96 protein-coding genes, 2 tRNA genes, 4 pseudogenes and 1 riboswitch (2 of these 103 running past the window's edge) are annotated in these 115,343 nt (G+C 59.0%); of the genes and pseudogenes, 47 read left to right on the plus strand and 55 right to left on the minus strand.

Going from position 1 to position 115,343, the window contains the following annotated elements; all coding sequences use genetic code 11:
- From trpD to O8B93_RS18155, 4 genes are all read right to left on the minus strand, one after another.
- On the minus strand, window positions 1–8 hold the 5' end (the start) of the coding sequence (gene trpD / locus O8B93_RS18140; RefSeq protein ID WP_269711325.1) for an anthranilate phosphoribosyltransferase. Its footprint begins 1,021 nt before the window's first position; 8 of the gene's 1,029 nt are visible here — the first part of the coding sequence; its start codon is at window positions 6–8; its stop codon lies beyond the left edge, outside the window.
- Between the two features lie 14 nt (window positions 9–22).
- Window positions 23–1,915, minus strand: coding sequence for a peptidylprolyl isomerase (locus tag O8B93_RS18145; RefSeq protein WP_269711326.1), 1,893 nt, complete (start codon window positions 1,913–1,915; stop codon window positions 23–25).
- Window positions 1,916–2,322: 407 nt separating this feature from the next.
- Window positions 2,323–2,457, minus strand: coding sequence for a hypothetical protein (locus O8B93_RS18150; protein ID WP_256387174.1), 135 nt, complete (start codon window positions 2,455–2,457; stop codon window positions 2,323–2,325).
- A gap of 41 nt (window positions 2,458–2,498) precedes the next feature.
- Window positions 2,499–2,678 carry a hypothetical protein gene (locus O8B93_RS18155; RefSeq protein WP_003503030.1) on the minus strand — a complete coding sequence of 60 codons (180 nt, stop codon included), beginning with the start codon at window positions 2,676–2,678 and terminating at the stop codon, window positions 2,499–2,501.
- Between the two features lie 438 nt (window positions 2,679–3,116).
- On the opposite strand from O8B93_RS18155, the gene coaD reads away from it, so the two are divergent.
- The 8 genes from coaD (at window position 3,117) to O8B93_RS18195 (ending at window position 9,316) form a co-directional block, all read left to right on the plus strand.
- Entirely contained in the window at window positions 3,117–3,611 is a 495-nt protein-coding gene (coaD, locus tag O8B93_RS18160; protein WP_269711424.1) for a pantetheine-phosphate adenylyltransferase, read from the plus strand.
- Between the two features lie 28 nt (window positions 3,612–3,639).
- Window positions 3,640–4,209: a peptidylprolyl isomerase gene (locus tag O8B93_RS18165; protein ID WP_269711329.1), complete on the plus strand. Its 570-nt coding sequence runs from the start codon at window positions 3,640–3,642 to the stop codon at window positions 4,207–4,209.
- A 36-nt stretch (window positions 4,210–4,245) separates the two neighbouring features.
- Complete coding sequence (locus tag O8B93_RS18170; protein WP_269711330.1) at window positions 4,246–4,755, plus strand: peptidylprolyl isomerase; 510 nt, start codon at window positions 4,246–4,248, stop codon at window positions 4,753–4,755.
- A 249-nt stretch (window positions 4,756–5,004) separates the two neighbouring features.
- The gene (gene queA / locus O8B93_RS18175) at window positions 5,005–6,087 is read left to right on the plus strand and encodes a tRNA preQ1(34) S-adenosylmethionine ribosyltransferase-isomerase QueA (protein WP_269711331.1); all 1,083 of its coding nucleotides are present in this window, start codon (window positions 5,005–5,007) and stop codon (window positions 6,085–6,087) included.
- The gene (gene tgt, locus O8B93_RS18180) at window positions 6,087–7,217 is read left to right on the plus strand and encodes a tRNA guanosine(34) transglycosylase Tgt (RefSeq protein WP_269711332.1); all 1,131 of its coding nucleotides are present in this window, start codon (window positions 6,087–6,089) and stop codon (window positions 7,215–7,217) included. The genes queA and tgt overlap by 1 nt, the downstream gene beginning before the upstream one ends.
- Window positions 7,218–7,387: 170 nt before the next feature.
- Window positions 7,388–8,560 (plus strand): aminodeoxychorismate synthase component I, encoded by a 1,173-nt coding sequence (locus O8B93_RS18185; RefSeq protein WP_269711333.1) that lies wholly within the window; start codon window positions 7,388–7,390, stop codon window positions 8,558–8,560.
- Window positions 8,561–8,639: 79 nt separating this feature from the next.
- Complete coding sequence (locus tag O8B93_RS18190) at window positions 8,640–8,894, plus strand: type II toxin-antitoxin system Phd/YefM family antitoxin (RefSeq protein ID WP_269711334.1); 255 nt, start codon at window positions 8,640–8,642, stop codon at window positions 8,892–8,894.
- Complete coding sequence (locus tag O8B93_RS18195; RefSeq protein ID WP_269711335.1) at window positions 8,891–9,316, plus strand: hypothetical protein; 426 nt, start codon at window positions 8,891–8,893, stop codon at window positions 9,314–9,316. Before O8B93_RS18190 ends, O8B93_RS18195 begins: the two co-directional genes overlap by 4 nt.
- A 34-nt stretch (window positions 9,317–9,350) precedes the next feature.
- Here the strand turns inward: O8B93_RS18195 and O8B93_RS18200 are convergent, their stop codons facing one another.
- The 8 genes from O8B93_RS18200 to O8B93_RS18235 form a co-directional block, all read right to left on the minus strand.
- Window positions 9,351–10,628, minus strand: coding sequence for a type III PLP-dependent enzyme (locus O8B93_RS18200; protein WP_269711336.1), 1,278 nt, complete (start codon window positions 10,626–10,628; stop codon window positions 9,351–9,353).
- Window positions 10,612–12,144, minus strand: coding sequence for an AMP-binding protein (locus O8B93_RS18205; protein ID WP_269711337.1), 1,533 nt, complete (start codon window positions 12,142–12,144; stop codon window positions 10,612–10,614). The genes O8B93_RS18200 and O8B93_RS18205 overlap by 17 nt, the downstream gene beginning before the upstream one ends.
- Complete coding sequence (locus O8B93_RS18210; protein ID WP_269711339.1) at window positions 12,141–12,404, minus strand: acyl carrier protein; 264 nt, start codon at window positions 12,402–12,404, stop codon at window positions 12,141–12,143. Before O8B93_RS18210 ends, O8B93_RS18205 begins: the two co-directional genes overlap by 4 nt.
- Before the next feature lie 106 nt (window positions 12,405–12,510).
- Entirely contained in the window at window positions 12,511–13,251 is a 741-nt protein-coding gene (locus O8B93_RS18215; protein WP_309568511.1) for a hypothetical protein, read from the minus strand.
- 285 nt (window positions 13,252–13,536) lie between these two features.
- On the minus strand, window positions 13,537–14,664 hold the full coding sequence (locus O8B93_RS18220; protein ID WP_269711342.1) for an S-(hydroxymethyl)glutathione dehydrogenase/class III alcohol dehydrogenase: 1,128 nt from the start codon (window positions 14,662–14,664) through the stop codon (window positions 13,537–13,539).
- Between the two features lie 150 nt (window positions 14,665–14,814).
- Complete coding sequence (gene trmFO / locus O8B93_RS18225) at window positions 14,815–16,272, minus strand: methylenetetrahydrofolate--tRNA-(uracil(54)-C(5))-methyltransferase (FADH(2)-oxidizing) TrmFO (RefSeq protein ID WP_269711343.1); 1,458 nt, start codon at window positions 16,270–16,272, stop codon at window positions 14,815–14,817.
- Window positions 16,273–16,757: 485 nt separating this feature from the next.
- The gene (locus tag O8B93_RS27945) at window positions 16,758–16,901 is read right to left on the minus strand and encodes a DUF1127 domain-containing protein (RefSeq protein WP_003515516.1); all 144 of its coding nucleotides are present in this window, start codon (window positions 16,899–16,901) and stop codon (window positions 16,758–16,760) included.
- 478 nt (window positions 16,902–17,379) lie between these two features.
- Window positions 17,380–17,526: a DUF1127 domain-containing protein gene (locus O8B93_RS18235; protein WP_173987005.1), complete on the minus strand. Its 147-nt coding sequence runs from the start codon at window positions 17,524–17,526 to the stop codon at window positions 17,380–17,382.
- Between the two features lie 635 nt (window positions 17,527–18,161).
- Between O8B93_RS18235 and O8B93_RS18240 the strand changes: the two genes are divergently transcribed.
- Both O8B93_RS18240 and tig read left to right on the plus strand, forming a co-directional pair.
- Window positions 18,162–18,244, plus strand: a tRNA-Leu gene (locus O8B93_RS18240).
- A gap of 240 nt (window positions 18,245–18,484) precedes the next feature.
- On the plus strand, window positions 18,485–19,963 hold the full coding sequence (tig, locus tag O8B93_RS18245) for a trigger factor (RefSeq protein ID WP_269711344.1): 1,479 nt from the start codon (window positions 18,485–18,487) through the stop codon (window positions 19,961–19,963).
- Window positions 19,964–20,102: 139 nt separating this feature from the next.
- Here tig and O8B93_RS18250 read toward each other — a convergent pair whose 3' ends face one another.
- Window positions 20,103–20,882, minus strand: coding sequence for a carbon-nitrogen hydrolase family protein (locus O8B93_RS18250; protein ID WP_405049070.1), 780 nt, complete (start codon window positions 20,880–20,882; stop codon window positions 20,103–20,105).
- Between the two features lie 357 nt (window positions 20,883–21,239).
- Here O8B93_RS18250 and O8B93_RS18255 point away from each other — a divergent pair, with 357 nt between their 5' ends.
- A complete protein-coding gene (locus tag O8B93_RS18255) occupies window positions 21,240–21,440 on the plus strand; it encodes a hypothetical protein (protein WP_269711346.1) in 201 nt (66 codons plus the stop codon).
- 92 nt (window positions 21,441–21,532) lie between these two features.
- Complete coding sequence (locus O8B93_RS18260; protein WP_269711347.1) at window positions 21,533–22,180, plus strand: hypothetical protein; 648 nt, start codon at window positions 21,533–21,535, stop codon at window positions 22,178–22,180.
- A 272-nt stretch (window positions 22,181–22,452) separates the two neighbouring features.
- Here O8B93_RS18260 and sthA read toward each other — a convergent pair whose 3' ends face one another.
- The 3 genes from sthA to O8B93_RS18275 all read right to left on the minus strand — a co-directional run bounded on the left by sthA (window position 22,453) and on the right by O8B93_RS18275 (window position 27,200).
- Window positions 22,453–23,856, minus strand: a complete 1,404-nt coding sequence (gene sthA / locus O8B93_RS18265; RefSeq protein WP_269711348.1) for a Si-specific NAD(P)(+) transhydrogenase — start codon at window positions 23,854–23,856, stop codon at window positions 22,453–22,455.
- 755 nt (window positions 23,857–24,611) lie between these two features.
- Window positions 24,612–25,145, minus strand: coding sequence for a DUF1003 domain-containing protein (locus tag O8B93_RS18270; protein ID WP_269711349.1), 534 nt, complete (start codon window positions 25,143–25,145; stop codon window positions 24,612–24,614).
- A gap of 114 nt (window positions 25,146–25,259) precedes the next feature.
- Window positions 25,260–27,200: an LTA synthase family protein gene (locus O8B93_RS18275; RefSeq protein WP_269711350.1), complete on the minus strand. Its 1,941-nt coding sequence runs from the start codon at window positions 27,198–27,200 to the stop codon at window positions 25,260–25,262.
- Between the two features lie 222 nt (window positions 27,201–27,422).
- Between O8B93_RS18275 and O8B93_RS18280 the strand changes: the two genes are divergently transcribed.
- Window positions 27,423–29,102, plus strand: coding sequence for an NAD+ synthase (locus O8B93_RS18280; RefSeq protein WP_269711351.1), 1,680 nt, complete (start codon window positions 27,423–27,425; stop codon window positions 29,100–29,102).
- A gap of 244 nt (window positions 29,103–29,346) precedes the next feature.
- Here O8B93_RS18280 and O8B93_RS18285 read toward each other — a convergent pair whose 3' ends face one another.
- Entirely contained in the window at window positions 29,347–29,724 is a 378-nt protein-coding gene (locus O8B93_RS18285; protein ID WP_269711352.1) for a glyoxalase superfamily protein, read from the minus strand.
- Window positions 29,725–29,914: 190 nt separating this feature from the next.
- Between O8B93_RS18285 and O8B93_RS18290 the strand changes: the two genes are divergently transcribed.
- Together O8B93_RS18290 and bluB are read left to right on the plus strand one after the other, a co-directional pair.
- Window positions 29,915–30,745, plus strand: a complete 831-nt coding sequence (locus O8B93_RS18290; protein ID WP_269711353.1) for a TolB family protein — start codon at window positions 29,915–29,917, stop codon at window positions 30,743–30,745.
- Between the two features lie 70 nt (window positions 30,746–30,815).
- Window positions 30,816–30,998, plus strand: a riboswitch (cobalamin riboswitch).
- A 96-nt stretch (window positions 30,999–31,094) separates the two neighbouring features.
- Window positions 31,095–31,811 carry a 5,6-dimethylbenzimidazole synthase gene (bluB, locus tag O8B93_RS18295; protein WP_269711354.1) on the plus strand — a complete coding sequence of 239 codons (717 nt, stop codon included), beginning with the start codon at window positions 31,095–31,097 and terminating at the stop codon, window positions 31,809–31,811.
- Between the two features lie 194 nt (window positions 31,812–32,005).
- On the opposite strand, the gene O8B93_RS18300 is transcribed toward bluB, so the two are convergent.
- The gene (locus O8B93_RS18300; protein ID WP_269711355.1) at window positions 32,006–33,121 is read right to left on the minus strand and encodes a DUF2865 domain-containing protein; all 1,116 of its coding nucleotides are present in this window, start codon (window positions 33,119–33,121) and stop codon (window positions 32,006–32,008) included.
- Between the two features lie 135 nt (window positions 33,122–33,256).
- Window positions 33,257–35,572: an NADP-dependent malic enzyme gene (locus O8B93_RS18305; protein WP_269711356.1), complete on the minus strand. Its 2,316-nt coding sequence runs from the start codon at window positions 35,570–35,572 to the stop codon at window positions 33,257–33,259.
- Window positions 35,573–35,800: 228 nt separating this feature from the next.
- Here O8B93_RS18305 and O8B93_RS18310 point away from each other — a divergent pair, with 228 nt between their 5' ends.
- Entirely contained in the window at window positions 35,801–36,640 is an 840-nt protein-coding gene (locus tag O8B93_RS18310) for a UDP-2,3-diacylglucosamine diphosphatase (protein WP_269711357.1), read from the plus strand.
- Window positions 36,641–36,843: 203 nt separating this feature from the next.
- Here O8B93_RS18310 and dgcA read toward each other — a convergent pair whose 3' ends face one another.
- The gene (dgcA, locus tag O8B93_RS18315) at window positions 36,844–37,827 is read right to left on the minus strand and encodes an N-acetyl-D-Glu racemase DgcA (protein ID WP_269711358.1); all 984 of its coding nucleotides are present in this window, start codon (window positions 37,825–37,827) and stop codon (window positions 36,844–36,846) included.
- A 143-nt stretch (window positions 37,828–37,970) separates the two neighbouring features.
- On the opposite strand from dgcA, the gene O8B93_RS18320 reads away from it, so the two are divergent.
- The 5 genes from O8B93_RS18320 (at window position 37,971) to O8B93_RS18340 (ending at window position 43,045) form a co-directional block, all read left to right on the plus strand.
- Window positions 37,971–39,131 carry an ABC transporter permease gene (locus O8B93_RS18320; RefSeq protein WP_269711359.1) on the plus strand — a complete coding sequence of 387 codons (1,161 nt, stop codon included), beginning with the start codon at window positions 37,971–37,973 and terminating at the stop codon, window positions 39,129–39,131.
- Window positions 39,132–39,141: 10 nt separating this feature from the next.
- Window positions 39,142–39,978 carry an ABC transporter ATP-binding protein gene (locus O8B93_RS18325; protein ID WP_269711360.1) on the plus strand — a complete coding sequence of 279 codons (837 nt, stop codon included), beginning with the start codon at window positions 39,142–39,144 and terminating at the stop codon, window positions 39,976–39,978.
- A gap of 8 nt (window positions 39,979–39,986) precedes the next feature.
- Complete coding sequence (locus O8B93_RS18330; RefSeq protein ID WP_269711361.1) at window positions 39,987–41,357, plus strand: MlaD family protein; 1,371 nt, start codon at window positions 39,987–39,989, stop codon at window positions 41,355–41,357.
- A gap of 15 nt (window positions 41,358–41,372) precedes the next feature.
- On the plus strand, window positions 41,373–41,978 hold the full coding sequence (locus O8B93_RS18335) for an ABC-type transport auxiliary lipoprotein family protein (protein WP_269711362.1): 606 nt from the start codon (window positions 41,373–41,375) through the stop codon (window positions 41,976–41,978).
- 101 nt (window positions 41,979–42,079) lie between these two features.
- Window positions 42,080–43,045 (plus strand): alpha/beta hydrolase family protein, encoded by a 966-nt coding sequence (locus O8B93_RS18340; RefSeq protein WP_269711363.1) that lies wholly within the window; start codon window positions 42,080–42,082, stop codon window positions 43,043–43,045.
- 30 nt (window positions 43,046–43,075) lie between these two features.
- Here the strand turns inward: O8B93_RS18340 and O8B93_RS18345 are convergent, their stop codons facing one another.
- Complete coding sequence (locus tag O8B93_RS18345; protein ID WP_269711364.1) at window positions 43,076–43,513, minus strand: PACE efflux transporter; 438 nt, start codon at window positions 43,511–43,513, stop codon at window positions 43,076–43,078.
- A 677-nt stretch (window positions 43,514–44,190) separates the two neighbouring features.
- On the opposite strand from O8B93_RS18345, the gene O8B93_RS18350 reads away from it, so the two are divergent.
- Window positions 44,191–44,439 carry a hypothetical protein gene (locus tag O8B93_RS18350; RefSeq protein ID WP_269711365.1) on the plus strand — a complete coding sequence of 83 codons (249 nt, stop codon included), beginning with the start codon at window positions 44,191–44,193 and terminating at the stop codon, window positions 44,437–44,439.
- A gap of 144 nt (window positions 44,440–44,583) precedes the next feature.
- Here O8B93_RS18350 and O8B93_RS18355 read toward each other — a convergent pair whose 3' ends face one another.
- The 6 genes from O8B93_RS18355 to O8B93_RS18380 all read right to left on the minus strand — a co-directional run bounded on the left by O8B93_RS18355 (window position 44,584) and on the right by O8B93_RS18380 (window position 46,961).
- Window positions 44,584–44,772, minus strand: coding sequence for a hypothetical protein (locus O8B93_RS18355; RefSeq protein WP_006315378.1), 189 nt, complete (start codon window positions 44,770–44,772; stop codon window positions 44,584–44,586).
- A gap of 284 nt (window positions 44,773–45,056) precedes the next feature.
- Entirely contained in the window at window positions 45,057–45,287 is a 231-nt protein-coding gene (locus O8B93_RS18360) for a hypothetical protein (protein WP_269711367.1), read from the minus strand.
- A gap of 202 nt (window positions 45,288–45,489) precedes the next feature.
- Window positions 45,490–45,741, minus strand: coding sequence for a hypothetical protein (locus tag O8B93_RS18365; RefSeq protein WP_269711368.1), 252 nt, complete (start codon window positions 45,739–45,741; stop codon window positions 45,490–45,492).
- Between the two features lie 167 nt (window positions 45,742–45,908).
- The gene (locus O8B93_RS18370; RefSeq protein WP_269711369.1) at window positions 45,909–46,241 is read right to left on the minus strand and encodes a hypothetical protein; all 333 of its coding nucleotides are present in this window, start codon (window positions 46,239–46,241) and stop codon (window positions 45,909–45,911) included.
- 237 nt (window positions 46,242–46,478) lie between these two features.
- Window positions 46,479–46,554 (minus strand) — tRNA-Lys (locus tag O8B93_RS18375).
- Window positions 46,555–46,706: 152 nt separating this feature from the next.
- Window positions 46,707–46,961, minus strand: a complete 255-nt coding sequence (locus O8B93_RS18380) for a GlsB/YeaQ/YmgE family stress response membrane protein (RefSeq protein ID WP_269711426.1) — start codon at window positions 46,959–46,961, stop codon at window positions 46,707–46,709.
- A 145-nt stretch (window positions 46,962–47,106) separates the two neighbouring features.
- Between O8B93_RS18380 and O8B93_RS18385 the strand changes: the two genes are divergently transcribed.
- The 3 genes from O8B93_RS18385 (at window position 47,107) to O8B93_RS18395 (ending at window position 53,585) form a co-directional block, all read left to right on the plus strand.
- Window positions 47,107–49,731, plus strand: a complete 2,625-nt coding sequence (locus O8B93_RS18385) for a mechanosensitive ion channel family protein (RefSeq protein WP_269711370.1) — start codon at window positions 47,107–47,109, stop codon at window positions 49,729–49,731.
- A gap of 348 nt (window positions 49,732–50,079) precedes the next feature.
- Complete coding sequence (locus O8B93_RS18390; RefSeq protein WP_269711371.1) at window positions 50,080–52,593, plus strand: GcvT family protein; 2,514 nt, start codon at window positions 50,080–50,082, stop codon at window positions 52,591–52,593.
- Between the two features lie 158 nt (window positions 52,594–52,751).
- Window positions 52,752–53,585 carry a response regulator gene (locus tag O8B93_RS18395; protein WP_269711372.1) on the plus strand — a complete coding sequence of 278 codons (834 nt, stop codon included), beginning with the start codon at window positions 52,752–52,754 and terminating at the stop codon, window positions 53,583–53,585.
- Window positions 53,586–53,601: 16 nt separating this feature from the next.
- On the opposite strand, the gene O8B93_RS18400 is transcribed toward O8B93_RS18395, so the two are convergent.
- The 8 genes from O8B93_RS18400 to O8B93_RS18435 all read right to left on the minus strand — a co-directional run bounded on the left by O8B93_RS18400 (window position 53,602) and on the right by O8B93_RS18435 (window position 63,735).
- On the minus strand, window positions 53,602–55,158 hold the full coding sequence (locus O8B93_RS18400) for a phospholipase D family protein (RefSeq protein WP_269711373.1): 1,557 nt from the start codon (window positions 55,156–55,158) through the stop codon (window positions 53,602–53,604).
- A gap of 95 nt (window positions 55,159–55,253) precedes the next feature.
- Window positions 55,254–56,144: an NAD-dependent epimerase/dehydratase family protein gene (locus O8B93_RS18405; RefSeq protein ID WP_269711374.1), complete on the minus strand. Its 891-nt coding sequence runs from the start codon at window positions 56,142–56,144 to the stop codon at window positions 55,254–55,256.
- Window positions 56,145–56,391: 247 nt separating this feature from the next.
- Window positions 56,392–57,984, minus strand: a complete 1,593-nt coding sequence (locus tag O8B93_RS18410; RefSeq protein ID WP_269711375.1) for a TniQ family protein — start codon at window positions 57,982–57,984, stop codon at window positions 56,392–56,394.
- Complete coding sequence (locus O8B93_RS18415) at window positions 57,981–59,123, minus strand: ATP-binding protein (RefSeq protein ID WP_269711376.1); 1,143 nt, start codon at window positions 59,121–59,123, stop codon at window positions 57,981–57,983. Before O8B93_RS18415 ends, O8B93_RS18410 begins: the two co-directional genes overlap by 4 nt.
- Before the next feature lie 10 nt (window positions 59,124–59,133).
- Window positions 59,134–61,458 carry a Mu transposase C-terminal domain-containing protein gene (locus O8B93_RS18420; protein ID WP_269711377.1) on the minus strand — a complete coding sequence of 775 codons (2,325 nt, stop codon included), beginning with the start codon at window positions 61,456–61,458 and terminating at the stop codon, window positions 59,134–59,136.
- A gap of 11 nt (window positions 61,459–61,469) precedes the next feature.
- Entirely contained in the window at window positions 61,470–62,327 is an 858-nt protein-coding gene (locus tag O8B93_RS18425; RefSeq protein WP_269711378.1) for a hypothetical protein, read from the minus strand.
- 269 nt (window positions 62,328–62,596) lie between these two features.
- On the minus strand, window positions 62,597–63,052 hold the full coding sequence (locus O8B93_RS18430) for a hypothetical protein (RefSeq protein WP_269711379.1): 456 nt from the start codon (window positions 63,050–63,052) through the stop codon (window positions 62,597–62,599).
- Between the two features lie 335 nt (window positions 63,053–63,387).
- On the minus strand, window positions 63,388–63,735 hold the full coding sequence (locus O8B93_RS18435) for a hypothetical protein (protein WP_269711380.1): 348 nt from the start codon (window positions 63,733–63,735) through the stop codon (window positions 63,388–63,390).
- Window positions 63,736–64,469: 734 nt separating this feature from the next.
- Between O8B93_RS18435 and O8B93_RS18440 the strand changes: the two genes are divergently transcribed.
- Window positions 64,470–65,150, plus strand: a complete 681-nt coding sequence (locus O8B93_RS18440) for a hypothetical protein (RefSeq protein WP_269711381.1) — start codon at window positions 64,470–64,472, stop codon at window positions 65,148–65,150.
- On the opposite strand, the gene O8B93_RS18445 is transcribed toward O8B93_RS18440, so the two are convergent.
- Window positions 65,110–67,278 (minus strand): DNA cytosine methyltransferase, encoded by a 2,169-nt coding sequence (locus tag O8B93_RS18445; RefSeq protein WP_269711382.1) that lies wholly within the window; start codon window positions 67,276–67,278, stop codon window positions 65,110–65,112. The two genes, O8B93_RS18440 and O8B93_RS18445, sit on opposite strands and share 41 nt — an antisense overlap.
- 504 nt (window positions 67,279–67,782) lie before the next feature.
- On the opposite strand from O8B93_RS18445, the gene O8B93_RS18450 reads away from it, so the two are divergent.
- Window positions 67,783–68,181: a hypothetical protein gene (locus tag O8B93_RS18450; RefSeq protein WP_269711383.1), complete on the plus strand. Its 399-nt coding sequence runs from the start codon at window positions 67,783–67,785 to the stop codon at window positions 68,179–68,181.
- Between the two features lie 216 nt (window positions 68,182–68,397).
- Here the strand turns inward: O8B93_RS18450 and O8B93_RS18455 are convergent, their stop codons facing one another.
- Window positions 68,398–69,018 (minus strand): PIN domain-containing protein, encoded by a 621-nt coding sequence (locus tag O8B93_RS18455; protein ID WP_269711384.1) that lies wholly within the window; start codon window positions 69,016–69,018, stop codon window positions 68,398–68,400.
- Between the two features lie 105 nt (window positions 69,019–69,123).
- On the opposite strand from O8B93_RS18455, the gene O8B93_RS18460 reads away from it, so the two are divergent.
- From O8B93_RS18460 to O8B93_RS18470, 3 genes are all read left to right on the plus strand, one after another.
- Window positions 69,124–69,327 (plus strand): hypothetical protein, encoded by a 204-nt coding sequence (locus tag O8B93_RS18460; protein WP_269711385.1) that lies wholly within the window; start codon window positions 69,124–69,126, stop codon window positions 69,325–69,327.
- A gap of 360 nt (window positions 69,328–69,687) precedes the next feature.
- Window positions 69,688–70,314 carry a hypothetical protein gene (locus tag O8B93_RS18465; RefSeq protein WP_269711386.1) on the plus strand — a complete coding sequence of 209 codons (627 nt, stop codon included), beginning with the start codon at window positions 69,688–69,690 and terminating at the stop codon, window positions 70,312–70,314.
- Window positions 70,315–70,324: 10 nt separating this feature from the next.
- The gene (locus O8B93_RS18470; RefSeq protein ID WP_269711387.1) at window positions 70,325–72,184 is read left to right on the plus strand and encodes an AAA family ATPase; all 1,860 of its coding nucleotides are present in this window, start codon (window positions 70,325–70,327) and stop codon (window positions 72,182–72,184) included.
- Window positions 72,185–72,246: 62 nt separating this feature from the next.
- Here O8B93_RS18470 and O8B93_RS18475 read toward each other — a convergent pair.
- Window positions 72,247–72,392: pseudogene (locus O8B93_RS18475) on the minus strand (transposase); the annotation flags it as partial.
- Window positions 72,393–72,545: 153 nt separating this feature from the next.
- Window positions 72,546–73,385, minus strand: coding sequence for a hypothetical protein (locus tag O8B93_RS18480; RefSeq protein WP_269711388.1), 840 nt, complete (start codon window positions 73,383–73,385; stop codon window positions 72,546–72,548).
- A 657-nt stretch (window positions 73,386–74,042) separates the two neighbouring features.
- Between O8B93_RS18480 and O8B93_RS18485 the strand changes: the two genes are divergently transcribed.
- The 3 genes from O8B93_RS18485 to O8B93_RS18495 are packed head-to-tail and all read left to right on the plus strand — an operon-like array spanning window position 74,043 to window position 76,661.
- Window positions 74,043–75,380: a nucleoside 2-deoxyribosyltransferase gene (locus O8B93_RS18485; protein WP_269711389.1), complete on the plus strand. Its 1,338-nt coding sequence runs from the start codon at window positions 74,043–74,045 to the stop codon at window positions 75,378–75,380.
- On the plus strand, window positions 75,377–76,009 hold the full coding sequence (locus tag O8B93_RS18490; RefSeq protein ID WP_174039179.1) for a 7-cyano-7-deazaguanine synthase: 633 nt from the start codon (window positions 75,377–75,379) through the stop codon (window positions 76,007–76,009). The genes O8B93_RS18485 and O8B93_RS18490 overlap by 4 nt, the downstream gene beginning before the upstream one ends.
- A 22-nt stretch (window positions 76,010–76,031) precedes the next feature.
- Window positions 76,032–76,661, plus strand: coding sequence for an HhH-GDP family DNA glycosylase (locus O8B93_RS18495; protein ID WP_269711390.1), 630 nt, complete (start codon window positions 76,032–76,034; stop codon window positions 76,659–76,661).
- A gap of 291 nt (window positions 76,662–76,952) precedes the next feature.
- On the opposite strand, the gene O8B93_RS18500 is transcribed toward O8B93_RS18495, so the two are convergent.
- Entirely contained in the window at window positions 76,953–77,747 is a 795-nt protein-coding gene (locus O8B93_RS18500) for a flagellin N-terminal helical domain-containing protein (RefSeq protein WP_269711391.1), read from the minus strand.
- A gap of 518 nt (window positions 77,748–78,265) precedes the next feature.
- Here O8B93_RS18500 and O8B93_RS18505 point away from each other — a divergent pair.
- From O8B93_RS18505 to O8B93_RS18515, 3 genes and pseudogenes are all read left to right on the plus strand, one after another.
- Window positions 78,266–78,523 (plus strand): hypothetical protein, encoded by a 258-nt coding sequence (locus O8B93_RS18505; protein ID WP_269711392.1) that lies wholly within the window; start codon window positions 78,266–78,268, stop codon window positions 78,521–78,523.
- A 498-nt stretch (window positions 78,524–79,021) separates the two neighbouring features.
- Window positions 79,022–85,156: a hypothetical protein gene (locus O8B93_RS18510; RefSeq protein ID WP_269711393.1), complete on the plus strand. Its 6,135-nt coding sequence runs from the start codon at window positions 79,022–79,024 to the stop codon at window positions 85,154–85,156.
- Window positions 85,157–85,190: 34 nt separating this feature from the next.
- Window positions 85,191–85,818: pseudogene (locus O8B93_RS18515) on the plus strand (OB-fold nucleic acid binding domain-containing protein); the annotation flags it as partial.
- A 462-nt stretch (window positions 85,819–86,280) separates the two neighbouring features.
- Here the strand turns inward: O8B93_RS18515 and O8B93_RS18520 are convergent.
- From O8B93_RS18520 to O8B93_RS18535, 4 genes are all read right to left on the minus strand, one after another.
- On the minus strand, window positions 86,281–86,811 hold the full coding sequence (locus O8B93_RS18520; RefSeq protein ID WP_269711394.1) for a DUF2971 domain-containing protein: 531 nt from the start codon (window positions 86,809–86,811) through the stop codon (window positions 86,281–86,283).
- 192 nt (window positions 86,812–87,003) lie between these two features.
- Window positions 87,004–88,374, minus strand: coding sequence for a hypothetical protein (locus O8B93_RS18525; RefSeq protein ID WP_269711395.1), 1,371 nt, complete (start codon window positions 88,372–88,374; stop codon window positions 87,004–87,006).
- A gap of 10 nt (window positions 88,375–88,384) precedes the next feature.
- Window positions 88,385–89,539: an ATP-binding domain-containing protein gene (locus O8B93_RS18530; protein WP_269711396.1), complete on the minus strand. Its 1,155-nt coding sequence runs from the start codon at window positions 89,537–89,539 to the stop codon at window positions 88,385–88,387.
- A 10-nt stretch (window positions 89,540–89,549) separates the two neighbouring features.
- The gene (locus tag O8B93_RS18535; RefSeq protein ID WP_269711397.1) at window positions 89,550–90,920 is read right to left on the minus strand and encodes a protein kinase domain-containing protein; all 1,371 of its coding nucleotides are present in this window, start codon (window positions 90,918–90,920) and stop codon (window positions 89,550–89,552) included.
- Window positions 90,921–91,334: 414 nt separating this feature from the next.
- Here O8B93_RS18535 and O8B93_RS18540 point away from each other — a divergent pair, with 414 nt between their 5' ends.
- The gene (locus O8B93_RS18540) at window positions 91,335–92,138 is read left to right on the plus strand and encodes a hypothetical protein (protein WP_269711398.1); all 804 of its coding nucleotides are present in this window, start codon (window positions 91,335–91,337) and stop codon (window positions 92,136–92,138) included.
- A gap of 767 nt (window positions 92,139–92,905) precedes the next feature.
- Here the strand turns inward: O8B93_RS18540 and O8B93_RS18545 are convergent.
- The 3 genes and pseudogenes from O8B93_RS18545 to parE form a co-directional block, all read right to left on the minus strand.
- Window positions 92,906–93,289, minus strand: a complete 384-nt coding sequence (locus O8B93_RS18545) for a hypothetical protein (RefSeq protein WP_269711399.1) — start codon at window positions 93,287–93,289, stop codon at window positions 92,906–92,908.
- Between the two features lie 21 nt (window positions 93,290–93,310).
- Window positions 93,311–93,466, minus strand: a pseudogene (locus O8B93_RS27950) (restriction endonuclease); the annotation flags it as partial.
- A gap of 468 nt (window positions 93,467–93,934) precedes the next feature.
- Window positions 93,935–96,055, minus strand: coding sequence for a DNA topoisomerase IV subunit B (gene parE, locus O8B93_RS18550; RefSeq protein WP_269699646.1), 2,121 nt, complete (start codon window positions 96,053–96,055; stop codon window positions 93,935–93,937).
- Window positions 96,056–96,263: 208 nt separating this feature from the next.
- Here parE and O8B93_RS18555 point away from each other — a divergent pair, with 208 nt between their 5' ends.
- The 4 genes from O8B93_RS18555 (at window position 96,264) to O8B93_RS18570 (ending at window position 100,488) form a co-directional block, all read left to right on the plus strand.
- Window positions 96,264–97,145 carry an alpha/beta fold hydrolase gene (locus O8B93_RS18555; RefSeq protein WP_269711400.1) on the plus strand — a complete coding sequence of 294 codons (882 nt, stop codon included), beginning with the start codon at window positions 96,264–96,266 and terminating at the stop codon, window positions 97,143–97,145.
- A gap of 216 nt (window positions 97,146–97,361) precedes the next feature.
- Window positions 97,362–98,132, plus strand: coding sequence for a triose-phosphate isomerase (gene tpiA / locus O8B93_RS18560; RefSeq protein ID WP_269711401.1), 771 nt, complete (start codon window positions 97,362–97,364; stop codon window positions 98,130–98,132).
- 115 nt (window positions 98,133–98,247) lie between these two features.
- Complete coding sequence (secG, locus tag O8B93_RS18565) at window positions 98,248–98,700, plus strand: preprotein translocase subunit SecG (RefSeq protein ID WP_174008530.1); 453 nt, start codon at window positions 98,248–98,250, stop codon at window positions 98,698–98,700.
- A gap of 159 nt (window positions 98,701–98,859) precedes the next feature.
- On the plus strand, window positions 98,860–100,488 hold the full coding sequence (locus O8B93_RS18570) for a CTP synthase (RefSeq protein WP_161991195.1): 1,629 nt from the start codon (window positions 98,860–98,862) through the stop codon (window positions 100,486–100,488).
- Window positions 100,489–101,003: 515 nt separating this feature from the next.
- Here the strand turns inward: O8B93_RS18570 and fumC are convergent.
- Window positions 101,004–102,395, minus strand: coding sequence for a class II fumarate hydratase (gene fumC, locus O8B93_RS18575; RefSeq protein ID WP_269711402.1), 1,392 nt, complete (start codon window positions 102,393–102,395; stop codon window positions 101,004–101,006).
- A 463-nt stretch (window positions 102,396–102,858) separates the two neighbouring features.
- Between fumC and O8B93_RS18580 the strand changes: the two genes are divergently transcribed.
- The gene (locus O8B93_RS18580) at window positions 102,859–104,763 is read left to right on the plus strand and encodes a L,D-transpeptidase family protein (protein ID WP_473774529.1); all 1,905 of its coding nucleotides are present in this window, start codon (window positions 102,859–102,861) and stop codon (window positions 104,761–104,763) included.
- A gap of 202 nt (window positions 104,764–104,965) precedes the next feature.
- Here O8B93_RS18580 and gph read toward each other — a convergent pair whose 3' ends face one another.
- Complete coding sequence (gph, locus tag O8B93_RS18585; protein ID WP_269711403.1) at window positions 104,966–105,667, minus strand: phosphoglycolate phosphatase; 702 nt, start codon at window positions 105,665–105,667, stop codon at window positions 104,966–104,968.
- Between the two features lie 190 nt (window positions 105,668–105,857).
- Here gph and rpiA point away from each other — a divergent pair, with 190 nt between their 5' ends.
- The 4 genes from rpiA (at window position 105,858) to O8B93_RS18605 (ending at window position 110,297) form a co-directional block, all read left to right on the plus strand.
- Window positions 105,858–106,553: a ribose-5-phosphate isomerase RpiA gene (gene rpiA / locus O8B93_RS18590; protein WP_006315449.1), complete on the plus strand. Its 696-nt coding sequence runs from the start codon at window positions 105,858–105,860 to the stop codon at window positions 106,551–106,553.
- A 16-nt stretch (window positions 106,554–106,569) separates the two neighbouring features.
- Window positions 106,570–107,136 (plus strand): DUF2059 domain-containing protein, encoded by a 567-nt coding sequence (locus O8B93_RS18595; protein WP_269711404.1) that lies wholly within the window; start codon window positions 106,570–106,572, stop codon window positions 107,134–107,136.
- 143 nt (window positions 107,137–107,279) lie between these two features.
- Complete coding sequence (gene gor / locus O8B93_RS18600) at window positions 107,280–108,668, plus strand: glutathione-disulfide reductase (protein WP_269711405.1); 1,389 nt, start codon at window positions 107,280–107,282, stop codon at window positions 108,666–108,668.
- A 252-nt stretch (window positions 108,669–108,920) separates the two neighbouring features.
- Window positions 108,921–110,297 carry a class II 3-deoxy-7-phosphoheptulonate synthase gene (locus tag O8B93_RS18605; RefSeq protein ID WP_269711406.1) on the plus strand — a complete coding sequence of 459 codons (1,377 nt, stop codon included), beginning with the start codon at window positions 108,921–108,923 and terminating at the stop codon, window positions 110,295–110,297.
- 70 nt (window positions 110,298–110,367) lie between these two features.
- Here O8B93_RS18605 and O8B93_RS18610 read toward each other — a convergent pair whose 3' ends face one another.
- The 6 genes and pseudogenes from O8B93_RS18610 to O8B93_RS18635 form a co-directional block, all read right to left on the minus strand.
- A complete protein-coding gene (locus O8B93_RS18610) occupies window positions 110,368–112,107 on the minus strand; it encodes a TadG family pilus assembly protein (protein ID WP_269711407.1) in 1,740 nt (579 codons plus the stop codon).
- A 1-nt stretch (window position 112,108) separates the two neighbouring features.
- Complete coding sequence (locus O8B93_RS18615) at window positions 112,109–112,531, minus strand: TadE/TadG family type IV pilus assembly protein (RefSeq protein WP_003502911.1); 423 nt, start codon at window positions 112,529–112,531, stop codon at window positions 112,109–112,111.
- 137 nt (window positions 112,532–112,668) lie between these two features.
- Window positions 112,669–112,986: pseudogene (gene radC, locus O8B93_RS18620) on the minus strand (RadC family protein); the annotation flags it as partial.
- Between the two features lie 62 nt (window positions 112,987–113,048).
- The gene (locus O8B93_RS18625; protein WP_269711408.1) at window positions 113,049–114,254 is read right to left on the minus strand and encodes a site-specific integrase; all 1,206 of its coding nucleotides are present in this window, start codon (window positions 114,252–114,254) and stop codon (window positions 113,049–113,051) included.
- Window positions 114,251–114,502 carry a hypothetical protein gene (locus O8B93_RS18630; protein ID WP_045533642.1) on the minus strand — a complete coding sequence of 84 codons (252 nt, stop codon included), beginning with the start codon at window positions 114,500–114,502 and terminating at the stop codon, window positions 114,251–114,253. The genes O8B93_RS18625 and O8B93_RS18630 overlap by 4 nt, the downstream gene beginning before the upstream one ends.
- Window positions 114,503–114,748: 246 nt before the next feature.
- Window positions 114,749–115,117, minus strand: a complete 369-nt coding sequence (locus O8B93_RS18635) for a hypothetical protein (RefSeq protein WP_269711409.1) — start codon at window positions 115,115–115,117, stop codon at window positions 114,749–114,751.
- 106 nt (window positions 115,118–115,223) lie between these two features.
- Between O8B93_RS18635 and O8B93_RS18640 the strand changes: the two genes are divergently transcribed.
- Window positions 115,224–115,343, plus strand: the 5' portion of a protein-coding gene (locus O8B93_RS18640; RefSeq protein WP_269711410.1) for a helix-turn-helix domain-containing protein. Its footprint extends 117 nt past the window's final position; 120 of the gene's 237 nt are visible here — the first part of the coding sequence; its start codon is at window positions 115,224–115,226; its stop codon lies beyond the right edge, outside the window.

Genomic DNA, 115,343 nt, shown 5'->3' on the forward strand with positions numbered 1-115,343 from the left:
TCGGCCATGTCTCGCCCCCCGGTTAGAAACCGACCATCGCCTGATCGGCGAGGGCCTGGTTGATCGTCACACCATAATCATTCTGCAGACGGTTGACCATCTGATCCAGCATGTCGTCGCCAGCGGCGCGGGCAATGGCGGCGAACTGCTGGTCGTCATTGGCAAGCGCATCGGCAGGTGCATTGGCGTCAACCGAGGTGACCTTGAAGAGGATACGGCTGGAACCGTCGGCATCGGCCGCGGTGCCGACAACGCCTTCGGCGCCCGAGAAGACGGCGGCGATGGTCTGGCGGCCAAAGATCGCGTCCTCGCTGGTGCGGCGCAGGCCGGATTTCTGCTCGACGGCAAGGCTCAGCTCACCGGCGACGGCTTCCAGCGTTTCGCCCTTCTCAACGCGGGCTTTCAGCTCGTCGGCCTTGGCGGCAAGCGCGGTGCGCTGCTGCTCTGCCGTCCAGTCGGCCACGACGTCATCGCGGACTTCGGCAAGCGTGCGGTCGCGGGCGGGGATGATCTGCTCGACGTCGAACCAGATATACCCTTCACGGCCGAGATTGATCGGCAGGGCGTCGGTGCTGGGTTCGGTCTTGAACACTTCCTGCGCCAGCTGCGGCGAGGGCAGGCCCTCAATCGCATCGCCCTTTTCATTGAGGCCGGCGGCATCGATGGCGTCAATGGTGACGGGCTTCAGGTTGAGCTGCTTGGCGGCATCGGCGAGCGAAGAACCACCGGCGCGCAGATCCTCGTAGCGATCATGCACATTGGTGATTTCTTCCGCGGCGGCGGCAGTGGCGAGGTCCTTGCGGATATCTTCCTTCGCTTCATCAAGCGTGCGGGTGGTTTCCGGCTTGATGCCGGTGACGCGCAGGAGGATCGGGCCGAAGGAGCCCTCAACCACCGGCGATACGCCGCCATCCTTCTGGATGGCGAAGGCGGCATCGGCAATCGACTGGTCGGGGATGGTATCCTTGGTGAATTCACCGAGGGTGACATCGGAGGCGGTCTTGCCCTGATCCTTCACCACCTGGTCATAGGTGGTGTTGCCGAGCCTGATCTGCTCGGCGGCAGCGGCGGCCATTTCCTTGTCCGGGAAGGTCAGCTGCTCCACGGTGCGGCGGCCGGCGGTGCGGAAGCTGTCCTTGTGGCTGTTATAATAATCGGCGATCTGCGCGTCCGTTACGGAAGCGGGCTCGGCGATATCGGACGGTTCCAGCTTCACATAGGTGAACTTTCGGAATTCCGGCGCGCGGTACTTCGACTTGTTGGTTTCGAACCAGGGCGTGAGCACGTCGTCGCCCGGTGCCTTCACCGGCGGGATGACGGCGTTGGAGAGAATGACGTAATCGACGGCGCGCTGTTCGTTGCGATACTGCTTCAGCGCATCCACCAGCACCTGCGGTGCGGCAAAACCGTCGGAGACAGCTTCGACGATCTGGCTGCGGACGGCAACCTTGCTGCGTTCCTTGATATAGTCGTCTTCACGGAAGCCGGAATTGCGCAGGCGCTCGCTGAAGAGATTACGGTCGAACTGGCCGTTGACCGACTTGAAGGCCGGGTCCTCGGCGATGAGGTTGGCGAGGCGGTTTTCCGAAAGGCCGAGATTCATCTTCGAGGCCAGTTCGTCAAGCGCCGCACCGGCCGCAAGCTGGCTGAACACCTGACGGTCGATGCCGAAGGCCTTGGCCTGCTCGGTCGTCAGCCTTGTACCGAACTGGCGGCTGAGATCGGAAACCTGGCGCTGATACGCAAGGCGGAATTCCTGCGGGCTGACCGTCTGGTCACCCACCGTCATGACGGCGTGGGAATTGGCGGTGACAAGCGATGCGGAGACGCCCCAGACGCCAAACGAAACAACAAGCAGGAGAAGCAGCAACTTGGCTGCCATGGTTCGAGAAGCATTTCTCAGGGAATCGAGCATCGTTATGCAAACCTCACAGGAACGTCGTCGCGGTTGCCGGCTGTGCGGCCCGCAACGTATCGGCGTTCCTTAAATCAATCCAAACGGAAATTGAAGGGAATTTGCCTTGGAAAAACGGGGTTTTGAAAACGGTTGTGTGATTGGGGGCGTCGAAATGGAGGTGCTGGATGTATATCGGCTGCCTCTACGCCCTCATTCCTGTGCTTGTCACAGGAAGCCAGCCAGCCCAAGTCCTTGGGCTGAAAGGACTCTCTCCGCCGCGCAGACGCGCGTCGGCTGGATTCCTGTGACAAGCACAGGAATGAGGGGTGGGTATCGCTGAGGAATTGGCAAAACAAAACCGCCCGGACATTCCAGGCGGCTGAAAAGAATCATTCCTGCAACGGCCTGAAGCCGGTCTGCCGCGCTCAGAACGCGCGGTCGCGCCGGATCATCGCCTTGAATTCCTCGTCTTCCCGTCGCATCTCGGCGACGACGGAGATCATTGACGTCACGAACATTACGCTGATCAGGGCCAGAAGCATCGTCAGAAATGTGAACATGATATCGTCTCCGGGAGTTTTGAGGAAATTCTCCCCGTTACTCAGTAATAATTCATATACTGGTAACGGGCGGTCAGCTGCGGGTAGTCCGGTCCCTGGGTTTCAGGCTTCTGCTCATAAAGGCTAAACGTCGTTGCTACCATTGCGATAACCAGTACTGTCCAGGCGGTGCTGATGACGCTGATTTTCGCCGAAGTAGACTGTTTTTCTCTTACAAACATCTGTCCGTTCCTTTGGTTTTTTATTAACGCACCATGTCTCGACATGTTCCGCGTTAACCGTAAAAATCGATTAGCATCGCCCCGGTGAAACTTCCTTGAATGGCTCGTTCATCTGGCGTTCAGAAATCTGGCGAGGAGCGTCATTCGAGAAAAAGATACTCAGCTGCGAATGATGCGATGACCGAAAGGACGATCATGAAGGCCAGCATTTTCAATTCTCCGGATGCTTAACGGGTGAGGGGCGTTTCGGTTTCCCGATGCTGTGCATTTAAACAAAATAGCTCTGAAACCGCCCTGAACGGTCCATTCATCGCGGGTTCACGGCACGGCCACGGTTATGCTGCACGGTTATAAAGTCTTGCGCCGCGTGGCTCTCCATGACAAAAGGCGGGCACATGAATGCCCAGCATCGAAGCGCGCCCACCATCTGAGAGCGATATGACGATTGCCTTTTATCCAGGATCATTCGATCCGATGACCAACGGACATCTGGATGTGCTTATCCAGGCGCTGAATGTGGCGTCGAAAGTCATCGTTGCCGTCGGTATCCATCCCGGAAAAGCGCCGCTGTTCAGCTTCGATGAGCGGGCGGCCCTGATAAAACAGGCGCTGACCGAGCAGCTGCCAGATGCAGCGGCGCGCATGGAAGTGGTCTCCTTCGACAATCTCGTCGTCGATGCCGCCCGCCAGCATGGTGCGCATCTTTTGCTGCGCGGCCTGCGCGATGGCACCGATCTCGATTATGAAATGCAGATGGCCGGCATGAACCGCCAGATGGCGCCTGATATTCAGACCGTGTTCCTGCCCGCTGGCACCTCGTCGCGACCCATTACAGCCACATTGGTCCGGCAGATCGCCGCCATGGGCGGCAATGTCGACGCCTTCGTGCCGAAAGCCGTGCTTGAAGCCCTTAACGCCAAGCTGAAGCGCTGACTTCAGCCTTACATTTGGAGCCAATCCGATGAAACTCGTTCGATTTGCCTTTGCCGGCGCCCTGTTTGCCGGCGCGCTTGCCGCCAGCACCATCGCTTCGGCTGCCGAACTCCTAACCATACAGCTGAAGGACGGCCCTGTTGTCATCGAGCTTGCGCCCGATGTTGCGCCGAAGCACGTGGCGCAGATCGAAGCGCTGGCGAAAAAGGGCGCTTATGACAATGTGGCTTTCCACCGCGTCATTGATGGTTTCATGGCGCAGACCGGCGACGTGCAGTACGGCAACATGGAGAAGGGTTTTAACGCCCAGCGCGCCGGAACCGGTGGTTCCGATATGGCCGATATCCCGGCCGAATTCTCCAAGAAGCCGTTCACGCGCGGCGTGGTCGGCATGGCGCGCTCCAGCGATCCGAATTCTGCCAACTCGCAATTCTTCATCATGTTTGCCGACGGTCCGTTCCTGAACGGTCAATATACCGTGGTCGGCAAGGTCGTGTCCGGCATGGAAGCCGTGGACAAGATCAAGCGCGGGCAGGGCAGCAACGGCGAAGTTTCCAACCCCGACCGGATGATCAAGGTCACCGTCGGCAAGAAGTAAGGTAGGGCAATAGAGCCCGAACAGAGGAGAATAATCATGGCCGAGATCAAGGATCCGGAAAACACCATCATCATGGAAACGACGACCGGCAAGGTCGTGATCCAGCTGCTTCCGGAAGTTGCGCCGGGCCACGTCGCCCGCATCAAGGAACTGGTATCGGAAGGCGCTTATGATGGCGTTGTTTTCCACCGCGTCATCGAAGACTTCATGGCCCAGACCGGTGACGTGAAGTTCGGCAAGAAGGGTTCGGAAAGCTTCAACCCGGCCCGCGCCGGCATGGGCGGTTCTGAAAAGGAAGACCTGAAGGCTGAATTTTCCGCCATTCCGCATGTGCGCGGCACCTGCTCCATGGCCCGTTCGCAGAACCCGAACTCCGCCAACTCTCAGTTCTTCATCTGCTTCACGGATTCCCCGTGGCTCAACAAGCAGTACACCGTTTGGGGCCAGGTCATCGAGGGCATGGAAGCCATCGACAAGGTCAAGCGCGGCGAGCCGGTGAAGGATCCCGATTCGATCGTTTCCATCAAGCTTGCTTCAGCGGCTTGAGAATAGCGTTTAAAGTGTTTACCCGCTCCGCAGGAAACTGCGGGGCGTTTCACATTGATGACAAGGGTGCCAACCTCTCAGACGTCATCCTCGGGCTTGTCCCGAGGATCTAACGATCCACAACGTCAACGTGGTTAGATCCTCGGGACAAGCCCGAGGATGACGTCGAGTGTAGAGGCACCCTGTCATCGCCTTCCACCCGCCCCACGCAATGCAGGGCGGGTTTTGATATTTTCGAGAGCCCTTGCAATGCGTGTAGACCTGTTCGATTTCGATCTGCCCGAGGAGAATATCGCCCTTCGCCCGGCGAACCCGCGCGATAGCGCGCGCCTGCTGGTGGTCGATCCGAATGAAAATCGCATGGAGGACCATCGCGTCTTCGACCTGCCGTCCTTCCTGAGGCCCGGCGATGCGCTTGTCTTCAACGATACCCGCGTTATCCCCGCCCAGCTGGAAGGCGTTCGCTTGCGCGAAGGGGCACCGGAGACAGCGGTTTCGGCCACGCTGCACATGCGCACCGACCAGTCGCGCTGGAAGGCATTCGCCCGTCCCGGCAAGCGCATCAAGGAAGGCGATCGCATCCGTTTCGGTTACGAGCGCGACAATGCTTGCGGCCTTGCCCATCTGGAAGCCACCGTCGAGGAAAAGGGCGGGGATGGCGAGATCACGCTGCTCTTCGACGTGTCCGGCCCGGTGCTGGATGAGGCGATTGCCTCGGTCGGCCATATTCCGCTGCCGCCATATATCGCCGCCAAGCGGCCGGAAGATGCGCAGGACCAAACCGACTACCAGACCATTTACGCCCGAGAGAAGGGCGCTGTCGCTGCCCCCACCGCCGGGCTGCATTTCACGCCTGATCTGTTTGCGGCACTCGACAAGGCCGGCATCGAGCGGCATTTCGTGACGCTTCACGTTGGGGCAGGCACTTTCCTTCCGGTGAAGTCCGACGATACCGACGATCACAAGATGCATTTCGAGATCGGCCATGTTTCGCAGGAAACCGCTGACCGGCTGAATGCGGTGAAGGCGCGCGGCGGGCGCATTATCTGCGTCGGCACCACGTCGCTGCGACTGATCGAAAGTGCGGCCGACGAGAATGGTGTTATCCACCCGTGGTCCGATGCCACCGGCATCTTCATCACGCCCGGATATCGTTTCCGCGCGGTCGATATGCTGATGACCAATTTCCACCTGCCGAAATCCACGCTGTTCATGCTGGTTTCGGCTTTCTGCGGTCTCGAAACGATGCGTGACGCTTACAGGCGCGCGATCGAAACCGGATACCGTTTCTATTCCTATGGCGATTCCAGCCTGTTGTTCCGGAAAAACTGATGCACGACAAATTCACCTTCACCCTGAAAGCCACGAGCGGTGGCGCGCGCCTCGGCGAGGTCGCCATGCCGCGCGGCGTCATCCGCACGCCCGCCTTCATGCCCGTCGGCACTGTTGGCACCGTCAAGGCCATGTATCTCGATCAGGTGCGCGAGCTGGGGGCCGATATCATTCTCGGCAATACCTATCACCTGATGCTGCGGCCCGGCCCGGAACGTGTTGCCCGTCTTGGCGGTCTGCATGAGCTGATCCGCTGGCCGCATCCGATCCTCACCGACAGCGGCGGTTTTCAGGTCATGTCGCTTTCCGGTCTGCGCAAGCTCGACGAGAAGGGCGTGACCTTCAAGAGCCATGTGGACGGTTCGCTGCACCATATGTCGCCGGAACGCTCGATCGAAATTCAGGGCATGCTCGATTCGGATATCCAGATGCAGCTCGACGAGTGCATCGCGCTGCCGGCCGAGCGCAAGGAAATCGAGCGCGCCATGGAAATGTCGCTGCGCTGGGCCGAGCGCTGCCGCGTCGCCTTTGGCGAACAGCCCGGCAAGGCCATGTTCGGCATCGTGCAGGGCGGCGACCAGCCGGACCTGCGCATTCGTTCCGCCGAAGGGCTGAAAGAGCTCGATCTCAAGGGTTATGCCGTTGGCGGCCTTGCCGTCGGCGAGCCGCAGGATGTGATGCTCGGCATGCTCGATATCACCCTGCCGGTGCTGCCCACCGAAAAGCCGCGTTACCTGATGGGCGTCGGCACGCCTGACGATATCCTGAAATCGGTGGCGCGCGGTATCGACATGTTCGACTGCGTGATGCCGACCCGCTCCGGCCGTCACGGGCTTGCCTTTACCCGTCGTGGCAGGGTCAACATCCGCAACGCCCGCCATGCCGAAGACATGCGCCCGCTCGACGAGCAGTCCAACTGCCCGGCCTCGCGCGATTATTCCCGCGCCTATCTGCACCATCTCACCCGCTCCAACGAGGCGCTGGGCGGCATGCTGCTCTCCTGGCACAATCTTGCCTATTATCAGGAGCTGATGCAGGGTATCCGCAAGTCGATCGAGGAAGGCCGTTTCGCCGATTTTTATGCGGAAACCATCGAAATGTGGGCGCGGGGCGATATAGACCCGGTTTAGTGGGGCGCGACGTGTCTACACACTCGACGTCATCCTCGGCCTTGTGCCGAGGATCTGCCGAGGTAGCTAAAATCAACGGGCGGCAGATCCTCGGGACAGGCCCGAGGATGACGACGGAAAAGTCTCTCCGCCATTCTGAAATCCCGAACTTACACTCTACGGATTTTTCCTTGGCACATGCGCCTTACGTTCTTTTCCGGGATGACACAACCGGCACGGTGACAGCCTTCACCGAGCCGGAAGAGATCATCGTCGCGGATGAGCCGGAAGCATTTTTCGCCGCGCTTCAACGCATGGAAGAGTTGCGGCACGCCGGGAAATATCTCGCCGGCTATATGTCCTACGAGGCTGGTTTCCTGTTCGAGCCAAAACTCGCACCCTTTGCGGCGGAGCCCCGCAATGTACCATTTCTGAATTTCGGCGTCTTCTCCTGCCCGCAGCCGGATGAGGGTCGCTTTGCGCGGCCTGACGCGGTGCCGGATGCGGACGCGTTTCTCACTGACCCGGTAGCAGCATGGACACTTCCCGAATATCGGCAGCGTTTCGAGCAGCTGCACGAGCATCTGCGTCGGGGTGATTGTTACCAGGGCAATCTGACCATGCCCGTTCATGCCCGCTGGAATGGCGATCCGCTCACCGCCTTCTGGTCGCTGATCGAACGCCAGCCGGTGAAATACGGCGCGCTGGTCGATCTTGGTGGCCCGGTCATCCTGTCACGTTCGCCGGAACTGTTTTTCTCGGTCGATGGCGAAGGTTTCATCGAAACCCATCCGATGAAGGGAACCACGCCGCGGGGGGCAGATGCGGAAGAGGACCGGGCGATCATCGCGGCGATGCTTGCCGACGAAAAGACGCTCGCCGAAAACCGCATGATCGTTGATCTCCTGCGCAACGACATTTCCCGCATCACCGAAGTCGGCAGCCTCGATGTGCCGCGCCTCTTCGATATCGAGACCTATCCGACCGTGCATCAGATGGTCAGCCATGTCAGGGCGAAGCTTCTGCCCGAGGTGACCGTGGAGGACATCTTTTCGGCGCTGTTTCCCTGCGGCTCGGTTACCGGCGCGCCAAAAATGTGGGCGATGAAAATCCTGCGTGAACTGGAAGCGTCGTCACGAGACGCCTATTGTGGCGCGATTGGCTTCATATCTCCAGGCGGTGATATGCGCTTTTCGGTGGCGATCCGCACGATGACGCTGTTCGATGACCGCCGTGCGGTCTTTAACGTCGGCGGCGGCATCGTGTTCGATTCCGTGGCGGAGGCGGAATATGATGAGTGTCTGCTGAAATCGAAATTCGCGGTGGGTGACAGGTTGCTGCGGCAAATACCGGGGTCTGAATAAAATCATGCGATCGTAGAAATCTCTACGCTTGAAAAAAATACGTAAAATACGTATTTTGCGTAAAAAGGAGACTGCGGTTATGGCGCAAACGATAAGAGTTCCAGCAACCGAGTTCGCGCGTAAATTTACGACGTTCCGGGAACAGGTGCAGTCGGCAGGCGTGATTGAAGTCACTGCCCATAGTCGCACGATTGGCGCGTTCCTCTCCGCTACGGAACTCGATCATTATCGGGAAATGCAGAGACGCGAACGTGAAGTCATCAAAGTGAACGAGATGGATGAGGACACGATGGCGTCGATCATGAACGCCGAATACGGCAAAGCATCCGAGTGAGTTATCCGACGCCGGTTCCGGGCCTCATAGTTCGATATAATTATCTGTGGCATAAGGAAAAAAGCGAAGGCCTGACTGTTGGTCGCAAGGACAGGCCCTGTGCCATCATTGTGCATCACTCCAGCTCCAATGATACGATCGTTGTACCGATCACGCATTCTCCGCCCGATTTGGGCGAGGAAGACTCATCCATCGAAATTCCGGCTGAACTCTGTCTTCAACTGGGGTTGGATGATGAGGCCAATTGGGTCCGGGTGAGCGAGGTCAATCGATTCGAATGGCCCGGCATTCACTTGAGGACGCTTCCCTCGGACCCCAGCCGATATGACTATGGTATGATCCCCCAGGCGTTCTTCGAGCGGATCAAAAGCAAACTTCTTGATACGATGAAGAAAGGGCGCGTGGCACAAGCAAAGCGCTGAGTGGCTGTCATCGAAAAGAAGTCGTCGCGTGCACTCAGCGCCCGATCACCTCAAACGCCCCATCCTCCACCAGCACTTCCTTCGCGGCCGCATGGCTGAGAAAGTCCACGGGGCTGGCGCTTGCACCATAGGCTCCCGATTGCAGGATAGCGAGGAGATCGCCGGCCTTCAGCTTCGGCAGGGCCGCATTGCGGGCGAGAGTGTCGAGCGGCGTGCAGAGCGGGCCGACGATGGTTACCGTCTCGTCATAGCCCGCCTGCATCATGGCCGGCGCGACGATGGGGTAATTGCGTTTGATGATCTGGCCCAGATTGCCGGAGGCCGCCAGATGGTGGTGCATGCCGCCATCCGTTACCACGAAGGTAGTGCCGCGCGAGGTTTTTACCGAATTGACTTCCGCCACATAGAGCCCGCTTGGGCCGGCGAGGAAGCGGCCGGGTTCGACGATGATATGGGCATCGGCGATCAGCGGGTGCTCTTTAAGAAGCGCCCTGAGATCGGGAATGGCAGCGGCCACCTTGGCGAGATCGAGTGGTGTTTCCCCGGCGAAATAGGGGATGCCGAGGCCGCCGCCGAGATCGATGGTTTCGAGCGGCTTGCCGAGCATGTCGGCCATGCGCGCTGCAAGGGAAATGCCATGTCGCCATTGGGAGACAAGCATGTCAGCATCGAGAATCTGCGTGCCGCCGTAAATATGGATGCCGACGAGATTGATATGCCTGGTGTCCGCAAAGAGCTTGAGGACGTTTTCCAGTTCCTCCTCGTCGAACCCGAAGGCCGTGGCCTTGCCGCCCATGCGCATGGCACCCGCCTGTGCATCCGGCACCGGGTTGACGCGGATCGACGCTTTCAACGGTCTTCCGATAGCCTCGATACGGGCGATTTCCTCGGCGCTCTCGATGTGGATTTCGCCGATACCGCCCTCGATCACCTCGCGCAATTCGGCCATGCTTTTGCCGGGGCCGGCGAAGATGATGTTATCAGGCGCGACACCGGCCTTCACGGCAGCGCGATATTCACCAACGGAGGCGATTTCAGCGCCGGCGCCCTCTTTGCGGAAAAGCGAGATGATGGCGGGCAGGGGATTGGCCTTCACCGAATAATAGACATCTGCAAAACCATCGAGTGTGGTTGCGAGATCGCGATAAGCGCGGCGCATGGCGCTGTTATCATAAAGAAAACACGGGGTCCCGGCTTCTGCAACGATATCACGCACCGCAAGTCCGCCGATCATGAGATCGTTTTCGCGGATATCGAATAACTCGGCGGCGAGGGCCGGGCCGTGGTTCTGGGATTTATCCGTGGGCGCCATTGTCCGTCCGTTCACGCACCAGCGCGCGGTAGTCCACCTTGCCATTGGCGGTGATCGGCAGCCGCTCGACCAGTTCTATGGCGCGCGGGATCATGAAGGGGGCGAGCATTTCGGCGGCCTTCTTCAGCGCCGCCGTTACATCGATATTCTGATTGGCGGCCGTTGCCACGGCATGGACCTTTTCGCCGGCAAAGGGGTCCGGCAGGCCGATGACGGCCACTTGCTGGAAAAGCCCCGTCGACATCAGGCTTTCCTCGACTTCCGTCGGACTGATGCGATAGCCCGAGGATTTGATCATCGCATCATTGCGGGCAACGAAGCTGAAGAAACCGTCCTCATCTTCCACCGCCAGATCACCGGAATAACAGACGGTTTCGCCGCCCAGCGCCGCTGGAATGAAAGGATGAGGGCGCAGTACTTTTGCCGTGTCTTCCGGCCGGTTCCAGTAACCGAGAGAGACGGTCGGGCCACGATGCACGAGAATGCCTGACTCGCCCGGTTTTGCCCTCTGTCCCTTTTCGGTGACGATGAAGATTTCACATTCCGGAATGGCCTTGCCGATGGAGGTCGGGCGGCGGGCGATTTCATCAGGTGGCAGGAAAGTGGAGCGAAAGGCCTCGGTCAGGCCGTACATCAGGTAGATTTTCGTGTCCGGCAGCTTTTCGCGCAGTGCCTTCACGGTTTCCTGCGGCACACGCCCGCCGGAATTGGTGATGTAGCGCAGATGCGGCAACGGCGTTTTTGCGAGCAAAGGGGCTGCCCGCGTCAGGATCGCCCAGATTGTCGGCACGCCGGCAAGGCCGGTGATGGCCTGGTCGCGCAGGTCGCGGACGATCTCGTCGCCCAGCCGGAAGGTGGAGATAATAGTGGTCGCGCCCTGTTCCACCGCCGTCAGCAGCTGGTTGAGGCCATAGTCGAAGCTGAAGGGCAGGAGGGAGAGAATGCGGTCCCTGCCGGTAATATCGAGATAGGTACGCACGATGCGCGCGCCGGCCAGAAGATTGCGGTGCGACAGCATCACGCCCTTGGGCGAGCCGGTGGAGCCGGATGTATAAAGGATGGCCGCAAGGTCTTCGCCGATTGCCGCCGAAGGGCGGGCGGGCGCGCTTTTGCGTGCCGCGATCTCTTCCACGCGCAGGATTGTAACATCGGGAAGATCACCCAGCGCCGCCTTCAGCTCATCCATCATCGCCGCGTTGCTGATGACGACCTTCGCGCCGCAATCACTGACGATATGACGAATCTGCTGCGCTTTCAGCAGCGCGTTCACCGGCACAAAAACGCCGCATGCCATGCTGACACCGAAGATCGACCAGCATTCCTCAATGCCGCGCGGCAGGTAGATGACGATGCGATCGCCGCGCTCTGCGCCTGCTTCCTGCAATGCTGCTGCACAATGTGCTGCGGCCTCCGCGAATTCGCGATAATTCAGCGATTGTTCCTTGTGAACAAGCGCCTGATCCTCGCTTGCTGCGCGGGCAGCCAGAAGATGGTGCAGCAGGAAATGCGGTGTCATCTCCTCCGTTCCCTGAGGACAAAGGTGATGAGATCGGCGGGCGTGCCGAGATTGTCAGGGTTAAAATGCTCGTCATTCAGAATGATGCCGAAACTTTCGCCGAGGAAGACCATCAGTTCCAGAAAGCCGAGCGAATCGATCACGCCGCCTTCGAGAAGCTCGGTGTCGGCGGAGAAAGGCGCATAGGCGGGAAAACGGTCAGCAAGGTAGGAATAAATGGTGTCGGCAACGTCGATTTCATTTTCTTTCGCTACGAGCATGCTTGTTCTCCAATTCCCCGTTTGATCCCCATGGACCCGCACCGGAATGACGCTTTGCCTGTAAAGGCGAGGATTCCATCAGGTCACGCAGGATTCACTAGAATACCTAGGGTGGCAATAACACCAACTCTGAGTATGTTTCGTTAATAAAGCGTGGGCTCCATGCGCCTTTTACTTGTATTGTTGCAAATTTATGTGCGGCAAAACCGCCAACCCTTCGGTCTTTCTCGCAAGCTGCCATGGTCAGCGCGAGCCGGCCTTTACCCAGCAGGTGGCGGGCAATGGCGGGCAGGTGCCTCTGCGCGATCTGCCGGTCCTCGCAATAGATCAGACGGGCGGAGGGCAGTTTCCTCGTCGTGGTTTTCAGGAATACCAGCGGATGGCGTCGGCCTTCCGCCTCCAGAATGGCCACGATGCAGCCGAGGCGGGCGTGGTCTTCCAGCATGTCGCGTGTTTCAGAAGACAGGGTTTCCGCCGTTGTCTGCGTGAGTGGATGAAGCCGCGCGCCTGCCGGACGAAAAGCCGCCAGCGGCAGGGGATAAAACACTGTGCAATCCGTCACCGTGTGAAAGCCCAGCCGTTCGTTCAGCTTGCTGGCTTCGGGCGACGCGGTGAGATCGGTGAAGATTTCGTCTTCGTCGGATGACGCTATCTGCAGCATCCGCGGGGCGAACCAGCGGCAGGACGGCTCGACATACCAGCTTGAAAGATTGACGATAACCCGGCCGGTATCGGGCAGGCGGCTCCTGATCGTCAGCAGGACGCCTGCGGCAATGTCGCCCTTCATCAGCAATTGGCCGATAGGGCCGAGATGACGCCGCTCGTGATGTTCACCGATAAGCGACAGGCCACGCGCCCAGAAGGCCTCGCTTTTTTCCGGAAAACCTTTCGCCAGAAGGCCAACGGCGGCGGCGCGGTTTCCGTTGTCGATCGGTACGATTTTCAGGGGTCGCTCTCCGCTGTCTGGCCTTGCTCTGGCCGGGGAGAGGTTTTCAACTCCGCCGCGCAGTATCGGCTTACGACGATAGATTTACCGTCCCGTTAATCGCCATGGCTGCAAGGGGCTCCTGGCAATCACATTTGCATGAATGGCGGGCGCGCAATCAGGCGCGCCCGCCTTCGTCTGGATCAATCAATATACAACGGCGCCGCGGATCGATTCACCCTTGTGCATCAGGTCGAAGCCCTTGTTGATGTCTTCGAGCGGCATCACGTGGGTGATCATCGGGTCGATCTGGATCTTGCCTTCCATATACCAGTCGACGATCTTCGGCACATCGGTGCGGCCGCGCGCGCCGCCGAAGGCGGTGCCCATCCAGTTGCGGCCGGTGACCAGCTGGAACGGACGGGTGGAGATTTCCTGGCCGGCACCGGCGACGCCGATGATGACCGACTTGCCCCAGCCGCGATGTGAGGCTTCCAGCGCCTGGCGCATGACCTTGGTGTTGCCGGTGCAGTCGAAGGTGTAATCGGCGCCGCCAATCAGATCGCCATTACGCTTCGTCATGTTGACGAGATAGGGCACGATGTCGTCGCCGACTTCCTTCGGATTGACGAAGTGGGTCATGCCGAATTTTTCGCCCCAGGCCTTACGATCCGGGTTGATATCGACGCCGATGATCATGTCGGCACCGGCAAGGCGCAGGCCCTGCAGCACGTTCAAACCGATGCCGCCGAGACCGAAGACGATTGCGGTGGAGCCGATCTCCACCTTGGCGGTGTTGATGACGGCGCCGATACCGGTCGTGACGCCGCAGCCGATGTAGCAGACCTTGTCGAAGGGCGCGTCCGGGTTGATCTTGGCCAGCGCGATCTCGGGCAGAACAGTGAAGTTCGAGAAGGTCGAGCAGCCCATGTAGTGGTGGATCTTGTCCTTGCCGATCGAGAAGCGCGAGGTGCCGTCAGGCATCACGCCCTGGCCCTGGGTGGCGCGGATGGAGGTGCACAGATTGGTCTTGCGCGAGGTGCAGGAGTAGCATTCGCGGCATTCCGGCGTGTAGAGCGGAATGACGTGGTCACCCTTCTTGACGGAGGTGACGCCGGGTCCGACATCGACGACGATCCCCGCACCTTCATGGCCGAGGATTGCCGGAAACAGGCCTTCAGGATCGGCGCCAGAGAGGGTGAAATCGTCGGTGTGGCAGATGCCGGTGGCCTTGACCTCAACAAGCACTTCACCGGCGCGGGGACCTTCAAGCTGAACGGTCATGACCTCAAGCGGTTTTCCTGCCTGAATGGCAACGGCGGCGCGAACGTCCATATTCGATCTCCTCAGTCTTTTAATATCAAAGTAAAATGGTTTTGCCCGAGCGCGGCTGGCCGGGCAAGGCAAAATCCGGTGACCCGGAATGGAAAAAGGGCGTGTGCGGTCACACGCCCCTTTATTCTGGCTGATAGATGCGGGCAGGGCCTATGGCGTTGCGTCGCTCTCTTGTTCCGTTGCGACGCGTTCCACGCCAAGCCACGCCGCACAATCCTTCAGCGCCCGCGCTGCGACGAGCTGGCGTTTCATGATGGTCTTGTCCTTGCCGCGAAAACGCTTCACACCATCAGGCTTGACGATGGAGCCCGGCTCCAGTTCCGGGAACAGGCCGAAATTGATGTTCATCGGCTGGAAGGAACGCTTGCCCGGCTCATCATTTGAGGAGAGGTGGCCGCCGGTGATGTGGTTGAGGAGCGAGCCCAGCGCCGTGGTGGCCGGCGGCAGGCTCGGGGTCTCACCCTTTTGCTCCGCAGCGGCGAAGCGGCCGGCGAGCAGCCCGACGGAGGCGCTTTCCACATACCCTTCGCAGCCGGTGATCTGGCCGGCAAAACGCAGGTCCGGCCGCGATTTCAGCCTCAGCGTCGGATCGAGCAGGATGGGGGAATCGATATAGGTGTTGCGGTGCAGGCCGCCGAGGCGCGCGAATTCCGCATTTTCCAGACCCGGAATCATGCGGAACACATCCGCCTGGACGCCGTATTTCAGCTTGGTCTGGAAACCGACCATGTTGTAGAGCGTGCCGAGCGCATTGTCCTGCCGCAACTGGACGACCGCATAGGCCTTGACCGTGGGGTTATGGGCGTTGGTGAGGCCCATCGGCTTCATCGGGCCGTGGCGCAGCGTCTGGCGGCCACGCTCCGCCATGATTTCGATCGGCAGGCAACCGTCGAAATAGGGCGTGCCTTCCCATTCCTTGAAACCGACAGTGTCGCCGGCGATCAGTGCGTCGATGAAGGCGTTGTACTGTTCCTCGTCCATCGGGCAGTTGATGTAATCCTTGCCCGTGCCGCCGGGGCCGACCTTGTCGTAACGCGACTGGTACCAGCAGATATCCATGTTGATACTGTCGCGGTGCAGGATGGGGGCAATGGCATCAAAGAATGCCAGTGCGTCTTCGCCCGTCTCAGCCTGAACCGCTGCTGCCAGATCCGGTGAGGTGAGCGGGCCGGTGGCGATGATGGTGCTGCCCCATTCCTTCGGGGGCAGGCCTGTTACTTCTTCGCGGACAATTGTCACCAGCGGGTGATTTTCAAGCGCATCCGTCACGGCCTGCGAAAACCCGTCACGGTCAACGGCAAGTGCGCCGCCGGCCGGCACCTGGTGTTTGTCGGCGCAGGCGATGATCAGCGAGCCGGCAAGCCGCATTTCCGCATGGATGACGCCGACCGCATTGGCCGTCGCATCGTCGGAACGGAAGGAGTTGGAACAGACCAGTTCCGCCAGCGTATCGCCCTTATGCGCATCCGTGCCGCGCACGCCGCGCATTTCGTGCAGGATGACGGGCACGCCGCTCTCAGCAATCTGCCATGCGGCTTCCGAGCCGGCCAGTCCGCCGCCCACGACGTGAATGGGAGAATGGGTCTTGTCTTGCATGCTGGCATCCATGGGCCTCCGCGGGGCAAAGCTCCCGTCCGGCGGCTGTCATTCGAGTGATGGTTCCGCGCGGGTCCCTTGGGGACGCGGCATTGTTGCGGGATGCACTAGCATGCATGGGCGGGGCAGCCAAATGTTTTTGCGGCTGGGGTGGGCGAGGAAGAGATGCGGGGCGTGGTGAAACGAGCGGGTGCCGCCTGCTTCTTCTCCCCGCCGGGGAGAAGTCCGCGGCAGCGGGATGAGGGGGCAAGGGTAGTGAGATACGGCAACGTTGCCCCCTCATCCGACCCTTCGGGCCACCTTCTCCCCGGCGGGGAGAAGAAATATGCCGCGATGCTGCGGCCTTCCTCGTGATTCTCAATTCTGGGCGATGTTGAAGGCCGAACTCAAGCCGAACCCCCCAGAATCAAAAACGGCGCCAGAGGCGCCGTTTTCTTAAAACCTGTCGCTCGATCGTCGCGCCCTGGAGGTCGGGCAGCGGGACGACCTTTTACGCCTTAGCGGAACGAACGGGAAGCAACGTTACGGATGTCGTAACGGGTCAGGCCGATGTCGCTCAGGGCCTGGTTGGACAGGCTGCCGAGTTCGTTGATCGTGCGGCGGTAGGAGATCCAGTTCTTTGCGATGCGGATAGGGTTCATGATCGTTTCCTCAATCTATCTGTTGATTTCGTCGGCCGGCTCAGCGGTTTCTCTGTGCTCTCGGCTGTTGAGATTTATATATAGACATTAAGCCATGTTGTGCAGTGCAGAATTTAAGCGACTGCCATGCATTTGTGCACTATGTCGGCTAAATTTGCGGCTTTGAGTATCATCTGAGCAAAATATGAGCGGAAATGCCTGCGTTTCAGGCGGCCTTCGCGCATTTGGCAGCCTTTGGTGGCGCTCACGGGCGCTTTGCGGTGGGAAAAGGGGCGTTGGAAGGGGCTCAGACACTATCCGGGTGCGGCGTTAATGCTCGGCCATTGATGCATTTTTCATCCGCCGGTCTCCGCGGGTGCACTAGCAGAACCGCTTCGACGTGGAGAGCCGCCCAAAACGAAAAAAGGCCAGAGGCGGAAGCCTCAGGCCTTTTTGGGGAGGTCGTCTTCGCATCCGCCGCAATGAGCGGCGGCGCGTATTAGATGCCGACGGCGGTCTTGGCGACGCGGCGGATGTCCTGACGACCGATGCCGAGGTCATTCAGTTCGCGGTCGCTCATGCGGCCGAGTTCGGTTACGGTCTGACGATACTTGCGCCAGTTGGTCAGCGAGCGTGCAATGTTCATTTTCATCTTCCTCTTCGTGCTGTTCAGTCTCTGCGGCCAGTCTTGGGAGGCTTTGGTCCGGGGCTGAACTGATCTCTGTATGACCACCAATATAATCGGTTTAAGCGAAACAAAAACAGACAAAGCAAGATGTCACCTATGCATAGAATGCAAGGCAAGCCGGTAAATTGACCCGATTGCGGCGATTCATGCATAATTTGTGACCAATTTATGAGCTTTTGGTGTCTTTGGAGGGGGCGGCGATGCGAAGACGTGCGGCAAGGCCGGCGCGGCGCTGTGGGCGAGGGCGGAAGGCTGGATTGCGGATTTGACGGTCGGAGACCATTGGGCAACGCCAACCGTAGGCGGTGCTATATATAATGTCAGCATAGCCGCATAAATATTGCCCGCCTTGCCGCATGTTCTTCTCGTGCAGGTGTGGGGCCGCATTGAGAGCTAAGGGCGGTTCTCCGGCTCCGGATAACGCCTGTCTGATTGCCTGTTCATTTCCGTCCGGCGCTCGTGGCAAGGAGCGGAAGAGGGCTCGCTGCCTTGCGGCAATTCGGCGTAGTCAATAAAAGTCCGGAGGAAACGAAAGGCGACGACAAGGCGTGCTTGACCCTTTCAGAACATTGTGACATACCGCCGCCCAACGTGCGGGTATGGCGGAATTGGTAGACGCATTGGTTTTAGGTACCAACGCTTCGGCGTGGGAGTTCGAGTCTCTCTACCCGCACCACAAGCAAAGCATGGCTGTGCCACGCTTGCGCCAGAGTGCATCTTCATAAGATGCGGGGAGCTTCGGGGTTCATTTCTCCCCTTTGGTCTTTTCTCCGGTGCAGGCGAAATGGTATCCGGCAGGCGCTTGTGTAAAGAAATTAGGGAAGCCACGGCCGGGGAACGATGTTTCCGGCGCAGTGCTCGAAAGTAAACCAACGGCTGTCTGAGCACCGCCGCCATGATGTGAAGGTTTGAGAAAATGCAGGTTATCGAAACGCTCGCTGAAGGGTTGAAGCGCGAACTCAAGATCGTTATCCCGGCTGCCGACATGAAGGCCCGTCTGGATGAGCGCCTGGTTGACGCCAAGGACAAGGTTCGCATCAACGGTTTCCGTCCCGGCAAGGTGCCGATGGGCCATCTGAAGAAGATGTACGGCAAGTCCATCATGGCCGACCTCGTCAACGAGCTGGTTCGTGAAAAGCCTTCCGAAATCCTCTCCAGCCGCGGTGAGAAGTCTGCAACGCAGCCGGCCATCTCCATGACCGAAGACGAGCAGGAAGCTGAAAAGATCCTGTCGGCCGAATCGGATTTCGAATTCACCGTTGCCTACGAAATCATTCCGGCCATCGAACTGAAGGCCAATGACGGCATCAAGGTTACCCGCGAAGTTGTTGAAGTCTCCGAAGACGAAATCAACGAGCAGATCCTCAAGATCGCCGAAAGCGCCCGCACCTACGAGACCAAGAAGGGCAAGGCCGCTGATGGCGACCGCGTCACCATGAACTATCTCGGCAAGGTTGACGGCGTTGCCTTCGACGGCGGCGCTGCTGAAGATGCTGAACTGGTTCTCGGTTCTGGCCGCTTCATCCCCGGCTTCGAAGATCAGCTCGTTGGCGTCAAGGCCGGCGACGAAAAGACCATCACCGTGACCTTCCCGGCCGACTACCCGGCTGCGAACCTCGCAGGCAAGGACGCCACCTTCGACGTTACCGTCAAGGAAGTTGCTGCCGCTGCTGCTGTCGAAATCAACGACGAACTGGCCGAGAAGCTCGGCCTCGAATCGGCTGAAAAGCTGAAGGAAATCGTCAAGGGCCAGATCGAAAGCCAGTTCGGCAACGTCACCCGCCAGAAGGTCAAGCGTCAGATTCTCGACCAGCTCGATGAGATGTACAAGTTCGACACGCCGGCTGGCCTCGTCGACGCCGAGTTCGACAACATCTGGCGCCAGATCAACACCGATCTCGCCCAGTCGGGCAAGACCTTTGCTGACGAAGACACGACCGAAGAAGAAGCCCGCGAAGAATATCGCAAGCTTGCTGAGCGTCGCGTCCGCCTCGGCCTGGTTCTCTCCGAAATCGGCGAAAAGGCCGGCGTCGAAGTGACCGAAGAAGAAATGCAGCGCGCGCTGTTCCAGCAGCTGCAGCAGTTCCCCGGTCAGCAGAAAGAAATCCTCGATTTCTTCCGCAACACGCCAGGCGCTTCCGCTTCGCTGCGCGCTCCGATCTTCGAAGAAAAGGTCATCGACAAGCTGCTCACGGAAATCTCGGTAACGGACAAGACCGTTTCCAAGGAAGAGCTGCTGGCTGACGACGGCGAAGAAGAAACGGAAACCAAGAAGAAGGCTCCGGCCAAGAAAAAGGCTGCTGCCAAGGCTGACGACGCCGCTGAAGGCGAAGAAGCCGCTCCGAAGAAGAAGGCTCCGGCCAAGAAGAAGGCCACTGAGGCCGACGCCGAATAATCTTCTTCAGGGCAAGCTGATTGAATGGAAGGGCCGTGGCGCAAGCTGCGGCCTTTTTGTTTCGTCTGGGCGATGCCGTCCGTTCCGCTTTGCGCGGTGGCCAGCGGAGCCAAACAGCGCCGCTGGCCGATCTCGACTGTTAAAATCGCTCCCGGCTATCGCTTCTGGGATCATTATTCACCTGATGAGGTGCATAAAGATCGCCACGGGCTTTTCGCCGCCATGGTCGCGCGGGATTTTCACGATCGATGGTAATGTCTGCTATGGCGATAGCCGGTAAACCATTCATCGGGCATTGCGCTGCCCATCGGCCATCCGGTGCGGCGATTCCCGAGGGAGCAGCTGTGCTCTGAGCCGCCAGGGTGGAATAGCTGACCCAATAGGTGTTGCTCACGGCATGCCCCAATATCTCGGCGGCAAATGCGGGGGCATTGGACGGGCCATCGCCTGCGGTGGAAAACAGCACGCAGTCGACATTCAGCTTCTCGTATTCCATGAATATTTCCGGGTAGTGCGCTTCCATTCCAAGCGCGCAACCGAAACGCACGCCATCAACTTCAAACGTCACCGGTACACTTCCCGGCGAATACATGAACGAGATTTTGGTGTTCGACAGCAGGCGCTCGTCGTAACGCGTTACAAGCTTCCCGCGATCGGAGATGACATACAGGCTGTTATACGGCCGATGAGGCGGCGTAAGCTGATGGACGGATCCGACAATCGTCCAAAGCTTCAGCTTACGCGCCAGTTTTCGCGTCGCCTCCAACTCTTCGCGCAGAGTTTCCCATTCAAAGCGTGTCCAGTCGGAAGGGCCGATTTCCCGCGGGCCATTCTCCGACATGATCCGTTTATGAGGCCAGCATGTTGAGCCTTCCGGGAAATGTATGATGCGAGCACCAGCTTTATGAGCCTCGCCCATAAGATGGCGCATTTCCTGTCCGCAGGTCTTTAGGGCAGAGACGTCACGGGGATCGTTGAACAAGGATGTCTGCGCGACCGCTATCCGTATTGAGTTGCTCAAAGGAGCGTCCGGTATTCTACGAATATGCTGGAGAGCAGCTGTATAAGATTCGCCGGTTTTGGCGGCGCGAGCTCTTACGCGGCGTTTTAGATTGCCATTTTGCGTCATTGTCAGGCCTTTCAGGTCTCGGACGCAGTTCCCCAGCAACTCGCCCGAAACGATCGGACCCAAGACAGTTGCCCGAGACTATAGTCCCTTTGCCTCCGTTGAAGACCCTGCTGGGGAAGGTCGTGGAGGTTAGGCGCAGGCTACGCGGTGACAAATATCGGTTGGAAACCGCCGATTCGTCAAGCGGCCGAGGCACCCGGCCACATGAAGCTTCCCGATCACAATGCAGTGCAGCATGACTTTTTGCTGCATCTGCTCTTGTTCATCTCCCGTTCATCTGGCACCCTGCGCAGCATGATTTGCCCCGGCCGCGGAATGCGGTCGTTCGGGCATCTTGCGCCGCTTTGATGTGGCCTTATCGCTGCCAAACCATTGGCCTTGAGCTTTTACCGTGCCTGCCGGGTTCTCCCGGCGCGCCCTTAATGTGCCAGGGGACAAATATGTCGCTCCGAACGGGTTCTGCCCTTTTATTATCGCTCCTCATCGCTGCGGGTGCAGCCCATGCGGATGAGGCCGGGTTGATCTGGAAGCCGGTCAAGAATTCCGACCGCTCCTATACGGCGCGCATCGGCGCGAAGCTGCCGGTCGATACGCCGATCCGCGCCGGGCTGGAAATGGGCATGAGTGCTTCGAAGGCGGGGCAGGTGGTGGATACGCCGGTGCGCTTATGGGGCAATGTCACGCTGTTGGCCGAGCAGCTGCCCGGTGTTTCGCTCGCGCGTGACGTCGGTGTGATGTTCAATGCGCTGACCGGGTCGAGCAGCGTTTCCATGACCTTGCAGCAGAAGCGTATCGTCACGCCGGAACTCGACATTGAGGCAAACCGTAATTTCACCGTGCGTTATGACGGCACGGCGCAGCAATGGAACGGGCTTGATGTATCGCAGTCGCTGCGCCTGTCCCGCTCCGAAACCGGCACCGCCTTCGTGTTGACGGGGGCGAGCCGCAACAGCTTCAACGAGTTCAGCAGCGGTGTGGCGGTGGAGCAGAAACTGGGCGATCACCTGACCGTGCGGGGCACGCTCGATCAGGGCTATGCGGACCACTTTAGGCCGGGGGTGAGTGCGCGGTATAGTATCCGCTGGTGAGGGCGGTTCCATCTGCGGCGGGATTGCTGAAAACTCGGCGTCATCCTCGGGCTTGACCCGAGGATCCATGGTGCGCCTGGTTGTGGATCCTCGGGTCAAGCCCGAGGATGACGACGCAGGGGTTTGGCATCGTGGCTGCGGGATGAGCCTTGTTGGCCCAGGGACTTGGGCTGGCTGGACCTTGGATCAAATCCGGGGCGACGAGGAGGGAAGGCTATGACCTTGTCAAAAGCGCTTTCACGGCATTTTGCCGCCCCGCCGAATATTCCGCCTCAATCCTTCTTGATCTCACCCATACGGTTCCAGGCATCCAGCCCGGCGATCTTGTAAGCTTCTGCAAGTGTGGGATAGTTGAACGTATTCTCCACGAAATATTCCACCGTGCCCTTGAGGTTCAACACGGCCTGACCGATATGCACCAGTTCTGTGGCACCTTCGCCGACGATGTGGACGCCAAGCAGGCGGCGGGTTTTCAGCGAGAAGATCATCTTCAACAGGCCGCTGTCGAGGCCCATGATGTGGCCGCGCGAGGTTTCGCGGAAATGGGCGATGCCGCATTCATAGGGAATGCCGCGTTCGATGACTTCTTCTTCCGTCAGGCCGCAGGTGGAAATCTCAGGCACGGCATAGATGCCATAGGGGAAGAACTGCGGCGGTTCGCCGGCCGGTGCGCCGACGGCATGGCGGGCGGCGATGCGGCCCTGTTCCATTGACGTGGAGGCAAGGCTCGGGAAACCGATGATATCGCCGGCGGCATAGATGTTGGGTACCGAGGTCTGGAAGGTCTCGGGATCGACTTTCAAACGGCCACGGCTGTCGGCCTCCAGTCCGCAGGCGGACAGGTTGAGCGTATCGGTGGCGCCGACGCGGCCGGCCGCGAAGAGTACGGTTTCGGCTTTCAGGACCCGGCCATTGCTGAGCGAAACGAGGCATTTGCCGCTTTCGTCGCGCTCCACCTTTTCCGCCTTCTGGCCGAAGATCAGCTTCATGTTGCGGTCGCGCAGCTGATAGGTGAAGTCTTCGACGATTTCCTTGTCGATGAATTCCAGCATGGTCTCGCGCGGTTCCACCACCGTTACCTGCGTGTCGAGGGCGCTGAAGATCGTGGCGTATTCGATGCCGATGACACCGGCGCCGACGACGACCATGGAGCGCGGCAGTTCCTTGATTTCGAGAATCTCGTCCGAATCGAGCACCGCCTTGCCATCGAAGGGAATATGCGGCGGTCGGTAGGGCCGGGTGCCGATGGTGAGCAGAATTGAGGTGGCGGTGACAGTCATGACTTCACCGTCGCTTTTCACCACTTTCATGGTGTTGGCGTCGACGAAGCTTGCCGTGCCGCGAATGTGCTGCACGCGGTTGCGGGCGAACTGGTGCTCCAGCACTTCCACTTCATGATCCAGCGTGATGAGCAGGCGGCGGCGCAGATCGTCGGCGTCGATCTCCTGCTTGACGCGATAGGCGCGCCCGTAAAAACCACGCTCGCGCCAGCCGGTGAGATTGAGCGCGGTTTCGCGCAGGGTCTTGGACGGGATGGTGCCAGTGTGCACGGAAACGCCGCCGACACGGCTGCCTTTCTCGATGACCAGAACCTTCTTTTCGAGCTTGGCGGCCTGAATGGCGGCCCGTCTTCCCGCCGGACCGCTGCCGACAACAATCAGATCGAACTGGTGCATGAAAAACCCCGGAACAGAATGTATTTCGATACCGGATGTCGCATCCGGCGTGGCGTCGTCGCGAAATGGTCGTGATGCCATTTTGACGATGGGGAGTGATTCCCCGTTTGCCTTGCCCGCTAGAGTGCAATGCAACAAACGCCTGCGTCAATCTGTAGCGTAAGATTCTGACGGATTCGTAACTGGGTGTGGGTTTTCGGCGGGTGTTGTGCGATTCATATTGGAGCGAAGGTGCGCGGGGCTTTACCCCCCTCTGCCCTGCCGGGCATCTCCCCCTCAAGGGGGGAGATCGGAAAGACGCTTTATCGCCACTTCATTTCATCCGTCGAGATGGCCGAGGCTTCGCCTCGGGTCGATCTCCCCCCTTGAGGGGGAGATGCCCGGTAGGGCAGAGGGGGGTAAGCCCCGCGCACTTCCATTCACTTCTGTAAATGCCCCAAACCCCCAACACCTTCATCCCGCACGGCGCTGCCGGACGGGGATAGCGGGAAGGCACCGGGCGATCCCCGGCTGCGCTTCATATGAGGTTGGTGTGGGTCGGATGCGTTGCGCAGCCGGGTCTTTCACCATGCCGTATCCCGCAAAGGGCTGTGCACCGCATGTTGCGAAATGGTCCTTTCCACGAACGTTGCCAGCGTTCCACCACCAGGACCGTCCTTCAGTTTCCGCCACGTCTGGCGTCCACCCGGCAGGACTGCGTTCACTCTAACAGTGCGGCGCGGGGTGTGGAAAAGCGGGGAAGACGTTTTTTCGCGTCAACCATCTTTCCGGGTGACGTGGTGGTGGATGGCGGCGATGTCCTGGCGCAGTGCCGCCAGTTCGGCGAGCACCTTCACATCGATCTTTTCATGCAGCGACAGAACCTCCAGCTCGGCCTTCAGGTTCACCTCATAGTCCTTGGCGGCCTCGAAACGGTCGCGGGCGGCCTGGCGGTTCTGCGACATCATGATGATCGGCGCCTGGATGGCGGCCAGCATCGAGAGAAGCAGGTTGAGGAAGATGAAGGGGTAGGGGTCGAAAGCACGGGTAGTCAGCACGATGGTGTTGATGATGGCCCAGAAGATCAGGAAAAAGCAGAAGCTGAGAATGAACCCCCAGGAACCGCCGACCTTGGCGATATTATCCGCCAGCCTGTCGCCCAAACTGGCGCCGGCGGAAAATTCCGCATTGGTGTCGCTCGAAATCAGCTTTTTCTGATGCGACAGTTCCAGAATACGCCGTTCCACCTCGCCGATTTCACGGGAGGAGCGTTTGAAGTGCGAGACGATATAGTCGGAGATATCTGACACGGTGTGTCTCCGGTTCTGATGGGTGCCTGTGTGTTTTCCCGAGATAAACCCGCATGGTGGCGGAATTCAAACGATTTCCACCGCCATGCGGTTCAGGCACCCTAGCCAGAAACATCAGACGGCCGGTGCGCCCTCATGCAGCCAGTTGAAGCCGGGGAAGAAACGCTCGCGGCCATATTGCGCGCCGAACATCATGTCGAATTGCAGCAGGCGATAATCCCGCACCACGTCGGGAACGGCGTTCGGTGCGATCGACCAGTCGGGCAGGGCCTTGCCGTCCGTTGCCACCAGCATGTGCCGGTCGATGACGGAAAATTCCTGCTGAACGTCACCCAGCGTGCCGGTATAAAAAGGGTCGGAGAAGCCTGCGGTCTTCAGCACATGATAGGGCAGGAGCGCCGGGCTGATGGTGCCGATATTTTTGCGCACACCTTTCTTGGAGGACCAGACGACGAGCGGCGTTTCATGTTCCTTCTTCATCACTTCCAGCGGCGCGCGGCGGCTGGCCACCATGCCCGGCATGTAACCGCTTTCCACGAAGGTCTGGCCGAGCGGCGGCAGGTGATCCCCGAAAAGGACGATGATGGTTTCGCGGTCACGCTTCTTTGCCCAGCGCATCAGTTTCAACAACGCGTCATCGGCTTCCACGACGCCCTGTGAATAGGTGGCGAGCGCCTGCGAGGCCGAGGCGGAAAGGCCGCCCGTAACATCAATGGTGTTTTCGGCATAACGGGCCGCTTCGTAGGGGCCGTGTCCCTGCAGGGTGACGGCAAAAAGGAAGAGCGGGTTCTTCGCCGTATCGGCGGTCGCCATGATTTCGTTCATCAGCGCATCGTCGGAGGCGAAGTTGCCGCGTTTTTCCATGGCCGGCAGCGTCTCTTCTGAGCGAAACTCTTCGAAGCCGAAGTTTTTATAGACCTGCTTGCGGTTCCAGAACCATTCCTGGAACGGATGCATGGCGATGGCGGAATATCCTTCGCCACGGAAGAAGCTGGCGAGCGAGGGCACCGGGCGGCGGATATATTGCTGGTAGGGAATGCTGCCATAGGGCAGAAAGGCGTTGGAAAAGCCGGTCAGCGCCTCGAATTCCACATTGGCCGTCATGCCGCCAAACTCGGGCGAAAACACGTTGCCGGACTGTTTGGCGCGGATCGTCGGCATCGGATCGGCCGACAGTTCGACATTGTCGAGCCGGGTCGGATCCCACAGCGATTCGCTCATCAGCATGATCACGTCAGGATAATCGCCCTTGTTGGCGGCGAAAGAGGCGGGCTTGGAGCTGAGATCGGCGATGCTGTTGTCGCCATAACCCTCTGGCGCCGAGACATTGGCCATGGGAATATTGAAGGCGAAGGCCATCAGGAAGCCGTTATGGCGGTAGTTCTCCTGCTGGTCCCACATCATGGGAATGATGTTGAGGCGATCACGCACCCAGGAATAATGCGAATAGTCCATCAGCGAGGCGAGGCCGGCAAGAAGCGGCAGCGCCAACACCAGACCTGCGGCGCGTTCACGCCAGCTCAAGCCCGGCGAATGGCGGCGCGCCAGCAGCCACAGCGCCACAAGGGTTGCGATGGCGGCACAGATGCCAAGACCCACCAGCACCGCCGTCAAGGGTTGCGCCTTCAGCATGGTCGGCAGAAGTTCGAGGATCTGCCGGCCAAACAAAAGGTCGGAAGGATAAAGCGGATCGGAGAGATAGGTCTGTTTCTGGGCGGAAATCAGCCCCGTCAGCGCGCAGAGCGGAGCAACGGCAATCAGCGACAGGTAACGCCGGCCAAGCAGCGCATCCAGCGCCACGAGAAGGGCGAGCACGGCGGCGATGGTGGTCACGCCCGGACGGGCGGACGAGGTGAGGAAGGCACCGACATCACGGAGCGAACCGCGGGCAATCCATTCCAGCGCCACGACGAGCATGATGGATGCGACCGTCAGGTTGGCAAGCGTATAGGCCATGCCCGAAAGCTTCGAAAGGCTCCTCAGTCCCGCAGGCGAAAAGACAAGATCAGCCTTTTCGGAAGCCGTTGTTTTTGGCGCCGAATGTCTCAAACTCATACTCCGGTATTTCAGGCGGCAGTGCCGATCCGGGGAGGTGAATCGGGCGTCGCAAAAGTGTCATGTAACTGTCACATAAGCGCGATGAATGCGACATGAACTTTGCTGAGGATGGCTGGGGTGGTGATAACCTTAGCGTGAACGCAGCCGTGGCGTATTGCCCAAGCGACGGCATGCAATTGCCGCGTTGCGGAGCGGCCACGGGCGCGGTATTGAAATGGCATGAGCGACAGACACGATATCAAGAACCATCTCCGGATTGCCGTCGGGCAGTTCAATCCGACTGTTGGCGACGTGGCGGGCAACCTCGCCAGGGCGCGTGAGGCACGGGCCGATGCGGCAACGCAGGGCGCCGATCTCCTGCTTCTGACCGAGCTGTTCATTTCAGGCTATCCGCCTGAGGATCTGGTGCTGAAGCCGGCTTTCCTGAAGGCTTGCCTCAAGGCTGTCGAGGAACTGGCGGCCGAAACCGCCGATGGCGGGCCGGGCGTCGTTATCGGTTTTCCGCGACAGGGCGAAGCGGGCCGGCACAATTCGGTGGCGCTTCTGGATGGCGGCAAGATTGTCGCGCTGCGCGACAAGATCGATCTGCCGAATTACGGCGAATTCGACGAAAAACGTGTTTTCGAAGAAGGGTCGATTTCCGGGCCCTATAATTTCCGCGGTGTCAGGATCGGCATTCCGATCTGCGAGGAAATCTGGAACGACATGGGCGTCTGCGAGACGCTCGCCGAAAGCGGCGCGGAAATCCTGCTGGTGCCGAACGGGTCGCCCTATTATCGCGGCAAGCTGGATGTGCGCCATCAGGTGGCGCTCAGGCAGGTGATCGAGAGCGGCCTGCCGCTGGTTTTCGCCAACCAGCTGGGCGGGCAGGATGAGCTGGTATTCGATGGTGCGAGCTTCGGCTTTAACGCGGACAAGACGCTCGCCTTCCAGATGAGCCAGTTCGAGGCCACACTTGCCGTCACCGACTGGAAACGCACAGCGGATGGCTGGCATTGCGAGAGCGGGCCTTTCTCGAAAATACCAGAGGGCGAGGAGGCGGATTACCGCGCCTGCATGCTGGGCTTTAGGGATTACGTCAACAAGAACGGTTTCAAGAGCGTGGTTCTCGGCCTTTCCGGCGGCATCGATTCGGCGATCTGCGCGGCCCTTGCCGTCGATGCGCTGGGCGAGGAGCGGGTGCGCTGCATCATGCTGCCTTACCGTTATACCTCGGAAGAATCGCTGAAGGACGCCGCCGATTGCGCGAAAGCGCTCGGCTGCCGTTATGATATCGTACCGATCGTCGAGCCGGTGGAAGGTTTCCTCTCGGCACTGTCAGACCTTTTCGAGGGCACGGAAGAGGGTATCACCGAAGAAAACCTGCAGAGCCGCACCCGTGGCACCATTCTGATGGCCGTTTCCAACAAATTCGGCTCGATGGTGGTGACGACGGGCAACAAGTCGGAAATGTCGGTGGGTTACGCGACGCTTTATGGCGACATGAATGGCGGTTTCAACCCCATCAAGGACCTCTACAAGATGCAGGTCTATGCCATTTCCAGCTGGCGCAACGCCCATGTGCCGCCCGGCGCGCTTGGCCCCTCCGGCGAGGTTATCCCGGCCAACATCATTTCCAAGGCACCATCGGCCGAATTGCGCCCCAACCAGACCGACCAGGATTCGCTGCCGCCCTATCCGGTGCTGGACGATATTCTTGAGTGCCTTGTCGAGAAGGAAATGTCGGTCGAGGAAATTCTGGCGCGCGGCCATGATGTGGCGACTGTGCACCGGGTGGAGCATCTGCTTTATCTGGCCGAATACAAACGCCGGCAATCGGCTCCGGGTGTGAAGATTACCAAGAAGAATTTTGGACGGGACCGGCGTTATCCGATTACCAACCGGTTCCGGGATCGGTGATCGCGAGGGGAGTGCGGGTAGGTTCGACGGTGCCGCGCATTTCTTCTCCCCGCCGGGGAGAAGGTGGCCCGAAGGGTCGGATGAGGGGGCAACGTTGCCGTATCTCACTACCCTTGCCCCCCTCATCCCGCTGCCGCGGACTTCTCCCCGGCGGGGAGAAGAAACAAGTGGCATGCGCTCGGCCCACAATAAGCCAACGTATTTGAACAGACGGCGCGAGGAAAACCCCGCGCCGTTCGCTTCCTCAAATAACCTGCCCCACATCGATGCGGTTGCCGTCAGGGTCTTCGAAAACGAAAGCCCGCAGGCCATAATCCTTGTCCTGCAGGCCCTTGATGATGCGCAGCCCCTGGCTCTTGCAAATCGCATGCAGCGCATCGACATCGCTCACCATCATATGCGCGACGTTGAATGGGGCTGCCTTGTGGGCCGGCTGCAATGTCAGATGAAGCTCGGCATTTCCCTGTTTCAGGATCATGAAGCCGACGGGGTTGCCGTTTTCGAAGGTCTTTTCGAAACCGAGAACACCGACATAAAAATCATGGGCCTTTTCGATATTCTTGACAGGAAGCATTGCGGCGATCCGCCCGAAGCGGATGCCGTGATCGGCGATGGTAGTCATCGCGGAACCTCGGATCTGGGAGAAACGGCGAGGGCCACGGGCGGTGCCGTAACGCTGGCGTTTTTTCCGATTTGAATTTGCAGGACGGTGCCTGCGGCCATAGGATCATAATCACGGTGGTGGCGGATGCAAACGGAATATGCGTGCCACTCAACTCCGATCCAGATCGAAGACAGGCCCGGGAGGCATAATGCGCAGTTCCATCGAAATCTTCAACATCCGCACCCGGCAGATGCGGGTGGTGTGGCAGACGCCTGAGCTTTACGAGGCGCCGAACTGGTCGCCGGATAGGCAATATCTGCTGCTGAACAGCGAAGGGCTGCTGTATCGCCTGTCTCTTGCCGGTGATGCGTCGCCGGAAAAGGTCGATACCGGTTTTGCCACGCTCTGCAACAATGATCACGGCATTTCGCCCGACGGTTCGGTTTATGCCATTTCCGACAAGGTGGAGTTCGGCAAGAGCGCCATCTATCTGCTGCCTTCGACGGGCGGCGTGCCGCGGCTGATGACGAAGAACCTTCCTTCCTACTGGCACGGCTGGTCGCCGGATGGGAAAAGTTTTGCCTATTGCGGTATTCGGGATCAGGTTTTCGATATCTATTCCATGGACATAGACAGTGGCGTTGAAACACGCCTCACCCATGGTGAGGGCCGCAATGACGGCCCGGATTATTCGCCGGATGGCGAATGGATCTATTTCAATTCCAGCCGTACCGGCCTGATGCAGATCTGGCGGGTGCGGGTGGATGGCTCCGCCGTCGAGCGCATTACCGACAGTGCCTATGGCGACTGGTTCCCGCACCCGTCTCCTCACGGTGACAAGGTGGTGTTCGTCTCCTATGACGCCGATGTCTTCGACCATCCGCGCGACCTCGATGTGCGGGTGCGGCTGATGGATATGGATGGCGGCAATGTCGAAACGCTGTTTGAGCTTTTCGGCGGGCAGGGCACGATGAATTCGCCCAACTGGTCACCTGACGGGGATGAATTCGCTTATGTCAGATATTTCCCGGTGGAATGATGGAGGTAAGGTGCGGCAGGCCACATTGCCGCACCACCCGCTGGACACTTGCATTCGCAAATTTTCTCGCCCATAGATTCTTGCGTCAGGTGCCCGCCCTTGCGACGGGAGAATCGGGAATCCGGTGAAAGACCGGAACGTGCCCAACGCTGTGAAGCGGATGCTCTTTTTCTCATGCCACTGAAGCAATTCGGGAAGGCGAAAGGGGCGGATGAAGCTTAGTCAGAAGACCGGCCTGACAGGATAGACCGAACCGCGCGGACGGCGGCAGGTTGCTGAAAAAGCGCGTCGCCGCTGCAGAACCGGCATGGTCTCGGCACGGGCGCGCCCGCATTGTTGGGGATAAACGATGCCGACCGATCCGTCCGATGGCAATTCATTGCAAACCAATCCAGTCGATCACGCGCTTTCGCCCGCCCGCCCGTTTTCCGGGGAGGAGCGCGAGGCGATCTACCGCGCCATCGAGACGCGCCGTGATGTGCGCGACCAGTTCTTGCCCGATCCCTTGCCGGAGGAGCTGGTGGAACGCCTGCTGAAGGCGGCGCATTCGGCTCCCTCGGTCGGTTTCATGCAGCCGTGGAATTTCACCCTCGTCACCGATGGCGCCGTGCGCCAGGCGGCCTTTGTGGCCTTCAGCCGTGCCAATGAGGAGGCGGCGGCGATGTTTGAGGGCGAAAGGCAGGCGCTTTACCGCAGCCTGAAGCTGGAAGGCATCCGCAAGGCGCCGCTCAGCATCTGCGTCACCTGCGACCCGACACGCGGCGGCAAGGTGGTGCTGGGCCGCACCCACAATCCGCGCACGGATGTCTATTCGACCGTCTGCGCCATCCAGAACCTCTGGCTCGCCGCCCGCGCCGAAGGCATCGGGGTCGGTTGGGTCAGCATTTTCCACGACAGCGATGTTCGCGCCATTCTTGATATACCCAATCATATCGAGATCGTTGCCTGGCTGTGCCTCGGTCGGGTCGATACACTTTATACCGAGCCGGAACTGGCGGTGAAGGGCTGGCGTCAGCGCGTGCCGCTGGAGGAGCTGGTGTTTCGCAATCGCTGGGGTGGAGTGTAGAAGCGAAGGCCTGTGAATAAGGCGGGACGTTGCCGCGTATTTCTTCTCCCCCTCGGGGAGAAGGTGGCCCGAAGGGTCGGATGAGGGGGCAACGTTGTCGGATTTCGGAGAGCTCGCCCCCTCATCCCGCTGCCGCGACCTTCTCCCCGGCGGGGAGAAGAAACAAGCGACAAACGCTCGTTCCATGACGTATGTCACTGCTGTGGCTGAATGCCCTTCAACGCGGGGTTCTTTAGGTCGATGCGGCCTGTCTGGTCCGGCAGGAATTTGGGGCCGATGACACGCACCCTGGTGTCGTTCGGATCGTAGTCGCGTTCGGGAACCGGTTGTTCAGGCGGTTTTGCGGCCTGTTGTTGTTCTGCGGGTTTCTGCGGCTTGTCACCACTCTTGTCACCTTGTGGTGATGGAATGGTGGTGATGCTGGAATAGGGCTTTTCGGCTTGCGGCCGGGCGGCCTCTTCCTGCTTCTGCATGTCCTTGATATAGGCGGCCATGTTGCAGGCGCAGCCGGGTGCCTTTGTCGACGCATTGCGGTAGGCGAAGGCGGTGGGCAAATCCTTGTACGGTTTGCCGGTTTCAGCGGACACCATGTCTGCCGTTTCCTGATCCCCCATGGAATGGAAATAAAGCTCCGTCTCGGTTCCCGGGCACATTTTCTGACACTGTTCGGCCTGGGCGCGGAAATCGAGCGGCGAGGCGTTGGAGGCGATCGGGAAAAACGAGCCGTCGCAGGTGCGCACGCAGAGTGTGCGAAGCCCGCCCTCGGCGGCGGCATTGGGGTAAGGCGAGAGGCCTGCCTGTCCCGGCTCATTTCCCTGCTGACGGAAGGCATCGGGATAACGGGTCACATCGGGAGCCTGCGGTGGTTGCATGTCCGTTTCCGGCATTGTGCTGCAACCATTGGCATCAAGGGCGGCGAGAATGCGCTGGCGCCTGACGTCGCCGTCATCATTGCGTGCGGCTGCCATGGCATCGTCGCGGTCGCGGATGATGGCATCCCGCTCGGCTTCGGCATCCACCAGCGCATCGCCGATCTCGGCGCAGAGGCCGGCATTGGGGTTGCCGTAGACGGTGATGCTGCCCGAGGAGCAGCCATAGCCGCGCAAATCGTTCCTGATCTTGCGGATGGCGATGTTCTGGCTGGCGAGCGCATTGGCGTAACGCCGCACCTCGGCCGTATTGCCGATGACACGCGGCGGCTCGCGCAATTGCGCATAAAGCGTATCGCAGACCTGATCCGCAAAAGCGGCAGCCGGGGCCATGAAAACAAGGGGAAGCAGGAGGCCGATGATGCGGCTGCGCCGGGTCAATTGTGCGATCCGTTTAATGTCCCCGGCCGGTGGCAGGGGCGTTATACTTCACGAAATCCGTGTTTCAGGAAGATAACATAAGCTGTTGCCGCAATGCGGCAACAGCATGTTCAAAATTGCGTTAATGCGTCTTCATCACACCGAAGGATGCGAGGCCTGCACCACGGCGAAGGCCGCCATGTTGACCACGCCGCGCGAGGTGACGCTGGGCGACAGGATGTGGGCCGGCATCGCCGTGCCGAGCAGGATCGGGCCGACATGCAGGCCTTCCGTCAGGGTGCGGGTGACACCGAGCGTGATGTTGGCCGCATCGAGGTTCGGGAAGACCAGCAGGTTTGCTTCACCCGTCAGCACGCTGTTCGGCATGGCGCGCTTGCGCAGTGCTTCGGACAATGCCGAGCCGCCCTGCATTTCGCCGTCCACTTCCAGTTCCGGTGCCGCCGCCTGCACGATCTTCAGCGCGCGGCGCATCTTGCGGGCGCTTTCGGAATCGCGCGAGCCGAAATTGGAGTGGCTGGCGAGTGCGATCTTCGGCGTGATGCCGAAGCGGCGGATTTCCCTGGCAGCCAGAATGGCCATTTCCGCCACTTCCTCTGAGGTCGGATCGTTGTTCACGAAAGTATCGGTAAGGAACAGCGCCCCCTGCTGGGTGATGAGCAGGCTGAGGCCCGCAAAGGATCGCACGTTCTCCTGCTTGCCGATGATCTGGTTCACGTCGCGCAGATGCCGGTCATAACGGCCTTCCAGACCGCAGATCAGCGCATCGGCTTCGCCGCGCTTGACCGAGAGCGCGCCGATGACGGTGGAGTTGGTGCGCACGATGGTACGCGCCGCTTCCGGGTTGATGCCGGCGCGGCCGACCAGCGCGAAATAATCATCGACATAGTCACGGTAACGCGGATCGTCTTCCGGATTGACCACCGCGAAATCCGCATGCGGGCGGATGCGCAGGCCGAAGCGCTTGAGGCGCGTTTCGATGATCTGCGGACGGCCGATGAGGATCGGGATGCCGGTGCCTTCTTCAAGCAGCACCTGGGCGGCGCGCAGCACGCGCTCGTCTTCGCCTTCGGCAAAGATGATGCGCTTCTTTTCGGCGGCTTTCGCGGCATTGAAGACCGGCTTCATGATGAAGCCCGAGCGCCAGACGAAACGGTTCAGCTGGTCGAGATAGGCTTCGAAATCGGTGATCGGCCGGGTAGCGACGCCGCTTGCCGCCGCAGCGCGGGCAACGGCTGGCGCAATGCGCAGGATGAGGCGCGGATCGAACGGCGAGGGAATGAGATAGTTCGGGCCAAAGATCGGCGTTTCGCCGCTATAGGCTCTGGCGGCGACTTCGGAGACTTCCTCGCGGGCAAGCTCTGCGATGGCCTGCACGGCGGCCATCTTCATTTCCTCGTTGATGGTCGTTGCGCCGCAATCCAGCGCGCCGCGGAAGATATAGGGGAAGCAGAGCACGTTGTTGACCTGGTTCGGGAAATCCGAACGGCCGGTGCAGATCATCGCATCCGGGCGGGCGGCACGGGCCGCCTCCGGCATGATTTCCGGATTGGGGTTGGCAAGCGCCAGGATCAACGGATTTTCCGCCATGCGCTCCAGAAGTTCCGGCTTCAGCACGCCGGCGGCGGAAAGGCCGAGGAAGACATCGGCGCCGTCGATGGAGTCCGCCAGCACGCGCTTGTCGGTCTTCTGGGCGTAAACTTCCTTCCATTCGTCCATCAGCGTGTTACGGCCGTCATAAACCAGGCCTTCGATGTCGTGGACCCAGATGTTGTCCTTGTTTGCACCCATGGCGACCAGCAGGTTGAGGCAGGCGAGGGCTGCCGCACCGGCGCCTGACGCAACGATCTTGACGCTCGCGAGCGACTTTCCGGCCAGTTCCAGCGCGTTGGTGACGGCGGCGGCGACGATGATCGCAGTGCCATGCTGGTCATCGTGGAAGACGGGGATGTTCATCTTCTCGCGTAGCTGGCGTTCCACCTCGAAACATTCCGGCGCCTTGATGTCCTCAAGGTTGATGCCACCGAAGGTGGGCTCCAGTGCGGCGATGGTGGAGACCATGTCGTTGATGCCGGGTGCGTCGATCTCGATGTCGAAGACGTCGATGCCGGCGAATTTCTTGAAGAGGACGGCCTTGCCTTCCATGACGGGCTTGGAAGCGAGCGGGCCGATATTGCCGAGGCCAAGCACCGCCGTGCCGTTGGAAATGACGGCGACGAGATTGGCGCGGGCTGTATAATCAGCTGCCTTTTCCGGATTTTCATGGATGGCGAGGCAGGGAGCGGCCACGCCCGGCGAATAGGCAAGCGCCAGATCTCGCTGGTTGCCGAGCGGCTTGGTAGCCTGGATTTCCAGCTTGCCGGGGCGCGGATAGCGGTGGAAAAAGAGCGCCTGTTCCTCGATGTCGGCCTTTGCCGTGTTGGCGGGCGTGTTGTTCTTATCGTGAGAGGTCATTCTTCCACCGTCATATCTGGTTTCATTCCGGCCCCCTGAATACAACAAACTTCCCCGTGGTACAGCCGTTATTTGACCGTACCTTATGCAAATGCGGGCATGGCTTATTCGCGTTTTCGTGAAGCCATCCGTCATATTCCATACAAAAACCCGCCGCTGTCATGTTGCTGAAACACGAGTCTGGTTCTGAGAGGTAAGAAAGCCGCAGGGACGCAACCGAACAGGGGGATGAAATCCGTGGCCGGTCAAATCGAAACCAGACAGTTCAGAACGCTTTTCATTTCGGATGTTCATCTTGGCTCCAAGGCGGCCAAGACGGATTTCCTGCTCGACTTCCTGAAATACCACGAAGCCGAAACGATCATCATGGTCGGCGACATCGTCGACGGCTGGCGCTTGCGCCGCAGCTGGTACTGGCCGCAGGGCTGCAACGACGTGGTGCAGAAGCTGCTGCGCAAGGCCCGCAAGGGCACGCGCATCGTTTACATTCCCGGCAACCACGATGAATTCCTGCGGGAGTTTCCCGGCATGCATTTCGGCGGCATAGAAGTGGCCGAGCGCATGATCCACGAGGCGGCCGACGGCAAGAAATATCTGGTCATCCATGGCGACGAGTTCGACGTGGTGGTGCGCAATGCCCGGCTGCTCGCCTATCTCGGCGACTGGGCCTATGACGCGGCGATCGCCATCAACATCGCCATCGCCGCCGTGCGCCGCCGCATCGGCCTGCCTTACTGGTCTTTCTCGGCCTGGGCCAAGCTGCAGGTCAAGCACGCCGTCAACTTCATCGGCGAATTCCAGCGCGTGGTGGCGGATGAAGCGCGACGCAACAATGTCGACGGCGTGATATGTGGTCACATTCACCATGCTGTCATGGAAGACATGGATGGCATCCGCTACATCAACACCGGCGACTGGGTGGAAAGCTGCACGGCGATTGCCGAAAATGCCGATGGCAGCTTCGAGCTGATCACCTGGATGCAGACCAGTGACGCCACCGCCGGTCAGGCATCGGACGAGATGGAGCCGGTGGATATTCCGGGGCTGATCGGGAAGCACGCGGCCTGAGTTGGGGCCTGTAGGGCTTAAGGGTCCTTAGCCCTCGCTTCTTCTCCCCGCCGGGGAGAAGGTCGCGGCAGCGGGATGAGGGGGCGAGGGCAGAGGGATACGGCAACGGTGCCCCCTCATCCGACCCTTCGGGCCACCTTCTCCCCGGCGGGGAGAAGAAACAAGTGGCGACGTCGCGCTTCACCTTGTTTTCCCTCAGGGTCTCAACCCCACAATTCCGGACGCGCCGGATAAACCAGCGAACCCTCATAAACCAACCCCGGATCACGATCCCCAGCCAATAACAACGGCCCGTCGAGATCGGCAAAGGCCGTGCCCTGCGCTGCCAGCACGGCAGGCGCCATGCCGAGCGAGGTGCCGAGCATGCAGCCGACCATGATGGTGAAGCCGAGCCGTTCTGCCTCTGCCTTCATGACGAGCGCTTCCGTCAGGCCGCCGGTCTTGTCGAGCTTGATGTTGATTGCATCGTAACGGTCTCGCAGACCCTCGAGGTCCTTCGTCGAATGCACACTTTCATCGGCACAAATCAGCACCGGATGATCGATGCGGGAGAGGATGGCGTCCTTGCCGGCGGGCAGGGGCTGTTCGATCAGCGATATCTTCAGCTCGGCCGCAAGCTTCAGATAATATTCGATATTGTCGTCGTTCCAGCCTTCATTCGCATCGATGATGATACGTGCCTCGGGGGCTGCGGCGCGCACGGCCCGCAGGCGCGCTTCGTCGTCAGTGGTGCCGGTCTTGATTTTCAGAAGCGGACGGCCGGCATTTTCCGCAGTCTTTGCGGCCATGGTGTCGGGGTCGGCAAGTGAAATCGTATAGGCGGTGACGAGCGGTTGTGCCGCCTGTCCGAGAACCTGCTCGGCGGCACTCTTGCCGCTGATCTTCGCTTCGAGGTCCCACAGCGCGCAATCGACCGCATTGCGGGCGGCGCCCGGTTTCATCGCCTGCTGCAACTCCTGCCGTGTCAGGCCGGCGGCGATCCGCTCGGCCATCGCTTCGATGTCGGCGATGACGCCTTCGATGCTTTCGCCATAACGTGGATAGGGCACACATTCACCTCGGCCGGTGAAGGAACCATCGCGGATGATGCACGTTACGACATCCGCATGCGTGCGGGTGCCGCGTGAAATGGTGAAGCTGCCGGCAACGGGGAAACGTTCTGTTGTGGCTTGAAGGTAACGGGGCATGTTTTTTCACTTCCGATTGGGCGGCAAAAGACACATGACGCCAAATTTATCACGAATTGTCGGCCGTCACTGTGGCTTGCCGAAGGCCAAACCGTTATGAAACCATTAAGAATCTCGTGACGGCTGCACTCGCTCGGAGCATTATGCAAGAACAGGACACACGGCAACAGGCGAACCCGGCCGCAATCACCGAAGACGATGCCGTCTCCGGCGGCGGCTCGCGTTATGTCTTGAGCGGCTCCTGGCGCAACAGCAATCTCTCCGGGATTTTCGAAAGCCTCGACAGGATTGAAAAAAGCAAACCTGCCAGTCCTGTGAATATCGATCTCTCCGCCGTGGAGGCGATCGACACGACCGGCGCATGGATCATCCAGCGCCTGCGCAAGGACCTTGAGGCGAATGGCGCAACCGTCACGCTCACCGGCAATGACCGGATCGAAGACGTGATCGGCCAATTGCCCGACAAGGCTGAAATGGAGGTCGAACCCGTTGCCCGCGAAGGGCTGGTGGAGCGCATTTTTGCGCCCATCGGTCAGGCCGTGGTTCAGAACGGCGCGGATTTCCTGGCGGGCATGTATATTCTCGGCTCGGCCGTGCGCGGCGCGCAGATGAAGCTCGGGCGCGGGCGCGGTGTATCGCCGGCGGCGATCGTCAACCAGATCGATCATATGGGCGTGCGCGCCGTACCGATCATCATGCTGATGTCGTTCCTGATCGGCGCGATCATCGCCCAGCAGGGCGCGTTCCAGCTGCGTTATTTCGGCGCCGAGGTCTTCGTTGTCGATCTCGTCGGCATTCTGCAATTGCGTGAAATCGGCGTTCTCTTGACCGCGATCATGATCGCCGGCCGGTCCGGCAGCGCGATCACGGCGGAAATCGGCTCGATGAAGATGCGCGAGGAAATCGACGCGCTGAAGGTGATCGGGCTTAATCCGGTTGGCGTGCTCGTCTTCCCGCGGTTGGTGGCGTTGACGATTGCGTTGCCGCTTTTGACCATCCTTGCCAATTTCGCTGCACTTTTCGGTGCCGCCATCGTGGCGCTGGCCTATTCCGGCATCACCTTCGAGGTGTTCCTGTCGCGCCTGCATGGCGCGGTCGAGGAATCGACGATCGCCGCCGGCATGATCAAGGCGCCGTTCATGGCACTGATCATCGGCATCGTTGCGGCGGTCGAGGGCATGAAGGTGGGTGGTTCGGCGGAATCTCTCGGCAAACACGTCACCTCGTCGGTGGTCAAATCGATCTTCGTCGTCATTCTGGTGGATGGTCTTTTCGCCATCTTCTACGCAGCCATCGATTTTTAGGGAGGGCGCGTTGGAAACACTGGACCAGAAGCCGCAAGAGACGAAAACCACAAAGGATGGCCGCGAGGCGGTGCTTTCCGTCGAGGGCGTGACTGTCGGCTTCAATGGCCGCAACGTGCTCGAAAATCTCGATCTCGATGTCTATCGCGGTGAAATCCTCGGCTTCATCGGTCCGTCCGGCGCGGGTAAATCGGTCCTGATGCGTGCGATTTTGCGGCTGCTGCCAAGGCAGGCGGGCGCGATCCGCATTCTCGGCACCGATTACGACAAGGCAAGCGAAGACGACCGCATGATGCTCGACCAGCGGCTTGGCGTGCTGTTCCAGCAGGGGGCGCTGTTTTCCGGCCTGACGGTGAAGGAAAACATCCAGTTGCCGATGCGGGAATATCTCGATCTGCCGAAAAAGCTGATGGACGAGCTTGCTTATCTCAAGATCGAGATGGTGGGCCTGAAGCCCGATGCCGGCGACAAGTACCCGTCCGAGCTTTCCGGCGGCATGATCAAGCGTGCGGCCCTTGCCCGGGCCCTGTCGCTCGATCCCGACCTCGTCTTCCTCGATGAGCCGACATCCGGCCTCGATCCCATCGGGGCGGCGGAATTTGATATGCTGATCGCGCGCTTGCGCGATTCGCTCGGCCTGACCGTTTATATGGTGACGCACGACCTCGACAGCCTGTTCTCCGTCTGCGACCGCATAGCGGTCCTCGGCGACAAGCGGGTTTTGGTGGAAGGGACGTTGCAGGATATGTTCGCCTGCGACGACCCGTGGGTGCAGTCCTATTTCCGCGGCAAACGGGCGCGCTCTGTCGTTCTTCCGGACGGCAAACATGAAAATCCGGTGGAGTAACGAGAAGCATGGAAACCAAGGCGAACTACACCATAGTCGGAATTTTCACGCTGATCGTGATCGCGGCCGCATTCGGCTTCGTTTACTGGATGGCGGAATTCGGCCGTGGTGGCCCGACGGCGCAGCTCGTGGTGCGTATTCCCGGCTCCGCCAACGGTCTTTCCGTCGGCTCGCCGGTGCGCTTTAACGGTATTCCGGTCGGTACTGTGCGCGGGCTTGCGATTGACCGCGACGATCCGGCCTATTCCATCGCCTTTACCGAAGTGCAGGCCGATGCGCCGGTTTTCCCTTCCACACGCGCCGTGCTTGAAATTCAGGGCCTGACGGGTGCTGCCTATATCGAGCTTTCCGGCGGCAACAAGGATGGCGAGCGAATCTTACAGAAATCCGTCGAAAGCGGCGTTCCCGCCGAGCTGACGGCCGATCTTTCCAGCGTCACCAACCTGCTTGCCACCGCCGATAAAATCCTGAAGCGTGCCGATGGCGCGATCGGCGAATTGCAGGGTTTCGTACAGGATGCCCGTGGCCCGCTGACGCAAACGGTGCGCAATGCCGAAAAGTTTTCCGATGCGCTGGCCGCCAATTCCGACGGCATCAAGAATTTCATCGCCAGCCTCAGCTCGCTTTCCACCACCGTACAGTCGGTGTCGGTGCGTCTCGACGGCACGCTGACCGCCATTGAGGACCTCGTAAAGGCGGTGGATGCCGGCAAGATCGATTCCATCCTGTCCAACGTCGACAAGGTGACGAAGGATGTGGCCTCTGCTTCCAGCGACATCCAGGGCATCATGGAAACGGTGCAGAGCACGGCGCGCAATTTCGAGGCGGCAAGCACGGAAGTGCAGACGGTCGTGAAGCGCGCGGATGAGCTTCTGGCCTCCGTCGATCCCGCCAAGGTCAGCACCGTGGTGGGCGATGTTTCCGCGGCCACCGCCGATGCGCGTGATGCCGTGGCGAACTTCAAGCGGATCGCCGATGACGTGGGCGCGCGTCGCGCCGATATCGACCAGGCGGTTTCCGATTTCACCGACATGGGTCGCAAGCTGAACCTCGCCTCCAGCCGTGTCGATGGCATTCTTGCCAAGGTGGACGGCATGCTGGGCACTGACGATGCCAATTCGCTGTTTGCCAAGGCGCGCGAGACGCTTACCTCGTTCAAGGCGGTGGCGGACAATCTCAATGCCCGCATCGGGCCGATTGCCGACAATCTGACCCGCTTCTCCAGCTCGGGCCTGAAGGATTTCCAGGCGCTGATCGGCAGCACGCGACAGACGGTCGACAATCTCAACAATGCCATCACCAATATCGACCGCGATCCGCAGCGGTTGATCTTCGGCGGCGAAACCGTGAAACAATATGATGGCAGAACAAGGCGCTAAGAGGGGTATGGGCCAATGAGACTATCGATAAACGGCCAAAAATGTCGCGCCCTCGTTCTGGCTCCGCTGCTTGCCGCGTTGATGGCAGGCTGCGCGGGTGCGCCGAATAACGACACCTTCGATCTGTCCGTTTCTTCGGCGGCCGTTACCCAGGGGCCCTCGCTGAAAAGCCGGCAATTGCTGATCGCCGACCCGACGGCGCTGAAGGCACTGGACAGCGAAAACATCGTGGTGCGGCTTTCCGGCTCGGAAGTGCAATATCTCGGCAATTCGCAATGGAGCGACCGTCTGCCGCGTATGGTGCAATCCAAGCTCGTGGAAGCCTTCGAGGATACCGGCAAGCTCGGCGGCGTCGGGCGTCCGGGGCAGGGGCTGGCGATCGACTATCAGGTCGTGAGCGATATCCGCGCCTTCGAGATCGATACGGCAAGAAATGTCGCCAATATCGAGATATCGGTGAAGCTGCTGAACGACCGCAACGGCACGGTGAAGGCGCAGGAAGTGTTCCGCGCCAGCGCCCGTGTCAGCGGTTCCGGCAACGCCAATTTCGTGAAGGCACTGGACCAGGCCTTCGCCGCTGCCACGCGGGAAATTGTGGCCTGGACGCTGAAATCGCTCTAGGCGTTTCAGCGATTATTGCCGTCAGAAGAAATCGCTTTATGTTTGCGTAAGACCGGTTGCTGATCGGTCCATATGCAATATTGCCGATCGGTGAGTTCGTGATGCGATTTCTGTTACTGCTTTGCCTTATGCTTTCCACCCTGTCCGGAACGGGTGCCGCGATGGCGGCCGGTCTCCGGCTGATCGACATTCCGGCCGCGAATGGCAAAGCTGCCATGAGGGCCGCGATGTGGTCGCCCTGTGCGGCCGCGCCGACGGAGGTCAAGATCGGCCCCTTCCTTTTGTCCGTCGTACGGGATTGCCCGATTCCTGAGGGAAAATATCCGCTCGTTGTCATCTCCCATGGCTTTGGCGGCACCTATTTCAGCCATCGGGATACGGCGGCGGCACTGGCGGATGCCGGCTTCATTGTCGCGGCGCTCAATCACCCCGGAGACAATGCGCTTGAAATGAAGAAGGCGGGTGAACTTTCCGCGCTGACGGGCCGGCCGGCGGATGTTGCCCGCTTGCTGGATTATCTGCTTGAAGGTTTTAGCGAAGCCGGTTCCATCGATGCCGGTCAGATTGGCGTTTTCGGATTTTCGCGTGGCGGTTACACCGCGCTGGTGCTAGCTGGCGGCATTCCCGATTTTGCCAATGCCGGGCTGCCCTGTCCCGACCCGCAGGCGCCGATTTGCGCACAGATGCGGCAGAAGACGACATTACCTCAGCATGGCGGTCAGGATAGCCGTGTGAAAGCTGTGGTGGCTGCTGACCCGTTGAATGCCTTTCCGGGCCCGGGCGACCTGAAGGCCATCACGATTCCCGTGCAGCTCTGGAGTTCCGAGCATGGTGGCGATGGTGTCGCGCCGCAGGATATTGTGAGGCTGCGCGACGATCTGCCGGTTAAACCGGATTATCGGTTGGTAGAGGGGGCGGGGCATTTTTCCTTCATCGCGCCTTGCCCGGCGGAGATGGCAAAAGCCGCGCCCCAGATTTGCGGCGACGCGGCGGGCTTCGACCGGGCGGAGTTCCATCGCGGATTCAACGCCGATGTCGTGAGCTTCTTCAAGGCGTCGCTGCGCTGAATTGCCCGTGTCGGCGGTGGCTGCCGTCGATCAGGCGGCGTCCTGCTGGGACTTCCATTCCGGCAGCGGGAAAACCCGGTCGTAGCTCCAGTTGAAGACAAAAGCATAAACCACGTAAAACAGCGCAAAGGAGATATCCATCACCAGCGCGTGGGCAAGGCTGATATTCAGATACCAGGCGATGAACGGCATCAGCACGATCAGCAGGCCGAGTTCGAACAGTACGGCGTGGGCGACCCTAATGGCAGGCGTCTTCAGCGTCGTGCCCTTCAGCCGTTGCATGGCATGGTCGAAGCCGAGATTGTAGACATAGTTCCACACCGTGGCGAGCGTGGCGCTGACCAGGCCGACGATGCCGATATCTTCCATGGGCATGCCAAAGAGCAGTGCGCCTAAGGGAATGACGAGCAGAAGGCCGATGATTTCAAAGCTGAGCGCGTGGCGGATACGATCTTGCAGGGAGCGCATTTCATTCTCCGGTATGTGACCGGGCCGTCCCGCATGCTGTCGCCGATATGGCCGAGGTCGTCCTCGCGCTTGACCATATAGAGCTTTCGGGTGGATTTTTCAAGCGCTGCGCATTTGCGCATCGATATGTCCGGGAGCGTTCCGCTTGTTTCTTCTCCCCGGCGGGGAGAAGTCCGCGGCAGCGGGATGAGGGGGCAAGCTCTCCGTATATCTGTGCGCTTGCCCCCTCATCCGGCCCTTCGGGCCACCTTCTCCCCGGCGGGGAGAAGAAATGCGCCGCGCTCCTTGCCTTCCCGGTTGACCACCCTTCGCATGAATGCGGAACAAGATCGGCGTATTTTCGTTATCGCTCATGGAAGGAGGCGCGCCATGCAGCAGAAACCCTCTGAGGGAAGAACGATCAAGGCCGCCAACGCGGCGACGGTTTCGACTTACACGCCAAGCCTCATTTCCCTGAAGGGAAGTTACGTGGCGATGATATTTCGCAGACCGCTTTGCCGAAATCCGCTGGATGTGCGGAAAAAATAGGGCGATTTAATCGCCCTTCGACTTGCCCGCACATCGAAACGACGACTGCCGACGTGATGATGAGCTTTAGATGTCTCTAAAGTGTGATTTTCAATCCGGATCGTCTCCACCTAGACTGGAGACTGCCATAAAAGCGAAGGGAGAATGACATGAAATCAGTTCTCATTATCGCCGCTGTCTTTGGTTTTTCCGCCAGTGCAGCGCTTGCGGAATGCGCAGGTCATGAAAAGATCAACGCTTCCGTTCCTGCCGTCGACCGTGAATTCAAAACTGCAAGCATCGTTCCGCCGACGGATCCGGTGGAGAAGCCCGTCGTCATCCTGAAAAAGACCGACAGACTTCCGGCAGCGGTTGCAACGACCGGTGAGCCCGAGGCCGCAATGCAGCGCATGCAATAGACAAGAACAATAACCTCTTCATTCAGAAAATCCCGTGCGTGAGGTGATCCGCACGGGATTTCGCTTTTGGAAACGAGGGGGAAGCAGGGGATATCCGGCGCTCAAGGCCTGCTTCGCAAGCCTTCTCCAGCATGTCCATGGCGACTAGCTATCGAGTTTAAGCGACAGCTGCTTCGGTCCTTCGTTCTTCTTGAGAACGTAGAGCGGGCGGGTGATGATGACCTCCGTTCGCCGCTGCAGTTCGCGGCGCCGTTCAAGCGCGCGCTCACGCATGTCGCGGGAACGGGCGACGACGGAAAGGGCATTTTCTATGGCTGCGTCTGACGTATTCATCGCTGACCTCCATAATGTTCACTTTATGTTCTCATTATTGGTGGCTTGTGTCAACACTATGGCATAGTCACTGGCGGGCAACGATGTGTGTTCGCGGACGAGCATGGCTCAAAACATGGCAGGCCGTCTCCAGATCGCGCGGGGACCGGCTCCAGCCGCGTGGCGGCTTCCACGACACGGCGTAGCGTTCCGGCAGTATCGGTCAGGACACTCTGGGTCTGCTGGGTCGATTGTCGCGATGATGTCTCGATATGGGCGCTGATCCGCCCGGCATCAGGAGGGGATCAGGAGAGGGGACGCTGGTCCGGCGTGGGGAGGCCGCCTGCGGTCAGGAGATCGGTGAGATGCTCGCTGGCGAGCGCGACGATGGCAAGGGCGGCCTGCTGGCGGTTCCAGCCGGCATGTTCCGCTTTTTCGATCAGCCCTTGAATGGAAGGCTCCAATGCGAACTGGCATTCGGCCTGATAGTCCATGGTGTCGATCGAAAGCGACGGGGAATTGATTGCGGCCCGCATCCTTTGGTCTCCCTGTTTTCCGACATGCTCATCCTACGCAAAACGCAAATCGGAACATGCACATTCAGAGGCCCGTGATATCGGGCACGTTTAAGAGCACCGCATATCACTGGCAGCGAATCCCCCAGCAGGCGGACGTTAACGGCAAGTCTCGATCACTGTCAACGAACGTTCGGTAGCGATGATGCCGCCATGCTCTTTTTCAGAGCCTTCCATTCCGGAACGGTTTTCGCCGCCAAATTAAAAGCGCCATGACATAAAGCGCAAAAAGCACGAACCATGTGACGGGCAGCACCATAAAAAGCGCCGCATAGGCACAGTTTCCCTCAAAACAGGAGCCGAGAAATCCGGAATCGGCCAGGGCTGCCGATAATAAGAACGCGCATATGCCGCTCCCGACAGCGCCGAGAATGAAAAGCGATATGGTGATGAGTAATCTCATGGCCTCGATCATAGGGATGATTGAGACAGCTTTGCGGAGGCGGAGAACGTTGCCACGCCGATATCTCACCGTTTCCGGAATTCTCCGAAAGATCGGGTGTTTCCGCAGCGGCGAAGACATCCGTCTGGTCATCGGTTCAGGCCCCGCCTTGATCGGGCAAGGCCGTCGTTGCCGATCTGTTATTCGGTGATGGTATATTCGCCGAGTTCACAGAGGTTTTGCGTATCCTCGAGATCCTCCAGCTCATCGCCCTGGAATTCGAAGCGCATGTCGTATTTGCAGACGCGGCGGCCGTCAGCGATGGTGATCTCCATCGTTTCACCCGGACCAAGGGCCTCTCTTCCGAAAACGTCTTCTTCCCAGTTGTTGACGCCCACCGGTGAGGTGTAAAAGGCGTTTAGGACCGAATTTGTGCCGTTCTTCAGCGTAAAGACCAGGTCATCCGCCTGCGCCGTTCCCGCAATCGTCATCGTTGCGCCGAAGAATGCCGCCATTACCCATTTTGATGTCATGATGTCCCCCATCGCGCCAATATTCTGGCTGAGTGATGCATACAGCCAAGCTGGCGGCTTGCAATGCAAACTGCGGAATGTGGTTAAGGTGTGAGGGAGAGCGTCGGAACCGAAGTCGCAGATTTTTGGAAGGCCAGGCCGCCTGGCAAAGGCAGCCCGGAGGGAAGATTTCTTCCGCCTAGCATTGATGCGATGATTCAACTAAGCATCGCAAGGTCCTGTCATTTCAAGAAGATTTGGTGGGTGATGTAGGGCTCGAACCTACGACCCGCTGATTAAGAGTCAGCTGCTCTACCAACTGAGCTAATCACCCGACCGGCACCGTGTGGCGGTGTGAGGGGGGCTATAAAGGGGAAGTTTGGGCTTGTCCAGCGCGGAAATGAAATTTCTTCGATTTTTATGACGGAAAAATTTCAGTCGCGCTGGAAAAGCCTGAAAATTCGGGGTTTTACGGATTTCTTTTATTCACCCGCGTCTGAAAGCTCTGCCAATGGCGATGAGGATGCAGGCGCCAACGAAGCCGGCGATGAGATAACCGAGCCAGCCGGTCAAAACGATTCCGAATACCGAAAGGATGGCGTTGGCGACGATGGCGCCGACGATTCCAAGAAGGATGTTCATGAAAACACCCATATTGCTTTTCATGAATTGTTCGGCGAGCCACCCGGCGACACCACCGATGATGATAGCTGCAATCCAGCCAATGCCAGCAGATTCCATGATTTCCTCCCATGTTGCTGCATCATCAAAGGTGATGATTCCTGTGGCGAAAAGCAAGCAAACTCCTGAAAACCTCGCCTGATGCGGGTGGTTTTCCCCGCCACAGGCGCTAAATAGCCTGAGGTGGCGCAAAGAGACGAAAGGCATGGATGTGCGGTTGATGTTCGGCGGATGGATGAATGGCAGTCGGATGTTGCGCGGGCGGGTGTTGCGCGGGCGGGCGGGAGCTGGCCGGCGAAGTGCCGGCATGGCCTCGATTCTTGCCGTTCTTTTTGCCCTCTTCAGCAGCCTCTGGGTGATGCCGGCGCTCGCGCAGGAAACAACGACGCCGGCAGTACCGGGCACCATCCAGACCTCGACGGTCGAACAGGCGAGAGCAGATCTCGAAAAATGGAAGACGGATATCGCATTCATTTCGGGGCAGGTGGAGGCGGGCGGACGCGATGATGCCCAGCTCGTCGACCTCAAGGGACGGGCCGACAGCATCGCTGCCGATGCCGCAGCCGCCAATGCCAAACTTCGGGCGCGGCTGGACCAGATCAAGACCCGGCTGGATGCGCTGGGTGCGGCACCCGGCGAAGGTCAGCCGCCGGAAGCGAGCCTCGTCACGGAAGAGCGAAACCGGCTGACGGCGGAGCGCGGCGAGGTGAATGCCATGGCGGGCGAAGTGGAGGCTACCGCCAACAATGCCGCGCAGATTTCCAACAATATCACGGCGGTTCGCCGGGCGCTTTTTGCCGCCACCCTGTTCAAGCGCACGGAAGTTTCCGCGCAGACGCTGGGCGACGCATCTTCCGCCTTTGTGGCCGAGCTCACCAACCTCAACAATGCCTTCAGCAACTGGGCGGCCTATGTCTGGAACTACAAGCGGCTGCCGATGTTCGGGGCCGTGATGCTGTCGATCATGGCGGCGCTGCTGTTTCTGGTCGGCGGCTACCGCTTTTTCGGCAGCCGCATGGACCGGCGCGCCTTTACGGGCGAGCCTTCCTATCTCAGAAGGCTTTCGGTGGCCTTCTGGTCGACCATGGTGCAGTCGCTGTCGCTGTTCCTGTTTCTCGTTACTTCGGCCTTCTTCCTCGATAATTTCAACGTGCTGCGGTCCGACATAGCGCCGATCCTGTTCGGAGCGATGGCGATCACCGGTTTCGTTTATTTCGTCTCGCGGCTGAGCTATGCGATTTTTGCGCCGACACAGCCGGAATGGCGCCTGCTGAAGGTGTCCAACAAGGGGGCTCATACGCTGTCTTCGGCGGTGCTGCTGATGGCGCTCGTCAACGGTCTCGATTATCTGTTCGGCACGATCAGTGAGACGCTTTATTCACCGCTGATCGTCACCGTCGCCAAGAGTTTCATCGCTTCCATCATCATCGGGCTCATTCTGCTCACCGTGTCGTTCCTGCGGCCGATGATCGGTGAGGGGCAGGACTACGACACCGGCAACCAGCGCCTGCCGCGCTGGCTCGTCATTCTGCTGCGGGTGGGTGGCCTCATCCTTATCGGTGCCTGCCTGACCGGTTATGTCGGGCTTGCACGGTTCCTCGCCACGCAGATCGTCGCGACCGGTGCGGTGCTGGCGACCATGTATATCGGCATTCTCTCCGGCAAGGCGATTTCGCGGCAGGGTGCCTTTGGCGAATCCCTTGCCGGGCGTTATCTCGCGCGTCGTTTCGGTCTCGGCCCGGTTGCGCTGGATCAGGCCGGCCTTGCCGCGGGGCTCGGCATCTATGTCGTGGCGCTTGCTTTTGGCGTGCCGCTCATCCTGTTTTCCTGGGGTTTCCAGCCGGGCGATATCGAAAGCTGGGCCTATCGCCTGCTGACCGGCATCACCGTCGGAAATGCCTCCATCTCGCTGATCGGCCTCTTCGGCGGCGTCCTCGTCTTCGCCATCGGCTATATCATCACCCGCTGGTTCCAGAAGTGGCTGGACAATAACGTCATGGCGCGGGGCCAGGTGGATGCCGGGGTGCGCAACTCGGTTAAAACAGGCATCGGGTATCTTGGCATTGCCGTTGCGGCGATCTTCGGCGTCTCCTCTGCCGGTCTCAACCTCTCAAGCCTGGCGCTGGTCGCTTCCGCCCTTTCGGTCGGTATCGGTTTTGGCTTGCAGAACATCGTTTCGAATTTCGTCTCGGGCCTCATCCTCCTGGTCGAACGTCCGTTCAAGGTGGGAGACTGGGTGGTGACCGGCACGACGGAGGGCACCGTCAAGCGGCTTTCCGTGCGCGCCACCGAAATCGAAACTTTTCGTGGCCAGTCGATCATCGTGCCGAATTCGGAATTCATCAATTCTTCTGTCGGCAACTGGACACACCGCAACCGCATCATGCGGGCGGAAATTCCGGTTTCCGTCGCCTATGATTCCGATCCGCAGCAGGTGATGGATATTCTGCTGGAACTGGTGCGCGCTCAGCCGCCGGTGCTGCGCAACCCCGAGCCGCATGTGGAATTCCTGCGTTTCGGCGATTTTTCGCTGGATTTCGAACTGCGTTTCCACCTTGCCGACCTGTCGAACGGGCTTGCGGTGAAAAATGCGCTGCGCATCGCCATCCTCCACCGTTTCCGCGAAGAGGGCATCGCCATCCCGTTCCCGCAACGCAACCTCAACATCCATGTGGAAGGCGACGCCAATCCGCAGATGCTGGCGGCGCTGCTTTCGGAAGAGGGCGACAAGGCCGTGGTGTCGCATACGGGGGCTGCTTCGCCAGAGAAAGAGGCGCCGAAGAGCGACAAGGCGACAGAGCCGAGGGAGAAACCCGGCGCGAAAGCGTAGATCGCTGTTGCTTGTGGACATTGAGTTCCGGCCAGGGGCTCGCCGCTTGTCGCTTTCTCCCCGCCGGGGAGAAGGTCGCGGCAGCGGGTTGAGGGGGCGAGGGCAGAGGGATACGGCAACGGTGCCCCCTCATCCGACCCTTCGGGCCACCTTCTCCCCGGCGGGGAGAAGAAAAGAGCGGCAAAGCTGTTCGACGTTCCTCCGGCGCGCTCCGCAATTTCTTCCCTGTCGCAGCACCCTATGGCCATGTCGCAATCAGGCGGCTGAACAACCCGCAAGCGCTTCATATTCCTCCCATCCAATGTCGGCGGAATAAGACGAGGCCGGCGCTTTTCAGGGGTTCTGTAAATGAAGACACATGCACGGGCGGTGGTGATCGGTGGCGGCGTTGTCGGCGTCTCGACGCTTTATCATCTTGCCAAAAAGGGCTGGAGCGACAGCGTGCTCATCGAGCGCAAGGAGCTGACCTCCGGTTCCACCTGGCATGCGGCAGGCCTCTTGCCGCTGTTCAACATGAGCTACTCGGTTGGCCAGATCCACAAATATTCCGTGAAGTTCTATGAGGAGCTTCAGGAAGAGACCGGCATGAATGTCGGTTTCTCCAAGGTTTCGAATATCCGTCTCGCCCGCACCAAGGATCGCTGGGACGAATATATGTATTATGCCGGCATTGCCGAAACGATCGGCGTGCGCGTCAACATGCTGACGCCGGAGCAGGTCAAGGAAATCTGGCCGCTCTGCGAAACCGATGGCCTGCTCGGCGCCATCCAGCATCCCGATGACGGTTATATCCAGCCCGCCGATCTGACGCAGGCGCTGGCCAAGGGCGCGCGTGACCGTGGAGCGACGATCTATCGCAACACCACCGTCACCGCCATCGAGCAGACGGAAGACGGTCACTGGAAGGTGACGACGGATAAGGGCGAGATCATCGCCGAACATATCATCTCCTGCACCGGCTCGTTTGCCCGCAAGACCGGTGAGATGGTCGGTATCGATATTCCGGTCATTCCGGTCGAGCATCAATATATCGTCACCGAGCCGCATCCGGCCATTCAGGAACGCCGCCGTCAGGGGTTGCCGGAAATGGGCGTTCTGCGTGAATCGGACTCGGCCTGGTATATGCGCGAAGAGGCTGGCGGCCTGATCCTCGGTCCTTATGAAGTCGGCGCGCCGGTCTGTTATGTCGATGGTCCCTCTGACGACAGCGAATATGAGCTGTTCCAGGAGGAACTGGACCGCCTGATGCCGCATATCGAAACGGCGATGGTGCGCGTTCCCGCCTTCGGGGAAGTGGGTATCAAGAAGGTTTATAATGGCGCGATCGCCTATACGCCTGACGGTAACCCGATCGTCGGTCCCGCACCCGGCCTCAAGAATTTCTGGCTGAATGAAGGTCATTCCTTCGGTATCACCGCTGCCGGTGGTGCTGGCTGGCAGCTGGCTGAATGGATCGTCGATGGCGAGCCGACACTTGATCTGATGGGCGTCGATCCGCGCCGTTTCGGGCCTCACGCGACGGAAGGTTACCTCATTGCCAAGAACGAGGAAGCCTATGCCAACGTCTTCACCATGCATTATCCCGATGAGGAGCGTTCCGCCGCCCGTCCCTTGAAGACGACGCCGGTTTATGACCGACTGAAGAAGCTCGGTGGCGTGTTCGGTTCCGTCTATGGCTGGGAGCGCGCCAACTGGTATGCACCGGAAGGTTATGCGCTCAAGGAAGAAGACCTCGGCGTCGGCGCCGATGTCATCACCAGCCACAATTACGCACCGCCGCTGGAAGATGGCCGCATCGTCGAAAAATGGTCGTTCCGCCGCTCGAATTATTTCGAACATGTCGGCAACGAGGTGAAGAACGTCACCAACAATGTCGGCGTGCTTGATATGTCGGCCTTCGCCAAGATGGAGGTTTCCGGCCCCGGCGCGCGTGCCTGGCTGGACAGCATTCTGGCCAATATCGTGCCGAAGAAGCGCGGCCGCATCGCGCTGACGCATCTTCTGACGCCGAATGGCGGTGTGAAGGTTGAGTTCACCGTTTATGAATGGGCGCCTGGCCGGTTCTATATGGTTTCGGCAGGCGGTCTTGAGGCCCACGATCATGACGTGCTGCGCCGCCTTGCGCCGACCGACGGTTCCGTGGTGCTGCAGCCGATCACCCAGAAATACGGCGTGCTGGTGCTTGCCGGCCCGAGGTCGCGCGATCTGTTGAAGAAGCTGACCCGCACCAGCCTGGAGAACAAGGATTTCCCCTGGCTGACGGCAAAGCAGATTTCCGTCGGTGTGGCGACGGCGCATGCGCTGCGCGTCAACTTCGTGGGCGAACTGGGCTGGGAGCTGCACCATCCGATCGAGATGCAGAATTATATCTTCGACCGGCTGATGGAGGCAGGCGCGGAATTCGGCATCAAGCCATTCGGCATCCGGGCCATGGTGTCGATGTCGCTCGAAAAGTCCTATCGCAACATGGGCCGCGAGCTTTCGGTGGAATATAACGCCTATGAATCCGGTCTCGACCGCTTCCTGCGTCCGGAAAAATCCTTCATCGGCCGCGATGCGCTGGTGGCCTATAAGGAAGCCGGACTGAAGTCGGTGTTTTCGACGCTGACCGTGTCGGGCAATACGGATGTCGATGCCCGCGGGTCGGAAGCGATTTCGGATGAAAACGGCAATCTTGCCGGGCGTGTCACCAGCGGTGGTTTCGGTTGGCGCATCGGCAAGTCGATTGCGCTTGCCATGCTCAAACCGGAATATGCGGCGGTTGGCACAAAGCTGAAGATCCGCATTCTCGGCACGCTCTACGATGCCGAAGTGGTGGAAGAAAGCCCGTTCGACACGGAAAATGCGCTGCTGCGCGCATAAGATCATTCACTCCCAAAGCTGGAATACGGCCCCTCGCGGGCCGTATTTCCGTTTAGGTAAGCATATGCCCGCATTCCTTTCCTGCAAAAGTGCTATTAATGATTCTGAAAAATGCGCCTGATATGTTTTCCTCACATACGATGGGGGATCGGGGCAGAATGAATTTCCTGGGCATTACGGGCATGCAATATTCTGGCGTGCCTTTTACCAACAACCGCATTTTACTGGCGGAAGACAGCAACGTGTTCACCCAGATGGTGAGCATGCGGCTCAACGAAATGCTGGGTGTTTCCGTAGAGGTATGCCGCTCTTTCGAAGAGTTGCAGGCCTGTTACGAACATTCTCCAGAACCGGTGACGCTCGCCATTTCCAACATCAACCTGCCGGGGGCGGAAAAGGGTGAGGCGCTGGAATATCTGATCGATCTTTCGATCCCGACCATTGTTTTTACCAGCACGTTTCATGAGGCGACGCGCGAGACGCTGATCGCCAAGGATGTGGTCGATTACATCCTGAAGGACAACATCTTCGCCGTGGACATGCTGACGGAATCCGTCTGTCGGTTCCTCACCAATCACCGCCACCATGTGCTGATCGTCGATGACAGCCCGACGGCACGGGCGCTGCTGTCGAGCCGCCTCAAGCGATATAATTTCCGCGTCAGCCTTGCCGATAGCGGTGCGAAGGCGCTCGAAATCCTCAAGGCCAATCCCGATATCGGCCTTGTGGTCACAGACTACAACATGCCCGACATTGACGGTTTCGAACTGACGCGGCGCATCCGCACCGTGCGCGGGTCGCATGAGCTGCGCATCATCGGCGTGTCGTCCTCCACCAACCGGCTTTTGTCGGCGCGGTTCCTGAAAGCGGGCGGCAATGATTTCATGCTGCGGCCTTTCATCGACGAGGAATTTTATTGTCGCGTCAACCAGAACCTCGATACGCTGGTGCAGATACAGCTGGCCAAGGCCGGGGTGAGGCCGGCGGCCTGAGCGATGCCTGCTTTCATCAAAGCTGTGATTCAAGCGGCAGGAAACGCATGATACCGGCGATGATCCGCCGGCTGATGGCCGCGTCCGGTTCGCGCCGGTAGGTCTTCGGCTGGCCCTGTTCTTCCGTCATCCAGACGATGCGTTTGCCATTATCGACGTCGAGTTCGAAACTCATCGTGCGGCGGATTTCTTCGGTGAATATTTCGTCCATGCGGGCCACCAGCGGTGGTGAATTGAAAACAACGCCCATTTCCGTGTTGAGCGAGGCGGAGCGCGGGTCGAAATTGAGCGAGCCGATATAGCCGGTCTTGCCGTCGCGGGTGAAGGCCTTGGTGTGCAGGCTCGCCTGTCCCGAACCGCGCAGGGTGAAGCTGCCCTGGTCGGCCTGCGAGCGCAATTCATGCAGGCGCACCCCACCCAATAAAAGCGGCTTTCGATAACGGGCATAACCGGCGTGAACGGCGGCGACATCGGTTGCGGCCAGGGAATTGGTGAGGATGGCGAGAGACACGCCGCGTTCTGCAAGATCGAGGAAGATCTCCACGCCCTGTTTGCCGGGAATGAAATAAGGGGAGGTAATATGCAGGCTCTCGCCTGCGGCCTGCATCAGCGGCAGCAGGCTCTCCATCAGGAAATTATGGCCCTTGCGGCGTTTCCCGGCCGCTTTCTCCGGCGGATCGGCCAGCACATCTGCGGTATCGACCCAGTGCAGGCGGTCCGACATCAGGAAATGATCGCGGCCGTACTGGCTCTCGACACGCTCGAGATAGGGTCTGGCCGCTTCACTTTGCGGCAAGGCATCCAGTTCGCGCCGCAATTTGGCAAGCTTGTTGGGTCTGCGCGCCAGCAGAGAGCGTACCGGCACGGAAACGGCGCTGTTCCAGTAATCGTCGAAGATTTCGGTGGAGTCGGCAACGATCCCGCCGAAACCGAGAATGTCGAAATCGTGGAAATTCGCCCGTTCGGCTGCATCGAAATAGGCATCACCGATATTGCGACCACCGACGATCACCGCCCGCCCGTCGGCAATCCATGCCTTGTTGTGCATACGCCGGTTGACGCTTCGAAAGCGCAGCACCAGTTCGAGGCTGCGATGCAGGATGTTTTCCCGCGCCCTTGTAGGATTGAACAGCCTGAGTTCGATATTGGGATGGCTGTCGATGGCGTGGAAGATACGGTCGGACATGGAGACGCCGAGGTCGTCGAGAAGCAGGCGCACGCGCACGCCACGATCGGCGGCGGTGATCACTTCGCGCATCATCAATCGTCCGGTCAGGTCGGCATTCCACATGTAATACATGAGATCGAGGCTGCGCCCGGCGGCGCGTGTCGCGGCCACGCGCACGGCAAAGGCATCGAGATTGGAATGCAGCAGGCAAAGCGCATTCTTCTCGTTCCAGCCGTTTCTGATCGATTGCCAGTGGCGGTCCAGCGCCGTTTCGTCGTCGTTAACGGGAAGGGCGGTGGAGGGGCGTTTGGGAATGGCTTTTTCCCGCTGTTTGCCGATGACGACAAACAGGCTCGGCCCGATGAGCACGAGAAGAATGATGATGAAGGCCGTAAATGCAGTCACTGGTTTTTGTCGCTCCCGGCCCGAAGATTATCAGGCGGGATACAAACGCGCGAGGGGATAAAGCGTTCACGGTTTAAGTTGATGCCATCGCGAGGCTACTCTGATTTCCTGTTGATCTCCGCGCCGGCAGGCAAAACTTCCAGGCTGCGGCGGCCAAGCTGGGCCAGCACTTCCTCGAAGCCGAACCGGGATCTCCAGCCAAGCCCCTTTGCGGCGCGGGCGGGTGAATAGATCCGATCGATGGTCATCGGCAGCGCCCAACCCTCCCGCGCGAACGCGTCTGCAAGGGCCGGGGTCCGCTGCCGGAGAACGGAGGGTGCATCCCTGGCGAGGGCGTCGCAATCATCAGCGGAAAACGGGGTGGCTGCCGATATGATATAGCGCTGGAAATTTTCTCCCGCATTGCCGAGTGCCAGTGCATGAGCATCAGCGACATCACGGATGTCGACGCCGCGATGCAGCCGATAGGCGGCCATTACGTCAGCGGGCTCCGGGAAACTTCTGGACATGCGCAGCACGCGCACGGCTAGACGCGGGCCGGCCATTTCCTTGAGTAGCTGCTCGGCTTCGAGCTTCGTGCGGTGATAGATGCTTTTTGGCTGGGGTGGCGTATCTTCATCGATAAAGGTGCAGCACCCCGCTGAAACCGCGTGTCCGTAGAGCGCCGTCGTGCTGGTGAAGACCAGCCGCTCAACGCCTGCCGCCATTGCCGCTTCCGCGACCATGCGGGTGCCGTCGACATTGATACGCTGAAACTCGGCGTCTGGCACGCAGCCGACATGCGGGGCATGAAGGGCCGCGGTATGGATTACCGCATCAGCCCGCTCGAAAGCTCTCTGCAGAAGCACCCTGTCGGCGAAATCGCCGACGATATGGGTTGTGGAGAAGGGGGAGCGGTCTATGCCCGCGACATCGTGCCGGCCGGCCAGCGCACTGAAAATCGCGCGGCCGACCCGGCCGGAGCTGCCTGTTAGCACTATCCGCATGATGTTTCCTCCGCATCAACGCAAAAGGCAGCGCGGGGCGCTGCCTTTCAAGGGGCCGTCTGGATAATCAGTGAGAAATGTAACCGAATACTGGCCATTAGCGCTGTAACCCTCTGATACGTGAACCCTCGAACCTCAGAGCACAAGTACTTTTGGCCACCCAGGACGTCAAAGTTGGCCAATGGCATGGCCCGAAAGAAAAGCCGGGATGAAACCCGGCTTGAATTCGCGTAAATTGTCTCGAAGTCTACAGTAACGATTGCCGATTGGGACTGCCGTGCGGCTGAGGTCTAACCATTGAACGCTTGCTCTGCCGATCCGAAATGATCGAGTTTTGACGCATCATCAGAAGCCGCATTTCGATTGGATCGACTCGAAGGGCTGCAAGTCCGATTTCACTTTTGTCCCAGCCAACTTTTGAGAGTTTTTCAGAGCGGATCAAATTGATTGCCTCGATGAACGTGCATCCGCAACGCTTGATCGAAGTATGTAAATCGTGGAGCTCACTCATGTCCGTGCAGTTGGCGACAGATCGAAGGCTCGCGAGTAGAGTGGTAACTTGCTCGGCCGGGTATCGCGGAATGATCCTGGTGCCGGGTCGCTGTTTCACTTCGAAGGATGGCTTGAAAAGTCCGCCGTTGATGAGCTGCCGGCCTAGTTTGCGCGTGACCCCAAGTTTAGTAGCGACCTCTTTCTGATTAAATGTTGCAGCCATTTCCGTGACAATGCGGTCGACGGCTTGGGCTTCGATGAGATTTCTGCCTCTACCGCTTGTTTCACTGGGGAGCAATCCTGCGTCCAGCACGAGTTTGTTGAGGCGCTCGAACGGAATGCCGTGGGCTTTTGAGGCAGAGTGGATCGTGTGGAACTTTCTGACAGCGATCGGTCCGAAGAATTCATCTCCGGGTCCGAGCGGGAGGTTGTGAATAGCCACATCACGAATGATATCTCGAATCGGGTCAAATGCAGCTTCGGTCGTCCGATGGGCAAGGGTTAGATACAGACGACCGAAGATGGATCGCTCACCGCCGGAAACTTTCCTGCGGTGAAAATCATCCACCTGAGCCTGCAGGTATTGGCGGAATGCAGGTTCCCCTTCTTTAAGAAGATCGTATCCAGCACCGCTGCTCTCTGACCATTCCCGGTCGCCAAATCCCGATGAGCGGAACAGGTTTCCGTGCAACAGAGATGCGCCCACAATTTCGCAAAGGCGGATGGCGACATACAGCGGCAGGGAGTCAAGCCAGTCGGCACCGGACCTGTCGCCTTTCAACCTCTTCTCGACATATGTCTGAAGATTGTCCGGTTCCGCAGCTTCAGCAGACGCCATGGATCTGGGAATCCTGGAAGATTCTGCTGCAAGGTTGGCCGCAAAGTCGTGTTGGAAAGGCGATTTCGCGAGCTCGGCACTCGAAATGAGGCGAACGCCATGCCGCTTGCAGGTGCGGATAGCGGAAACGTGCCAATGCAGGCGTCCGTATGCCCGAAAACCTCGTCGACCGCCGCAGCGATGTTCGTCCTCGCTCACGCAGAAGGGACAAAAACGAAACCGCAGCCTTTGCATCTCATGCCGGCTGAGCACCTGGCCTGAGATTTGATAGACGTACTTGTCTCCGAGAATAACCCCCGCAGAGAGCGACGATCTCGGCATATCCAGAACTGCAGCGAAGGTCTCCAAATCTTTCTCCCGTCCAGCAACGATGCCCTGGAACTGAAGTTGAAGGTGGAAGGCGAAGGCGCGGGCGTTTTCGTAGCCACATGCCGCTGCAAGTCGCGAGAAATAGCTGGCGACGGTTTCGTGGCCAGCGTAGAAGGGAAGCAATTCGGCAAGCCTGCTCATTGTGGGCGAACTCCGTACCTGGTTGCATTCTTTCCCTTGGACCTCAGCCTTTCGGCTTCCCAGACCCGATCGTCGTCGCGGAGCAGGGCGGTTGAGGGGTCGAGTTCCTCCCAGTTGGCGGCGGTGAAGATGTTCTTGCTAGGCCGGCAACCTGAGAAGGAGGCGTAGGTCTTCGCAAAGTCATCGATCGTGACACAGTCACGATCTGCATAGATGGCTAACTCGACGGCCGCCCGGATCATCTGGACCACGGACCCGAATTCGGCATCACAGGCGTGCATCAATCGCTTGAGGAACGTGCCCTTTTCCCTGTGCCGCGTTTTGGTCGTTTCCTCGTCAGCTTCTTGGGCAGTGTCATCGAGTTTGATCCGGATTTCCATGCGAGCGTGTTCCTGAACAATCGTCTCCAGAATGCTTTTCACAAGGTCCGTCGTACCGTCTGCATCGAGGGTGTCGAAGGGAACGACGGTGCGGCGATTGTAGAGCTGCTTTCGCGCGAGGAAGCTTGCCAGGGGTGCCACGCCTGCAAGGATCAGTCTCACAGGCCAATCCGGCATCTGGGTCAGCGACTTGAATGCGTCGCCGATAACGGTTGCCTCGCGTAGAGAGGCAGTCTCGATAGCGTTCTGGGCCTCATCGATGAACACCCACATGACCTTGTGAACTTTCAACAGTCGGCGAAACAGCAGCCAGGCCTGGTTCTCCTTGATGCCTTCCGGAGGCGCATGACCGAGCGCTTCGAGGCATGAGATAGCCAGCAGGCGAGGCGTACACGGTGACGGAGCATCGACAAGGATGACGGGGTGGATCATAACGCCGTCGTCGTCCACGTAGGACTGCATCGCAGGAATGCTCCCGATATGCTTCATCAGCGCCGTGGTCTTTCCTGCGCCGGAACGCCCGGTGACGGCCACGATCCTCCGCTTGTCAGGCCTTCCGGTGATAGGGGTGAGAACGCTTGCAACCGACGACACGAGAGCAGCTCGCAGGGGCATGTCGCGATCGAGGATCACGTAGTGATCGTACAGTTCGGCGATCCGGTCTGCGATGGCTGCGCGGTTGTCACCGATCAGCCCACGGACGTGGTCGATGGCTGCCTGACTGCGCTTTGCGTCGAGGTTCTTGTCAAACATTTCCATGAGAATCTCCCTAGTTTTCAAAGATGTTGGTGGTGATGCGGCGAACGACCGTCGTCTCGTCGTTCACCGACTCGTTCGGCTCGTGCGCATGTGCCTGTTGCTGCTTGGGCATGGTGCCGAGCTGCGGACGTCCGCCTGCGTCGGCTTCTTCCCGAGCCGCCTTTGCGGACTTTTTCTTTGCGGCGTAGACAACGGGGTGAATGCCGAGAGCCGCGAACAGCTCGTTGGACGGGTGCCATTCACCCTCTGGACGGAATTCACCTTCGAATGGTTTCTCAAGGACGTCGAATGTGCGGTCCATGCTCTTCTCGAAGCGCTGGTAGTCCTCGTCGGCCAACACGGGGCTGAGCAGGCCGGATTCAAGACGAGCCATTTCCGCCTGGTTTTTGAGCCAGAGGAAGGTCGCCTGGAGGGTGCCGCGGGATACTTTGGCATTTTCGGCATTAAACAAACGGAGCTTCTCGGTTGCCGCCAGCCACTGCCAGATGCTTACACCCTCCAGATCCTGATGGACGCAAGGCACTTCGATCCAGCCGTCCTCGGTCCATACGGAGAGGCTGCCCAGGTTGTGATTGTTGATGCGGGCAATCACCGGAGTTTTGCCAACCCTTCGGCGAATCTTCTGAAGTTCCTTGCTCTGGAACTGCAAGCCGGCGCTCCGGATGCCCTTTTTCGAGATGGTACGCTTGATGTGCGTTCCAAAAAGATGCGTACGCAGCGCTCCGGTCGGGCCGGGCATCACGCCGTAGTCTCTGCTGAGTTCCAGCCAACGGTTCTGCGGCGTGGACCCGTTCAGTTCGGAATGCGGCGCGTTGTGGTACCCGTCGATGGCCCACCGAAGCAGGCACTCGGCAACCTGATAAGCAATCATGTCTGCCTCGGCTTCGGAGTCGTAGTCGCCCTTTTCGACAGAAGAACCCCACGTGCGTCCGTTGAAATAGTTGAACATCTGGTGCGAAAGGGTTCGGAACCAGCGCTCGATGAAGCCTCGCCAGGGTGCTTCCCCGGCGGGCGGCAAGAACAAGTCAGTGCCCATGTCGTTCACCGCGATCCGAAAAGAGCGGTTGGCAAAGTAGGCTGCGCTATCGACCGCGATAGTCTCGATAGTGCCACCCTGAATCCATGCGGTTGAGCATCCGAGACGGCGCGCGATATCGGTCTTGTCGCGGGTCGACATTTCCAGGACTGTCATTGCCGATTTGTTAGACGGCGGACGAGCACTGACGTAGAGCGCTGTCAGGCCTCTGCTGGCCACATCGATCCCCGCCGAGATCCACAATCGGATCCGCTTGACCTTGGCGCGCTCGGTCTTCGACATCGTTTTCCAGACACCGATCATTGCCAGTACTGTGTGGAGGTCGGTTTCGTGATCATCGACTTCCACGCGCTCGCCCGCCCGGACGACGTCGATGCCGCCGTGCTCGGGTTGCCATTTGCGCTTGGCGGCTTCCTTGCCGTCGTGTGCAAGGTCGCGCTTCATTTCTGGCAGATCTGCATACCGATTGCGCAGCGTGCTCTCGCACGGAATCCTGAGTTGGTCGCCGGCACCGCGCGTTTTGTTTTCGGCCTCCATGGCGGTAACCATGTCGGCATGGATTCTTGCGAGGTCGGGATCGGTTCGCGAGCAGGCGGCGGCGATCGCAGCGTTAAGGTGAATGAGCTCGTCCGCTGTGAAATACTCCTGGCGCTCGTCGCGATACTGGTTCCGGAGAAAGACCGGATCGAAGTCGTTTTCTTCCATTGTCTGCATCCAGTTCTTCAATGTGGACGGGGTCGGTTCGACGAGGGTGACGGTCTTCTCCTTTGTGCGGTAAGTCGCCTTCGGCGAGTTCGCCAACTGGTGTGCGCGCCATTTCAGAGAAATGAGCGGGATCACCCGCAGAAGGGAGTCGCGCGACTTGCTGACGCGAGGCGGAAGCGGCATCCTATCCATGCGGGCAAGCCTGCACTTTTCCCTGTAGTCGGCCCGCATCTCGTAGAAGGACCGAACGAAGTACTCTCTTTTGAGGACCGTTTCCTGATCGCTCGGGTTCATACCGCTGAGTTTGTCTGCACCTTTCAACCGGGCGCGTGCCTTCGTTTCGGCGTAGAAGTCCTTCTCGATCGTCATCGGATTGCCCGGACGGTTGAGTGCCTCCGCGATGTCGGCCTGGCTGAAGGTTACTGTCGCCTGGGTCTCATCCATGCGCTGGAGCGCGGCACCGTTTCGGTCGCAGTACAGGACACAATAGTCGATGCCGCGATCACGAACGCGGGCCTTGACGGGAAGGCGGTTAAACACCGGCAGCACGGCACCGTGCTGTAGCGAGAGGAGGGCGGAAAGGTTGGTTTCCATGCTCTTTCCTTTCAGGCTGCGTTGTGGTTGAAGGCGACGAAGGGGGCATCCACGAGCTTGAGGTCGGGACGGCTGGGCAGTAGGATTTCGTCGTGGATCAAGCACCAGACGGCGTTCCAAGCGGCCGCGGTGTCATCGAAGATGCTGGTCAGCGTCATGAGCGACACGGTTCCGTCGAATTTCGAGGCGTGGTTCGCCAGGCGGGCATTGTCGTTGGCGACCGATCCCTTGAGCGCACGAAGGATGCTCTTTGCGTTCCACCCGCGGTCGTTGGTGATTTCCCGTTCGGTCAGGATGATCGCCTCGTCGGCGAAGCCCGCGAGCGAGCCGGAGTTGATCCGTTCGATCGTGTGACGGAGGTCGTCCTTGTCTAGCTGCCAGGATGGTCGCACACCGACGACGATCCGGTAGCCATTGCCCGCCATCGTCGCCCGGAAGTCGACGGTGTGTTGTTTGTCACCGTCGTCGCGGGGGACGATGATGGCTTCGGGCTGATCCTCGACCTTGACGACGTGCTTGGAGGCACAGAGCATGTAGGCGAGGTTCATCTCGTAGGTACTGGCGTAGCTGATTGCCGAGCGTGTCTTCGGATTGGTAATGGTGCCGCGGGAATGGCCCTTCGTTCTGGCCGGGTACCATCGGCTGGGCGTCGGCTCCTCGGTTGGCATCCAAAGCCATGGGAGGCTGACGAGGTCGGCATAGTTATCGTCCTCATCGTGGACATCGATCGGGAAGGGCCGGATCCGTCCTGAGATAAGCGGATTGTCCGGCTTGAGGAAGACGGTCTCGGAAGGAAGCGGGATTTGGGTCCGGTCGTGGCCGGACTCCAGCTCCTTCATGAAGCGGATGAGTTGTCTGACGCGGGTCATTGAAGTCTCCGTTGAACGCAGGTGTCCGATGCCGGCCGCGCTGTGCGGCCGGGCCAGGGCTGTCTGGTGGAGGGGTGTGCTTAGGGCCGGGACGGCCCGCGCGGAGTCATGGGGTGAAGATCTCCCGTCGCCGACCGTCGGAGAGACGATGGCCCCGGCTCGCGGGTAATACTTTCCAGAAAGCGTGCACCTCGGCATCGCTTTCGAAATGCTGTACGGCCCCGTTTGGCGTGGTGACGCTGACCGGGCAGCGGTTTCGAGCCGCCGGCTCAGTGTATTTGCGGCTCAATCGTCTGGAGTTCGGCGAGTCTCTGCGACACCTCTGGCTCCCTCAAGCCTTCGGCCCACAGCGACCTGCGCATGATGCCGACGGGACCCTTCTCCACCATCAACGGCTCTCGAAGCATGACTTTTGCGATTTCGTCATCTTCACGAAACGAGTGCGCCAGGGTTGAGAACAGGTCGCGCGAGGGGATCGGCAAGCTGATACCCAGCCGGCGCAGGGCCGGTCCTGCTTCATGTTCGATCAGGCAAATGAGAAGCTCGTGTGCCGTTTCATCGTCGATTCCGAGCAACTGGGTCTGCTGAATGATGACATTCAACGTAGCCGCGAAGGTTGTCGCGAGCATCGGATGGTCCTGTAGAACATCGGTTGACCAGCGGAGCAGCGCAGGATGGAAATCGGCAAGAGTCGTGAAGTAGGCCGTCATTTCTTCATGGAACATGTGATTTCCTCTTCGTGGAGTCGAACGCAAATAGCTTCGACCGACTGGCGTTCTCGGCGGCTGCGGCATCGGTTCCCGGTGATCGGATTGCGTCGTGCAGGTTGGGCTTGCCGCGCACAACGGTGACGTGGCGTGGTGCCAGCCGCTTCAGGTGACGGCGTTTGTCTCTTTGGGAGCGCCTCCCACACTCCCGCCCTCTTGAGAAGGCGGACAAGATCGAGGTCGAACTCGTCCACTTCTGCGGGGAGCACTTGGAGCAGACCCTTGTCCGTGACACCGGGTTTTCGGGTGCGCATCGAGCTGGTTTTGATGGTCATCCTGTTCTGGCTCCCCGATCAACGGCGACGCCAGAGATTCAGAAAACTGTCGTGCTCATGGGCGAGCGCGGTTTCGGTCGGCAGACCGAAATAGTACTCCTGCATAGGCAAGCAGGATTTGGGCAAATTGACGCGGCGAGAAGTGCCAAGGCGCGTGAGGCGGACCGCGTTACGAAACGTCTGAAAATCGCATGCACGCAGCCCGCGGCGATGGCATTCGGCTTTCATCGCCATGTAACGCGACGAGAGGTCTTCGAAGCGCTTCGCACGGATGCACTTGCGCGCAAAGTCACGCTGGATTTCGATCTCTGCCTTGGTGAAAGCCGTCGGCAGGACCTGAATGGAGACGTCGGATGCAGTGCTCATGTGGGTATCCTTCTTAGTGAAGTGCGGACGTGCGCCGTCGATCTCCGGAGTTGCCCGGAGTGCGGCATTTCTTGAACTTCGGAGAGACGCCGCGCGCGGCGCAGGTCAGTTCAGGGAGGATCGCGTGCGGATCTGTTCCACGTTGGTGTTGGCATTGGCGAAGCTTTCTTCAGAGCACGGGTGGGCGTTCCCGGCAGGCAATGCCAGGGCGAAATCAGACAGAAATGTCGGCGGGAAATCAGGCTATGACGAGGACCACGGCAGAGGTTAGCAGGCGCAGGGGGATGACTTCATTTGCTGGGTACATCGTGAAACTCCATCGCAGTCATTAGCTACAATGTCGTTCCTAAATGACGCTCGGAAACTTGTCCGCCGACCTAAGGCTGCATCGTTAGAAATAGTGAAATTCTTCGGAGGTCGCCCGTTCGGAAGCATCAAGCTCCCCTCACGCGGTGCCGGGGCGCACCTGTGGCGTCAGCGTCAGACCTGACCCTTCACGGATATCGATATCTTTATCATCGGTACCTCCGGCGCCTCATCGGGCGTGAGTAGTAAGGCACATTGCAGGCGCGGCGTCTACAGAAAAATATGAAGCTATATCATATTGTTAAATATTCTTCTTAAGTTCTCGTGTCAACAATTGAGAGAACTTCGAGCGATGAATCCTTTCAACCCGGTTTGTCCCTTGCGTCCATGCAACGGATCCTTCCCGCACCAGCAGGGAGGTCGAATCCATGGGATATTTCACGCAGATCATGATCGAGGCGAAGGAGCGCTACGGGCATATCCTGACCGAGAGAAATCTCGTTATGCGTGGAGAGCGCGGAGATGGCGGACTGACCCTAGTGTTCAGGACGCGCGATCCGAACGGCTGGAGGCTACCAGTCGAACTCTACGTCCCGGGCAAAGCCGAAACACGCAAGGATCGGGCGGAGTGGGAGGACGTCCAGGTTACCGCCGAAATCAATACCGAGGTGAAATTCGGGGATGATGGGTGGTTCGGGTACATTCCGAGGCAGTTTGAGCAGGAACAATACCTGGAGGGGGACGACATGGCCCTGTTCGTCAACGCGATCGGCGTTTATCTGAAGGACGTCGTTCTTGTTCCCTTGCATGAGAGCGACAAGGAGATCTCGCAGGAAGTGGCGATGGCTTACGAGGAGTTCAGCGATCTATGCGGCCCAGATGGTCCCGAGATAGCCTTCTCGACCGATGGTAAAGTGGAGACGCTCACGGTCCAGGATTCCGCCGGACGCGAGGTCAGCTTCGCGTGGAGAGAAAGCGGCGTAGGCCTGCTTTACGTGGACGGGAAGCAGGTCAGGCGGTTGGAGCATCCTGCGCCGTTTGAAATCCAGAGGGCAATTGGAAAACATTTCAGGGAGTGGACGGCTCCTCAGCCTCGGCAGTCTCTATGACTTGCCCGCCGCTTTGCCGGGATTGCAGATATTCACGCGCGTTGCGCTTTCGGGCGAGACGGTTCCTCTTCGCTTGGGCCCCAAGCTTGGACAGGTCCGGGAACTTCGCGCCATAAGTGTCCCTCAACTCCTCGATGTCTTCAAACGTCATTGCGTTCAGCATGAACTTCGTCGAGCCCTTCGGCGTCACGCCCTTCACGCCGATCAAGGATTCGCTGAAGGGGACAAGCGGTGGCGCGTCGATCGAATTTGGCATTCGGCCCGAGAGCGCCCGCACGATGGCCAGGCCCACCGCCTTCGACATCTGCGGCGGGAACGCGTTTCCGATCTGGTGGAACTGACGGTCCGCCTTGCCTTCAAATTTCCACGCCCGAGGGAACCCCTGTAGCACCCGGGCAACATCGACGGTCAGATAGGGACGGGTTGTTGGGTCTTCGATGCTTCCGAGCGGGGCCGGTCCATCACCGACATGCTTCGGGTCGACGGTGAAGCCGAGTTGGTTCTCCCATCTCCGCTTCATCTTGCCTTTGTTCTTGTAGAGGCTCGACGTGACCGTGGTGGAGACCTTGCTTCCGTAATTCGCGAGCCAATTTTCCGCCCACTGGTCGTAGACGACATCACCCAGCCCGCGATGTGGAAAGATCACGTCGGCGAGGGCTTCTCCCATAGTAGTGGTAATCCCGTCCTTCGGCAGGGAGAACAGTCCGGGTTCGTCCTTGTGCACGCCGACCAACACCAACCGCGGGCGCGACTGGGCGAGCCCGAAGTCGCGGGCGTTCAGCTTGTGCAGGCCGATGCGGTAGTCGAGCGCCTTCAGCCGCTGGAAGACGCTGGCGCGATATTTGAGGAACTTCTTGTCCGTAAAGCCTTCGACGTTCTCGAAGAAGAAAGCGCGAGGTCTGACGACCTTCACATATCGGATCGCCTCATCGAAGAGATTCCTGCTGTCGTTTGCTCCGAGTTTTTTCCCGGCTTGAGAGAACGGTCTACACTCCACGCCTCCGGCAAGCAGATCGATGCCTTGGAACTGTTGGAGGTCCCTGTCCGAAACCTTCTCCAGGCGCTTTCGGGTGACGGGCCACGTCCAGTTTTTCTTCAGGGTCCGAGTGGCATTGAGATCCATGTCGTAGAGCCGCGCGGGTTCGAAGCCCGCTCCGAGCAGGCCTATCGCCTGACCGCCAGCACCCGCACATATTTCCAGAAACCTCAGGGGCTTGGCGGCCTCAGTATTTTCATCAGACGCCGAATCCGGTTCCGGATCGCAGGGAAGCAGATAGGTGAGGGCGTCCTGAAGCTCAGTCTGCCAGAGATAGCCCTGTTCGAAGGCAAAGCCGCTGAACTTGTCGTACCACGCAAATTTCCCATCGGCGAAGCGTTTCAGGGATTCATGGGCAGCGGCGAGCTTGTGCCGATGTGACCCATTCCTGAAGCCGGCGACACCCTTTCCTGGCAGTTCGACCTCGCCATAGACCGACCTGAATTCACGGAGCACGATCCTTGCGTGGGATCTCAATCTAACGGCCGCAGAAATGCATGCCTCGGACCGGTCGACGACATCCTCGTTCGGATCGCAGGGTGGCTCCCCGACAAAGCGCTCCGTGAATTCGTCAATCTCGGATAGGAGCGTGGCGACGTTTTCGCCGAGCGCCTGGACGCGGAGGTGCGACTGCTTTGAAGCCGCGGCCGTCATCGCGCGCTGGCGGCCCCGTTCGGCATAGGCGTTCGCTCCGATCTTGCGGCGGATCGTCAAACGACGGAGCCTGGCAACGGTTGGAATATCGATATCGGTTCCGTCTGCAAGAGCGTCAAGCGCAGCTTGACGGGTATCGGCATCGGTCGCGATCAGCGTCTTCAACACGTGGAATGGGACGCAACGCTTGCGCAGGAGTGCCTCGAAGGATCCGAGGGTCTCCTCGAAGGCGAAGATCGACGGCAGATCGCTGCGCGGGATGCCGCATTCGACAACTAGGAAACTGCGCAGATCGTCGTCACTCATCGTTGAGCGCATCCGGCCGATGCTGGCGATCATGTCGAACTGGGCTTTGGCAACGGATTTGCGGTTCGCCAGGATTCGCTTCATCAGCGCCCCCGGGTCCTCGCTCGTCGTGTTGTCTGCCGTCTCAGCCATCGCCAGCCTCTGTTGTCCATTGCTGTCTAGCAGGGCGGCCCTTCTGTCCCGGAAATAGATTCGATCAAATTCTAATTATTCTGTTCGAAGGTTGCCGGTCATACCAACGGCGAGATCGCGTGCTCTTCCCAGATGGTGCACGCTTGGAAGGCGGAAGTGTCCCTCGATTGAAACGGTCCTATTTCAGCCTCGCGCCCGCTAATCGATCAGTGGGAATTCTTGAAGAGGGAATTGGGCACAAGGCCGCCATTCGCCTGTCATTCTGCGCATACGCATGAAGTCGGCGCTAAGCCCACGCGAATCATCGGTTAGTCGGCAAGTCTCCTTTCCATTAAAGCCGAGGGATTTTTGTGTCGGATGCGCAACACTCGATAGTAATAGCGTTGGTCCAGGCCATATGCATTTAGTGACACCGCGACCGTTTCTTTCGGAAAGAAGTATTTACCGGCTAGCAGTTCTAGGAAAGGTTGAGCCTAACGACGATAGTGCCAATAGGATCGATAAATGCTCGAAAAGTCAGAACTGCTTTACCCTTCGCTGACCCCGCTGGTCGTGCAAGTTCGCTGGAAGGTCCCAACTGAATTCCCTGCTTGCCCCGATGAGTTCACTGACGATGCCCTCCTTCTCTACGCCTCGAGGCTTTCGTTCGGCGGCGTCTTCGCGCGTAACCAGTTCTCCACCAGTCTGATTGTCGACCATCGCCTTCGGGACGACGATCTGGTCGTGCTAACCCGTTTCGCCGGGGACAGCATAAAGGACTGGGCCGTCGCTAATATTTCACTCCATGACGCTCATTTTTATCACCGCAGCGAATACACGTTCTACACCCTGCAGGGTGCCTTGAAGCACTTCTGTGAACTAATCGGAGAGGAGTTTGGAAGTTCGGTGGACGATTTCTGCTGAATCTGTATTTGGTCGCCCATTACGGCTCACTTTTTTGCCCAGCGGCTTTCCAAGGTATCTCGGCGGGAAAGAGGGACAGGATTGCGCCTTCATGTAGGCCGTAGAGAGCAGCTTGGCCGCCTCGCGAAAGCTGCCGTTGCCGGGGGAAGGGTAGAGAAAATCTGAAGAGGTGGGGGAATGCCAAGCACTCAAACAAGTAGCGCCTAGGGACGGGCTCTATTGCAAATCGTTTCCGGGTTCGAAAGAACTGTGGGAGCTAGGCGTCTCAAGCTTGGGAAGAGACTTCTCATGTGGATCGGGTTCGTCCGCGTCGAAATCGGGAAGCGGTACAACGAAGCCGGGCTCAACGTACCAATGCACCTCCATCGGATGGTATACGCCGGGTAGCGAGAAATGCGCGTTGATCTCAAGAAAATCATCGACGTTTGCTGTAAGTATCGGCATGCGGTGCGCGATGGCGACGGCGGATATCATCAAGTCGTGTCCGAGCCTGTTGCTTTTTTGTCCGCGCTGAACGGTCCACATGTGCCGCAAGGCTGGGACAGATGTCATTCTCGCGTAGACAGTTGCCACCGCCGTCGTCATTTCCGGAAACGGAAAGGCCATCGAGATGAGCTCATCGACCCAGTTGGCGAGAAGAAGCGCTCTCTGTGGATCATCCTTCAACCGAAGATGGGCTCCGCGCAGCAGTTCTGCTATGACCGGGTAGCAGAGTGCGAGACGATGTATGCCGACACGCAAGAGCCATGGACGCAGCCCGGGCGGAGGCTTCACGCGGCCCATAAGGCTGACAATGTCCGTATCCAGTAAAAGAATGGGGTCTGTCCGCACTTTCATATCTTTCTGTGGTCAGAAACTTTCTTCTTGAAAAATTCGAGGTGCGATCCAATTCGTATCGCTATACTGCGCAGGCTGGTATGATGTCGTCCGAGAGAGGCCCAGATGACACGTGATTCCGATTGGCAGAGACACGAGGCCGAGGCCCGCATCCAGGAAGTTCTGGACGCAGCTAAAGCGCGCGGCACTCAGAGACTGATCGACACCGACGGCAGATTTGACGTGACGTTCGTACCCGGAAAGCAGACACTGGAGGAGTTGTTCTCCCGTCCTGGTCCTCTCCCCGCGGATGACGATCCCAATCCCTGATCGAGATTTCTGCAGCTACGGTGAGAAACCGTAACCGGCGATGGCAAAACCAACAAGATATGACGTGTCGAATTTCGGCTGCTTCGGGTTACTCCACTGATTGACATAGCTTAATCGTTGAGGCCATCAGGCACGAAATCCAGGAAAAGTCTCTGCTTCTCGCGCCATAACGGCCTTGATGGTTCCCGGCTTGTGAAACTCGCTCTCACCTCGCAGGCAAATCCTAGTTGACGTCGAGAACTTCGTTCACTAAATGTTCCGTCCATGAGCAAGACTTTTACGCACACCTTCCGAATACGCTGACGGAGACCGGGACCGTTCCCGGTGTCGCCTAGATCGCTATTCGTCGGAGGTGAGGTCATGAAGACCGAGTCCACTCATGTCGCGGGTGATGATGCCTGCGTTTTTGCAAAATACCGCCCGTTCACTCCGTCTGCGACGCTCAAATGCGTCGGGCGCCCACTCTATCGTTCGCGGGAAGCGCGTGATTATGCCTGCTTGCTGGACCTAGACCCCGAGATCTCCGCATGGCGCTGCATGTCGCAGCCGATTATCAATGACTCCGAAGCACGAAACCCACGACACCACTATGTCGATTTCGCTGTCGAGACGGAGAACGAAGCCTTGCTCGTGGATATCCGGCGACCGGATGCCGGCACCGTCGGTTGGATTGCCAGGTTAGCCGAAAAGCAGGGCTACCGCTATCTCGCGGTGTCCTTCTCCGAGTTCGTCGGCGCACCCCGGATTCAAAATGCCAAGGATCTCATTCGCTACGCTGGATATGATGCGCCGTTGGGTGATCGTATCCGAATTCTCGCGGCGTTGGAAGAAATGGGGACGTTAACGCTTGCGGAATGCCTCTCTGTCGTTCGCGAAAGCAAGCCGATGCCAACAATCGCAACGATGATCCTCAAGAACATCCTTGAAGTCGACCTCGACGAAGCTCTGCTGGGACCGGAAACGGTCGTCAGGCGCGTGGCGAAGTAGGGGGGCGAAGATGTCAAACAGATCTGCCGAGCGGGAATCCTCGCTCGAAGCGGCTAGCTATGCCGTCGCCCTCGAGAATGCTTTGAGGTTGTGTGGTGTCTATATGAGCGAGGGACAGATCGATCATGCCGTCGGTCTCGTACTGCCACCCGAGGCCAACATGGAGGCCTATCGGGAGGCGGCGAAATTGGTTCTGCGAGAGACCAGCGTTTTGATCCGCTACGCAGTTACGACAATTGAGTTGGGCAGGCGAGGGGAGACATATTGCGAGGACGCTGGGAAAGTCCTCGCGCAAAAATCGGCTGTTGTGGTCCTGGTCGAGAAAGGAGCCAGGCTTGTGCCTGAGATCGCAATCACCTTGGACCGCATTGTTGACGTGGGATCCATCAAGCCGAACCACCTGATTTCGGCCGCGAAAAATGTATGGCAGATGGATATTGCAAGCGAAGCGGCCAGCCAGCTCTGCCAATATACTCCAAGCCTCTTGTTCGGCGCGTTGCGAAAAGGCCGGCCGATCGAAATCGTCTTGGAGAAGCTTGCTGATGCATCGAAGGCTCCCGCAACTGCGGCCTGGAAGCCTTTGGTTGAGGAGCTCGAAGGGTACGGCGAGGCGCGTGATTGGGCCGCGAATCTGGTTGTTGATCTCGCTGACTGGAAGGCCGACAAGATCGCATGGCGTGATGTGGATGCAGGGCTTCTTCTCAGCGGTCCTCCCGGCACCGGCAAGACACTTTTCGCATCAGCGCTCGCGCGTTCCTGCGAGGCGACGTTTATCGGCACATCAAGCGCGCAATGGCAATCCAAGGGACATCTCGGCGACATGCTGGGCGCAATGCGGAAGAGTTTCCGCGACGCAGCCGCCGCAGCTCCGTCGGTGCTCCTCATTGATGAGTTCGACAGCATCGGCGACAGGCGGACATTCAGAGGAGACAATGCAAGTTACAGTCTTCAAGTGGTGAACGCCTTACTCGAACTGCTCGATGGATCCGCGGGCAGGGAAGGGGTAATCGTCATCGCTGCATCGAATTTTCCGAACGATATCGATCCGGCATTGTGTCGACCTGGCCGCCTTGACCGCCACATCGCGATCGAGCTTCCCGATCAAGCGGCTCGCGAGCAGATGCTTGCGATGCATCTGGGCGCTGCCAGCGCTCCGGAGGACCTCACTAAAGCTGCTCTGGCAACAAGTGGGTATTCTGGCGCAGACATCGCGCAGGTCGCGAAGGATGCTCGCCGCTTGGCCCGTCGCCAGGGCAGGGAAGTCCGAGTGTCGGATGTGCTTGCAGTCGTGCCAGCAATCGCACCTGTTGGCGACGACGAGCTTTGGTCAGCATCTGTACATGAGGCCGGTCACGCGATCGTCGGTACCGTTCTATCTGTGGCCGAGATCGAGATGATTGTCGTGGCGAGGGAGGCGAGCCACCGGGACGCGAGTATCGGGCACGTGCAATGGCGACGGAGTTACACACCAAATCGAAGCCGGCTGTCCTATCTGGATGAGATTGCGATGCTGCTGGGCGGCATGGCTGCCGAAGAAGTCATCCTTGGTGATGTTTTTGATGGTTCGGGCGGCGTCGCTGGATCCGATCTTCAGCGAGCTTCGGATATTGCTACGATCATGCTCGCAAGTCTGGGGCTGGAATCACTGCAATACTGTGATGTCTCGAGTTCCAGGGAACTGGAAGAACTCCGGCGTGATGATCCTGTTCTGCGGCGGAGGGTTGAGCGGTTGCTGGAGGCCGAACTGTTGAGAGCGACGATAATCATCCAAGAGCGGAGGCAGGAGGCGAAAGAGATTGCACGGGCAATCGCTGATCGCGGCGTAGTTCGGGGATGTGAGGTGATGGATATCTTTTCCAAGCCAAAATGAGCTGGGTAGTGACGGGGATTTTGTTCCCACGTTGTCCTTCATATTCATATCTGTGATCGTCTATCGGCCCAGGGCGCGCCAGTCCGACGCCGCCAGAAAATGCCGTTCATTACCCGTCGGTCATCAACCCGCTTTTTCCCGCGAACCTTCGTCGGATGAAGCGGTCAATCACAGACCACTCGAAGTCCGTCAAATCAAAGCGTGCCATCACTGCCTCCAAATCAACAGAGGCAGCGAATCATAATCCATTCAAAATGAAAACTATTTTATGGGTATGTGACCTAGTGTGCCGCGCGCGACGTACTGTGTCACGGAGTAGGTGCGCGCTTAGGAAAGCTGTCGCTTGAGATTAACGTCCGTCTCAACGACTCCCGCTCATAGGTCGTGTGTCTCCCCACTGCAGTGGTGGAACAAAGATGCGACTGATGTGATCGCATTCGTTCACAGTCATTGTTCTCGGGGTCGTCAAGACGCATCCTTGTTCTTGCGGCCAGATTTTTATCATCGGGTATCGCTTGATCTCACTTACCCAAGGCGGAGGAGTTTGCCGATTAGAACTGAAGCAGAGGCAAAAAAGCTTGCCCACGGTGAATGCAGTCGATTGGCTCGGAAAGGTGTTCGGCCTGATCGGACCGGCATAGCCGACAAACGTCGGCCCGTAAGTCAGTCCGAAATGATTGTACGCGCCAACCATTTGCTCGCTGCCATCGTGAAATCCGATCCATATATGGAAACCGTGGGGAGCGGTTCGCTCTTCTCTCAAGTATGTTCTTTGTGTCTGCGTGATCGCGGAAGTCGGCGGATCGGAGTACTCGGCAACGGCGACGAACAGCGCGATCCAAGCACTCAGCAGAGGCGTGTCGCGCTCATTGAGGCCGGACATGTCGCCGTTCAGAAGCGGGATGAGAATTGGTTTGATGTCGTCTTGAAGTCCGCTTCCCCAGACGTTGTTGCAGTCCTTGCACAGGACCTTCAACTTCCTTGAGTGTGGATCGCCCGGGCCATCAATCTTACCCTTCCTGGTCTCCGCACGTAGTGACTTCTCGTCTGGGCTTCCGAACGAAAGTGATGCGGTGTGCCGGACGTGCTGACGCGTTCGCGGGATATGGTTGCGAAGCCAGTCAGCCCAGATATGCTCCTTCGTCAGGCCGGGCTCCTCGCAGAGGATGCAAAAATTTCTGAACTGCTTCTTTTTATGCATGTACCGGGCGAAGCCTTGTGTTAGCGTTTCTATGTCCGACACCTCAAACCGTAGCTCAGGGGCTAGAGCGTCAAGGCAACTTGGAGGTCGATGGTTGGAATCCTTCCGGAAGGGGTGTCGGACGTCATTAGCTTCTAATGGTTGCAGATTTATCAAAAACGAACGGGGACACTCGAGGTGCACCCCAAGGCCGCCGCTGGATCGTTGTGCAATTGTCTTCTTGTAGCCGCTAGTTGCAGAGATCGAAGAATCACCTCAGGTTGCGTAGTAGCAAATCGGTATCGGGGGATTTCGATCAATGGGCAGCAGGACATCTGGCCGTCTTACGGACTACAGCGGCGTGAAGAATTCGAACGGCACCGGAGGTACCAGCGGGGTCGATCGCTGCGGGCAGTCCTTCGATTGTTCTCTGGAGGACGTCGCGCAGTGCGACTACTTCACAACGCATGCTACGGTACCTCCTGTTGGCACCGAATTGACACTCGTGCTTGAGCGCAGGATCTTTGCGGTCGCTCCTGACGGCCTGAAGGTGGGCGCGCTTCCGACGGCGTACAATTACATCGCGGCATGCATTAGGGCGGGCTATTCATATGTTGGCGCCGTCACCGCGTCGGGCTCAGCCCCGATGCCGTTCGTGTCAGCAGTGTTCACACCGAAATGAGCGCGAGCAGCGATTCTCCGATCCTTGTCGTCGGTGAGATTATCGTTGATTTCACGGTCGCCAGACCGGGTGCCGAGTGCAAGCTCAGACTCGGCGGGATCGTGCATGCTGCGCGCGGATTGTGGGCGTGCGGCATACCCTATTCCATCGCCGCTGTTTGTCCAGGCTACATCGTTGATCAAGCTCAGCGGTTCCTCGCTGCCCATGGGTGCAATCAATTCGTCTGGCTAGGCGAAGTGAAGGGCAGTCCAAACGTCATCGTAATCGGTGATGCGACCGAGGTCTCCGACCAGGGATATGAAGATCTCCTTCGCGAGGAAAAGTCTGTCGAGTTCCTCGGGGTGGGAGACGCGCTAAAGTCATTCTCGGAAGTCTTAATTTTTCCGGGGAAGTTCGTCCTTTCCGAGATCAAGAGGTTCCTTTCCGCAACCGCGCGTGTAAGCTTCGACGTCGCCTACGACACCGACGATTTCTCGTCGATCGAATGCTTTGCAAGTCAGGTGGGAGCGGTTGCCATCTCGACGTCGTCGCCACTTTTCGAGCGCGTTGGTTCGATCGATATCGAACCTATGATCAAGGCCGCCACCGCGCTTGGCGCAGAGGCCTTTCTATTAAAGGAAAACCGCGGCGGCAGCCGCCTCTTTGACCTGCGCACGCATGAAGTTGAGAGTGTGCCCGCGATCCTCTCTGCCACCGCGAACTCCGTCGGTGTCGGGGATGTCTACTCGGCAGTGATGGTCGGGTTTCAGGAGCGGGGCTGGAACGAAGCGGCTTGGCGGGGCGCGAGGGCGGCGACCTCGTATGCGGTCACAACGTATCCTGACGATTTCCGAGAGGACGTGCGGCGTGAACTGGCCCTATCGCTCGTGGAGATGCAGGATCTAGGCGGAACCATGCTTCCATGGCATGCCCGACCCAGCTTCCATATCTATCTTGCGGCGCCGGATTTCTCCTATGTGGACAAGCAGGAGGTGGACCGTGCCGTCGAAGCCCTGCAGTACCATAACTTCACCGTTCGTCGTCCGATCGAGGAGAACGGCGAGCTTCCGCGTGGAAGTTCGCCATCCGTGTTGCGGGCAATGTTCGCGAAGGATATCGCGCTGCTTGAAGAGTGTAGGGTGATCTTCGCTGTTCCTTTGGAACGTGACCCCGGAACCTTGGTCGAGATGGGGTTAGCCATGGCAAAGGGGAAGCCTGTGATCACATTCGATCCCAGACGGGAGAACAACAACACGATGGTAGCCGGTGGCAGCGCGGCCTACTCTGATGATCTGGATATTTGCATCAATGGGTTGTTCATCGAAATTTCGAAACTTTGGATGGCTTCACAATGAAGAAAGTCATTTTGCTGGCGTCGGGCGGGTTGGATTCAACGACCGTCGCATACTCGCTGTGGAGCGAGAACATCGACGTGCATCCGGTCTTTTTCGACTACGGGCAGCATTGCGTGGAAATGGAGTGGAGTCGTGTCAACGAGGTCCTTCCGGCTGCCTCCCGCCGTCCGGAACGCTTTGACATTTCGGACATCTTCAGGGGATCACCCTCACGTCTCATAAAGGAGGCTGATCTCTGGGAGGAGGAGGTGAGCGACGTAGACCTGTATGTCCCCTACCGGACGATGCTGTTCTTCGCCGCGGCCGCGGCCAGGGCGCAGACGATCGGCATTCTTGAGGTCTACACCGGCTTCATCAACAGCAATCACGCCAAGGAAATCGACTGCACCTCGGAGTTCATGAACGGCCTGGACAACCTGATCGATAACATCGGTCCTGTCCGCTTCATGTCGCCCTTCCGTTTTTCAACGAAGACTGAAGTTGTGCGCGAGGCGGTTCGACTGGGTGTTCCGATCGGAAGGACCTATTCCTGCCAGGCGGCCAGCACGTTTCCTTGTGGCGCTTGTCCCAATTGTGTTGATCGCCTCGATGCGCTAGAGGACGCCGGTCTCAATGCAAGGGTTGGATAGGATGCAGTCAACGACGGTGCAAATGCTGCTTGCGGCACGTCTTGTCGCCGACTACGCTAGAGAACTGGGCGCTGACACCGAGAGACAGGAGACGCGACCAGTCTACGACCACATGGGCGCTCTCCTGGCGGACTCTGTCCTGCAAGCTGGCTTGAACTACAACTCTGTCGTCCGACCGAGAGTGGAAGCAATCCTCGCGCAGTTCCCGCAGTGTGACAGGACAAGCGCGCTTCTCCCGGTGGTGGGCGACGGGAAGACCGCGGCATTTCTCAACTGGACACATCTGGAAAAGATTGGGCGCTTCGAGTCGCTGGTCAGGTTCTTGGACGGCAATTCCATCGAGACGGTGTCGGATCTCGGAGGGGAGCTGCAGCAGCCAAGGTTCGTCGAGCTCCTTCGGAGTGTGAGGGGAATCGGCCCCAAGACAGTCGACTACATGGGTTGCCTTGTCGGGTTGGATTCCGTTGCCGTCGACAGGCACGTCAGAACTTTTGCTAGGAGGGTGGGCGTCCTCAACGACGACTACGATTTCCTCAGGTCAGTATTCTGCTGCGCTGCCGACCTCCTGTCGCTTTCGCGCCGCCAATTCGATGCCTGGGTATGGCAAAGAGAATCGTCACTCTCGAGTAATCAAATCGAGTTCTCTTTCTAGGTTCGCAATCGTAATAGGGGTTTCGCACGCCCGCGTGGCACGTTCGCGAAGGGCCCGAGTAAAAAATTGCTTCCAGCGATGGCGATATACTGTTGGCGCACAGGCCTTTGCAACGCGTCCCGATTCTAGGGTTGGACTCTATAGTCTGGCGCGCGTCCCTCACCATGGGGATGCCGTCCACATTGCTGTATGAGTTGTCTGCTTCACAGAATTGAAAGGACTCGATCCTACCTATGGGGAAGTTTTCCGGTGAGTAAGCATGCGCAACGCCAAGATTCAGCGAAAATTCTTCTAAAAGGTTTCGAAACGGAAACACTCGTATACCGTAGATGCGGTGGCGCCGCCTCCAAGTGAAGTTGTGTTGGACGGATGGTCTGCATCGAGGATCACGTCGAAGGTGATGGCGGTCGAATCGTCGGTGAAGACGAGCGGGCCGTCGAAGGTGAAGCTCTGGATGGCCGTACCGCCGTAGGTGAAGGTGTCTGTGTTGCGCAGGTCACCAATCGTTCCGGGGCTGCGGTCATCCTTCTGGAGAATGCCGCCGCCCGTAGTGTTGAATAGGGACAGATCGGCAAGGTCAACATCCGTGGTGGTAATTCTCACCGACGGCCCTTGGCGGACGAATCCTCTCGCGAAGGTGGTGCTGCTGTCTGACCGATCGTAGATGTTGGCAATGTCGGTGTTGAGCCAGTTCTGGCCGCTGAAGCTCGCAGATGTGGCGATCGACGTCGCCTGCTGCTTGAGTTGTTCGAGGACACCCTGGATTTTCGTCCTGTCGATCCCGGATTCCATGGCGGTGACGATCCTGGACTTGAACGCATCGACGACCCCGATTGTGGCATCCATGCCGGCATAGGCGGTTTTAATCTTCGCAGCTCCTAACGCCATTGTGTCCTGCGCGGCCGACATTGCTCCAGCGTCGGACTTCATGGTCGTTGATATGGACCAGTACGCCGCATTGTCGACGGCATTGCTGATCCTGTAGCTGGACGAAACCATGGCCTGGTTCCGGTTCAACTGGCCGTCAATCGTTCGCAACGTGGCCAGCGCCATCGCGGCCGATGTGTTCGTCAGGATACAGGTCATGGTCATGCCGCTGAAAATGGATCGGTTTAAATCGGCGTCGTCATGAACCCGTACGCGGCGACCGCGCCGCCTAACCATGTCCGGATTGCGTTAACGAAGGTGGCAAAACTGCAGGGGGAAACTACCCTGATTGCGATCAGTGATCATGAATCTGGTAACTGCGCCAGCGATCACTTGTAAGAGCCTTAGTGATGGTATTGTCTGAAACTCGACGTATCAAACCCTGTAAGCAGACCGCATTTCAGGGCCTTGATGAGGCTCCTCGTCGAACCGCATGGGCAGCCTGAACCATCCCCCCAGGCCGGGAGAGACCGGCATCGGCGAGACTCCAAGGTGCCGCTGATAATGCTTCGTCATGGCCTTCAGGCGGCGTTCGAAGTCCACCTGTCCCAGTGCATTCGGATCCTGGAACCTGTTCTCCCATTCTAGCGGAAACGCCTTCAGGATCAAAATCGCGGCGCGCCGGGAGAACTCGCGCTTGATGGCGGCTCGGATGGTGTCCCATAGGAGAGGGATGGGTGCGGGATAACCAGTCGGTGAAAGACAACGATCGATCCGTAATCGAGCGGATTTTCGCACTAATCGAACCAGCACTGACCGACAGCCGCCGCCATTTCTTAGTCCTCCTGACTGTTTCTATCGGCGACGTCGACGAAGTCTGCAACGCCAACGAGACCTGGGCAGTCCCATTCGAAGAACACCGCGCTTGCGTCTGGCGTTCCTGGGCACGAGAACTTGAATATCACGCAACGCTTCTTGAACTTGGACTCTTCTAATCGGAAGTATCGACCCCGACCGCAGGAAACCGTGATCCCGTGTCCGAAATCCTTCGCCCAGGTGTACTTGATATTGTCTATCTCGGGATCGGCCGACTTGCCGACGAGCTGCGACCTTCGTTCTTCGAGCCACCTTCACTGCGCCTTCTCCAAAAAAGCCTCCGCTCGCTGTCGAACCTCGTTCGTCAGACAGGGGAACATTGTCCCGCACCGATCCCCTGTCGCATCCACCAGCCAATAACATCCGAGCGGTGACATCCGGCGGAGCTTTGCGAAGGTCACGCTGGCACCATTCTGCTTCACCAGCACGGAGCGTTCGTAGCTGCCCGCCCTGCCACAGGTTCGACACTCCACCTCGATAACGGGATCGCGCACCTGTCGATACAGATCGACGGCAGATACCGTCCATCGTATCGCTAGGCACCGCCATCAATATTGTTTCCGATTGCGTCCGAAGCGAGAGGCGTGGGATATTGATTAGGAATCAAAGAGTCCTCGATGAAACCCAAGCATCCCCGTTCCAAAGATAGTTCAGTCCAGACCCACCTCACCCCGCGCACCGAAACGTTGACGCCACCATCCAAGTCACGGAATCTGGTGCTGCCTTTGGTGGAGGTAGGCAGCAAGGACTTCGAAGAACTCTGCATGCTAGTCCTTCGCGACCAGTTTGACGGAGTGGTCCGGGCAAACCTCAAGCGACGCAGCGGATATGCCCAGTACGGCGTGGACGTTGAAGGATTCGACAGCCGTCAGGATCCGTTCGTAGTCGTGTCGTGCAAGTGCTATTTGAAGGTCACCCCGTCTGAGGTACGGACGTGGATCAACGACTTCGTCAAGCACCTCGATGGTCACTGGAAGGGAAAGAACGTCAGGCACTTCATTCTCGCGATGACCGTGCCGTTCAGTGTCGACGAGCTTAACGACGAAGCGAGGAAGCTGGCGGCTGTCCTGACCGAGCGTGGCATCACGCTCGTCATATGGGATCTGACGGAGCTTTCTCCCCTTGTCGCCAAGGACCTCGAGCGGGTCTCAAGGTTCTTCAATAAATACTGGGTCGATGCACTGACCGTGGATCTTCCGTCCGTGACGCCAACCGCCGCCACGACCGCCCCGATCTCGACGCAAGGGGTTCTGGGTGGGCCGATCCTCTCTCAGATCGAAGCCATCTATACCCAGCCGCTCAACGACGTTCACGCAAAGACGCTGGAAACCTGTGTCGCCGAAATCCGGAAAGGGCGCCGCTCGCCGTTCCAGGGATGGCTGACAACGGTCAGATCAAACCCCGTTGCCTGGAATGCCATTTCGAAAGAAGTCAGGGCGAAAGGCCTCACCGTCGCGGCAATGATCGCCGTCACCGACAGGAAATTCGTCGAAGCGCGCGATCTTCTCGACGAGGCGGAGCAGCATCATCATGCGTCCGACAGGGCGGCGCGCGCGATGCTAATCCGCAACACCGATGGACTGTCCGCCGCTATCGCATATCTGGTGGATCCGATCGACAGAAAGGAAAGGGAAGCGCTCGCCGGATTCCAGTTGGAAGGTGGCGAATTCGCCCTCGCACTCGAGACGCTCAAACCGATCACCGGGCAGGACCTGACTTCGGAGGTCATGCGCCTTAGGGCGATCGCCACCGCGTTCCTCGGGAAAAAAGCCGATGCCTTGAAGTTGATCCGCTCCGCCGTAGCCAAGGATTCGCACTCGGCGATGAGCATCCTCACCCTTGGTCAGATCCTTTTCGCGTCGGCATTGGCCCATGGCGTCCAGCCACAATTCGGTTCAGTCCCCAATCCCGTCAGCCGAGCCTTGGTCCTGCCGGGCGCCGAAGCGAAGTCGCTGCTCGTGGAAGCGGCAACCGAATTCGAAAAGCTGAGGCTCGTGGTCGAGGGGAGTTTTCAGCGCGAAGTGGAAATCTGGAGGCTGGCGGCGCTCCTCCTCAATCCGGATGCCCGCACGAAGGCGCGCGATGCAAGCAGAGCGCTACTTGCGCGACCGGATCTCGACCCGTCCGCGGTGATCTGGTGCCTTCAGTATGGTATTCCCATGAAGAAGGGCCAGGTCCGGAAGACGCTGGGGGACGCACTGCGCAGAGGCGAAGGCACGCCCGCCCATGTTGCGGTGCTGGCGCTGATGGCTTCGTCGATGACTGAACCGGAGAAGGGCCGGGCCGTCGTCGACAGGTTCGCCGATCTCTTCCCGCAGAACTCGGAGTTCCTGGATCACTGGCGTGACCAGTTCGCAACCCCTGCGGACGGAGAGCCGTTTGAATTCCCATCCGCGGTCCGCGCCGCGATGACGGGAGGCGACCGGGTCCCACTGATGACGGTTCTGCTATCGGAGGAGACCGGTCCTGAGAACCTGCTGTCCGGTGCCGAAGCGCTCCTGTCGATGGAAGCGTTCGACGATCTGAACAAGCTGCGTTCCCGCCTTGTGTCCACGGGGACGCTGCGGGGCATCGAGCTTTCCGCCGTCGCCGCGCTCAATTCGAACGAGCCTTCGGTCGCATTGGGATTGATGGACGATGCAGTCGCCTCTGGGATAGAGGAAAGTGGCCGCATGATGCAGGTGCGACTGAAGGCGCATGAAGCGCTCGCCCAGCACGGCGCCCTCATCACGCGGCTCGAGTCGGAACTCAACAGAAGCAGTGATCCGCGGCTTCGCGACCAACTCATGACCGCATATCTCAGGATCGGGGCACTTGACCGCTTCAAGGCTCAGGCGGAGATCGTGATCAGGGATGGTCTGGCCAGCGAGCAGCAGGCCATCCGCATGGCCTACGTCCTGCGGGACTTCGCTCCCGAGACTGCTAGGCTTGCACTTGGGACCGTAGCGACCGAGGAAATCCCTGACAACTTGGCCCAGGCCCTGTTGAGCCTTTCCAGCCACCTCGGACTGACGGAATTGCAGGACAAGGCGCTGGGGAAGCTCATCGCCAGCCCCGTCGGGCAGAACCATCTACGCCGTTTCGACAGTGTCGAGGAAGTCCTGGCGTTCATTCAGCAGAATACTGCCGAATACCGAAAGAAGCTCGACGAATGGCTGCACGGGATCATGCCTGCAGCAGGGGCCATGAACTCTGACACCCGCGATTTCGCGATGCTGTTTCTGGCCGCGCCGAACATGCGCACGGATCGCGCCGGCAACCACTTCCCGATGCTTCTGCGTTCCGGGATTCCGGGCCGGGAGCCTCCCACGGCAATGGGCGAGCGACCAGCATTGCACATCGACCTAGGTGCGCTTTTGATCGCAGATCGTCTGGATCTCTTGTCGCTCATCGAGCGGTGCTTCATCCTGCATGTTCCGGAGTCGCTGCCTGAGGCACTCATCGAAACCAAAGCGGCTTTGCGGGAGGTGTCCACCGTGGCAGCGCAGGCCGTACGGTCCATCCGGAGCAGCCAATCCGCGATCACGGTCGTTGATGACGCCCATGTCGGCGGGGTGGAGATCACTTCAGTGAACTGGGACATGCCGGACGAGGGCAAGGCGGCGCTCCTGCACGCCCTAGATCAGGCCCACTTCGAAGGCCACGTCACGAATGCACAGCGTGCCGATATCATCGCCAGGCTCGAGATTCAGAACGTGACTGCGGATGCGTCTGCGGAATCAATCCTGCTGTCAGGCAGTTCCATTCGGGATTTCGCGCATCTGGGCATCCTCGATCCGCTTTCCCGAGGATATCCGCTCAACATCAAGAACTCGGAGGTGGATCGGCTCCTCGAGAGCGTCGAGATCGCAGAGGACGAGCAGGGCGTCAGGGATCGGATCGACGTGCTCTCTTCCACGGTGGCGGCAAAGCTCTCATCTTCTGAATGGAGGACGATCGTTGCGGAGGACGGCGACGAACGCAGTCAGGCGGCTTTGCTCGCTCCGCACGCCCGCTGCCTGATCGAAGCACTTCCCCACGGTGACACGAGCGATACCTTGTTCTGGATCGAGGATCGGGTCTTCTCGCGACAGATACTTCCGGTCGGTCTCGACCTTCCAATGGTGGTCGCCCACCTTGTGCGGGCAGGCGAGATGACGGACGAGAATGCGTCCGCCGTATTCAGCGAACTGCGCCGCATCGGCTACCTGTTCATTCCGATCGACGCCGCTGAACTGGGCGGCATCATAGGCGCTGCCTCCATAGTGAACGGCGAGCTCGTCGAGAACGGCCAGATCGCGGACATCCGGAGGTGGTTTGCGCGCGACGTGCTTCATCTCCGATATCTCGATCAGACGCCGCAGCTCGACCGGGACGGCATGATCACCGGCGAGGCCCGGCGCATGCTCGATCTCAGCCATCTCGCCATCGACCTGCTTGATCTCATCTGGCTGTCGGATGCGTCCGTCGAGGAGAAGTCCGCAAGATCCACATGGATATGGAGCAATCTCCGGCTCGACTACCTGCCTTCGCCTCCGGCGGCTGACGTGCCCGAGGCCCGCAGGCACATATCCTGCCTGAATGCGATGCAGGTTCTTACTCTGCCGATCCGGGCAGAGCTCGGCTCCGCAAAGCTGCCAGTCGAAGTTCGGCAGGAGTTTGTGGACTGGGCCATGCACGCGGTCATAAGGCCGATGGCGGGCGCCGACAGCGTGGCGGAGGAGAACATCGCCGCCATGACTGCCTCGATGATATCGAGTACGCTGGAAATGAGATCCGAGGCGGGCGACGACCATGACCCGGACCTCGACGCACTCATGGCCCGACACTTCAAGGTGATATCGAATGATTTCGTAAACCTCCTTCCACCCGACTGGAGGAAGTCGGTCACCGACCGGGACGGCATCGCGAAGGCGCTCGGGCGCGAGAACATCATGCTGCTCGAGCTGGCCCCTGGCAGAAGCGTCGGGGTCCGGGACGTCTCCGAGGCGATGTCGAAGTGCCGTTCGTCAGGCTTGAGCGAGGTGGAAATCACACTGGAGGGACGCGACGGTGCCGGAAAGCTATTGCTCGGACAGGGCGATGACGGGTTCCCGACTGCCATCATCCAGTCCGACGGCCAGACCTTCGATCTCCAGATGGCAACCCTAGCGCTCGTCGATCCCGACGAGGGGATCCGGCGGAGGATGCTCATGTCGCTGCCGAGGAATGGGAATGTCGGCAACCCGCTGAGCGACGAGTTCCTCCAGGAGATAGCTGGCGAAGAGGATGTCTTCCGGCGTGTGGAGCGTTTTAACGCCCGGCTCGGACAGGATTTCACGCGGCACCGCGACGCCATGTGGGACAGGGTCGTGAACGGCGGATCCATCCGCCTCACCGATCTTGCCTTGCCCGATCCGGGACAGCTCCTGAACTTCCTCGGCCTCGACGACAGATTCCGAGGTAGTGGAGCCGAACTCGTTGAGGCCTCGGTCAAGGTTCTCAAGACCAGCCTCGGGATCGAACGAGCCGTCTCCCGCCTGTGCGGCGTGCCGATCGCGCTGCCTGACGACCTGATCCTGGAGTTCGGCCAGTCCATCGGCAAGGATTGGAAGGCGTGGTCAGTCGAAAACGAATCCTTGCCGTCGACCGTCACGCGCATGCTCGCATTCGTGTCTGCTGGCGGTTCTCTCGGAGATATCGAGGAATGGCTCTCACGAACCTTCACCCATGATCGGGCGGAACTCTTCATGTCTATCCTCCACCTCGATTTCAGGCAGGCGGTGCGCAGCGGCGAATGGTCGGGACTGCCATCGGATCTTGCTCTGTGCCTCATGTGGATCCATGCCGACCAGATCACCCGCAATCTCGTGGTTGACGAACTCAATCTCGCTGGATTGACGGAGTGGCTGCAGAAGCACACTCCGTCGGCGATGCTCGACGACGAGCGGGAGATGGCCTGGGACAGATGGGTAGTCTGGACAGCTACTGAACTCTCTGCGGACCGGCTCCTTGCAGCGGCCGTCGCCGAACTCGTCCGGCGGAACATCGCGATTCCCGATAGTCTCAAGGGCGCGATCGGACACGACAGCGGAAATAACTGGATGGCATCACCGACCGTGCTGGTGCCCAACTCGACGGCCCCGTCCGGCTATTGGCCATCGGTTGACCCGGTGCCGACGATTGTCGCGCTGGGCTGGCTCGATGCAGATAGCCCTTTTGCAGTCCGCGCGCCGAGCGAGTTGCTTGGTAGGCTTCGTTCCGAGAAGGATCTGAGCGATCCCTCGTTTTTCGTGCCCATGGTCGGCCTGTTCATCGATCTTGCTCAGATCGGGGGCGATCAGCTTGCAGAACTCCGTTCACACCTCCACGCGCTGGAATCCACAAACCCAGCTTCCGTCGGAGGGCAGGCATACGGCGCATTTGCCGACCTGCTCGCAAAAATTCATCGACATGCGGATGACGAGGCGGGGTTTTCCGAATGGGTCATGCGGACCGCTAAGGTCAATCAGACCAGATGGCCGTTCCGAAATCCGAGATTCGACGGCAAGGAGGAGTTCGATCGCGCCGCTTCTGTCCTGTTCAATGCGTGCTACGTCTTCGCCTGGTCCGGTAACTACCCCCTGGAGGACAGGATTGCGACACTGTGCAGGCTTTTCGACGGACTGACGCAGAAATGGCCGAGGACGATCAGGCTTGCGCTGGCCAGTCTTGACGGTCTGGCGCGTCAGATGGACATCCCGACAGCTTCCAAGCATCTGCTGCCATCTCTGCTTGAGATGCGAAGCCGCTGACTTTGGGGCAGACGGCTCATTGGCAATGCCGGAGGAGCCATTCCGGCCATCGCTTCAGCTCGAACGTCGCGATGCGCTCTGGGCGATCAAGGCGCTGCGTGACGAACCCTTGCCGCTGTTTGCCGCCGCTGCGGACCGCGAGCAGAGATCGATCGCCGAGCAGGCGGAGCCTGAAGTGGAACTTCGGCAGATGACCGAAGGCCATAACGTTGTTGCGGACTACGGACATGTCGGCCTGACATTACGCGAACATCCAATGGCATTCTTACGTGAGAGCTTGACCAAGCGCAGCATGGTGACGTGTGAAGATGCAATGTCCGCCCGCGACGGCCGATGGGTCTACACCGCGGGTCTTGTCCTGGTTCGACAAAAGCCGGGGTGCGCGAAAGGGGTGATGTTCATCACGATTGAGGACGAGACCGGTCCTGCGGACGTCGTCGTCTGGCCTAGCCTGTTCGAGAAGCGGCGCCGGGTCGTGCTTGGGGCATCGATGATGGCGATCAACGGACGGATCCAACGGGAAGGGGAGGTCGTACACCTGGTCGCCCAGCAGCTATTCGACCTTTCCGTATATCTCTCTGGTCTCGCTGACGGATGTCGTGTTCAAGTCTCCATCGGGACGCGGTGATGAGTTTGCTCACGGCTCGGCGGGTGGTGGTGATTGACATGTTGAAGGTGATATCCAGGAACTTCCAATAGATGAGGATGGGTTACTGTAGTGGGCCCAAATCGGACGTTCCTTAGGCAGTCCCCGTAAGTCTGAAATGAGGGTGGAACGCGGGCGCTTTACTCCTCACGCGGACAATCTCAAAAGCGGACTTTGCGCCTAACTGGACAATAGTCGGCTAGCAATGAAAGGCTCACGCTGGCGCGTGACATTGACCTGCTTTTGGAGCCTCGCATCGCTCGATATGGAGCGGCCCACGCATAAGAGCAGTTTCCGTCGGACGAAGGCGTCCCTCGAAATCGGCTCTGCTTGGCGGCCGGCCTCGTCAGGTCGCTCGCGGGTTATTATCTGAAGACGGCATGTGCACTGTCGGATTCTTATTTTTCGGATGTCGCTCGATAGATCGAGACGGCATTCCAGCAGGACCGAGGTTCGACCTAGACTTGCCTCCGTCCGTTCAGAACACCTCGGCGTCTCGGATTATCACTTTATACCCCTCAATCATCGTCCGCGTGACCAGATTGAGACGGACATGATGCCGGATGTGTTCAGCAACATGTTGCGGCATGCGGGGTCCCAGAATCACACGTCGAATAGCCCGTCGATCAAACGAGACGTTTCCGCCGGTCGGCGCGAACAATCGCCATTCGCGCTCGTACGACCAGCTTTCGTGCTTGGTCGAAAGAATCCACTTCGCAATCTGGTTGGTATCTTCAATTTCCGATCCGATGTCCAGGAGACGGCCAGCGTAGCTGATGCGAGAGAAACTTGTGGCGTCTGGCAAGGAATCACGGAGGGCTTCAAAGTCATATTCGATGCAGAGACCTTTGAAGGAGTCTGCATAGTGGGCCCACATAAGCGCCTGGTCCCATGTCTCCGAGAAGCAGGCGATGCCTAGGCCTTGCTTCCCGTCCCTGATCATGCGGCTCGCTCTGCGCCAGTCCGAGTTGGCGGCAACGTCGCCCTCCACCTCGTAAAGACCCTCCATAGCGTCATTCAGGCTCTTGTAGTCCCCGCACCAGCAGGAACCTCGCCTTATTGACTCGATGGCTCGCTTGAGGTCGACGTTGTCAGCGGACGTATCGCTCCCGACCTTTCTGAAGCGATACAGTCTCGATGGCAGGGCGTAGTTCTCTATGGTTGACGGCATAGGCGCATTCCGCACGCATCTGATTGGCTATTAGTATTTTCGTCGGGCGTTGGTGGTGCGTCCCGACGGACGATCAGATTTCGAGACGGACTCCGACGCAGAGCCGACTTCCATCCTGGAAAGGATCGCGGATGACTGTGCCATCAAGAACCTCAGTTCCTTGACATCCCGCTGGTAATCTGCGCGCGAATTCACCGAGGCGGCACCAACCCTGGAAACGCTCTGTCTGGACGAAACCCCAGGGTAGATTTCCACCGATATCGACCCAGCCTGCCCTCGCGGCAATTGATCGGCATCCGCTCCCGCGGCTGCAAGCTCAAGAACTGAGATGTCGTCGGTAGGCGAGCTAAACAGACCTCCCCGCGCGCCCAAATCGCGGGCCATGCGCCTGCCCATACAATTGAACTCGGTCATGATATCGCTGCTTGCCTGCAGACCCGACCACGCGGCGAACCATAAGGGGGCCGTCCGAAGTGCCGACCCGGTCGACAATGCCGCCGGAATGAACCGAAAAGAACCGCCACCGAGGAGGCTCAAAAGGCACCCGGCCACGCAGTCTCTCAATTGCCATACCTTATCCTTGGAATTGCTCAGCAGCGATATTGCTTCTTGGATCGCCCGAGCACGCACCTCTCTCGTCCCACGGAAGCGCGAAAGATCACCTCGCAGCTCGGGAAGTGAAGAGATCAAATCCTCCAGCACTGTATCATCGACCCGACCACTCTCGATCACCTGTCTCATGGACCTGATCATGACAGCGTCACTGTCGGGACGATCGGAAGAGTCGCCGCCGTGCACTGCCAGTTGGACGACCTGCCAAAAGCTTCCAAGCGCCTCGAGATCTAGGGGAAGTTGCTCACCACCAAGCGCCGATCGCAAAGATTGCCATCCGCGGGCAATGGCGAGCACATCGGCCTGGGGACTGAGTGCGAGCCCCTGGATCGCCGCCGCGGAATACGTGGCGCCTGCGGCTGCGAGAGTGATGGGTCGACTAGATTCGTGAGCGTTTGGCGCTCTGAGATAGAGCGCTGCCTCCACGATTGCGGTTCCCACGAGTCTTTCGAGAATGGATGCTGCATTGCGTTCGATGAAGCCGGGCTCGTCGGCCAGTAGATCTAGCTGGTCCGTCGTTACAACCCGAAAGAATGCGGTGAAGGGAGCGTAGTCGGTGACGTAGGTCGAGACGAACGCAAAGAAATCGCGCGCCTTTCGATCGTCCACTACGACAACTGCCGGACGCTCGGGACCACTCTGATGCGGGTCCGGTACGGCAACAGCGCAGAACTTTGACGAGAGCTGCTTGCGTATTGCAGCCGGGGAAAGAGTGCTGGGCTTCAGAGGCGACTTCTGGCCCACCCAGGCTAGGAACTCTTCGGTATCCAAGACGACGATGTTCAACATTCTTCACTACCTAACCGAACAGTTCGTCGAGCGTTGGATCACTCGTCGAGGCGTCATTGAGCGCAAGGATACCTTTTTCAAGGTATCCGGGAATAGACTTGTCGTAGTATATGCGCAGCGAGGTCTTTGCACGGGTCACGCCCGTAAACGCTAGATTTTTCTGCAAGTCGCGGAATCGGTGGATCGTCTCCATGCCGAGCAGGTGGACTGCACGAAACTCGAGCCCCTTCGCGCTGATGATGGTGGTGACGATCACGCGCTTGTTGGGTTCGAAGGCACTATATCCACCCGCAAAGTTCTGCATCTGCACCTGATCCTTGATCTTCGAGGACAGAAGAAGGGTGGCGACCGCCGTGGCGTCCTCTTGCTTGGGGCACAGGATCCCGATCGTCTCGTCCGGATAAGCGAAGAGCTGAGTTTCAATCTCAGGGATCGCGGTCGCGACCTGATCCACGAGCGAGAGGCCTGGATGCGGTATCACCGATGATGGGAAATCCTGCTCGTTGTACTTAGATGTTGCCTCCATACCTTCCTCGGAGTCGATTTCGTTTCGAATGCCGTCCGCGACCCGGCATATCCTGGTGCCATTCCGGTAGTGCTTCTTCAGGACAACGGGCTCGCCACATTTCGCTTCCAGAGCGCTCAGACCGCCCTTGGCGCTCGTGACACGCTGCCTGTCATCGCCAACGGCATAGATCTGGTCGGCGAAACGAGAAATCACTTCGATCTCTTCGGCCGAGTAATCCTGCGCCTCGTCCAGAAGAATGCAGTCCATCACGTTGATGCTCTTGTCTAGGGCTGCAACCTCCTTGAGGCCATCCAAAAGACGTGCCCGCACCTCCGGAAATTCGCCAGAGTCATCGAACGGAATCCCATTAGATGCCAGAAGTGAAGCGCCCCACTGCAGATAGGTCTGGATCTTGTCCGACGAGAAGGGATAGTGCGTGGATCCTGCCACCAGGAATTCCTTCAGGACACGACCGAACGTCAGCACGGTGATGTTCGTGACGCCTGCTTTTACGAGGAACGTTGCCCGCAGCAGCAGGAGATTCGTCTTTCCGCAGCCGGCCGGACCTAGGACGAGGTGATCGCCCTCTTTCGGGAGGCTGATGACTTTCTTCTGGTCATCGTCGAGATCGCTTGTTTTTTTCCACCAGGTGCTCATGCGTGTGCTCTCACTTGAACTCAAGTTTCAGCCAGCAATCGCTTTGAGGTGTCTGGCGTTGAACGAAGTCTATGATCTTATACAGGATTTCCTCGAGCGCGGTGTGTAACCGCGAAGGGTCGTAATTGCCCGAGAAGAAGGGAATGCTCTGCCCGAAAGGCTCGGGAGGTGTCGCCGAGGTGTGGACGCACACATCGACGGCAACAGCCCTTGCTTCCGCATCAACGATCTCAATGCAGAACACCACCGAGAGATCGGGCATCAGATGCGTGTCTGACTTTTCGAAGGTCATCTTGACCGACGGGGCCCTGCGGGGATACCGAGCTATCGTGGCATAGGGCGGAAATTGGTCGTTTTCCGAACTGACACGACGCACCGAATCCTTGGTAGACGTTATGATTTCCTCGAGAAGCGCTTTCCCGAAATTAGGCTTGCTTTCGGGTGCCGTACCTGATCCGGCTTGTTCGACAAGAACCCGCTTGATGACCCTCTCCTTGAGACCGGCGATCCCGCTGGCCGTGGCTTTTGGAGGCTTGAAGGATTCCCACGTAACCATTCGCAGACGATCCTTGGGATCCTTAAGGAGACACATCTTGGCGAGATCGATCAGATATGACGGCACAGAGGAATTCTGAATGTTCGGAGTGACTTCCTGCACAGCGTTCACCAAGCGGGCGAAGGGCTCGGCATATTCGCTGAAGAGGGCCTCGCGCATGATGAGGTCATGAAGCACCGCGCCAATCTGATAGAAGGTGAGGGCGCGCCATCCCTCCATTGTCCCATCCTCCTCGCGAAGGAGAAACTCGGGCGAGCTGTACTGCAGGGTGCCGATGAAAGGATGCAGGCCCTCCATGTCGGTGATCCCTGGATCCTTGACGGGCTTCAGGACACCAAAATCGAGTAGGGTCACCTTTTGGAGGTCCTCGCTAACCTGGATGTTCTCCGGTTTGATGTCGCGATGGACCAAATCCAGCGCTTCGAGATATTCCGCGCAGGCTGCGATGTCGGAGATGAAACCTCCGATGGCCTCGACGGGAACGTCCTTGAGCCGTTTCTTGAGATTGCTGCCAGGGAGGAACGCCATAACGATATAGTGGTTCTTCGTAGTCTCGTCGTAACCACCATCGAGAATCTCGACCATACTGGGATGGCCACGTCCCTTGAGCGATACCTCTCGTTCGATTCGAGCAAGCTGCGTCTTGTCACCGAAGCGTTCGATCAATTCTTTGTCGAATACCTTAACAGCCGCCTGCCTCGCGCCATTGTTGGCCTCGAACACTGCGGCGGACTTGCCGTGATCGATCAATCTAACGATCGTCCACTCCCCAATCTTTGCGCCCTTTAACTGGTCTTCTAGTAGATGTGCCCGTGCAAAATCCATGTATAGATCCCGATTCATATGCGCGAACTACTTCATTTCCACCGGTAGTTGTCAATGAGTTTTACGATCTGGGATTTATGAGACCTACACCGAAAAAATCATCCGCTGACCTTCCTCATTTCCATTAGTGAATCTGGATCGGCGAGGAGTATGGCTGGGATTCGCATGCAACAGAACATCGATTGGGTACTTCTCGAGTTGGCGCTCGAAAGCAGGCTGTCGCGTGCAAACGGCAACGGGTTCCAGAACCTATTTAGCGATATGATGGAGCGCGTCTACGCAAATCAACCAATCCACAGCGCAAGGGCAGTAATGGCTGAGCATGTGTTGAAAATAATCGTTCAAGTTGCTTTCCCCTACTGGACCGCTACACCAACATGCATCAGTTACAATCAGGTTTTTTAGGTCGTATTGATGCCAGTGAAAACGTCTGTGACATTGAGTGAGCTGTACGCCCGGCAGCTCGATGACCATCGCAGGAATCCAGGATTCCAGGAACTGGGGCTGGACGTCCCCGTCGCCGCGATCCTCGCAAACAGGCAGGATCGTTGGGACTACAACGAGTTCCTGAGGATCGCAAGGGATCGAATGGGAGCAAGCGTTCACGAATATTCCGCAGGCGGGCAAGTCAATGCCGTGGTCCTCGCATACGGCACACGGCCGCCACAGCTCTGGGTCTCTGCAGATTGTGGAGGCTACGCGGAGCTGTATGAACGGTTTTGCATCGAAAAGTTGAACTTGAGGCCGTCCGGCAATTATCGAGGCGCTGGGTTCGATCTCGATCATGCCTACTGCAAAGCTGCGGTCCCGAAGGAAGTCAAAGCATACATCCGGCTATTTCTGGTTCCTAGCCAGGCAAACAGAAGCTGGGGCGGGTACTTTGAGCGAAAACTGAAGGATCGAATCTCACAAGAGGTTCGAGTTGGTCTCAGAAATGAAACAGTGGCCATAATGGCCAAGGTGGCTGGAATTGCTACTCCGCGCCTCGGTCGCCGGGTGCGGGGTAGGCCGGAAAGAATTCGAAACGTGGTCGACAGGTTAATCGAAACTGGAATGCTCGATCCATCGACGAGGGAACCGGATTTTCATTCGCTCTCCGCGTTCTGCGACGTCATCAGTGGCAAGGCAGAAAACATAATGAGTAAGATGACGAGGTTGCAGGGCGGACGTTACCATTTGGAAACCTGGACTTCTCTCGAAACGACTTCAGAGGGCTGACCCGTAGTGCTTTGTCCACTGAAGGCAGTTCGACGGTTTGTCAAGTGCTCCGGGGGTTAAGAAGTTCCGAGGAAGGTCCCATCATTCAATGTCGTGTCGGACTGAGTAATTCTTGATGTTCGAATGGCTTCTGCGATCAACCACCTGGCGTGCTCGATACTCCTGGCGGAGGTCATCGAAAGTTGCGGCCCTGATACACGGTAGTAGCGTCGGCCGTTAATGATACTCCGTTCGATTTTGTAACCGAAGGGAACGAAAGCGAGTGGGACCGAAGCCCATTCACTTTTGCTTTTGATGAGCCGCCCGAATTGTGGAGAGAAATTGAACATGTCTATACCCTCTTCGAAGTTGGCTCCGGCATAAACACAACTCGTTAAGATCCAGCGATCCAGCATCTGAAAATGCCATTCGATTTCATCGGAGGCGATAGACAGCCGATCTGCTTCGCTGCGATTAGTGTGGTTGCTGTTGCGACGCGGTCGTTGCGCCCTTAGTTCGGGTGGAGGTCTGTTCGGTTTTCCGGTTCGACAGACGTTCAGAATCTCGCGCGCTACCTGTTTATAGTGAGACCGGTTCTAAAAATCCGATGAGAGGCGGAGATCTCGTCGGTTCAAAGGGCTGCTCGGGGAGCTCCTATGATAAGGCCAAGGCAGAAATCTCAATGAAGACGTTGCGTAAGTCGGCGCCCATTGCCGTCCGATCATCAGTAAGGCTCATTTTAGACAAAACTCGCTCTGGCTTCTCCCCCGTCGCACTTCGGTGCCGGCTCAAGTTTGCGAGGTGGCGGCGGTCGAAAGGGCCCGCTTCCTCTCCGACGCTGCAAGCCGATTTTCGAGATCCTCGATTAGCGGCCAAGTGGCCGCCAGAACTTCTTTGGTCGAGGTGAAGGTTTGCGACATGGACGCAATTGATACGAACGCCCCGGTCTGGCAGGTGAAGGGATAACGACCGCGGATCGCCCTGGAGATGACGTCTCGGCATCCGCCGATGACGGCGTTTCCCGAGTAGCCGTAGCCAGAGGCAGGTCGAAGATCGTCCTCGATACGCGCACTCTTCGGAATGTTCCAGTATCGATCATGGCAGTCCTCCACCCTGTCGAAGAGATCCTGCAGGTGCATGGCGTCGAGACGTTGCTCGGTGGTCTGACGCATCTCCGCGAGCGACGTGACCTGGACGTTAGTCAGGCTGGCCGCCTCCTTCGCGCCGCGCTGGAACCCGGCCTCCGAAAGCAGGATTCCCCGGTCGGCTCCTACGTCCGCGACTATTTCCCGGAGGCCTAGAACGTGCAGCTTCGAAACAGGAGACTTCCATTGCTTACACTCGACGATCCAAGTGACCTACGAACCCGTAGTGCTGCGATTTCACCAGCACGTCGACGTCGTGGCTTGTCCGCACGCCTATGATCGTCTTGTCGGTCTCCGCGGAGAGACCGATGGAGCGAAAGAACGCAGCGGCCTCTTCCTGGTAATCTCTCCATGCCGTCATTTCGAATCCCATTCAATAAGGGGAGGCCCGTTGGGCGACGAGGCGAATCCTGAAGGCGATCATCCCCGCCGAAGGCGAGGCGCCGCCTATGCAGGGATTTGACCACTTTTGCACAAGGACTTGCGTAAACGACTACGCGTGAATAGGGCGAGATGACTACAACTTTTGCTTTGTTTCAATGTTTGTTCTTAGGGGCATTTCCCGGGCACTTTTCGGTGCCCGGAAATAGTCATTTGAGGCGTTGGCCAGTTTCAGTTTCCAAAATGGCCAGTACTCGGGCCGTTTGGCTAGGACTAGGATTGGTTTCTCAATCAGATATCCAGATTATCCGCAAAGGCCGCCCGTTCCTGAATGAAGCGGAAGCGGGCATCGGCCTTGGTGCCCATCAGATTGTCGACGGCCTCGCGGGTGCCTTCGAAATCCACGTCGTCGATCTCGACGCGCAGCAGGGTGCGCTTTTCGGGATCCATGGTGGTTTCCTTCAGCTGCTGCGCCATCATTTCGCCAAGGCCTTTGAAGCGGCCGATTTCGACCTTCTTGCCCTTGAAGACGGTTTCCATCAGCTCGGCGCGGTGCGCGTCGTCGCGGGCATAGGCGCTCTTGGCACCCTGACGGATGACATAAAGCGGCGGCACGGCCAGATAGAGATGGTTGCCGCGAATGAGTTCCGGCATTTCCTGGTAAAAGAAGGTGATGAGCAGCGAGGCGATATGGGCGCCGTCGACATCGGCATCGGTCATGATGATGATGCGCTCATACCGCAGATCCTCTTCGCGATATTTCGTGCGGGTGCCGCAGCCGAGCGCCTGAATGAGATCGGCGATCTGCTGGTTGGCGGAGAGCTTTTCGCGGCTGGCGCTGCCGACGTTCAAAATCTTACCACGCAGCGGCAGGATGGCCTGGTTGGCGCGGTTGCGCGCCTGCTTGGCCGAGCCGCCAGCCGAGTCACCCTCGACGATAAAGAGTTCGGCATTTTCGGCGGTGTTCTGGGCGCAATCCGCCAGCTTGCCGGGCAGGCGCAGCTTGCGCACGGCGGTCTTGCGGTTGACTTCCTTTTCCTTGCGACGGCGCAGGCGCTCTTCAGCGCGCTCGATCACCCAGTCGAGCAGCTTGTCCGCTTCACCCGGATTGCCGGCGAGATAATGGTCGAAGGGATCGCGCAGCGCATTTTCAACGATGCGCTGGGCCTCGACGGTTGCCAGCTTGTCCTTGGTCTGGCCGACGAATTCCGGCTCGCGGATGAAGACGGAGAGCATGCCGGCCGCCGAAATCATCACGTCATCGGTGGTGATGTCCTTGGCGCGCTTGTTTTGCGTCAGTTCAGCATAATTCTTCAGGCCCTTGGTGAGCGCAATGCGAAAACCGGCCTCATGCGTGCCGCCTTCGGGTGTCGGGATGGTGTTGCAATAGGAATGGATCTGCGTGTCGCCGCCATACCAGGTGACAGCCCATTCCAGCGCGCCGTGGCCGCCGGTCTTTTCGGTGCGGCCGGAGAAAATCTCGCGGGTGACGGTGAATTCCTTGCCGAGCGTGGCGGCGAGGTAGTCCTTGAGGCCGCCGGGGAAATGGAACACGGCTTTTTCGGGGATTTCACCACCGGCCGGCACCATGCCGGGATCACAGCTCCAGCGGATTTCCACGCCGCCGAAGAGATAGGCCTTGGACCGGGCCATGCGGAAGATGCGGGCCGGTTCGAACTTGGCATGATCACCGAAGATCTGCGGATCGGGATGGAAACGCACGCGGGTGCCGCGGCGGTTGTGCACGTCGCCCAGTTCCTCAAGCCCGCCAATCGGCGCGCCGCGCGAAAAACGCTGGCGATAAAGCTTGCGGTTACGCGCCACTTCCACTTCGAGAAGATCGGACAGTGCATTGACCACGGATACGCCGACGCCGTGCAGACCGCCCGATGTCTCATAGGCCTTGCCGTCGAACTTGCCGCCGGCATGCAGCTTGGTCATGATGACTTCGAGCGTGGATTTTCCGGGAACCTGCGGGTGGTTTTCCACGGGAATGCCGCGGCCGTTATCAGTGACCGTCAGAAAACCTTCGGCATCGAGATGAACCTCGATGAAATTGGCGTGGCCGGCGACGGCCTCGTCCATGGAGTTGTCGATGACTTCGGCAAACAGGTGGTGCAGCGCCTTTTCATCGGTGCCGCCAATATACATGCCGGGACGCATGCGCACCGGCTCCAGCCCTTCGAGCACGCGGATCGAGGAGGCGCCGTAGTCGTCACCGGAAGGAGACACGGGCGCGGGCGGGGCAGGCGGCGTGACGGCCGCAACGGCTGCGGGTTTCGGCTGCACGTTCACATTTGCGGCTGCGGTCGCCGGGGCCTTCACGGGTTTGCCCGCGTCCTCGTTCGTTTCCGTTTCGCTGTTTTGTGCCGCCGGAAGACCGGAGAAGAGATCGTTGCTGTCGTCCATCATGTCCAAGGTTCAAAAATAGTGTCGTCAGAATTTCGCCAGGCGAATCATTTTGTATATGAGGCGATTATAGCGCCAAACGTGTAAGCCATGTGGCCGAACGCGGCGCGTCATACGCCAAGACCCATGTCAGGGTTTCGCAACAGGAGGATTGCGCCGCCGCCTTTGTGATGGCAAGTCTCGCAGCCACGAATGAACGGTTAACCAAGTCATGTCCACAGCTCATTTCACGTTTTGTACTCTTTTCTGCCTGACTGTTGCGGTGATGCCGGGCGCTGCTTCCGCTGCCGATGGGCCGTTGCGACCTTTCAAGGACGAGCTGTTTTCCAGCCAGACGGTGCTTTCCACCGGAGATGGCGGCGCGTCGGAAGTCATCGATTATCAGGAGATGCGCGACATCAACGGCCGCGACGAGGTGCCGGAGCGCCGGGTGAAGCGACAATATGTCGATATGACGCCGAAGAAGGCGCAGGCGCTGGAAACCATGTCCGTCGAGGGCAGGGCGCTTGAGGTGGGACGTGTCGGGCCGGCGAGCGGGCAGGCCTTCACGGTCATCTTCATCCATGGGCGCGGCGGCGACCGGCGGCTCGGCATGAATGACTATACGTTCGGCGGCAATTTCAACCGGCTGAAGAATCTCGCAGTCGCCAATGGCGGAACCTATTATGTACCGAGCGTGCGCTCTTTCGATGAAAACGGCGTTGCCGATGTCGCCGCGCTGATTGGCGATGCGGCCAAAAAATCGGGCGGAAAGCCTGTCGTGCTCACCTGCGCCTCGATGGGGAGTTTCATCTGTTATGGCATCAGCCGCGACAAGGCTGCCGCCGCCAATCTCAAGGGCATGGCGATCCTTGGCGGTGCGGTCGATCCCGATTTTCCGAAAAGCGCATTTGCCAGGGCGAAGAAGCCCGTCTGGTTCACCCATGGCAGCGCCGACAAGGTCTATTCGGCCGACAGCCAAGCGACGATCTTCCGTGGATTGCTGAAGGCCGGGGAGCCGGCGCGGTTTACGCGGTTCGAGACCGGCAGCCACGGGACGCCGGTGCGCATGACCGACTGGCGGGCGGTTTTGAACTGGATTTTAAGCCGCTGAGGCCTCTGTTTTGGGTCAGCGGCGGCGAATTTCCAGAAATTGGCCGACGTTTTGAACCTTTGGCCCGCTTTTTTGTACCATTTATTGCCGGGGCCGTTTAAAGGAATATCCTGGGATTTCCGGCAGTGTTTCTGTCGCGATTATGGGCCGTGAGACGGCTGAGGGAAGGGGTGCTGCCAAAGGCGGCAGCCTCGAGACAAAGGGAATGGGATACGCATGACGCCGAATGTTCGACCGCTTGTTGCCGGAAACTGGAAGATGAACGGCACGCGTGCCTCGCTCGATCAGATCAAGGCCATGGCAGAGGGCGTCAAGGGCGCGCTGTCGGAGAAGGTCGATGCACTGATCTGCCCACCCTCGACGCTGCTTTATGTGGCGACGGCGCTGTGCGATGACAGCCCGCTGCTGATCGGTGCACAGGATTGCCATCAGAACGCGTCCGGCGCGCATACCGGCGATATTTCCGCCGAGATGATTGCTGATTGCTTCGGCACCCATGTCATCGTCGGCCATTCCGAGCGCCGCACCGACCATGCCGAGACCGACCATCTGGTCCGCGCCAAGGCCGTTGCGGCCCATCAGGCCGATCTTATCGCCATCGTCTGCATCGGCGAGACGGCGGATGAGCGCAAGGCGGGCCAGACGCTCGATATTCTCAAGCGCCAGCTGGCCGGCTCCCTGCCGGACGAGGCGACCGCTGAAAACACCGTCATTGCCTATGAGCCTGTCTGGGCGATCGGCACCGGTCTTACCCCGACCACGCAGGACGTGCGCGAGGCTCACGCTTTCATGCGCGACGAACTTGTCAAGCGCTTCGGTGACGCCGGCAAGACCATGCGTATTCTCTATGGCGGCTCTGTAAAGCCCGCCAATGCGCTGGAACTGATGGGCGTCGAGAATGTCGATGGCGCGCTGATCGGCGGTGCCAGCTTGAAAGCCGCAGACTTCCTTTCCATCTATGCGGCATATGAGCAACTGACGGCCTGAGACCAGCTTTCCTGTCACAGGGGTTGGAAAGGGGCTTGGAATAAACCTTCGCCTCATGTAAAGAGCCGCGAAACCTTCTTTGTAGTGCTCCGCGCGGGGCATGGAATGGATTGTCATGCAGACCGTTTTGATTGTTATACACCTCATGATCGTGCTGGCGCTCGTCGGCGTGGTCCTGATCCAGCGTTCCGAAGGCGGCGGCCTCGGTATCGGCGGCGGTTCGGGCTTCATGTCCGCGCGCGGAACGGCCAATGCGTTGACCCGCACCACGGGTATCCTCGCGGCGCTGTTCTTCCTGACGTCGCTCGGGCTTGGTCTTATGACCCGTTACGAAGCGCGCCCGACCGATATTCTGAACCGTATTCCGGCCACGCAAGGCCAGGGCAACGGCATTCTCGACACGCTTGGCCCGGCCACGACGCCCGCAACGCCGGCTCCGGCTGGAAATGGCGTTCCGACCAATAGTGGCGCAGCAGCGCCCGCCCAGACGGCTCCTGCCGCTTCCGGCGCGGCCGCCCCGGCACCGGCGCAACCCGCCGATCCGAACGCAGTTCCGACCGGTCAATAAGCCCGGTTCTGATTTAACGCTCCGGCAGGCCAAAAGCCTGCCGGTTTTCTTTTGTTCGTATTCCGGCCAGTTGAATTACACATTCGTCAACAGCGAATTTGTAACAGCATGAAATTTGGGCTGGCGGAATCAGAGGTAAAAAGGTATCCGGTGAATCCCATGGCGCGATATGTATTCATCACAGGCGGCGTGGTCTCCTCTCTCGGTAAGGGCATCGCAGCTGCGGCACTCGGAGCTTTGCTGCAATCCCGTGGTTATCGGGTGCGGCTTCGCAAACTCGACCCCTATCTGAACGTTGATCCCGGCACCATGAGCCCGACACAGCACGGCGAAGTGTTCGTGACGGATGACGGTGCCGAGACGGACCTCGACCTTGGCCACTATGAACGCTTTACCGGGCGTTCGGCCACCAAGACCGACAACATCACCACCGGTCGTATCTACAAGAACATCATCGACAAGGAACGGCGCGGCGATTATCTCGGCGCAACGGTTCAGGTCATTCCGCATGTCACCAACGAGATCAAGGATTTCGTGATCGAAGGCAATGACGATTACGACTTCGTTATCTGCGAAATCGGCGGCACGGTGGGTGACATCGAGGCGATGCCGTTCATGGAAGCGATCCGTCAGCTCGGTAACGACCTGCCGCGCGGCACGGCGATCTATCTTCACCTGACGCTGATGCCCTATATTCCGGCAGCTGGCGAATTGAAGACCAAGCCGACCCAGCATTCCGTCAAGGAACTGCAGGCGCTTGGCATTCATCCCGACATCCTGCTGGTGCGTGCTGATCGGGAAATCCCGGAAGCCGAACGCCGCAAGCTTTCGCTGTTCTGCAACGTGCGTCCTTCCGCTGTCATTCAGGCGCTGGATGTGGCGAATATCTATGACGTTCCGATTGCCTACCACAAGGAAGGCCTCGATTCGGAAGTGCTGGCCGCGTTCGGCATCGAGCCGGCGCCAAAGCCGCGTCTGGAACAGTGGGAAGAGGTTTGCAACCGTATCCGCACGCCGGAAGGCGAGGTCACGATTGCGATCGTCGGCAAATATACCGGCCTCAAGGATGCCTATAAGTCGCTGATCGAGGCGCTGCATCACGGCGGTTTTGCGAACCGCGTCAAGGTCAAGCTGGAATGGATCGAGTCGGAGGTCTTCGAAAAGGAAGATCCGACGCCCTATCTCGAAAAGGTCAACGGCATTCTGGTGCCCGGCGGCTTCGGCGAGCGCGGTTCGGAAGGCAAGATCATGGCGGCGCAGTTCGCTCGTGAGCGCAATGTGCCCTATTTCGGCATCTGCTTCGGCATGCAGATGGCGGTCGTGGAAGCGGCCCGTCATCTCGCCGGCATCGAAAATGCCTCTTCGACCGAATTTGGTCCGACGTCCGAGCCTGTTGTTGGCCTGATGACCGAATGGGTGAAGGGCAACGAGCTGGAGAAGCGTTCCTCCAAGGGTGATCTCGGCGGTACGATGCGTCTCGGCGCCTACAAGGCGGCGCTGAAGAAAGACACCAAGATCGCCGATATCTACGGCACCACGGATATTTCCGAGCGTCACCGTCACCGCTACGAGGTGAATGTGGACTACAAGGACCGGCTGGAAGAATGCGGCCTCGTCTTCTCCGGCATGTCTCCGGATGGTGTGCTGCCGGAAACGGTGGAATATCCTGATCATCCGTGGTTCATCGGCGTTCAGTACCACCCTGAACTGAAGAGCCGCCCGCTCGATCCGCATCCGCTTTTCGCCAGCTTCGTCGAAGCGGCGGTGGAGCAGAGCCGGCTGGTTTGATGGTTTGAGTGAGATGAAGAGGGCCGCTTTTGCGGCCCTTTTTTATTGATGCGCTCTCCGTCGTCATGCTCGGTACAAGACCATTACTGTCCGGTTTAAGTTTCTGGACAAGGCACAAGACTCTCATTCGAATAGGCTTTCCGGATTTTCGCCTTAACCGGACACCAAAGAAGAGCGGCGTCGTCCGATGGGAAGGAAAGTCATACCAATTGCACCGACGTCATCCTCGGGCCTGTCCCGAGGATCTGCCAACATATTGATTTTATTCGAGGTGGTTAGATCCTCGGCACAAGGCCGAGGATGACGTCGAGTGAATGTTCACCCTTTATCACCGACTTCAAGGGGTCAGCATTCTGCCACGAAATTTAACCGGACAGCAGTGTTACAAGACCGAGCATGACGCCGCGTTTGAGGAGAGGTCTGTCGCCCACCCGATAACGTCTGCGGCCATATATGTTTAAACAAAAAAACGGGCCCGAAGGCCCGTTTTCCATTTCCTCAAAATCGAAACCGGCTTACTTCGGCCCGATCATGTTTTCCGGGCGTACAAACTGGTCGAATTCCTCGTTGGTGAGGTATCCGCCACCAACGGTTTCTTCGCGCAGGGTCGTGCCGTTCTTGTGTGCGGTCTTGGCGATCTTGGCGCAGATGTCGTAGCCAAGCTTGCCGTTCAGCGCCGTCACCAGCATCAGCGAGTTTTCGACGCCCTTTTTGATGTTGTCTTCGCGGGCCTCGATGCCGACGACGCAATTATCGGTGAAGGAGACGGCCGCATCGCCCAAAAGCTGGACCGACTGCAGGAAGTTGTAGGCCATCATCGGGTTATAGACGTTGAGCTCGAAGTGGCCCTGCGAGCCGGCAAACGAGAGCGCTGCGTTGTTGCCGAAGATGTGGGCGCAGACCTGGGTCAGTGCTTCCGACTGGGTGGGGTTGACCTTGCCCGGCATGATCGACGAGCCGGGTTCGTTTTCCGGCAGCGACAATTCGCCGAGACCGGCGCGCGGGCCTGAACCGAGGAAGCGGATGTCGTTGGCGATCTTGAAGAGTGCTGCAGCAGCCGCATTGATCGCGCCATGCGAGAAGACCATGGAATCATGCGAGGCAAGCGCTTCGAACTTGTTCGGGGCGGTGACGAAGGAAAGGCCGGTGATCTTGGAAATCTCGTCGGCGACCTTTTCGGCAAAACCGATGGGAGCGTTGAGGCCCGTGCCGACAGCCGTGCCGCCTTGGGCGAGCTTGGAAAGAGCGGGCAGGGTGAGTTCGATATTGGCGATGGCCGAGGCGACCTGCGCGGCGTAACCGGAGAATTCCTGGCCGAGCGTCAGCGGTGTTGCATCCTGGGTGTGGGTGCGGCCGATCTTGATGATCTTCTCGAACTGCTTGACCTTGGCTTCCAGCGCCTTGTGCAGGTGCTTGAGGGCGGGCAGCAGGTGGTGAACGATCTCTTCCACGCAGGCGATGTGCATCGCCGTTGGGTAGGTGTCGTTCGAGGACTGGCTCATATTGACGTGGTCATTGGGGTGAACGGGCTTCTTGGTGCCCATTTCGCCGCCGAGCATTTCGATGGCGCGGTTGGAAATCACCTCATTGGCATTCATGTTGGACTGGGTGCCGGAGCCGGTCTGCCAGACGACGAGCGGGAAATGCTCGGTCAGCTTGCCGTCGATGACTTCCTGTGCGGCGGCAATGATGGCGTCGCCGACCTTGGGGTCGAGACCGGCCAGCGCCATGTTGGCGCGGGCGGCGGCCTGCTTGACGATGCCGAGCGCACGAACGACAGAGGCGGGCTGTTTTTCCCAGCCGATCTTGAAGTTGCCGAGCGAGCGCTGCGCCTGCGCGCCCCAGTAGCGATCGGCCTGAACTTCAATGGGTCCAAATGTATCGGTTTCCGTCCGTGTGGCTGTCATCAATCTTGCCTTTTTACTCGTTTTCCTCCGCCAAAACGGCACTTCGCCCGCCTTGCGCGGCCGATATATAGAATCATCGCGCCGGCAATGAAAGCGCTGCAACGCGGCGGAGGCAGATATTTCCGGTCACCTTGAAGCGATTTCGGCATCGTCAGGGTGATGCCATGAAAAACGGCGCGGCGTGTCATTTTTACTACGGCTTGAAATGCCCTGAAAACCGGGCTTTCCGTGATACGAAAAGGCTGTGCCTGGCCACGGCAAAGTGAATGAAATAAATGGAAATTTAACCATTCTCGCCAATTCTGGAAATTACGTTTTTATGGCTTTGGCTGTATCATGAGGTTCATTTCGGCACGGTTGTGGGCCTTGGGCGTTTTCTTTTCAACGGGCCGTCTATCGGCTAGACAGGCATGAAACTGATGCCCGCCGTTTTCGGGCGGTGCTGGGTGCTACGAGGATCAAATTGCAAGTCACATCTGGAAAAACATCGGCAGCGCTGGTGCTGGCTCTCGGTCTTTCCGTTTCCATCGCTCTTCCCGGCAGCGCCGGCGCGGTGACCCTGATGGACCTCCTGCGCGGCGGCCCGGGTAAGATCGCGCGTGATCGTGGTGAATTGCCGCCGGCCGGCATCGTCACCTCGCCATCCGGCTCCGGATCAAGCGCCGGACAAAGTGCGGATGCCTCCGATCCCGAGCCTCTGCCGCGCGTTTCCGGCCCGCGTTATTACGATTACAAGGCGGATGCCGCCCGTGCGGTAAACACTGCCAATTTTGGCGAAGGCCTTGCCAACCTCAAGTTCAGCGCCACGCCTGAAATCGCCAAGGCGCTGGAAGCCTATTATGGTGCCGGCGGCAAGACGCTGTGGGTTTCCGGCGGCGAGCTGACCGAGCGCGCCAATGCCGTCATCGCCTTCCTCGAGACGGTTGGTGAGAGCGGCCTTGATCCGGCCGATTACAGCGTTTCCGCACCGGCAAAGGATGTGACCGCCAGCATCAGCAGCAACGCTGCCGGTACGACTGCGACCGGTACCCCGGTCGAAACGGCTTCCGCATCGACCTCCGACGCCTATCAGCGGGCGCAGCTGCAGTTCGAACTGGCGCTGTCGGCGAAGGTTCTGGCCTATGTGCAGGATACGACCCGTGGCCGTGTCGATCCGAACCGGCTGTCGGGCTACCATGATTTCAAGCGCAAGACGGTCAATCTTGCGCCGGTGCTGAAACTCGCGGGCATGAGCCCCGATGTCGGTGCCTATCTGCGCAGCCGTGAACCTTCGAGCGCCGAATATCTGGCGTTGAAGGCCGAACTTGCGCGCCTGCGCGGCGAGGGCGATGCGGCTCACACCGTTCGCGTTCCCGCCGATCTGGTGCTGAAGCCCGGTAATAGCAGCGCCGACATGGCCAATGTCGTCAAGGCGATCGAGCATCGCGCTTCGCCGGCCTTCAAGGCGGAACATGCGGCGATCATTTCCGGTTACCAGCAGACGCCGGATTATACGCCTGATCTCGTTGATCTCGTGAAGGCGTTCCAGAGCGAAAACGGCCTGAAGCCGGATGGCGTCATCGGCCGTGCGACGGTGCGCGCCATGGTGGGCGAAAGCAACGATGCCAAGATTGCCAAGGTGCAGGTGGCCATGGAGCAGGTCCGCTGGCTGCCGGCCGATCTCGGCCAGCGTTACGTCTTCATCAACCAGCCCGCCTTCATGGCCTATTACCATAATGAGGGCGTGGAGCAGTTCGGCATGAAGGTGGTTGTCGGTTCCAAGGCGAACCAGACCTATTTCTTCCAGGACGAAATCCAGACCGTCGAGTTCAATCCCTATTGGGGCGTGCCGCAGTCGATCATCGTCAACGAGATGCTGCCGAAGCTGCGCCGCGATCCGTCCTATCTCGACCGGCTGGGTTACGAAGTGCAGGTGGGCGGCCGTGCGGTCTCATCCACCAGCGTCAACTGGTATGGCTCGACCAACGCCGTTTCCGTGCGTCAGCCGCCGAGCAGCGACAATGCGCTGGGTGACCTGAAGATCCTGTTCCCGAACGCACATGCCATCTACATGCATGACACGCCGGCCAAGAGCTTCTTCAACCGTGACATGCGGGCACTGAGCCATGGCTGTATCCGCCTGGTCGATCCGCGCCGCATGGCGGCTGCCGTTCTCGGCACCAGCGTCGACAAGGTCGGCGAGCAGATCGCCTCCGGTAAGAACCGTGCCGTGCAGGTGCCGGAGAAGGTTCCGGTCTATGTCGCCTATTTCACCGCCTGGCCGGACAAGGACGGCAAGGTGCAGTTCTTCGACGACGTCTATGACCGTGACAGCTATGTGCAGAAGGCATTTGCCGTGACGACGAAGGCGAGGGCCGCGTCGATCTGATCAGTATACCATCAAGAGAAAAAGCGCCGGAGACGGCGCTGAATTCTCTCTTCCGTCATGCTCGGGCTTGTCCCGAGCATCTGCAACGTCTAAATTTTATTGGACGTGATTAGATCCTCGGCACAAGGCCGAGGATGACGTCGAGTGTGAGGAAGCGTCATCCTCATTCAGCGCCGTTCCTGCTTTTATGTCGCCCAGCCTCTCAGGCCGCGGCTGCACCCTTGGCAATCAGTTCCTCGAACAGCGCGGGCGTCAACTCAGCGAAATCATCAATCACGACGTCCGGCTCGAGTTTCACCATCGGCACATCCGTATAACCGAAGGTGACGCCGATCGATGGCACGCCAGCGTTCTTTGCGGCGAGGATGTCATTGATGCTGTCGCCGACCATGACAGTGCGTTGCGGATCACCGCCGGCCTTTTCGATGGTGCCGAGAATATGGCGCGCATCGGGCTTGCGGTACTCAAAGGTATCGCCGCAGGTGATGGCCGCGAAATAGGGCGTGAGGCCGAGTTTTTCGAGCAGCGGCACGGCGAGGATTTCGGTCTTGTTGGTGCAGACGGCGAGCGTGATGCCGGCGGCCTTTAGCGCGTCCAGGGTCGCGACGATGCCCGGATAGGGACGGCTTTCGCCCGGCATTTCGGCCCGGTAATGGGTGATGAAACGCTCGTAAAGCGGATCGATATCGGCTTCCGGCAGTTCGGTCTCGCGCAATGCGAAGGCGCGCTTGATCATCACCCGCGCGCCCTGGCCGACCAGATGCGTCAGGTCGTCATAGGTAACCGGGGCAAGTCCGGCTGCGGCGATGGTGTGGTTTAGGCTCGAGACGAGATCGGCGGCGGTGTCGACCAGCGTGCCGTCGAGATCGAAAATGGCGAGCGGGGAGAGCGGGCGGGATGTCACGGAAACGGGCCTCTTACGGAATGCGGGTGCTGAACTATCGGTGCTTTCATTCGCGCCAAGCCTAGGCAAAGCCACCTGTCTTTGCAACCGCACCACAACGTTCTGTTCGTTGCCTTGAAAAAGGCTTTCGTTTGGCTTTCGACCCGTGTAAACAGCACGGCGACGACAAAGCTACCGGAGTTTCAGGCACATGGATGCCCGCCAGATGAAGATCAAGGCCGCCGAGGCCGCATTGTCCCATGTACAGGACGGGATGCGGCTGGGTATCGGCACCGGTTCGACGGCCGAGGAATTCGTCCGTCTTCTGGCCGAGAAGGTTGCAGCCGGCCTGAAGGTCGAGGGCGTTCCGACATCCGAGCGTACCGCGCGTCTGTGTGTCGAGCTTGGCGTGCCGCTGAAATCCCTCGATGAATTGCCGGAACTCGATTTGACGATCGACGGCGCCGACGAGGTGGATCATGCGCTGCGGCTCGTCAAGGGTGGCGGCGGCGCGCTTCTGCGCGAAAAGATCGTGGCGGCGGCATCCGGCCGCATGATCGTCATCGCCGACCAGAGCAAGGTCGTGGAGACGCTGGGTGCCTTTCCGCTTCCCATCGAAATCAATCCCTTCGGCCAGGTGGCGACACGCATCGCCATCGAAAAACTGGCGGCGCGCTCTGGTCTTTCGGGTGAACTGACGATGCGTTCTTCCGGCGACGGCGCCTTCATGACGGATGGTGGACACCTGATCCTCGACGCATCTTTTGGCCGTATTCCTGATGCAGAAGCACTGGCACGCGAGCTGAACACTATCCCCGGTGTTGTCGAGCACGGACTTTTCATAAATTTGGCATCGCTTGCCATCATCGCGGGCCCTGAAGGCGCCCGCGTGATGCAGGCAGTATAACAGGAGCGAGATTTTCATGATCAAATTAGCGGGACTGGGCAAAGCTGCCGCTGCTTCGATCCTCATTTCCGGCATCGTGTTCGGTACTGCCGCACGCGCCCAGGAAATTTCCGAAGCGCATATTGCTGCCGCACGCAAGGCAATCACCTCTCTTGGCGTTACCGACCGTTTTGACGACATTCTGCCCGGTCTGGCAGAGCGTCTGAAGTCCGAGCTCATTCAGGCCTCGCCAAACGTGCAGGATGCCATCACCACGACGGTTGATGCCAAGGCGCTCGAACTTGCACCGCGCCGTGCCGATCTGGAACGTGAAGCGGCACTCACCTATGCGCGCGCCTTCAGCGTTGACGAGCTGAATGCCATTTCCACCTTCTACGGCAGCGAAGCCGGCAAGAAGCTCCTGAAGGACGGCCCGATCGCGACGCGCGAACTGATGAAGGCTGCCGACATCTGGGCCGCCGGCATCAACCGCGATCTCAACGCCGCCAGCATGACGGAACTGCAGAAGGTAGCCGGCGCCGATCTGAAGCCGCTCCCGGCTGATCATAACGCTACCGGCGGCGCGCCTGCAGCCAAGCCGTAAGGCAACCTTTTAAGGTTCAGAAATATTCAAAGCCCGGTCGCAAGACCGGGCTTTTCATTTGTGCGTCGCAGCACCTATATGTGGCGTGAACAGGCCGCTGGCCCATAACGAGGTCATGGCGGTTTTGAGCAGGGGTTTTGACTATGACAGCTTATGACTACGATCTCTTCGTCATCGGTGGCGGTTCCGGCGGCGTGCGCAGCGGCCGCGTGGCGGCTTCGCTCGGCAAGCGCGTGGGAATAGCTGAAGAATACCGCTATGGCGGCACCTGCGTCATTCGCGGCTGCGTGCCGAAGAAGCTGTTCGTTTATGCCTCGCAATTCCCTGAGCATTTCGAGGATGCGGAAGGTTTCGGCTGGAGCGTCGGCGAGCGCCGTTTCGACTGGAAAAAGCTGATCGCGGCGAAGGACAAGGAAATCACCCGGCTCGAAGGCCTCTATCGCAAGGGGCTGGAGAACGCCAAGGCCGATATTTTCGACAGCCGCGCGGAACTGGTCGATGCCCATACCGTGAAGCTGACGAAGACCGGCGAGACCTTCACGGCCGAGCGCATCGTGATCGCCGTCGGCGGCACGCCGAACGAGCACAAGGCGCTGCCCGGTCATGAGCTGACGATCTCCTCCAACGAGGCCTTTGATCTGGAAGAGCTGCCGAAATCGATCCTGATTGCCGGCGGCGGTTACATCGCTGTCGAATTCGCCAATATCTTCCATGGGCTCGGCGTGGAAACGACGCTGATCTATCGCGGCAAGGAAATCCTCTCGCGGTTCGATCACGATATGCGCAAGGGCCTGCATGAGGCGATGGAGGCCAAGGGCATCCGCATCATTCTCGAAGATATCATCGAGGACGTCAGCAAGGATGGCGCCGGCGGCTTCGTGGCACGCACCAAGCAGGGCAGCTCGCTGCATGTCGGCCTGGTGATGCTGGCGCTTGGCCGTGACCCGAACACCAAGGGTCTGGGTCTCGAAAAGGCCGGTGTGAAGGTGGATGCGCGGGGCGCGATCATCGTCGACGACTATTCGCGGACGAACGTGCCCAGCATCTTCGCGCTGGGTGACGTCACCGACCGGGTACAGTTGACGCCGGTGGCGATCCACGAGGCGATGTGCTTCATCGAGACCGAATACAAGAACAACCCGACCAAGCCGGATCACGAGCTGATTGCGACGGCGGTGTTCTCGCAGCCGGAAATCGGCACAGTCGGTCTTTCGGAAGAGGAAGCCGGCAAGAAATACCCGGAACTGGAAGTCTATCGCGCCCAGTTCCGGCCGATGAAGGCGACGCTTTCCGGCCGTCAGGAAAAGACGATCATGAAGCTGATCGTCAATGCTAGCGACCGCAAGGTTGTCGGCGTGCATATTCTTGGCCACGAGGCGGGCGAGATGGCGCAGCTTCTCGGCATCACGCTGAAAGCCGGCTGCACCAAGGATGATTTCGACCGCACCATGGCTGTTCATCCGACAGCCGCCGAGGAGCTGGTGACGATGTATTCGCCGAGCTACCGCTTGGTGAATGGCGAGCGCGTGTAACACCTGCGACAGAGGTGATATGATCATCGTCCGAATTCGCCCGTCGCCCTTCGAAAACAGAGGTTTTTGAAGGGCGACGGGTTTGTTAAATCGTTTGAATTGACTTTTGTGCATCTGAAGCGCCCAAAAGGGGCAGAACGAGCCTGTTGGCCGGGAGATCGGCTATGCAAAGGCGATGCTTGGAGCTATAAGCCGCTCAAATTTTGGAGGCGGCCGCGTCGCTATTGCGCGGGCGAAAGAAGGGTTAAGAACATGGCACAGAATTGGACCCCCGGCAGCTGGCGGCAGAAACCGATCCAGCAGGTTCCCGAATATCCGGATGCGGCCGCACTTGCGGCGACCGAAGCCACGCTTGCGACCTATCCGCCGCTGGTTTTTGCCGGTGAAGCCCGTCGCCTGAAAAAACAGCTCGCCAATGTGGCTGAAGGCAACGCCTTCCTGCTGCAGGGTGGCGATTGCGCCGAAAGCTTCCTCGAGCATGGCGCCGACAATATCCGCGACTTCTTCCGCGCTTTCCTGCAGATGGCCGTCGTGCTCACCTACGGCGCGCAACTGCCTGTCGTGAAGGTGGGCCGTATTGCCGGCCAGTTCGCCAAGCCGCGCTCTTCCAACGTCGAAGTGCTCGATGGCGTGACATTGCCGTCCTACCGCGGTGACATCATCAACGGTATCGACTTCAACGAGGCCTCGCGCATTCCCAACCCGGAGCGTCAGCTCGACGCTTACCGTCAGTCGGCGGCGACGCTCAACCTGCTGCGCGCTTTCGCCATGGGTGGTTATGCCAACCTTGAGAACGTTCACCAGTGGATGCTCGGTTTCATCAAGGACAGCCCGCAGGCGGACCGCTACCGCAAGCTGGCCGACCGCATTTCCGAAACCATGAACTTCATGCAGGCGATCGGCATCAGCGCCGAGAACAATCCGAGCCTGCGCGAGACCGATTTCTTCACCAGCCACGAGGCTCTGTTGCTCGGTTACGAAGAGGCGCTGACCCGCGTCGATTCCACCTCGGGCGACTGGTACGCGACGTCGGGCCACATGATCTGGATCGGTGACCGCACGCGTCAGCTCGACCATGCGCATGTGGAATATTTCCGCGGCATCAAGAACCCGATCGGCCTGAAATGCGGTCCGTCGCTGACGCCCGACAATCTGATCGAGCTGATCGACGCGCTGAACCCGGCAAACGAGGCCGGCCGCCTGACGCTGATCTGCCGTTTCGGCCATGACAAGGTGGCGGACAGCCTGCCGAAGCTCATCCGTGCGGTGGAGAAGGAAGGCCGCAAGGTCGTCTGGTCCTGCGATCCGATGCATGGCAACACCATCACGCTCAACCACTACAAGACACGTCCGTTCGAGCGCATCCTGTCGGAAGTCGAAAGCTTCTTCCAGATCCATCGCGCCGAAGGCACGCATCCGGGCGGCATCCACATCGAGATGACCGGCAAGGACGTGACGGAATGCACCGGTGGCGCGCGCGCCGTGACGGCGGATTCGCTGTCCGACCGTTACCACACCCATTGCGATCCGCGCCTCAATGCCGATCAGGCGCTGGAGCTGGCGTTCCTGCTGTCCGAGCGCATGAAGAGCGGCCGGGACGAAAAGCGTCTGGCAATCGCCAACGCCTAATCTGGTTAAGCGCTGCAAACAAAAAAGCCGCCGGGAGACCATCCGGCGGCTTTTTCGTGCGTAGTGCTTATTATTGCACCAGCGCGGGCTGCTGGCAGCGAACATCGGTCACCCGCACATCGGCTTCGCCGATCTTGACGCCGAGAACCAGAAGCACGTTGTAGAGCAGTTGATCTACGGGAGCGGTGACCAGTGAGAGCGTGTTGGCGAGCGCTGTCTGAATGCCCGCCAGACCTCCCAGATCGAGGTTGAGGAAGAGAAGCCGGATATCCAGATTGAGGTTCTTCAGCAGCGAGCTGACAAGAGTGGTGACGGTGTCTTTGGTCGAGACACTCTTGATCTTGGCTTGCGTAATATCCGACTGCGTGAAGGTCAGTTTGGTCTTCGTCATGTTGGTGGCGTTGATGAGGGCGCTGCCGTTGATGGCAAGCAGCGCCGAATCCACGATCGCGGTCTTGGTGACACGCGGGTCCTTGCCGAAATTGGCAAAGGCCGAGGTGTCGACATTGCCGAGCGCGATTTCCACGACGCCGGGAACGACTTCCACATCCACCGTGCCCTGTCCGCCGCCCGTGCATCTGATATCGGCAAGCCGCGCTTCGGCATGGGCGACTTCCACATAGAGCGGAAGATTGACCTTGAGACCGGCAATGGCCTGCAGCCCGTCGACAACGACATTGACAGCCAGCCGGGTCTGCGCGGTGCGCACGATGGTACCCTGGCCGCCGACGGCGAGCGACGGTGTTTCGATGGGCGGTTCACCGATGGCGAGTGTTGCCTTGACCGAGGCGAGACCGAGAATATTGGCGTTGAGATTAAGTGCCAGCTGGTTGCCGCCATTGCCCGCCACGGCGGCGGCATTGATGAGATCGAAGACCCCGGCTGTCACCTTGAGGTTCTCACCCGTGCCGATCAGCTTGTCGGAGAAGGGGCCGAGATTGAGGATTTCCTCAAGCTTGAGGTTGACGTTGCTCTTGTTGACGGCTTTTTGCAGTGTCTTCAGGATGTTGGCGACCGCTGGCTGCAGGCCTGTGGTTTTTGTCAGCACGTCGAGGAATTTGCCGTAGCTGATTTCCGTCTGCAACACGTCCTTGTAGGTGCCAGCGGTGAGGTTGAGATCGATGGCCAGCGCCTCGACGATCTTCAGCGCATTGACATCGGCTGCGAGAAGCGCCTGGTAATCCATGAGCTTCAACGACACGGTGGTGCCGAGCAGGCCGCCGAGCAGGCTGTTGAGAATTCCCTCATCGAGGCTCGCCAGTCGCGATCCCACCGAAAATGCGGCGATCTTCTGGGACGAGGCCGTTCCCACTGCCGAGACCTTGGGCGGCTTGGTGAAGGCGGAGGCGAAGAATATCTGCCCCTGTTCGACGATGTTCACCTTGATCGCATTGGTGGGCAGGGCATTGTCGACGAAACGCTGGCCGACCGGCACGGTCGCATCCGGCTCGTAGTGGCCCTTGATGACTTCGGCGTAACCCTTGCTGCTTGCGAATTCATTTAAGGGGTCGAAGGGTTCCAGCCCTTTGGCGGTCAAAAGCCCCTTGTCGGTCTTGACGCCGAGATCCATGCCATTGAGGGCGAAATATTGCTGGACCGCCTTTTCGGCATCCGTGGCATTGGCTGCCGCCGAGATGGCCGCGAGATCCGCGGTCTGCTGCAATTGCCGTTTCTGCAATGTCAGGTAACCGTAATCGACGCCCAGCGCCAATATGCCGATGAAGAGCGGCGCGGTGAGCCCGGCCGAAATGGCGATGTTGCCCGTTTTATCCTTGAGGAAACGGGGAAGCAGGGAAGGAATGGTCCGCATGTCATGCTCCTCCGATCCGGATGGTGGAAAAACGCCGGATGACCGGCTCGGGCAGGGTGTAGCTGTAGAGACTCCAGATCGGCAGGTTGCGGGCGTCGTATTCGACCTTCACCGTGAACTGGTTGGCATTGGCGGGATCGGTGGCGACATTGACGGTGAAACGCGTCTTGTCCATGAAAGCGTAGCTGAGGTCGCTTTTGGTGACGAAATCCCGGGCAAGCTGCTGACGTTCTGTCGTGTTCAGCCCGGCAACGGCCGTTCTCGCCGCGTCAGCGGCGATCTGTTGCACCGAATAGGCTGCCATCAGATAGATGCCGTATGCGATCATGGTCAAAAGGACGAGAAAGAAGATCGGTGCGACGATGGCGAACTCGACAGCAGACGAGCCGGATCGATCGCGAAAGAAACGCACTCCATTAAACATAAAGCACCCCCGTTCCTTCAGGCACCAAGGTTCGATGCCTTGATTTATTATTTTCGGAAATGCTAATTTATAGGTGTTAATTTTTTGTTGATGCCGCTCTTATGGGTTGCAGCTCTTCTTAAACATTCGCGTCTTTCTCAGATCAACCGAAGGCCCTTGAAGCTGGCGTGGCCGTCCTTGCCGATGATGATATGATCGTGGACGGTGATGCCGAGCGGCTTTGCCGTATCGATGATGGTTTTGGTCATCTCGATATCCGCACGCGAAGGGGTGGGGTCCCCACTTGGGTGATTGTGGATTAAAATCAATGCTGTAGAAGATAATTCAAGCGCCCGGCGCACGATTTCGCGCGGATAGACCGGCGTGTGATCGACGGTTCCCTGACCCTGCACCTCGTCGGCGATGAGCACATTGCGTTTGTCGAGGAAGAGGATGCGGAGGTGTTCCCCTTGTTCAAGTCAGTAAGCAAAATCAACCGTTTGCCGGAGACGTCCCCCAAACGTCCCCGGCACGTCCCTTATTCGTTGTTCTCGTTACGTTTTGCCAGGCGCATCTCGGCAACGCGGCTGGTCTGGCTGATGGTTCCGCGATTGTAGCGGGCACTTGTCTGGCGGTTCTTATGTCCCGCAGATTTCATTACGTCGGTCTCGGATGCGCCCAGATCATACGCTTCGGTAATGGCGCCAGCGCGTGCATCCATGTTCCAGACACTCTTCGGTAGGCCCGCCTTATCGGCGACCTTGCGCCACCTCTCGGTGAATTTGCGGTTCTTGTAAGGAGCGCCGGTTGCCTCAGAAATGATGATTGGACCGATCCTTTTTTCGGCGGGAACCCTGTCAATCTCCTCAAGAACGGCGGGGTGCAGTTTCAGATCATGCTCGACGGCAAAGCCGGTCTTTGTGTGGACCTTGCGCAGTATTAGGTCATCGTCGATGTCGGACCACACCAAGCCATTGACCCAGCGCTTGTCACGGTAGGTGATGCCGCCATCGTCTGTCACGTCCCGCGGCTCCCACTCGCCGACTACGTCTTTTTGACGGAGCGCGAGTTCGAACTGCAGCACGGTGGCGAGGGCAACTGAGGGGAAGCCTTCGGAATGTGCGGCTGTTCGCAGAGCATTGACGTGTTCGATGGTCATTACCGATGTGCGAGCCGGCGGCGCCTTGAACCGGATTTTGCTGAGGATAGTGTCGGCCCGAAAGCAGTCTTCGTGCCCCAGAGTGACCCCATAGCCTATCAATTGGCGGACGGTATCCATGGCGTGTTTGGCTCGCCATAGCCTGGGCTTTCGCTGGCCGTCCTTGGGCTGCCCCCATGCCGCGTGCCACCGCTTAAAATCCGGGCCCAGCAGCTTGTTGACGTGCCTTGCGCCAACGGTCGCCTCGATAATCTTGAGGGACTTGAGCACGTTCTCACGGCTGTTCCATTTCATCGAATGGAACGGTGAGTCTTCGTTTGTCTGATAGGCGCGCGAGAGGCTCTTAATCGTGCCGTCGTAACCCGGTGCCTTGTGTTCGCCCGTAGCCGACCACGCGAGCATTTCAGCCTGGAGAATGCGGCATCGCGCTGCCAGTTGCTGGCGACCTTCGGGTGTCTCCGGGTAGTGAAGCCGAACTGAAGACGGTCGATATCCACGCTTTGCTATGTCGGCGCGTGCTTCCCAATACTCCCGGTACGATCCGTCTTTATTGCGCTTCCGCTTTAGACCAGGTGCGTCGGTCATGACCAATTCTCCACGCCATCGATGGATGAGGGCAGGGTGCTTTGGGTCAATCCGTGCCGGCGATCGAGAAACGCGCGTACAGCCGGCCAATAGCGACAGCCGGTGAGGGGATCAATCCTCGGCAAGCCTTCGCGCTCCCAAACCAATGCAAGGGCATCCCATTGCGTTTTCGCCTTCGGGCCGAGGATGCGCGCGGCGATCGACGCTTCAGAAAGATATAGCGGGCTGTTATCGTTTGCTGCGCGCATGCGTCCTCCTCTATTGTTCGTGACGTAACTTTCAGAACCAGCCTTCAAAAAGTCCAATGTCGCTTGATGAAAAAGTTTGGCCCCGCTCAACCAAGAGGGAGCAGGGCCGCGACGGGTCGTTGCTGGTGAGGCCTTAGGTGGTGACTACGCCGTCGCTATTTCTGCCGGGAGAAGAGGCCGCGCTGCCCGAAGGCGCTCTGCGGCAAGGTGGCTGGCCTTGCATGTCATAAGGCCAGCTGGGAAAGGTCAGTTCACTAGCTTTGAGTCCATTCCAAGCGCGGCGCGGTAATCCGCGACGTCTTCCTTTGATATGGTGGTGATTTCGACAATGCGAAGATTGCTCAATTCGCTCAGCGTGCAAAGAAATGGATGTGGGAGGCCGTCATAGTACATCGCATCGACCACGCCACCAGGGCGAAAGCCTAGTATTGTCAGGTACCAAACGTAGCCGTCGGATTTCTGAAACTTGAGCATGTCACCCACCGAAAATTTCGGGGGGTTCTGCTGCTCGAAAACGTCATGGAAGGTCGGTCTTCTTCTGCCGACCAGCGCGCGCGGCAACTGCTCTCTGGCATTGCTCCGCGCCGGTTCTTGTCTTCTTGCGGCATGCGTCATTTCGGTATTCTCCTCGGTTGCTGCGAAGCGATTGTTTCGCTATAACACGATACAAAATACATCGAGTTGGCGCTAAGTCAATACAAAAATGATAGAGTTATGAAAAATGTCTATTACAGCAGCGCAATGCCGGGCGGCGCGCGCACTGATTAACTGGTCGCAAGATGATCTCGCCAAAGCTTCAAAAGTCGGGCGGGCTACCTTGGCAAATTTTGAGAGCGAGAAG

The organism is Martinezella rhizogenes (assembly GCF_027460065.1).
Classification (GTDB): Bacteria; Pseudomonadota; Alphaproteobacteria; order Rhizobiales; family Rhizobiaceae; genus Agrobacterium; species Agrobacterium rhizogenes_C.

Excerpts from the sequence above, each read along its gene's own strand:
- O8B93_RS18275 (WP_269711350.1), bottom strand. The coding sequence starts at position 27,200 with ATGAGTTTGAGACATTCGGCGCCAAAAACAACGGCTTCCGAAAAGGCT.
- tgt (WP_269711332.1), top strand. The coding sequence starts at position 6,087 with ATGCACGACAAATTCACCTTCACCCTGAAAGCCACGAGCGGTGGCGCG.
- parE (WP_269699646.1), bottom strand. The coding sequence starts at position 96,055 with ATGATGGACGACAGCAACGATCTCTTCTCCGGTCTTCCGGCGGCACAA.
- O8B93_RS18595 (WP_269711404.1), top strand. The coding sequence starts at position 106,570 with ATGATCAAATTAGCGGGACTGGGCAAAGCTGCCGCTGCTTCGATCCTC.
- O8B93_RS18150 (WP_256387174.1), bottom strand. The coding sequence starts at position 2,457 with ATGTTCACATTTCTGACGATGCTTCTGGCCCTGATCAGCGTAATGTTC.
- O8B93_RS18385 (WP_269711370.1), top strand. The coding sequence starts at position 47,107 with ATGGATGTGCGGTTGATGTTCGGCGGATGGATGAATGGCAGTCGGATG.
- O8B93_RS18495 (WP_269711390.1), top strand. The coding sequence starts at position 76,032 with ATGCTGCTTGCGGCACGTCTTGTCGCCGACTACGCTAGAGAACTGGGC.
- gor (WP_269711405.1), top strand. The coding sequence starts at position 107,280 with ATGACAGCTTATGACTACGATCTCTTCGTCATCGGTGGCGGTTCCGGC.
- O8B93_RS18190 (WP_269711334.1), top strand. The coding sequence starts at position 8,640 with ATGGCGCAAACGATAAGAGTTCCAGCAACCGAGTTCGCGCGTAAATTT.
- O8B93_RS18430 (WP_269711379.1), bottom strand. The coding sequence starts at position 63,052 with ATGTTCCATGAAGAAATGACGGCCTACTTCACGACTCTTGCCGATTTC.
- dgcA (WP_269711358.1), bottom strand. The coding sequence starts at position 37,827 with ATGCCCCGTTACCTTCAAGCCACAACAGAACGTTTCCCCGTTGCCGGC.
- O8B93_RS18485 (WP_269711389.1), top strand. The coding sequence starts at position 74,043 with ATGAGCGCGAGCAGCGATTCTCCGATCCTTGTCGTCGGTGAGATTATC.
- O8B93_RS18380 (WP_269711426.1), bottom strand. The coding sequence starts at position 46,961 with ATGGAATCTGCTGGCATTGGCTGGATTGCAGCTATCATCATCGGTGGT.
- O8B93_RS18155 (WP_003503030.1), bottom strand. The coding sequence starts at position 2,678 with ATGTTTGTAAGAGAAAAACAGTCTACTTCGGCGAAAATCAGCGTCATC.
- O8B93_RS18435 (WP_269711380.1), bottom strand. The coding sequence starts at position 63,735 with ATGAGCACTGCATCCGACGTCTCCATTCAGGTCCTGCCGACGGCTTTC.
- O8B93_RS18610 (WP_269711407.1), bottom strand. The coding sequence starts at position 112,107 with ATGCGGACCATTCCTTCCCTGCTTCCCCGTTTCCTCAAGGATAAAACG.
- O8B93_RS18460 (WP_269711385.1), top strand. The coding sequence starts at position 69,124 with ATGACACGTGATTCCGATTGGCAGAGACACGAGGCCGAGGCCCGCATC.
- O8B93_RS18170 (WP_269711330.1), top strand. The coding sequence starts at position 4,246 with ATGGCCGAGATCAAGGATCCGGAAAACACCATCATCATGGAAACGACG.
- O8B93_RS18285 (WP_269711352.1), bottom strand. The coding sequence starts at position 29,724 with ATGACTACCATCGCCGATCACGGCATCCGCTTCGGGCGGATCGCCGCA.
- O8B93_RS18630 (WP_045533642.1), bottom strand. The coding sequence starts at position 114,502 with ATGCGCGCAGCAAACGATAACAGCCCGCTATATCTTTCTGAAGCGTCG.
- O8B93_RS18450 (WP_269711383.1), top strand. The coding sequence starts at position 67,783 with ATGCTCGAAAAGTCAGAACTGCTTTACCCTTCGCTGACCCCGCTGGTC.
- O8B93_RS18615 (WP_003502911.1), bottom strand. The coding sequence starts at position 112,531 with ATGTTTAATGGAGTGCGTTTCTTTCGCGATCGATCCGGCTCGTCTGCT.
- O8B93_RS18445 (WP_269711382.1), bottom strand. The coding sequence starts at position 67,278 with ATGGCTGAGACGGCAGACAACACGACGAGCGAGGACCCGGGGGCGCTG.
- O8B93_RS18625 (WP_269711408.1), bottom strand. The coding sequence starts at position 114,254 with ATGACCGACGCACCTGGTCTAAAGCGGAAGCGCAATAAAGACGGATCG.
- O8B93_RS18440 (WP_269711381.1), top strand. The coding sequence starts at position 64,470 with ATGGGATATTTCACGCAGATCATGATCGAGGCGAAGGAGCGCTACGGG.
- coaD (WP_269711424.1), top strand. The coding sequence starts at position 3,117 with ATGACGATTGCCTTTTATCCAGGATCATTCGATCCGATGACCAACGGA.
- O8B93_RS18145 (WP_269711326.1), bottom strand. The coding sequence starts at position 1,915 with ATGCTCGATTCCCTGAGAAATGCTTCTCGAACCATGGCAGCCAAGTTG.
- O8B93_RS18220 (WP_269711342.1), bottom strand. The coding sequence starts at position 14,664 with ATGGACGTTCGCGCCGCCGTTGCCATTCAGGCAGGAAAACCGCTTGAG.
- O8B93_RS18520 (WP_269711394.1), bottom strand. The coding sequence starts at position 86,811 with ATGGAGGGTCTTTACGAGGTGGAGGGCGACGTTGCCGCCAACTCGGAC.
- rpiA (WP_006315449.1), top strand. The coding sequence starts at position 105,858 with ATGGATGCCCGCCAGATGAAGATCAAGGCCGCCGAGGCCGCATTGTCC.
- O8B93_RS18205 (WP_269711337.1), bottom strand. The coding sequence starts at position 12,144 with ATGACACCGCATTTCCTGCTGCACCATCTTCTGGCTGCCCGCGCAGCA.
- O8B93_RS18310 (WP_269711357.1), top strand. The coding sequence starts at position 35,801 with ATGAAATCCGTGGCCGGTCAAATCGAAACCAGACAGTTCAGAACGCTT.
- O8B93_RS18370 (WP_269711369.1), bottom strand. The coding sequence starts at position 46,241 with ATGACATCAAAATGGGTAATGGCGGCATTCTTCGGCGCAACGATGACG.
- O8B93_RS18555 (WP_269711400.1), top strand. The coding sequence starts at position 96,264 with ATGTCCACAGCTCATTTCACGTTTTGTACTCTTTTCTGCCTGACTGTT.
- O8B93_RS18260 (WP_269711347.1), top strand. The coding sequence starts at position 21,533 with ATGTCGCTCCGAACGGGTTCTGCCCTTTTATTATCGCTCCTCATCGCT.
- tig (WP_269711344.1), top strand. The coding sequence starts at position 18,485 with ATGCAGGTTATCGAAACGCTCGCTGAAGGGTTGAAGCGCGAACTCAAG.
- O8B93_RS18200 (WP_269711336.1), bottom strand. The coding sequence starts at position 10,628 with ATGGCGCCCACGGATAAATCCCAGAACCACGGCCCGGCCCTCGCCGCC.
- O8B93_RS18525 (WP_269711395.1), bottom strand. The coding sequence starts at position 88,374 with ATGTTGAACATCGTCGTCTTGGATACCGAAGAGTTCCTAGCCTGGGTG.
- O8B93_RS18320 (WP_269711359.1), top strand. The coding sequence starts at position 37,971 with ATGCAAGAACAGGACACACGGCAACAGGCGAACCCGGCCGCAATCACC.
- fumC (WP_269711402.1), bottom strand. The coding sequence starts at position 102,395 with ATGACAGCCACACGGACGGAAACCGATACATTTGGACCCATTGAAGTT.
- O8B93_RS18395 (WP_269711372.1), top strand. The coding sequence starts at position 52,752 with ATGAATTTCCTGGGCATTACGGGCATGCAATATTCTGGCGTGCCTTTT.
- O8B93_RS18605 (WP_269711406.1), top strand. The coding sequence starts at position 108,921 with ATGGCACAGAATTGGACCCCCGGCAGCTGGCGGCAGAAACCGATCCAG.
- O8B93_RS18210 (WP_269711339.1), bottom strand. The coding sequence starts at position 12,404 with ATGCTCGTAGCGAAAGAAAATGAAATCGACGTTGCCGACACCATTTAT.
- O8B93_RS18405 (WP_269711374.1), bottom strand. The coding sequence starts at position 56,144 with ATGCGGATAGTGCTAACAGGCAGCTCCGGCCGGGTCGGCCGCGCGATT.
- O8B93_RS18530 (WP_269711396.1), bottom strand. The coding sequence starts at position 89,539 with ATGAGCACCTGGTGGAAAAAAACAAGCGATCTCGACGATGACCAGAAG.
- O8B93_RS18540 (WP_269711398.1), top strand. The coding sequence starts at position 91,335 with ATGCCAGTGAAAACGTCTGTGACATTGAGTGAGCTGTACGCCCGGCAG.
- O8B93_RS18305 (WP_269711356.1), bottom strand. The coding sequence starts at position 35,572 with ATGACCTCTCACGATAAGAACAACACGCCCGCCAACACGGCAAAGGCC.
- O8B93_RS18330 (WP_269711361.1), top strand. The coding sequence starts at position 39,987 with ATGGAAACCAAGGCGAACTACACCATAGTCGGAATTTTCACGCTGATC.
- O8B93_RS18510 (WP_269711393.1), top strand. The coding sequence starts at position 79,022 with ATGAAACCCAAGCATCCCCGTTCCAAAGATAGTTCAGTCCAGACCCAC.
- O8B93_RS18235 (WP_173987005.1), bottom strand. The coding sequence starts at position 17,526 with ATGAACATTGCACGCTCGCTGACCAACTGGCGCAAGTATCGTCAGACC.
- O8B93_RS18570 (WP_161991195.1), top strand. The coding sequence starts at position 98,860 with ATGGCGCGATATGTATTCATCACAGGCGGCGTGGTCTCCTCTCTCGGT.
- O8B93_RS18490 (WP_174039179.1), top strand. The coding sequence starts at position 75,377 with ATGAAGAAAGTCATTTTGCTGGCGTCGGGCGGGTTGGATTCAACGACC.
- O8B93_RS18465 (WP_269711386.1), top strand. The coding sequence starts at position 69,688 with ATGAAGACCGAGTCCACTCATGTCGCGGGTGATGATGCCTGCGTTTTT.
- O8B93_RS18340 (WP_269711363.1), top strand. The coding sequence starts at position 42,080 with ATGCGATTTCTGTTACTGCTTTGCCTTATGCTTTCCACCCTGTCCGGA.
- queA (WP_269711331.1), top strand. The coding sequence starts at position 5,005 with ATGCGTGTAGACCTGTTCGATTTCGATCTGCCCGAGGAGAATATCGCC.
- O8B93_RS18280 (WP_269711351.1), top strand. The coding sequence starts at position 27,423 with ATGAGCGACAGACACGATATCAAGAACCATCTCCGGATTGCCGTCGGG.
- secG (WP_174008530.1), top strand. The coding sequence starts at position 98,248 with ATGCAGACCGTTTTGATTGTTATACACCTCATGATCGTGCTGGCGCTC.
- sthA (WP_269711348.1), bottom strand. The coding sequence starts at position 23,856 with ATGCACCAGTTCGATCTGATTGTTGTCGGCAGCGGTCCGGCGGGAAGA.
- O8B93_RS18420 (WP_269711377.1), bottom strand. The coding sequence starts at position 61,458 with ATGGAAACCAACCTTTCCGCCCTCCTCTCGCTACAGCACGGTGCCGTG.
- O8B93_RS18350 (WP_269711365.1), top strand. The coding sequence starts at position 44,191 with ATGAAATCAGTTCTCATTATCGCCGCTGTCTTTGGTTTTTCCGCCAGT.
- O8B93_RS18365 (WP_269711368.1), bottom strand. The coding sequence starts at position 45,741 with ATGATCGAGGCCATGAGATTACTCATCACCATATCGCTTTTCATTCTC.
- O8B93_RS18165 (WP_269711329.1), top strand. The coding sequence starts at position 3,640 with ATGAAACTCGTTCGATTTGCCTTTGCCGGCGCCCTGTTTGCCGGCGCG.
- O8B93_RS18335 (WP_269711362.1), top strand. The coding sequence starts at position 41,373 with ATGAGACTATCGATAAACGGCCAAAAATGTCGCGCCCTCGTTCTGGCT.
- trmFO (WP_269711343.1), bottom strand. The coding sequence starts at position 16,272 with ATGGATGCCAGCATGCAAGACAAGACCCATTCTCCCATTCACGTCGTG.
- tpiA (WP_269711401.1), top strand. The coding sequence starts at position 97,362 with ATGACGCCGAATGTTCGACCGCTTGTTGCCGGAAACTGGAAGATGAAC.
- O8B93_RS18535 (WP_269711397.1), bottom strand. The coding sequence starts at position 90,920 with ATGGATTTTGCACGGGCACATCTACTAGAAGACCAGTTAAAGGGCGCA.
- O8B93_RS18455 (WP_269711384.1), bottom strand. The coding sequence starts at position 69,018 with ATGAAAGTGCGGACAGACCCCATTCTTTTACTGGATACGGACATTGTC.
- O8B93_RS27945 (WP_003515516.1), bottom strand. The coding sequence starts at position 16,901 with ATGAACCCTATCCGCATCGCAAAGAACTGGATCTCCTACCGCCGCACG.
- O8B93_RS18500 (WP_269711391.1), bottom strand. The coding sequence starts at position 77,747 with ATGACCTGTATCCTGACGAACACATCGGCCGCGATGGCGCTGGCCACG.
- O8B93_RS18480 (WP_269711388.1), bottom strand. The coding sequence starts at position 73,385 with ATGCATAAAAAGAAGCAGTTCAGAAATTTTTGCATCCTCTGCGAGGAG.
- O8B93_RS18290 (WP_269711353.1), top strand. The coding sequence starts at position 29,915 with ATGCGCAGTTCCATCGAAATCTTCAACATCCGCACCCGGCAGATGCGG.
- O8B93_RS18355 (WP_006315378.1), bottom strand. The coding sequence starts at position 44,772 with ATGAATACGTCAGACGCAGCCATAGAAAATGCCCTTTCCGTCGTCGCC.
- O8B93_RS18360 (WP_269711367.1), bottom strand. The coding sequence starts at position 45,287 with ATGCGGGCCGCAATCAATTCCCCGTCGCTTTCGATCGACACCATGGAC.
- O8B93_RS18410 (WP_269711375.1), bottom strand. The coding sequence starts at position 57,984 with ATGAGCAGGCTTGCCGAATTGCTTCCCTTCTACGCTGGCCACGAAACC.
- O8B93_RS18345 (WP_269711364.1), bottom strand. The coding sequence starts at position 43,513 with ATGCGCTCCCTGCAAGATCGTATCCGCCACGCGCTCAGCTTTGAAATC.
- O8B93_RS18390 (WP_269711371.1), top strand. The coding sequence starts at position 50,080 with ATGAAGACACATGCACGGGCGGTGGTGATCGGTGGCGGCGTTGTCGGC.
- O8B93_RS18470 (WP_269711387.1), top strand. The coding sequence starts at position 70,325 with ATGTCAAACAGATCTGCCGAGCGGGAATCCTCGCTCGAAGCGGCTAGC.
- O8B93_RS18545 (WP_269711399.1), bottom strand. The coding sequence starts at position 93,289 with ATGCGTCAGACCACCGAGCAACGTCTCGACGCCATGCACCTGCAGGAT.
- O8B93_RS18425 (WP_269711378.1), bottom strand. The coding sequence starts at position 62,327 with ATGACCCGCGTCAGACAACTCATCCGCTTCATGAAGGAGCTGGAGTCC.
- O8B93_RS18415 (WP_269711376.1), bottom strand. The coding sequence starts at position 59,123 with ATGGAAATGTTTGACAAGAACCTCGACGCAAAGCGCAGTCAGGCAGCC.
- O8B93_RS18635 (WP_269711409.1), bottom strand. The coding sequence starts at position 115,117 with ATGACGCATGCCGCAAGAAGACAAGAACCGGCGCGGAGCAATGCCAGA.
- bluB (WP_269711354.1), top strand. The coding sequence starts at position 31,095 with ATGCCGACCGATCCGTCCGATGGCAATTCATTGCAAACCAATCCAGTC.
- O8B93_RS18250 (WP_405049070.1), bottom strand. The coding sequence starts at position 20,882 with ATGGGCGAGGCTCATAAAGCTGGTGCTCGCATCATACATTTCCCGGAA.